General features: G+C 69.0%; 101 protein-coding genes, 2 pseudogenes and 1 CRISPR repeat array. Of the genes and pseudogenes, 57 read left to right on the plus strand and 46 right to left on the minus strand.

Annotation, left to right across the window (positions count from 1 at the left end; translation table 11 throughout):
- Positions 1–23: 23 nt before the first annotated feature.
- The 6 genes from ACWJI7_RS06195 to ACWJI7_RS06220 form a co-directional block, all read right to left on the minus strand.
- On the minus strand, positions 24–629 hold the full coding sequence (locus tag ACWJI7_RS06195) for a nitroreductase family protein (protein ID WP_479936246.1): 606 nt from the start codon (positions 627–629) through the stop codon (positions 24–26).
- Positions 630–693: 64 nt separating this feature from the next.
- Positions 694–1,782 (minus strand): AI-2E family transporter, encoded by a 1,089-nt coding sequence (locus tag ACWJI7_RS06200; protein ID WP_479936248.1) that lies wholly within the window; start codon positions 1,780–1,782, stop codon positions 694–696.
- Between the two features lie 129 nt (positions 1,783–1,911).
- A complete protein-coding gene (locus ACWJI7_RS06205) occupies positions 1,912–2,436 on the minus strand; it encodes a DM13 domain-containing protein (protein ID WP_479936250.1) in 525 nt (174 codons plus the stop codon).
- A gap of 136 nt (positions 2,437–2,572) precedes the next feature.
- On the minus strand, positions 2,573–3,577 hold the full coding sequence (locus ACWJI7_RS06210) for a transporter substrate-binding domain-containing protein (RefSeq protein WP_479936459.1): 1,005 nt from the start codon (positions 3,575–3,577) through the stop codon (positions 2,573–2,575).
- Positions 3,547–4,629 (minus strand): circadian clock KaiB family protein, encoded by a 1,083-nt coding sequence (locus tag ACWJI7_RS06215; protein WP_479936252.1) that lies wholly within the window; start codon positions 4,627–4,629, stop codon positions 3,547–3,549. Before ACWJI7_RS06215 ends, ACWJI7_RS06210 begins: the two co-directional genes overlap by 31 nt.
- 297 nt (positions 4,630–4,926) lie before the next feature.
- Complete coding sequence (locus tag ACWJI7_RS06220; RefSeq protein WP_479936253.1) at positions 4,927–8,133, minus strand: CheR family methyltransferase; 3,207 nt, start codon at positions 8,131–8,133, stop codon at positions 4,927–4,929.
- A 95-nt stretch (positions 8,134–8,228) separates the two neighbouring features.
- Between ACWJI7_RS06220 and ACWJI7_RS06225 the strand changes: the two genes are divergently transcribed.
- The 5 genes from ACWJI7_RS06225 to ACWJI7_RS06245 all read left to right on the plus strand — a co-directional run bounded on the left by ACWJI7_RS06225 (position 8,229) and on the right by ACWJI7_RS06245 (position 13,764).
- Positions 8,229–9,260, plus strand: a complete 1,032-nt coding sequence (locus ACWJI7_RS06225) for a helix-turn-helix transcriptional regulator (protein WP_479936255.1) — start codon at positions 8,229–8,231, stop codon at positions 9,258–9,260.
- A 91-nt stretch (positions 9,261–9,351) separates the two neighbouring features.
- Positions 9,352–10,704, plus strand: coding sequence for a YegS/Rv2252/BmrU family lipid kinase (locus tag ACWJI7_RS06230; RefSeq protein WP_479936257.1), 1,353 nt, complete (start codon positions 9,352–9,354; stop codon positions 10,702–10,704).
- Positions 10,701–12,296, plus strand: coding sequence for a metallophosphoesterase family protein (locus ACWJI7_RS06235; RefSeq protein ID WP_479936258.1), 1,596 nt, complete (start codon positions 10,701–10,703; stop codon positions 12,294–12,296). The genes ACWJI7_RS06230 and ACWJI7_RS06235 overlap by 4 nt, the downstream gene beginning before the upstream one ends.
- On the plus strand, positions 12,293–12,847 hold the full coding sequence (gene moaB / locus ACWJI7_RS06240) for a molybdenum cofactor biosynthesis protein B (protein WP_479936260.1): 555 nt from the start codon (positions 12,293–12,295) through the stop codon (positions 12,845–12,847). The genes ACWJI7_RS06235 and moaB overlap by 4 nt, the downstream gene beginning before the upstream one ends.
- A gap of 95 nt (positions 12,848–12,942) precedes the next feature.
- Positions 12,943–13,764 carry a sterol desaturase family protein gene (locus ACWJI7_RS06245; protein ID WP_479936261.1) on the plus strand — a complete coding sequence of 274 codons (822 nt, stop codon included), beginning with the start codon at positions 12,943–12,945 and terminating at the stop codon, positions 13,762–13,764.
- Here the strand turns inward: ACWJI7_RS06245 and ACWJI7_RS06250 are convergent.
- On the minus strand, positions 13,716–15,731 hold the full coding sequence (locus ACWJI7_RS06250; protein WP_479936262.1) for an endonuclease: 2,016 nt from the start codon (positions 15,729–15,731) through the stop codon (positions 13,716–13,718). The two genes, ACWJI7_RS06245 and ACWJI7_RS06250, sit on opposite strands and share 49 nt — an antisense overlap.
- A 340-nt stretch (positions 15,732–16,071) precedes the next feature.
- Between ACWJI7_RS06250 and ACWJI7_RS06255 the strand changes: the two genes are divergently transcribed.
- From ACWJI7_RS06255 to ACWJI7_RS06275, 5 genes are all read left to right on the plus strand, one after another.
- Positions 16,072–17,229, plus strand: coding sequence for a S8 family peptidase (locus tag ACWJI7_RS06255; protein ID WP_479936264.1), 1,158 nt, complete (start codon positions 16,072–16,074; stop codon positions 17,227–17,229).
- A 27-nt stretch (positions 17,230–17,256) separates the two neighbouring features.
- Entirely contained in the window at positions 17,257–19,269 is a 2,013-nt protein-coding gene (mnmG, locus tag ACWJI7_RS06260; RefSeq protein ID WP_479936266.1) for a tRNA uridine-5-carboxymethylaminomethyl(34) synthesis enzyme MnmG, read from the plus strand.
- A gap of 16 nt (positions 19,270–19,285) precedes the next feature.
- Entirely contained in the window at positions 19,286–20,197 is a 912-nt protein-coding gene (locus tag ACWJI7_RS06265) for a hypothetical protein (RefSeq protein WP_479936268.1), read from the plus strand.
- Between the two features lie 160 nt (positions 20,198–20,357).
- Complete coding sequence (locus tag ACWJI7_RS06270; RefSeq protein WP_479936461.1) at positions 20,358–20,930, plus strand: chorismate lyase; 573 nt, start codon at positions 20,358–20,360, stop codon at positions 20,928–20,930.
- A 108-nt stretch (positions 20,931–21,038) separates the two neighbouring features.
- Positions 21,039–21,602 carry a hypothetical protein gene (locus tag ACWJI7_RS06275; RefSeq protein ID WP_479936270.1) on the plus strand — a complete coding sequence of 188 codons (564 nt, stop codon included), beginning with the start codon at positions 21,039–21,041 and terminating at the stop codon, positions 21,600–21,602.
- Positions 21,603–21,674: 72 nt separating this feature from the next.
- Here the strand turns inward: ACWJI7_RS06275 and ACWJI7_RS06280 are convergent, their stop codons facing one another.
- The 4 genes from ACWJI7_RS06280 to ACWJI7_RS06295 form a co-directional block, all read right to left on the minus strand.
- Positions 21,675–22,196 (minus strand): DUF1269 domain-containing protein, encoded by a 522-nt coding sequence (locus ACWJI7_RS06280; RefSeq protein WP_479936272.1) that lies wholly within the window; start codon positions 22,194–22,196, stop codon positions 21,675–21,677.
- A 71-nt stretch (positions 22,197–22,267) separates the two neighbouring features.
- A complete protein-coding gene (locus tag ACWJI7_RS06285) occupies positions 22,268–22,780 on the minus strand; it encodes a hypothetical protein (RefSeq protein ID WP_479936274.1) in 513 nt (170 codons plus the stop codon).
- A gap of 108 nt (positions 22,781–22,888) precedes the next feature.
- Positions 22,889–23,017, minus strand: a complete 129-nt coding sequence (locus tag ACWJI7_RS06290) for a hypothetical protein (protein ID WP_479936275.1) — start codon at positions 23,015–23,017, stop codon at positions 22,889–22,891.
- A 24-nt stretch (positions 23,018–23,041) separates the two neighbouring features.
- Positions 23,042–23,590, minus strand: a complete 549-nt coding sequence (locus ACWJI7_RS06295) for a SprT family zinc-dependent metalloprotease (protein ID WP_479936277.1) — start codon at positions 23,588–23,590, stop codon at positions 23,042–23,044.
- A 104-nt stretch (positions 23,591–23,694) separates the two neighbouring features.
- Here ACWJI7_RS06295 and ACWJI7_RS06300 point away from each other — a divergent pair, with 104 nt between their 5' ends.
- Both ACWJI7_RS06300 and ligA read left to right on the plus strand, forming a co-directional pair.
- Positions 23,695–24,117, plus strand: a complete 423-nt coding sequence (locus ACWJI7_RS06300) for a hypothetical protein (RefSeq protein WP_479936463.1) — start codon at positions 23,695–23,697, stop codon at positions 24,115–24,117.
- 56 nt (positions 24,118–24,173) lie between these two features.
- Entirely contained in the window at positions 24,174–26,309 is a 2,136-nt protein-coding gene (gene ligA / locus ACWJI7_RS06305) for an NAD-dependent DNA ligase LigA (RefSeq protein ID WP_479936465.1), read from the plus strand.
- Here the strand turns inward: ligA and ACWJI7_RS06310 are convergent.
- Positions 26,278–29,586 (minus strand): choice-of-anchor I domain-containing protein, encoded by a 3,309-nt coding sequence (locus ACWJI7_RS06310; protein WP_479936278.1) that lies wholly within the window; start codon positions 29,584–29,586, stop codon positions 26,278–26,280. The genes ligA and ACWJI7_RS06310 overlap by 32 nt on opposite strands.
- 166 nt (positions 29,587–29,752) lie before the next feature.
- A complete protein-coding gene (locus ACWJI7_RS06315; protein ID WP_479936280.1) occupies positions 29,753–30,367 on the minus strand; it encodes a TVP38/TMEM64 family protein in 615 nt (204 codons plus the stop codon).
- 47 nt (positions 30,368–30,414) lie between these two features.
- Here ACWJI7_RS06315 and ACWJI7_RS06320 point away from each other — a divergent pair, with 47 nt between their 5' ends.
- A complete protein-coding gene (locus tag ACWJI7_RS06320; protein ID WP_479936282.1) occupies positions 30,415–30,786 on the plus strand; it encodes a hypothetical protein in 372 nt (123 codons plus the stop codon).
- A 90-nt stretch (positions 30,787–30,876) separates the two neighbouring features.
- On the opposite strand, the gene ACWJI7_RS06325 is transcribed toward ACWJI7_RS06320, so the two are convergent.
- Together ACWJI7_RS06325 and ACWJI7_RS06330 are read right to left on the minus strand one after the other, a co-directional pair.
- Positions 30,877–31,338, minus strand: a complete 462-nt coding sequence (locus ACWJI7_RS06325; RefSeq protein WP_479936283.1) for a nuclear transport factor 2 family protein — start codon at positions 31,336–31,338, stop codon at positions 30,877–30,879.
- Between the two features lie 11 nt (positions 31,339–31,349).
- Positions 31,350–32,105, minus strand: coding sequence for an SDR family oxidoreductase (locus ACWJI7_RS06330; protein ID WP_479936285.1), 756 nt, complete (start codon positions 32,103–32,105; stop codon positions 31,350–31,352).
- 93 nt (positions 32,106–32,198) lie between these two features.
- Between ACWJI7_RS06330 and ACWJI7_RS06335 the strand changes: the two genes are divergently transcribed.
- On the plus strand, positions 32,199–33,083 hold the full coding sequence (locus ACWJI7_RS06335; RefSeq protein WP_479936287.1) for a LysR family transcriptional regulator: 885 nt from the start codon (positions 32,199–32,201) through the stop codon (positions 33,081–33,083).
- Positions 33,084–33,198: 115 nt separating this feature from the next.
- Here the strand turns inward: ACWJI7_RS06335 and ACWJI7_RS06340 are convergent, their stop codons facing one another.
- Complete coding sequence (locus ACWJI7_RS06340; protein ID WP_479936288.1) at positions 33,199–36,054, minus strand: valine--tRNA ligase; 2,856 nt, start codon at positions 36,052–36,054, stop codon at positions 33,199–33,201.
- A gap of 128 nt (positions 36,055–36,182) precedes the next feature.
- Between ACWJI7_RS06340 and ACWJI7_RS06345 the strand changes: the two genes are divergently transcribed.
- The gene (locus ACWJI7_RS06345; protein WP_479936290.1) at positions 36,183–37,508 is read left to right on the plus strand and encodes a hypothetical protein; all 1,326 of its coding nucleotides are present in this window, start codon (positions 36,183–36,185) and stop codon (positions 37,506–37,508) included.
- 24 nt (positions 37,509–37,532) lie between these two features.
- The gene (locus ACWJI7_RS06350; RefSeq protein WP_479936291.1) at positions 37,533–37,829 is read left to right on the plus strand and encodes a 2Fe-2S iron-sulfur cluster-binding protein; all 297 of its coding nucleotides are present in this window, start codon (positions 37,533–37,535) and stop codon (positions 37,827–37,829) included.
- A 26-nt stretch (positions 37,830–37,855) separates the two neighbouring features.
- On the opposite strand, the gene ACWJI7_RS06355 is transcribed toward ACWJI7_RS06350, so the two are convergent.
- Entirely contained in the window at positions 37,856–38,476 is a 621-nt protein-coding gene (locus ACWJI7_RS06355) for a 2OG-Fe(II) oxygenase (RefSeq protein ID WP_479936293.1), read from the minus strand.
- A 25-nt stretch (positions 38,477–38,501) separates the two neighbouring features.
- The gene (locus tag ACWJI7_RS06360) at positions 38,502–39,026 is read right to left on the minus strand and encodes a protein phosphatase (protein ID WP_479936295.1); all 525 of its coding nucleotides are present in this window, start codon (positions 39,024–39,026) and stop codon (positions 38,502–38,504) included.
- Between the two features lie 141 nt (positions 39,027–39,167).
- On the opposite strand from ACWJI7_RS06360, the gene ACWJI7_RS06365 reads away from it, so the two are divergent.
- From ACWJI7_RS06365 to ACWJI7_RS06400, 8 genes and pseudogenes are all read left to right on the plus strand, one after another.
- Positions 39,168–39,425: a hypothetical protein gene (locus ACWJI7_RS06365; RefSeq protein WP_479936467.1), complete on the plus strand. Its 258-nt coding sequence runs from the start codon at positions 39,168–39,170 to the stop codon at positions 39,423–39,425.
- A 13-nt stretch (positions 39,426–39,438) separates the two neighbouring features.
- The gene (locus ACWJI7_RS06370; RefSeq protein ID WP_479936296.1) at positions 39,439–40,257 is read left to right on the plus strand and encodes a methyltransferase domain-containing protein; all 819 of its coding nucleotides are present in this window, start codon (positions 39,439–39,441) and stop codon (positions 40,255–40,257) included.
- Between the two features lie 25 nt (positions 40,258–40,282).
- Positions 40,283–41,191, plus strand: coding sequence for an oxidoreductase (locus ACWJI7_RS06375; protein WP_479936297.1), 909 nt, complete (start codon positions 40,283–40,285; stop codon positions 41,189–41,191).
- Positions 41,188–42,483 (plus strand): type 2 periplasmic-binding domain-containing protein, encoded by a 1,296-nt coding sequence (locus ACWJI7_RS06380; protein ID WP_479936299.1) that lies wholly within the window; start codon positions 41,188–41,190, stop codon positions 42,481–42,483. Before ACWJI7_RS06375 ends, ACWJI7_RS06380 begins: the two co-directional genes overlap by 4 nt.
- Positions 42,484–42,499: 16 nt before the next feature.
- Positions 42,500–43,720: a mechanosensitive ion channel family protein gene (locus ACWJI7_RS06385; RefSeq protein ID WP_479936301.1), complete on the plus strand. Its 1,221-nt coding sequence runs from the start codon at positions 42,500–42,502 to the stop codon at positions 43,718–43,720.
- A 1,267-nt stretch (positions 43,721–44,987) separates the two neighbouring features.
- Positions 44,988–45,260, plus strand: a complete 273-nt coding sequence (locus ACWJI7_RS06390; protein ID WP_479936302.1) for an ATP-binding protein — start codon at positions 44,988–44,990, stop codon at positions 45,258–45,260.
- Positions 45,257–45,358 carry a hypothetical protein gene (locus ACWJI7_RS06395; protein WP_479936304.1) on the plus strand — a complete coding sequence of 34 codons (102 nt, stop codon included), beginning with the start codon at positions 45,257–45,259 and terminating at the stop codon, positions 45,356–45,358. Before ACWJI7_RS06390 ends, ACWJI7_RS06395 begins: the two co-directional genes overlap by 4 nt.
- 439 nt (positions 45,359–45,797) lie before the next feature.
- Positions 45,798–46,010 (plus strand): annotated as a pseudogene (locus tag ACWJI7_RS06400) (DEAD/DEAH box helicase family protein); the annotation flags it as partial.
- A gap of 397 nt (positions 46,011–46,407) precedes the next feature.
- A CRISPR array of direct repeats spans positions 46,408–48,370; the repeat unit is 29 nt; unit sequence CGGGCCATCCCCGCGTGTGCGGGGAGAAC.
- 9 nt (positions 48,371–48,379) lie between these two features.
- On the opposite strand, the gene cas2e reads toward ACWJI7_RS06400, so the two are convergent.
- From cas2e to ACWJI7_RS06475, 15 genes and pseudogenes are all read right to left on the minus strand, one after another.
- Positions 48,380–48,760 carry a type I-E CRISPR-associated endoribonuclease Cas2e gene (gene cas2e, locus ACWJI7_RS06405; RefSeq protein ID WP_479936469.1) on the minus strand — a complete coding sequence of 127 codons (381 nt, stop codon included), beginning with the start codon at positions 48,758–48,760 and terminating at the stop codon, positions 48,380–48,382.
- Positions 48,741–49,667, minus strand: coding sequence for a type I-E CRISPR-associated endonuclease Cas1e (gene cas1e / locus ACWJI7_RS06410; RefSeq protein ID WP_479936305.1), 927 nt, complete (start codon positions 49,665–49,667; stop codon positions 48,741–48,743). Before cas1e ends, cas2e begins: the two co-directional genes overlap by 20 nt.
- Positions 49,667–50,332, minus strand: a complete 666-nt coding sequence (cas6e, locus tag ACWJI7_RS06415) for a type I-E CRISPR-associated protein Cas6/Cse3/CasE (protein ID WP_479936306.1) — start codon at positions 50,330–50,332, stop codon at positions 49,667–49,669. Before cas6e ends, cas1e begins: the two co-directional genes overlap by 1 nt.
- Positions 50,329–50,976 carry a type I-E CRISPR-associated protein Cas5/CasD gene (gene cas5e / locus ACWJI7_RS06420; RefSeq protein ID WP_479936308.1) on the minus strand — a complete coding sequence of 216 codons (648 nt, stop codon included), beginning with the start codon at positions 50,974–50,976 and terminating at the stop codon, positions 50,329–50,331. The genes cas6e and cas5e overlap by 4 nt, the downstream gene beginning before the upstream one ends.
- A complete protein-coding gene (gene cas7e / locus ACWJI7_RS06425) occupies positions 50,973–52,112 on the minus strand; it encodes a type I-E CRISPR-associated protein Cas7/Cse4/CasC (RefSeq protein WP_479936310.1) in 1,140 nt (379 codons plus the stop codon). The genes cas5e and cas7e overlap by 4 nt, the downstream gene beginning before the upstream one ends.
- Positions 52,113–52,153: 41 nt before the next feature.
- Entirely contained in the window at positions 52,154–52,699 is a 546-nt protein-coding gene (gene casB / locus ACWJI7_RS06430; protein ID WP_479936312.1) for a type I-E CRISPR-associated protein Cse2/CasB, read from the minus strand.
- 49 nt (positions 52,700–52,748) lie between these two features.
- On the minus strand, positions 52,749–54,233 hold the full coding sequence (gene casA / locus ACWJI7_RS06435) for a type I-E CRISPR-associated protein Cse1/CasA (RefSeq protein ID WP_479936314.1): 1,485 nt from the start codon (positions 54,231–54,233) through the stop codon (positions 52,749–52,751).
- Positions 54,234–55,168: 935 nt separating this feature from the next.
- Positions 55,169–56,977: a CRISPR-associated helicase Cas3' gene (gene cas3 / locus ACWJI7_RS06440; protein ID WP_479936471.1), complete on the minus strand. Its 1,809-nt coding sequence runs from the start codon at positions 56,975–56,977 to the stop codon at positions 55,169–55,171.
- A gap of 186 nt (positions 56,978–57,163) precedes the next feature.
- Positions 57,164–57,706, minus strand: a pseudogene (locus tag ACWJI7_RS06445) (CRISPR-associated endonuclease Cas3''); the annotation flags it as partial.
- Between the two features lie 324 nt (positions 57,707–58,030).
- Positions 58,031–58,306, minus strand: a complete 276-nt coding sequence (locus tag ACWJI7_RS06450) for an MSMEG_0570 family nitrogen starvation response protein (RefSeq protein WP_479936316.1) — start codon at positions 58,304–58,306, stop codon at positions 58,031–58,033.
- A 67-nt stretch (positions 58,307–58,373) separates the two neighbouring features.
- The gene (locus tag ACWJI7_RS06455; RefSeq protein WP_479936318.1) at positions 58,374–59,378 is read right to left on the minus strand and encodes a sll0787 family AIR synthase-like protein; all 1,005 of its coding nucleotides are present in this window, start codon (positions 59,376–59,378) and stop codon (positions 58,374–58,376) included.
- Positions 59,375–60,019 (minus strand): MSMEG_0567/Sll0786 family nitrogen starvation N-acetyltransferase, encoded by a 645-nt coding sequence (locus tag ACWJI7_RS06460; RefSeq protein ID WP_479936473.1) that lies wholly within the window; start codon positions 60,017–60,019, stop codon positions 59,375–59,377. Before ACWJI7_RS06460 ends, ACWJI7_RS06455 begins: the two co-directional genes overlap by 4 nt.
- On the minus strand, positions 60,019–61,161 hold the full coding sequence (locus tag ACWJI7_RS06465) for an MSMEG_0568 family radical SAM protein (RefSeq protein WP_479936320.1): 1,143 nt from the start codon (positions 61,159–61,161) through the stop codon (positions 60,019–60,021). Before ACWJI7_RS06465 ends, ACWJI7_RS06460 begins: the two co-directional genes overlap by 1 nt.
- Complete coding sequence (locus ACWJI7_RS06470) at positions 61,154–62,170, minus strand: Nit6803 family nitrilase (RefSeq protein WP_479936321.1); 1,017 nt, start codon at positions 62,168–62,170, stop codon at positions 61,154–61,156. Before ACWJI7_RS06470 ends, ACWJI7_RS06465 begins: the two co-directional genes overlap by 8 nt.
- A 2-nt stretch (positions 62,171–62,172) precedes the next feature.
- Positions 62,173–62,655 (minus strand): MSMEG_0572/Sll0783 family nitrogen starvation response protein, encoded by a 483-nt coding sequence (locus tag ACWJI7_RS06475; RefSeq protein WP_479936323.1) that lies wholly within the window; start codon positions 62,653–62,655, stop codon positions 62,173–62,175.
- A gap of 199 nt (positions 62,656–62,854) precedes the next feature.
- Between ACWJI7_RS06475 and ACWJI7_RS06480 the strand changes: the two genes are divergently transcribed.
- The 9 genes from ACWJI7_RS06480 to ACWJI7_RS06520 all read left to right on the plus strand — a co-directional run bounded on the left by ACWJI7_RS06480 (position 62,855) and on the right by ACWJI7_RS06520 (position 71,714).
- A complete protein-coding gene (locus ACWJI7_RS06480) occupies positions 62,855–64,171 on the plus strand; it encodes an MSMEG_0569 family flavin-dependent oxidoreductase (protein WP_479936475.1) in 1,317 nt (438 codons plus the stop codon).
- 20 nt (positions 64,172–64,191) lie between these two features.
- Positions 64,192–65,124, plus strand: a complete 933-nt coding sequence (locus tag ACWJI7_RS06485) for a fatty acid desaturase (protein ID WP_479936324.1) — start codon at positions 64,192–64,194, stop codon at positions 65,122–65,124.
- Positions 65,121–66,164, plus strand: coding sequence for an alpha/beta fold hydrolase (locus tag ACWJI7_RS06490; protein ID WP_479936325.1), 1,044 nt, complete (start codon positions 65,121–65,123; stop codon positions 66,162–66,164). The genes ACWJI7_RS06485 and ACWJI7_RS06490 overlap by 4 nt, the downstream gene beginning before the upstream one ends.
- On the plus strand, positions 66,161–67,465 hold the full coding sequence (gene glnT / locus ACWJI7_RS06495; protein ID WP_479936327.1) for a type III glutamate--ammonia ligase: 1,305 nt from the start codon (positions 66,161–66,163) through the stop codon (positions 67,463–67,465). Before ACWJI7_RS06490 ends, glnT begins: the two co-directional genes overlap by 4 nt.
- 184 nt (positions 67,466–67,649) lie before the next feature.
- Complete coding sequence (locus tag ACWJI7_RS06500) at positions 67,650–67,898, plus strand: hypothetical protein (protein WP_479936329.1); 249 nt, start codon at positions 67,650–67,652, stop codon at positions 67,896–67,898.
- A gap of 25 nt (positions 67,899–67,923) precedes the next feature.
- The gene (locus ACWJI7_RS06505; RefSeq protein ID WP_479936331.1) at positions 67,924–68,859 is read left to right on the plus strand and encodes an amidohydrolase family protein; all 936 of its coding nucleotides are present in this window, start codon (positions 67,924–67,926) and stop codon (positions 68,857–68,859) included.
- Positions 68,856–70,043, plus strand: a complete 1,188-nt coding sequence (locus ACWJI7_RS06510) for a multidrug effflux MFS transporter (protein WP_479936332.1) — start codon at positions 68,856–68,858, stop codon at positions 70,041–70,043. The genes ACWJI7_RS06505 and ACWJI7_RS06510 overlap by 4 nt, the downstream gene beginning before the upstream one ends.
- Positions 70,040–71,302, plus strand: coding sequence for a chloride channel protein (locus ACWJI7_RS06515; protein WP_479936333.1), 1,263 nt, complete (start codon positions 70,040–70,042; stop codon positions 71,300–71,302). Before ACWJI7_RS06510 ends, ACWJI7_RS06515 begins: the two co-directional genes overlap by 4 nt.
- Position 71,303: 1 nt before the next feature.
- Entirely contained in the window at positions 71,304–71,714 is a 411-nt protein-coding gene (locus ACWJI7_RS06520; RefSeq protein ID WP_479936335.1) for a hypothetical protein, read from the plus strand.
- Here ACWJI7_RS06520 and ACWJI7_RS06525 read toward each other — a convergent pair.
- On the minus strand, positions 71,665–72,300 hold the full coding sequence (locus tag ACWJI7_RS06525; protein WP_479936337.1) for a MarC family protein: 636 nt from the start codon (positions 72,298–72,300) through the stop codon (positions 71,665–71,667). The two genes, ACWJI7_RS06520 and ACWJI7_RS06525, sit on opposite strands and share 50 nt — an antisense overlap.
- 170 nt (positions 72,301–72,470) lie before the next feature.
- Here ACWJI7_RS06525 and ACWJI7_RS06530 point away from each other — a divergent pair, with 170 nt between their 5' ends.
- Entirely contained in the window at positions 72,471–72,695 is a 225-nt protein-coding gene (locus ACWJI7_RS06530) for a hypothetical protein (RefSeq protein WP_479936339.1), read from the plus strand.
- Here ACWJI7_RS06530 and ACWJI7_RS06535 read toward each other — a convergent pair.
- Positions 72,692–72,952: a sulfiredoxin gene (locus ACWJI7_RS06535; protein WP_479936341.1), complete on the minus strand. Its 261-nt coding sequence runs from the start codon at positions 72,950–72,952 to the stop codon at positions 72,692–72,694. The two genes, ACWJI7_RS06530 and ACWJI7_RS06535, sit on opposite strands and share 4 nt — an antisense overlap.
- A 107-nt stretch (positions 72,953–73,059) precedes the next feature.
- On the opposite strand from ACWJI7_RS06535, the gene psbQ reads away from it, so the two are divergent.
- Together psbQ and ACWJI7_RS06545 are read left to right on the plus strand one after the other, a co-directional pair.
- Positions 73,060–73,542 (plus strand): photosystem II protein PsbQ, encoded by a 483-nt coding sequence (gene psbQ / locus ACWJI7_RS06540; protein ID WP_479936342.1) that lies wholly within the window; start codon positions 73,060–73,062, stop codon positions 73,540–73,542.
- Positions 73,543–73,595: 53 nt separating this feature from the next.
- Entirely contained in the window at positions 73,596–74,651 is a 1,056-nt protein-coding gene (locus ACWJI7_RS06545; protein ID WP_479936344.1) for an NAD(P)/FAD-dependent oxidoreductase, read from the plus strand.
- Between the two features lie 44 nt (positions 74,652–74,695).
- Here ACWJI7_RS06545 and dnaK read toward each other — a convergent pair whose 3' ends face one another.
- Positions 74,696–76,615 (minus strand): molecular chaperone DnaK, encoded by a 1,920-nt coding sequence (gene dnaK / locus ACWJI7_RS06550; RefSeq protein ID WP_479936345.1) that lies wholly within the window; start codon positions 76,613–76,615, stop codon positions 74,696–74,698.
- 177 nt (positions 76,616–76,792) lie between these two features.
- On the opposite strand from dnaK, the gene ACWJI7_RS06555 reads away from it, so the two are divergent.
- The 4 genes from ACWJI7_RS06555 to ACWJI7_RS06570 all read left to right on the plus strand — a co-directional run bounded on the left by ACWJI7_RS06555 (position 76,793) and on the right by ACWJI7_RS06570 (position 79,239).
- On the plus strand, positions 76,793–77,728 hold the full coding sequence (locus tag ACWJI7_RS06555) for a shikimate dehydrogenase (RefSeq protein WP_479936346.1): 936 nt from the start codon (positions 76,793–76,795) through the stop codon (positions 77,726–77,728).
- A gap of 36 nt (positions 77,729–77,764) precedes the next feature.
- The gene (locus ACWJI7_RS06560; protein WP_479936348.1) at positions 77,765–78,232 is read left to right on the plus strand and encodes a Tic20 family protein; all 468 of its coding nucleotides are present in this window, start codon (positions 77,765–77,767) and stop codon (positions 78,230–78,232) included.
- 101 nt (positions 78,233–78,333) lie between these two features.
- Positions 78,334–78,696 carry a 30S ribosomal protein S6 gene (rpsF, locus tag ACWJI7_RS06565; protein ID WP_479936350.1) on the plus strand — a complete coding sequence of 121 codons (363 nt, stop codon included), beginning with the start codon at positions 78,334–78,336 and terminating at the stop codon, positions 78,694–78,696.
- Positions 78,697–78,777: 81 nt separating this feature from the next.
- Positions 78,778–79,239 (plus strand): hypothetical protein, encoded by a 462-nt coding sequence (locus ACWJI7_RS06570; protein WP_479936352.1) that lies wholly within the window; start codon positions 78,778–78,780, stop codon positions 79,237–79,239.
- 44 nt (positions 79,240–79,283) lie between these two features.
- Here the strand turns inward: ACWJI7_RS06570 and ACWJI7_RS06575 are convergent, their stop codons facing one another.
- Complete coding sequence (locus ACWJI7_RS06575; protein ID WP_479936354.1) at positions 79,284–80,513, minus strand: argininosuccinate synthase; 1,230 nt, start codon at positions 80,511–80,513, stop codon at positions 79,284–79,286.
- A gap of 4 nt (positions 80,514–80,517) precedes the next feature.
- Entirely contained in the window at positions 80,518–80,757 is a 240-nt protein-coding gene (locus ACWJI7_RS06580) for a hypothetical protein (RefSeq protein ID WP_479936356.1), read from the minus strand.
- Positions 80,758–80,869: 112 nt separating this feature from the next.
- Here ACWJI7_RS06580 and ACWJI7_RS06585 point away from each other — a divergent pair, with 112 nt between their 5' ends.
- From ACWJI7_RS06585 to ACWJI7_RS06595, 3 genes are all read left to right on the plus strand, one after another.
- Positions 80,870–81,121, plus strand: a complete 252-nt coding sequence (locus tag ACWJI7_RS06585; protein ID WP_479936357.1) for a DUF3134 domain-containing protein — start codon at positions 80,870–80,872, stop codon at positions 81,119–81,121.
- 63 nt (positions 81,122–81,184) lie between these two features.
- Complete coding sequence (mraY, locus tag ACWJI7_RS06590; protein ID WP_479936359.1) at positions 81,185–82,276, plus strand: phospho-N-acetylmuramoyl-pentapeptide-transferase; 1,092 nt, start codon at positions 81,185–81,187, stop codon at positions 82,274–82,276.
- Between the two features lie 81 nt (positions 82,277–82,357).
- Positions 82,358–82,600: a hypothetical protein gene (locus ACWJI7_RS06595; protein WP_479936360.1), complete on the plus strand. Its 243-nt coding sequence runs from the start codon at positions 82,358–82,360 to the stop codon at positions 82,598–82,600.
- A 36-nt stretch (positions 82,601–82,636) separates the two neighbouring features.
- On the opposite strand, the gene ACWJI7_RS06600 is transcribed toward ACWJI7_RS06595, so the two are convergent.
- Positions 82,637–82,846, minus strand: coding sequence for a hypothetical protein (locus tag ACWJI7_RS06600; protein WP_479936362.1), 210 nt, complete (start codon positions 82,844–82,846; stop codon positions 82,637–82,639).
- 80 nt (positions 82,847–82,926) lie between these two features.
- Between ACWJI7_RS06600 and purT the strand changes: the two genes are divergently transcribed.
- Both purT and ACWJI7_RS06610 read left to right on the plus strand, forming a co-directional pair.
- On the plus strand, positions 82,927–84,114 hold the full coding sequence (purT, locus tag ACWJI7_RS06605) for a formate-dependent phosphoribosylglycinamide formyltransferase (protein ID WP_479936363.1): 1,188 nt from the start codon (positions 82,927–82,929) through the stop codon (positions 84,112–84,114).
- Positions 84,115–84,175: 61 nt separating this feature from the next.
- Positions 84,176–85,198, plus strand: coding sequence for an LCP family protein (locus ACWJI7_RS06610; RefSeq protein WP_479936364.1), 1,023 nt, complete (start codon positions 84,176–84,178; stop codon positions 85,196–85,198).
- Here ACWJI7_RS06610 and ACWJI7_RS06615 read toward each other — a convergent pair.
- From ACWJI7_RS06615 to ACWJI7_RS06630, 4 genes are all read right to left on the minus strand, one after another.
- A complete protein-coding gene (locus ACWJI7_RS06615) occupies positions 85,129–86,574 on the minus strand; it encodes a glycosyltransferase (RefSeq protein WP_479936366.1) in 1,446 nt (481 codons plus the stop codon). The two genes, ACWJI7_RS06610 and ACWJI7_RS06615, sit on opposite strands and share 70 nt — an antisense overlap.
- Before the next feature lie 130 nt (positions 86,575–86,704).
- Positions 86,705–88,255, minus strand: coding sequence for an alpha/beta hydrolase family protein (locus ACWJI7_RS06620; protein WP_479936368.1), 1,551 nt, complete (start codon positions 88,253–88,255; stop codon positions 86,705–86,707).
- A 629-nt stretch (positions 88,256–88,884) separates the two neighbouring features.
- The gene (gene uvrA, locus ACWJI7_RS06625) at positions 88,885–91,998 is read right to left on the minus strand and encodes an excinuclease ABC subunit UvrA (protein WP_479936370.1); all 3,114 of its coding nucleotides are present in this window, start codon (positions 91,996–91,998) and stop codon (positions 88,885–88,887) included.
- Positions 91,999–92,043: 45 nt separating this feature from the next.
- Positions 92,044–93,672: a DNA repair protein RecN gene (locus ACWJI7_RS06630; RefSeq protein ID WP_479936372.1), complete on the minus strand. Its 1,629-nt coding sequence runs from the start codon at positions 93,670–93,672 to the stop codon at positions 92,044–92,046.
- Between the two features lie 92 nt (positions 93,673–93,764).
- On the opposite strand from ACWJI7_RS06630, the gene ACWJI7_RS06635 reads away from it, so the two are divergent.
- The 7 genes from ACWJI7_RS06635 (at position 93,765) to purF (ending at position 103,881) form a co-directional block, all read left to right on the plus strand.
- Positions 93,765–95,699 carry an ABC1 kinase family protein gene (locus ACWJI7_RS06635; RefSeq protein WP_479936373.1) on the plus strand — a complete coding sequence of 645 codons (1,935 nt, stop codon included), beginning with the start codon at positions 93,765–93,767 and terminating at the stop codon, positions 95,697–95,699.
- 26 nt (positions 95,700–95,725) lie between these two features.
- Positions 95,726–96,310: an alpha/beta hydrolase gene (locus tag ACWJI7_RS06640; protein ID WP_479936375.1), complete on the plus strand. Its 585-nt coding sequence runs from the start codon at positions 95,726–95,728 to the stop codon at positions 96,308–96,310.
- A complete protein-coding gene (gene thrC / locus ACWJI7_RS06645; RefSeq protein WP_479936377.1) occupies positions 96,276–97,454 on the plus strand; it encodes a threonine synthase in 1,179 nt (392 codons plus the stop codon). The genes ACWJI7_RS06640 and thrC overlap by 35 nt, the downstream gene beginning before the upstream one ends.
- A gap of 447 nt (positions 97,455–97,901) precedes the next feature.
- Positions 97,902–99,047: a DNA polymerase III subunit beta gene (dnaN, locus tag ACWJI7_RS06650; protein WP_479936477.1), complete on the plus strand. Its 1,146-nt coding sequence runs from the start codon at positions 97,902–97,904 to the stop codon at positions 99,045–99,047.
- A 4-nt stretch (positions 99,048–99,051) separates the two neighbouring features.
- Positions 99,052–99,909, plus strand: a complete 858-nt coding sequence (locus ACWJI7_RS06655; protein WP_479936378.1) for an RNA methyltransferase — start codon at positions 99,052–99,054, stop codon at positions 99,907–99,909.
- 47 nt (positions 99,910–99,956) lie between these two features.
- Positions 99,957–102,305, plus strand: a complete 2,349-nt coding sequence (purL, locus tag ACWJI7_RS06660; protein ID WP_479936379.1) for a phosphoribosylformylglycinamidine synthase subunit PurL — start codon at positions 99,957–99,959, stop codon at positions 102,303–102,305.
- Between the two features lie 121 nt (positions 102,306–102,426).
- Complete coding sequence (gene purF / locus ACWJI7_RS06665) at positions 102,427–103,881, plus strand: amidophosphoribosyltransferase (protein WP_479936479.1); 1,455 nt, start codon at positions 102,427–102,429, stop codon at positions 103,879–103,881.
- Here purF and ACWJI7_RS06670 read toward each other — a convergent pair.
- From ACWJI7_RS06670 to queG, 3 genes are read right to left on the minus strand one after another with little or no spacing between them, the layout of a single operon-like run.
- A complete protein-coding gene (locus ACWJI7_RS06670) occupies positions 103,853–106,309 on the minus strand; it encodes a DNA gyrase/topoisomerase IV subunit A (RefSeq protein WP_479936381.1) in 2,457 nt (818 codons plus the stop codon). The genes purF and ACWJI7_RS06670 overlap by 29 nt on opposite strands.
- Before the next feature lie 57 nt (positions 106,310–106,366).
- Entirely contained in the window at positions 106,367–107,269 is a 903-nt protein-coding gene (locus ACWJI7_RS06675) for a tetratricopeptide repeat protein (RefSeq protein WP_479936382.1), read from the minus strand.
- A 32-nt stretch (positions 107,270–107,301) separates the two neighbouring features.
- Positions 107,302–108,261: a tRNA epoxyqueuosine(34) reductase QueG gene (gene queG / locus ACWJI7_RS06680; protein ID WP_479936384.1), complete on the minus strand. Its 960-nt coding sequence runs from the start codon at positions 108,259–108,261 to the stop codon at positions 107,302–107,304.
- Positions 108,262–108,304: 43 nt separating this feature from the next.
- Here queG and ACWJI7_RS06685 point away from each other — a divergent pair, with 43 nt between their 5' ends.
- The 5 genes from ACWJI7_RS06685 to ACWJI7_RS06705 all read left to right on the plus strand — a co-directional run bounded on the left by ACWJI7_RS06685 (position 108,305) and on the right by ACWJI7_RS06705 (position 113,415).
- The gene (locus tag ACWJI7_RS06685) at positions 108,305–108,943 is read left to right on the plus strand and encodes an HpsJ family protein (protein ID WP_479936386.1); all 639 of its coding nucleotides are present in this window, start codon (positions 108,305–108,307) and stop codon (positions 108,941–108,943) included.
- A gap of 61 nt (positions 108,944–109,004) precedes the next feature.
- Positions 109,005–109,757 carry a DUF502 domain-containing protein gene (locus ACWJI7_RS06690; RefSeq protein WP_479936481.1) on the plus strand — a complete coding sequence of 251 codons (753 nt, stop codon included), beginning with the start codon at positions 109,005–109,007 and terminating at the stop codon, positions 109,755–109,757.
- Positions 109,758–109,764: 7 nt separating this feature from the next.
- Positions 109,765–110,379, plus strand: coding sequence for a transcription antitermination factor NusB (nusB, locus tag ACWJI7_RS06695; protein WP_479936388.1), 615 nt, complete (start codon positions 109,765–109,767; stop codon positions 110,377–110,379).
- Positions 110,380–110,386: 7 nt separating this feature from the next.
- Positions 110,387–111,949 carry a signal recognition particle-docking protein FtsY gene (gene ftsY, locus ACWJI7_RS06700; RefSeq protein WP_479936390.1) on the plus strand — a complete coding sequence of 521 codons (1,563 nt, stop codon included), beginning with the start codon at positions 110,387–110,389 and terminating at the stop codon, positions 111,947–111,949.
- Between the two features lie 92 nt (positions 111,950–112,041).
- A complete protein-coding gene (locus tag ACWJI7_RS06705; RefSeq protein ID WP_479936392.1) occupies positions 112,042–113,415 on the plus strand; it encodes a PP2C family protein-serine/threonine phosphatase in 1,374 nt (457 codons plus the stop codon).
- The last annotated feature ends 44 nt before the right edge of the window (positions 113,416–113,459 follow it).

Below are 113,459 nucleotides of genomic sequence, written 5' to 3' on the forward strand. Positions count from 1 at the left end.
CCGGGGCCAAACGCCAGAACCACTCAGAATCCGTTCTCCACCACCAGTTGCTCCAGCGGCACCTGACCCGGTTTGGGCCAGGGATCCTGAGTTCCTTTCCCGATGGCCACCATCGGACCCATCACGTGATCCTCCGGCAGACGAATCAGCTCTGCCACCTTCTCAATCTCGAAGCCGATCATCGGGCAGCTCTGATAGCCCAGATCGGTGGCAGCCAGCATCAGGGTCTGCATCGCCAGCCCGATCGAGCGCTGGGCTTCATCCCGTTGCAACCACTCCCTGCCCTCGTGGAACGGGCCCATCCAGCCCACCAGCAACTCGGCCACCGGCTTCGGGGCCTCGGCCCAGTAGCGCTGGGGCTCCTTGCACCAGGCCTTGAGATCAGCGGTGAACAGCACCAGCAGCGAAGCGTCGGTGATCTGGGCCTGATCGTTGCCGTACTGGCTGCGGAGGGTCGACCGCAGCTGGGGATCGCGCAGGATCACGAAGCGCCAGTGCTGAATGTTGAAGCTGGTGGGGGCCTGGATCGTGGCTTCCAGCAGCAGGCGTTCCTCCTCGGTCGTGAGGCGATGGGAGGGGTCGAAATGCTTCACCGCCCGGCGCGCGTAGATGGCTTCGATGGCATCCATGACAGTCCAGTCCCGGGGCATTGATGGGCAGCGCAACCCTAGGGGCGTCGGGCGGGGGAGCCCCTCAGGCGGAGGGGCCCTCGGAGCCGGTGGTGGCACCGCTCAAGGCGACGGCGGAAGCGGCTGGGCTGGGGACCAGAAGCAGGGCCTTGATGGTGGCCGCGATCGGGACGGCCGTGATCAGGCCGTAGAAATCCGCCAGGGTGGCGCCCACCATCACCGAAAAGAGAATGACGATCGGATTGAGGCCGGTGAGCTTGCCCAGCAGCCGGGGAGGCAGGATATTTTCAATCACCTGATCCACCAGGATCAGCACGGCAAACACTCTCAGACCCAGCCAGAAGCTCTTGAACAGGAACAGGGCACTGATCAGCAGTATGCCCAGGATCGCACCGAAGGGAATGAATCCCATCAGGCCGATGGCCACACCCGAGAGGATTGGAAACGGGGCCTGCAGCAGTAGCAGTGTGGGCGTCAGCGCACAGATCAGCACCACCGCCAGCACCAGCTGATTGAAGATGTAGCTGTTGAAATTGCGGCGGAGCACGCTGAGTACTGCGGGGCCCCGGCCCCCCGGCAACCAGGAAACCAGACAGTTCCGGACCAGCTCACCGCCATAGATCAGGAAGAACACGGTGAGCACGAACAGGAAGAAGATACTGAAGAAACTGCCCAGGGACCCGGAGATGAAGCCCGGAATGCCGAGCAGCACACTCTCGAGCTGCTCCTTCACATTGGCCGCCACCGCCTCGATGATCGCGGCGGCATCAATGGGCAAGCCCGCCTCGTTGGCCCTGCCGCTCACCTGCACCAACCGGCTGACGCTGGAATCAATCCACTCCGGCAGCACCTGGGCGAACCCGATGAAGCGAATCGCCAGCACGGGAAGGGCGGTGGCGCTGGCGAGCACCACGCCGCCGCTGAACAGCAGGAACACCGCTCCGATCGCCCAGGCCCTCTGGAAGCCCAGCCGTTGTTGCAACTGGCGCACTGGCAGGTTGAGAATCAGGGCGATCACCCCCGCCAGGATGAAGGTGGAGAACACGCCTTCAAAGGCGCGATAGAGCGAGCTGAACACCCAGAGATTCAGGACCACCACCGGAAAGGCGAGGCCCAGCACCAGCGAGCGGGGAAGGGGAGCAGACAGGTTCATGGGCGGGAGCAACAGCTGGACCGGGCGCAGAGGCCACCGGATCGATGGGACTGCCTCCGGCCAACCCTGACACGGATGAACTCGCTCTCGAGATCGGGGGCCAAGGCCGGACGCCGCCACCGCTCAGGATCAGGGCTTCAGCGCAGCCGCTCCAAAGGTGGCATTGAAGCGACGACACCAGATCGCAACGGATGGATAGTCGTCGAGATCAATCTGATCTGGAATCCGATAACTCTGGGCTCCACGGTAATCCTTCAGGGGGGCCAGAATCACATAGTCATCCTCGTCGATCGGAAAAGCGGGGGGCAGGCTTGAGCCGATCACATCGTTTGATCGATGAACAATCACAACCAGATCAGGGCCGGATGTGGAGGTTGAGAAGGTTGAATCCAACTCGAGAATTCGCTGCTGATTGCGCTTGACAACTCGTGCCTCCCCCTGGGTGGGATGCTCACCATCCACAAACCGGCCCGAACGCAGGATGGAATCCTGCAGCGGGGCTGGGGCGTTGGCCGGAGCCGGCGGCTGCAGGTCCCCGCCCGGTGCTGGGGATGCCAGCGGCTTCCCTGGATCACAGCCTCCCAGGCCCAGGCAGGCCGCGCCGAAGGCGGCCAGCCAGCCGGCGAAACGGTGATTGATTCTGGTGACGCCCATGGGCCCGGTGGGGGGTGGTGTCCGCTCCGAAAGCGTATCAAGATCTCCCGCGCCTTCCGCCAGCCACAGCACGCCCTGGCGCCTCAGGATCCGTCGGATCCGAGCCGGGGCTGGATCAGGACTCCTGCTCGGGCGTTCACTGGCCAGGCAACGCTTCGATCCAGCGATCGGCGATGTCGCTGGTGCGGCCCTGGCTCTGCATGCGCACCAGGGCGATGTCGAGCGGACGCTCAAGCGCACTGCCGCTGGGAATCGCGATCCCATAGGGTTCCGTCGCCAGGGTGAAGGGGGCCAGCTTCAGCCGGGTATCGGGGTGCTGGAGCTGGTGATACTTGAGGGCGGGCCGATCGAAGATCACCCCCTGCACCTGGGCGGACTCCAGCAGGTCAATGGCCTCCGCCAGGGAGCCCGCCCTGGTCAGCCGAGCACCGTAGTGGGTGCCCCATTTCACGCTCGTGGTGCCCCGCACCACCGCGATCGAAGCCCCACGCAGGTCGGCCGGCTCGGTCAGACGCGTGCCGCCCAGCCGGGCCAGGGAGATCGTGAAGGCCGAAGCCAGACCGGCCGTGATCGACGAGACGGCGATCAGGGACACGACCATCCACAGGCCTGTGATCCAGCGGCCGACCCCCGTCACAGGGGCCCGGTCGCCATAGCCCACGGTGGTCAGGGTGACGAGGGCGAACCACATGCCATTGCCCACGCCACGGATGTAATGACGCGGAAAATGATCGGGATTATCCCGATGCTCCGCCAGCCAGATCAGATTTCCCACCGTGAACAGGCAGATCAGCAGCACACCGGCCGAGGAGAGGGCCGCCCAGCCGAAGAACGGGCGGAGCCGCCTCCAGAGGCCCGGGGTTGATTCGGACACCAGCAACCCCACGTGGCTGATGAAGTACGGCTGGGTGAATTCGATTCCATCGATCATCAGCCGATCCGGAGTGATGCTGATCGGACCGATGGCCACATCCAGCGTCCCCCTGGCCACGCTCTCGAGGCTGGCCCCCGTGGACGGTTGGGGCACCAGTTCGTAGGGCACTCCCTCAGCGGAGGCGAAGTCCCGCCAGACATCCACACTGATCCCCTCGGTGGAGGCCCCCTGCCGGATCACGAAGGGGGCGGAGCCGGCGACGCCCACCCGCAGCGTCCGCGCCTGGGCGGCGACGGAAAACCCCCACCAGGCCGCGCCCAGCCCGGCCAGCCCCAGGGCCAGGCGGACGATGCGGCGGGCGGAGGGGGAGGGACGGGGCATCGGAGCTGGAGCAGACGGGCGTTTGCGCCCCAGGGGCGCCACCCGAACAGGTTGACCGATCGGCAGCTCTGCCTGAACCCGGGCTGGCAGGCGGTCGATCGAAGGACGGGACCGATCGAGCGACGGACCGAAACGGCTGAGGCCACTTCCAATCCGGATGGAGGCTGGCTGCCGGAAGCCCTGGCCGTCACCAGCGCTCGAGCCGGGGGCCCTCGGCGGCCCGGGGCACCAGGGGGCCGTCGCTCTGGAGGCCGCTCAGATCCGTGACGATCAGGCTCAAGCGGGCGGTTCCTTCGCTGCGGAGCCCCCGGACGGCCCCCAGAACCCGCACCGCGCGGGCGTCGGGCCGGAGCAGGTGGAAGGCGGCCCAGCAGGGACTCCCGGGGCCGCCCGAGCAGATCCGCCAGCCGTTGGTTCGTGTAGAGCAACAGGCCGGAGCCGCTGAGAGTGGCGGCCCCTTCGGCCATCTGCTCCACGAACAGGCGGTAGGGATCGTTGGCGCTGGTCTGGGTGTACAGCCTGCCGGTGCCGGCCGCCTCGCCGCCACCCAGCAGCAGGGCATCGGGAGCGCCAGCGGTGATGACCGCCAGCAGGGCCTTGAGTTGCTCGATCTCCGCCTCGAGGCCAGCGATGGTCCCGCTGAGCCCATCGCGGTCGCTGGACTCCGCCGTGACCGACACCGGCGATGGTGGGCGACCCGCCAGCAGGCCGGGGATGGCCACCACTCCGGCCTGGATCGCGGCCCGGGGATCCGACTGGACGTCGGTGATCCGCAGCGTCACCCGTTCGTGAAGCGCCCGATCGCAGAGACTGCGGATTCCGACCATCGCCGCGGCCGAGCGGTCGGCCATGCCGCACACGAACAGGGTCCAGACCCAGCGGAGATCATCCAGGGGCTGGGCCGGATCACCGTCAGCCTGGGGGACAGGGGAGGTCACGGGGGAGTGCAGGCCAGGTCCATGCAGGGGTGATCGACGCGGAGCCATCGGAAGCGATGACGGGAACCCGGAGGGTGGTTCGGAAGCCGGCGGGGGAGGGACGGCAGCCGGGGCGGAAGGATGGGGCAGGTCACTCCTGCAGGCGGCGAAACAGTCGTGCAGGGCTTCCGGCCCTGCGGGTGATCTGCAGAGGATGAACGCGATCAGGGCAGCGGATTCTCGCTGGCCAGACCCTTAATCAAGGGCCTGACTTCCCGCCATGGCGAGCAGCCATCTTCTTGAATTTGTATGAAGATTCTATGGAAGTTCCGGTGAATTCGCTCCACCGGGCCGGCGCCTTGCGCCGGGGCGACAAATCAGCACCTCTCGACTACATGGCCTCACGATCGATCCCTCAGGATGAGCGCGAAGACCGTCTGGCCGGCGCCCCCCCAGCGGGCGGAGTTCCGCCTCCACCGGGCGGACCGATCCATCCCGGCTGCGGAACTCCAGGTGGCGGCCGCTCACCGGTGCCGCTGCGATCAGGCCCTCCATCGCCTCCGGTGGACAGAACGTCGCGGCGGGCACCCCCACCAGCGATCCCGGCTCGACTCCGACCATCCGGGCGAAGGCCTCGTTGGCCATCGTGACCTGCCGCTGCGCGTTGCAGACGGCCACGCCGACGCCGGCGGCCTGGAACACCGCTTCGAACACGGCCGAACGTTCGGGGGAGCCCCCCTCCAGGGCCTCTACCCCGCTCAGGGCGGCCAGGGTTCCCACCACGAAACGGCCTGGACCGTCCTTCACGACCCGGGCCGATTCGGCCACCCAGATCCTGCGGCCATCCTGGGTGGTGAGGCGATAGCGCACCGACCAGCTGCCGCGGCCGAGGTCGCGGGCCTCCTGCACCCGGAGGCGGTCCTCCGGGTCGATGGCCCCATCGAGCAGCCCGGGCCGGTCGCAGACCTCGGCCGATGTCCATCCCGTCAGGGCGTGGATCCGCTTGCTCACGTAGAGGAGATGATTCTGGCTGGGATCGAACTTCCAGACCGCCTCATCGAGGGCGTCGGTCAGGCTGGAGAATTCACTGAGCGCCGATTCGGCGGCCTGCCGGAGCCCCACCAGCTCGGACACATCGGTGAGCGTGATGATGGCGCCGCGCCGGCGGCCGTCCCGCTCCAGGTAGGGCAGCACCTGGACCAGGTAGGACACGTCCTCGCTGCTGGCCTCGCTGCTGGCCTCGATGCTGTGGCGAGGCCTGCCATCAACAACGGCCTGCAGTGCCTCGCGCAGCCCGGGTAACGACACCGTGGTGGGAATCCCCAGCAGCGGCAGGCCGATGTCACTCGGGACCAGGCCGAACACCCGCACAGCCAGCGGGGAGAAGCGGGTGACGCACAACCGCTGATCGACGATCACCATGCCCTGGCTGAGGGAGGTCTGGATGTTCTCCAGCTCCACGTTGAGCTGCTCGAGCTGCTCGCTGCGCGCCCGCAGTTGCTGGTACAGGGTGCCCAGCTCTTCATTGGTCGCCTGCAGCTCTTCGTTGGAGGCCTCCAGCTCCTCGTTGGCCTGCTCCAGTTCGGCCAGGGAGCGCCGCAGGGTCTCCTGACTGCCCAGCAGCTCACGCTCCAGCCGTTCGATCTCCTCGTCGAAGGCGGCATCCCGCACCGCCAGCGGAGCTCCGGCCGCCCCGCTTTCGGTGTCATCCGGCGGTGTCACGAAGGTCAGCAGGGTCAGACTCCGCTCCCCCACACGCAGGGGCCGGGCCTCCAGGCGGAGGGCGCCGTCGAGGTCATCCAGGCGCAGGGTCTGGCTGCTGACCGCCACTCCATCGGCCCGCACCATCAGGAACAGGGCCCGCGCCTCGGGCTGGAGTTCGGGCCGCAGAAAGCCGTTGGCGGCGGCAGTCAACCAACCCTCGGGCACCCGGCAGTAGGGCGAGACATCGCCGATCACCTCCACCAGATCGTGATGCTCGTCGAGCACCAGGCAAGGCCGGCAGAGGGTCCGGGTCAGGGCTTCGAGCAACGCCATGTGCTGCTCGGGCACGGTCTCGCGCAGCACCGAGAACTGGCCCGTCGGCGCCATGGGGAGGGGCACGCGCTGGGACGACGGCCCCAGGGGTTGCCGCGGCCGCCGCGCCCCCTCCTGGGTGCGGGCATAGAGGCGGTGCTCGGCGTTGGCGACCTCGAAGCCGGCGTCCCGGCTGCCCAGGTACTCGGAGCTGCCCAGCAGCAACAGACCGCCGGGGACCAGGCCGAATCGGAATCGATCCAGCACACGATCCTGCATCGGAGCGGTGAAATAGATGAGGGTGTTGCGGCAGGAGATCAGATCGAGGCTGGGGAACGGGGGGTCGTCGCCGACGTCATGACGGGCGAAGACGGCACAGCTGCGCAGGACCTCACGGATTTCCATCTCGCCCTCCCGCTCGAACACGAAGCGCTGCCGGAATTCATCGGGGATGGCCTTGGCCGCCGAGATCGGATAGACGGCCCGGCGGGCGATCGCCAGGCTCTGCTCATCGAGATCGGTGCCGAAGATCTTCACCAGCGTGGGAAGGTCGGCCGGATTCCCGAGCAGCCCGCTGATGACCATGGCCAGGCTGTAGACCTCCTCGCCCGTGGCGCAACCGGGCACCCACACCCGCAGCCGCTCCTGGGAGTCCCGCTGATCCAGGCCGGCGGCCAGGGCCTCGCCCAGGGCCTCGAAGGCGGCAGGGTCCCGGAAGAAGCTGGTCACGGTGACCAGCAGGTTCTGCAGCAGCGCCTTCGCTTCCTCGGCCTCGGCGGCCAGCAGGGGCAGATAGTCCGCCAGGCAGCTCACCTGGCGGATCGCCATGCGGCGCTGCACCTGGCGGCGCAGGGTCGTCTCCTTGTACTGGGAGAAGTCGATGCCGGTGGCCTGCTTCAACGGTCCGGTCACGGCGCTGAGCTGGAGCGGCTCGGTGTCCAGCCGTGGGCCCTCGATCCAGTGCGCCCCGGCGGCACAGAGCTCGGCCAGGCGCGCGCCGATGGCCTTCGCCTCCAGCACGAGGTCGGCGCCATCGAGATGGATGGCGGCGCGGGGCATGGCATCGAACTTGGCCTCCTCCGGGGCCTGGGCGATCGTCAGCCCGCCGGCGGCCCGCACCCCGCGGGCGCCATCGGCCCCTGTGCCGGAGAGCACCACCGCCACCCCCCGGTCCCCCCACTGGTCGGCGATCGATTCGAACAGCAGGTCGATGCAGGGACTGGGACCGAAGCGGGGGGTGGGCTCGCGGAGCCGCAACCGGTCCCCCTCGACGACCAGGTCATGATTGGGGGGCGCGATGGCAATCACGCCGGCGTTGAGCTGGGCCCCATCGGTGGCGGTGATCACCCGCAGGTCGGTGGCGTGGGCCACCAGCTCGACGATCCGGCTGCGATGCTCGGGGGCCAGATGCTGGGCCACCACGTAGGTGATCCGGCCGTTGGGCACCAGGGAGCCGCTCAGCTCCTGGATCGCCTCAAGCCCCCCTGCCGAGGCCCCGATGCCCACCACATGATCGAGTTCGCCTCGCTCCAATGCGAACCTCGTCTGCCTGGAGGATCCTCAAACTAGACAGGCCCCCCGAGGTCCCCCATGCACACCAGGCCATGAGCGCCCCACCGGTCTCCCTGGAGAATCCTTTCCAGCGGCGACTGGTGCTGCTGGAGAGCCTGGAGTCCAGCGCGGAGCTGATCGGATCGGTGCTGCCCCTGCGGGAGCTGGTCAGCGCCGGTCCGTCACTGCCCTGGTGGCACTACGGGGTCAGCACCTGGCTGGGCAGCCTCCTTGTGGATGCCGCCGTGCTCCCGCCGGCGCGGCTGGTGACGGCCGATCGGCGGGGCCTCACCGTCTTCCTCGGCTATGGGGGCGACCAGCGGATCCGGCAGGATTCCAGCCAGTGGTCCTGCGGGGACGAGGGTTGCCTGCTGCTCTCCGGAGAAGCCTTCTCCTGGGAGAGCACCCAGGTCAGCCTGGTGGTGTTTCAGCTGGATCCCGAGCGTCTGCTCGAAACGGCCCAGGCGATGGCAGGCCTGGCCGATCAGCCCGAGGCATGGCAGGAGGCGATCACCCATCCCCGCAGCTGGGATCCGAGCTCCGATCCGATCGAGATCGCGCTGCAGAACCTGCTGCGCCAGGAGATCGGTCTGGCCGAGCGGTTGATCAGCAGCCAGGGCCTGGTGGATCGCCTGCAGGCGGATGATCGGATCTATCGCCTGATGGCGGCCCTGCAACTGCCGGAGGTCCGCGTCGGGAGTCCTCTGGATCGGCTGACCCAGAGGGATCGGCAGGGACGGGACGCCTTCGATGCGCTGATCGACTTCATCCGGCTCAACCTGTCGGAGCCCCTCAATCTCACCAGGCTGGAGGAGCACAGCCATTACTCCCGCCGGGCGCTGCAATATGCCTTCCAGGAACGACTGGGCTGCACGGTGACCCAGTGGATCCGCAGCCAGCGTCTCGATCGGGCCCGCCAGCTGCTGCAGAACCCCTCCCCGGGCGACACGGTCGCCAGCATCGCCAGCCGGTGCGGCTATCGCTCCTTCAGCCTGTTCAGCGTCGACTTCCAGCAGCGCTTCCATGTGAAACCTTCCCAGCTGCTGCGGGAGGCACGCTCGTCGTTGCCGCCGGACACCTGGTGAGGGCGGCTCGGCCCAGGGTCGCGGCGGGATCGAGCAGCCCGGAACACCTGGCCGGGTTGCGCGACAGCGTTGGTGGCGCCCGTCCGCGACCATGGAGCCTGCCACGCCCCCCGCCGAGCCGCCGCGCATGTCCCCAGCCCTGGCTCTGCTGGCAACGGAGGCCCGCACCGAGGCGCTGCTCGACTGGCTCGGGACCCACGCCCCCTCCCTGGCCGGGATGCCGTTGCTGAGCTGCGCCGATCTGGCGAACCGGCTGCGCAACGATGGCCGCACCCGTGCTCTGGCGATCGGGGAGCTGAACGCCCTGGCTGATGGCGGCGACATCCAGCTGGCCGGGCGCATCCTCACCGGGGGCATCGCGGCGGTGATCTGTTTCGTCGACCCCACGGCGCCGTTCGCCCCCGCTCCCGACCTGGGCCTGCTGCTGCGCGCCTGCACCCTGCGCGACGTTCCGCTGGCGCTGAATGAGGCCACCGCCGGGCTGGCCCTGCGCGGGCTGGCCCACAGCCGCCTCGCCTTTGTCGTGTTCAACCCGGTGGCCGGCCAGGGGGATCCCAACGCCGACCTGGCCCTGATCCGCTCCCTGCTGGAACCGCAGCTGCTGCTGTCGGTGGTGATGACCCGGCCCGATCAGGATCCGGCCGAGCAGACCCGCGCCCTGGTGGCGATCATCCAGGCCCGGCCCGCCACCGATCCCGGTGACGCCCTGATCGTGGCCTGCGGCGGCGACGGCACCATCTCCGCCGTGGCTGGGGCGGTGATCGACACCGGCATCCCCCTGGGAGTACTCCCCCGCGGCACCGCCAACGCCTTCGCCGCCGCGCTCGGGATTCCCGCCGATCTGCCCGGGGCCTGCGACACGATCCTGGCCGGCCACACCCGCCGGCTCGATGCCGCCGACTGCAACGATCGGCCGATGATCCTGCTGGCCGGGCTCGGCTTCGAGGCGGAGATGGTGGATCGTGCCTCCCGCGACCTCAAGACCATGCTCGGTCCGCTGGCCTACGTGCTGGCCGGGGCCCAGCAGATGGTGGCCCAGGAACCCTTCCTGGCGCGCCTCGAGGTCGACGGTCGCCCCATCGACCTGCAGGCCGTCGCGATCACCGTGGCCAATGTGGCGCCGGCCAGCTCCGTGCTGGCCCAGGGCTTCGGCCGGGTCATCCCCGACGACGGCCTGCTGGAGATCACCATCGCCATGCCGGAGTCGCGGCTGCAGGGGTTCAACACACTGGCCTCCCTGCTGGCCTCGGCGGTGGTGCGCAGCCCCGCCAACCGCGACGACCTGCTCTGTCTGCGGGCCAGCCGGATCACGATCAGCACCGACCCGGTGCAGAAGCTGGTGATCGACGGCGAGATCCTCGAGGCCGGCGCCGTCAGCTTCCGGGCGCTGCCGGAGGCGCTCACCGTGCTCGCCCCGCTGCCCCCCGCCGAGGCCCGGCGATGAACCTGGCCTCCGAGGCGCCGATCGCCACCAAGATCCGCCGCATGGACGAACGGGGCCGCCGGGGCCACCCCGAGCTGGCCCGCCGCGGCATCGATCCCTGCCGGCTGGCGCTGGAGGGCGATCCGCAACGGCCTGACCCCTTCTCCTTCCTGGTGCTGGGGGACAGCGGCAGCGGGCGCCACCGCTCCGACGACAGCCCGCAGCGGCAGGTGGCCGAGGGATTGTTTGCCCAGGGCGGCCCGGAGCGGGGGGTCCGCTTCGTGCTGCATACCGGCGATGTGGTGTACCTGGTGGGCTCCAGCGAGCAGTACCGGCAGAACTTCATCACGCCGTACCGGGAGTGGCTGGTGGGCGGCGACGATCCCCGCCGCATCGCCTACGACCGCATGACGTTCCGGCTCCCGTTCCTGCCCGTCCCCGGCAACCACGACTACTACGACCTGCCCGTGCCCCTGGGCCTGATCTCCCTGGCCACCGCCCCGTTGCGGCGGCTGCTGGGCCGGGTGGTCGATCTGGATGTCGGCTGCCATGGCTCCTTCGTGGGGGAGGCCTACGCCCGGGCCTTTCTCGATGGACTGGGCGCCCTGCCGGAGCGGGAGCTCGGCCCCCATCTGGATCGCCACTACGACGGGCTCCGCGATGGCGTGCGCTGTCTGAACTACCGCCCCGGCCGCTTCACCCGCCTGCCCAATCGCTACTACCGCTTGCGCTGGGCCGGCGTCGATGTGTTCGCTCTCGACTCCAACACCTTCAACCAGCCCTTGACTCCGGCGGCCCCCGAGCCGCGCCGCCGCGAGCGGCTGCGGCTGATGCGCACCCGCCTGGAGGCCGCGCGGGCAAGCCGGCTGCGACGCCTGGACGACACGCTGCTGGATCCCGTCGCCGCCGAGGAGGAGCGCGACGACCTCGGCGGATCGATCGAGCGGATCGAGGAGGAGATCCGCGATGTGGACAAGCAGCTGGCCGGCGGCGGCGAAGCCGGCGCCGTGGATCAGGAGCAGCTGAACTGGCTGGAGGATGGCCTGGTGGCGTCCTGGAGCGATCCGGCGGCGCGGGGCCGCGTGCTGGTGCTTCACCATCCCCCCTACGTGACCGAGGCGAGCAAGTGGGACCAGGGCCAGACGCTCGCCGTGCGCCATCAGCTGCGCCGGGTGCTGGATCAGGTGGCTCGCCGGGTGGGGGCTCGGGCCGGCGGCCGCCCCCTGGTGAGCCTCGGCCTGGGTGGCCACGCCCACTGCCTCGAGGTCCTGCGCACCGGCGACACCGGCCACGGCGACGCCCGCATCCCCTGGGTGATCTGCGGCGGCGGCGGCTACAGCCTGCGGCGCCAGCGCCCGGAGGGTGCCGAGCTGCTGGAGGGCCCCCCCGGCCGGGAGCGCCCCGTCGCCCGCTCCGAGCTGTTCGTGGGCCGCTCGGGCCAGGGGAGCACCCGGCGGCGCCCCTACTCCGCCCTGCGGGTGGATGTGGCGGGCAGCACGCCGCTGCGGTTCCGCCTCACCCCCCTGCTGGCGGAGAAGGTGGACGGCCACTGGCGGCACCACAGCCTGGCGCCGATCATGCTGCCGTGTGCCGCCGCCGCCAGCCCCCCGTGAGCCTCGCCATCGCCCTGCTGACGGTGTCCGATCGGCGCAGCACCGATCCCGGCTGCGGCGATCCCTCCGGCGATGCCCTGCAGCAGCGCCTGGAGGGGGCGGGCCATCGGCTGCAGGAGCGCCGCTGCGTTCCCGACAACCGCTACGCGATCCGAGCCGTGATGAGTGGCTGGATCGCCGATCCGGCGGTGCAGGTGGCGATCAGCACCGGTGGCACCGGTCTGACCGGACGGGACGGCAGCCCCGAGGCGGTGGCCCCCCTGCTCGACAAGACGATCGAGGGGTTCGGGGAGCTGTTCCGCGTGCTCTCGTTCGAGACGATCGGCACCAGCACCCTGCAGAGCCGCTGCCTCGCGGGGGTGGCCAACGGCACGGTGATCTTCGTGCTGCCTGGTTCGCTCGATGCCGTGTCCACCGCCTGGGACCGGCTGATCCGTGCCCAGCTCGACGCCGGCACCCTGCCCTGCAATCTGGTGCAGTTGCTGCCGCGCCTGTCAGAGTGCCCCGATCGTCCGGCCCCGCCATCCTCCGCGTCGGAGTCTCCCGGGTGAGGGCGGATACGGGTTCCCGCAGGGCCGCGCTGGCTGGCGAGAAGCGTCACACCTAGGCTGGCGATGGAAGCAGGAAAAGGGAATAGATCATCGTCATGACCAGACTCCAGATCGATCCCGTGGAGATCACGTCATTCTTCGGATCGCACTCCTTTATCTCCTACGGAATCCTTTTTTTCACCATCATCCTGGCCCGCTATTTTCTGGTGGCCGGTGGATCCTGGTGGCTGCTCTATGCCCACTCCGTCCAGGCCGGTGAAGGAATTCGCCACGACATCCGCCTCTCCGTGCTCTCCGCCGGAGTGTTCGCCCTGGCCACGGCCAGCCTGATGACCCTGCAGGGCCTCGGCCTCACCCGCCTCTACAGCCAGCCCCAGCAATACGGCTGGTGGTATCTGCCCCTGAGCTACCTCACGGTGCTGCTGCTCCAGGACGGATTCTTCTACGCCACCCACCGCCTCTTCCATCACCGCGCCCTCTACGCCTGGTTCCACCGGGGTCACCACCGCTCCCGCCAGCCCACCCCCTGGACCTCCTTCGCCTTCGATCCGCTCGAGGCCCTGGTGCAGGCGCTGTTTCTGATCGCCGTGGTGATGCTGCTGCCGCTGCACCTGGTCACGCTGCTGGCGGTGCTCACCACCATGACGGTGTGGGCGATCGTGAACCATCTGGGGCTCGACCACCTGCCGTTGCGCTTTCCCCATCACTGGCTCGGCCGCTGGGTGATCGGTCCGGCCCACCACTCGATCCATCACGCCCGGCAGCGGGTGCACTTCGGGCTCTACTTCACCCTCTGGGACCGGGTCTTCGGCACCGAAGACGCCGGGTATGCGGCCGAGATCCGCGGGGCACACCGCTGCTCCTCCCCTCAACCCATCCCCCGTTGGAACGCGATCCGATCGGCCCAATCCGGCTGATCGATCAGGGGGTTGCGGTTCCCCTGGAGCGCGAAGATGGCCGCATTGCGGTGCTTCTCGTAGAGCTCGGCGGGATGGTCGCGGTGCCAGGCCAGCAGGGTGGGCAGGCGGGCGGCGGGCATCTCGCCGGCCTGATCTCCCACCAGGCCGGGGTAACGCAGCAGGATGTACAACACCGCCCGGGCCACCGGGCCTTTGCCCCGCAGCGGCTCGAACCGATCGTCGACACGCTTGCCGCACGGATCCAGCACGGCCTCGTTGAAATCGGGGAACTCGTCGTACGGGATGTTGCTGCGAAAGCTGTTGCACCGCCGCTCGCAGGTGAACAGATGGTGCAGGTCGCCACGCATCGGCTCCCGGCGGTTGAACCAGGACTGGGGGACCACATGCTCACAGTTGTAGGGCAGGGCGGCCTCCAGCCCCTCCCGCTGTTCGGTGATCTGCCGGGCCGTCAGGGGGTGGAGGCCCGCCGTTTCACGCCCCAGGAAGGCCTCCAGCTGATGGCTCCGCTCCTGGTCGATGCGGAAGTCCTCGCGGATCAGCGCCGCCGGATCGAACTCCTGACCGGAATAGATGCTGCGCAGACGCAGATCCGGGTGGAGATCCACCCACGGGTAGAGATGCTCCGCCGGCCTGTAGGAGACGGTTCGCGTGTGGCTCGAGCGCAGCAGGGCACTGAGGGACTCGAAGCGATCGCCGCTGGAACCATCCGCCGCGATCCCGGCGTAGTAGGTCTCGGCCGCCTCCTGATCGGCCCTGGCGTCGAAGTAGGGGCGCCGGGCGGCTTCGGCCAGGTCGATCAGCGCCTGTCGCAGGGCGGCAGGCTCGACGGGGCCCGGCATCTCCCCCAGGGTCAGGCTGAGGGTGAGCGGGATCGTCCAGCGGCTTCCCCCCGGCGGGACCACCAGCTCCGGCGGCAGCGGCCGGGAAACCGGCGGAGGGACCACCGAGGGGAGCGGGGTCCCGTCCGGGTCCGGCGCCGGCGCTCGCGCCTCCAGCAGCTCGTGGACCAGGGGTTGCAGCCGGGGGTCGGCTTCGGCCTGGGAGCGGATATGGGCCACCAGGCGGCTGGCGCGGATGCCCTCGTTGCCGACCCAGGCGATGCGGTGTTCCCCCATCCACGGCTCCCAGGGACGGGCGTCGATCGAGAGGATCTGGCCGCCGGCGGTTCGTTTCGGCACGCCGGAATGGTGCAGGGCCACCACTTCCCACTGATCGTTGAACACCGGCGAACCGGAGGATCCGGGCGCCGTGTCGGTGAGGTAGTGGAGAAAGAGGTCCAGTTCATCGATGACCCGGTTCTCGCGGATCGCCAGCTGCTTGGGCTCGCCGTTGGGGTGCTGCACGATGTTCACCCACTCCCCCACCAGCACCTTGCCCTGCTCCTCGATCAGCGGCAGCCAGCCGAAGGCGGCCAGGCCGGCGTCGGGCCGGACGGCCACGAGGGCGTAATCCAGCCCCTGATCAGCCAGGAAGAAGCGGCCGGGCTCGAGAGCGAAGGTCTGGGATGGCCGCAGCGTTCCGTCGATCCGCAGCTGATAGTTGAACTCCGCCTGGCTGCCGGCGGCCACCTCCGGGGTGGGCAGCACGTGCTGGTTGGTGAGCAGCAACCGGGGCGAGACCAGAAAGCCGGTGCCGTACCCCCGCACGGTGCCATCCGCCGCGGCGATCCGGATCCGGGCCACGGCCATGGACTTGCGCAGCCCGTCCTCCAGGAAGCGGATGCTCATCAGGTCGTTGAAGCCCATCACGCGCTCCAGGCCCCGCTGCAGGGTCGGCGCGGTCCGGCCCGGTCCACCGCCGCCGCCGAGCCGGGCGATCCGGCAGGCCACCAGCTCCTCCGGGTTGGCCTCGGCCACGCGGCCGCTGCCGACCAGCTGCTGGTGGTCGGCGCGGACCTGCCGGCGATCGCGAAAGCGTGCTTCGGTGGCCTCGAGCAGCTGCATGAAGGAGGAATCGATAATCATGGCGACCGATGCAACACGTACGAACCGTTCAGGAGTTGGTCCCCTCCGACATCAATCGTCATGACGATTCCAGGCATACCGTGGACCCCGGGGCGGCCGAGCGGGCTGGTGGCGGCTTCGCTTGCCGGGCCGCTTAGGTGCGGGAGCCATCGGTGATGAACCTGGCGGCGAAGGTGAGGGTGCTGCTGGAGATCAAGGCCCGCGTCGATCATGGCAACTTGACTGGATTTCTAATGCCGAGTAACACCAGAACGGCCAAGGTCGCGAGTACAAGCCGATGGGTATGTCACAGGACTTCATTCTACTTCGTGATCTGAATCAACCCCGCCGGGGCGCCGGATTGGCCACCCCCTGGGGCGCCCCTTCCCTGGCCCTGGAGAGTTTCGGGACCGGCGCCGCCACCAGCCTCCCCCCCGAGCCCTCGATCACGGTGGAGGCCCTCGACGCCCTCGACCTGCGAGAGGCCTCCCGCGACCCGGGGGTGCTCGGTGTGGCCCGCTCCATCCCCACCCGCCTGATCCGTCCCCGCCTCGTCAGCACTCCAGGCGACTCGGGCACCGGGTCCACCTGGGGGGTGCGGGCCGTGGGCGCCGACGCCAGCCGCTACGACGGCGAGGGGGTCAGTGTCTCGATCCTGGACACCGGCATCGATGCCGGCCATTCCGCCTTTGTGGGCGTCACCCTCGAGGAGGAGGACTTCAGCGGCTCCGGCAACGGTGATCGGCAGGGGCACGGCACCCACTGCGCCGGCACCGTGTTCGGACGCCCTGTCGACGGCCGCCGCATCGGGGTGGCCCCCGGGGTGGGCCGGGCCCTGATCGGCAAGGTGCTCGGCGACGACGGCTCGGGCGGCTCCGAGATGCTCTTCAACGGCATCGAATGGGCTTCCCGCTCCGGCGCCCAGGTGATCTCGATGTCGCTCGGCTTCGACTTCCCCGGCCTGGTGGAGAGCCTGATCCGCCAGGGCTGGCCCGCCGATCTGGCCGCCGATGCCGCCCTGGAGGGATACCGCATGAACCTCCGCATGTTCGATCGCCTGCTGGCGATGATCGAGGCCCGGGCGGCGTTCAACGGCGGCAGCGTGGTGGTGGCGGCGAGCGGCAACGAATCGCGGCGTGACGAGAACCCCGCCTTCGAAGTGTCCGCCTCGGTGCCGGCGGCGGCCCTGGGGGTGATCTCGGTGGGGGCGGTGGGGGAGGGCCCCGGCGGGTACAGCGTGGCCCCGTTCTCCAACACCAATCCCACCCTCTCAGGGCCTGGAGTGGACGTGCTCTCGGCACGCTCCGGGGGCGGACTGGTGTCCTTCAACGGCACCAGCATGGCCACGCCCCACGCCGCCGGGGTGGCCGCCCTCTGGTGGCAGGCCAGTCGCGATCAGGGCATCCCCGTGAACGCCGGCGGGGTCCAGGCGCGGTTGCGGGCTTCGGCCAGCGTGTCCGGCTTCGCCCCGGGTGTCGACGTGCTCGACCGCGGCGATGGCCTGGTGCAGGCGCCCTGAGCTCTCGTCCCCCCATACATTGAGGGCATGGCCTTCAGCGTCGCGCCCACCGAAACCTTCGAGCTGATCGTGGTCGGCGGCGGTCACGCCGGCTGCGAGGCCGCCCTCACGGCGGCGCGGCTGGGGGTCTCCACGGCCCTGTTCAGCCTCAACCTCGATCGCATCGCCTGGCAGCCCTGCAACCCGGCGGTGGGGGGCCCGGCCAAGAGCCAGCTGGTCCATGAAGTGGATGCGCTCGGCGGGGCGATCGGCCGTCTGGCCGACGCCACGACCCTGCAGAAACGGGTGCTCAACGCCAGCCGCGGCCCGGCCGTCTGGGCCCTGCGCGCCCAGACCGACAAACGCCAGTACGCGCGCCAGATGCTGCAGCTGCTGCAGCACACCCCCAACCTGGCCCTGCGCGAGGCGATGGTCACCGATCTGGAGGTGGAGGGCGACCCCGGCCCCCCCGGCACGGAGACCACCGCTGAGGCCCGCGTCATCGGTGTGCACACCTACTTCGGCAGCGTCTACGCCGCCGGCGCCGTCATCCTCACCACCGGCACCTTTCTGGGGGGCCGCATCTGGGTGGGCAACCGGTCGATGCCGGCGGGCCGGGCCGGCGAAGCCCCGGCCGAAGGTCTCACCGAAGCGTTGCGCGCCCTCGGCTTCAGCACCGATCGCCTCAAGACCGGCACCCCCGCCCGGGTGGATCGCCGCAGCGTCGCCCTCGACCAGCTCGAGGAGCAGCCCAGCGACGCCGAGGGACGCTTCTTCTCCTTTGATCCCACCGCCTGGGTGAGCGGTGAATCGATGAGCTGCCACCTCACCCGCACCACCGCGGCCACCCACCGACTGATCCGGGACCATCTCCATCTCACGCCGATCTACGGCGGCTTCATCGACAGCAAAGGCCCCCGCTACTGCCCCTCGATCGAAGACAAGATCGTGCGCTTCGCCGACAAGGAGAGCCACCAGATCTTCCTGGAACCGGAGGGCCGCGACACCCCCGAGCTCTACATCCAGGGCTTCTCCACCGGCCTGCCCGAGCGGCTTCAGCTGGAGCTGCTGCGCACCCTGCCGGGGCTGGAGCGCTGCGTGATGCTGAGGCCGGCCTATGCCGTCGAGTACGACTACCTCCCCGCCACCCAGTGCCTGCCCTCGCTGATGACCAAGCGGGTGCGGGGGCTGTTCACCGCCGGCCAGCTCAACGGCACCACCGGCTACGAGGAGGCCGCCGGCCAGGGGCTGGTGGCGGGCCTCAACGCCGCCCGGCTGCTGCGGGGGCAGGAGCCCGTCCAGTTCCCCCGCGAGGGCAGCTACATCGGCACCATGATCGATGATCTGGTCAGCAAGGATCTGCGCGAGCCCTACCGGGTGCTGACCAGCCGCAGTGAATACCGCCTGGTGCTGCGGGGTGATAACGCGGACCGCCGGCTCACCCCCCTGGGCCATGACCTCGGCCTGATCGATGGGCGCCGCTGGGCCCTGTTCACGGCCAAGCAGGAGGCGATCGAGGCCGAGAAGCGCCGCCTCGAAACGGTGCGGCTCAAGGCCAGCGATCCTGCGGCGGTGGCTGCGGAGGCCCGCAGCGGCGCACCGATCCGGGGGTCAATCACCCTGGCCGATCTGTTGCGCCGATCCGGGGTCCACAGCGCCGATCTGGTGGCCCAGGGTCTGGCCGACGCCGCCCTGCCGCTCGACGTGCGCGAGGGCGCCGAGATCGACGTCAAGTACAGCGGCTACCTGGCGCGCCAGCAGCAGCAGATCGAGCGGGTGAGCCGCCAGGGCCACCGGCCCATTCCCGCCGACGTGGCCTACGCGGCCATCGGCACGCTCTCGCGGGAGGCCCGCGAGAAACTGGCCGCCGTGCGGCCTCTCACCCTGGGGCAGGCCTCCCGGATCCCCGGCGTCAGTCCGGCCGACGTGACGGCGCTGCTGCTCTGGCTGGAGCTGCGCTGCCGTCAGCGGGCCCAGGGCCAGGGTGACGAACCGGGCGCCACCACCGAGCCCTCCCAAAACGGGAAGCCCCTGATTACGCTGGCGCGACACGACGCCTGAACTCCAGGCCCAGGCCATGGTCCGTGCGCGCTCGATCTCCTTCGCCCGGGCGGTCTGGGATCTCAGGGCGGAGCAGGTGATGGACCGGGTGTTCTCCCGGCTGATGCCCCCTCAGGAGGCGGGAAGGGTCCTCCCCGCCGTCGACCCCCAGGGGCCGATCGATGTGATCGTGCGGGAGGCCCCGTTCCGCCTGCCTCCCAGCTCGATCCCACCGCCGCCGCCCCCACCGGTCCCTCCCTCCCGGCAGAGCGGGGTGGTCCGGCCCCCGGGGGCGAACCGGCCGCTGCTGCTGCTGCTGCTGGTGCTGATCTCCCTGGCGGGCACCACGGCCAGCCTGCTGCTCTGGAGAGGCTGGAACCAGGCCGATCTGGCCCTGCGTCAGGAGCGCAGTCTCCAGTTGCTCGAACGGCTGAAGGCACTGGGTCCGATCAACGGGGACACCGGCACCGCCGACCCGGCAACGACGGGGGCGGGGCCCGGCGAGGCGCCGCCGCCGGGCCCGGGGGGCCTGGTGGACCTGGGGCCGTTGCAGGCCGGAGCCTTCAACGGCCCGGGGGCGCCTCCCCTGAGCGTGCCCGTGACCGGCACGATCACCGCCGGAGCCCCGGCACTCGGCAGCTGGGTGGGGGAGACCGGTCCCACCCCCCCCGCCCATGGAACGCCCTCCGTCTTGGGGGTGGCCGCACCTCCACCCGAACCGGCGCTGGGGGCCGGCGGCGGCGGCGATCTGCCCATGCTGGTCGGGGTGGTCCAGGCCAGGGGCCAGAGCGGGTCGGCCATCTTCCAGATGGGGGGCAGCTCCACCAACGCCACCGTCGGGGAGACGATCGGGGGCACCGGCTGGCGGCTCCATTCCACGTCCGGGGATTCGGTGGTGATCGAACGGGATGGCCAACAGCGCCGGGTCAGCATCAGCGGTGGCTTCTGAGCCGACTGCTGGGCCCCGGGGCCCAGTCCCCCCGACGCCCGGCCCCAAGCGCCGGCGGCGCTGAGCTGCTTAGCCTGAACGCCCCTGGGGCACCCCGATGGCGGGCACCATCACGGTCCATGCGGCCACCGGGCCCGCCGGGCCCACGGACGGGTCGGCCCTGCTCACCTCACCGGCGCCGATCTGGCAGGCCCCCTGCGCGGCCGTGCAGCAGGCCCGCGCTCCCCACCAGCTGAGCGGCGCCTGGATGTTGCTGCTGCTGGGTGACGGCAGCCCGACACGGCACCTGCACCTGCTCACCGGAGCGCCGGTGACGATCGATCTGATCGCCATGGCCCCCGATCCCGGAGCCGACGCCCTGCGCCCCCCGGAGGTGGCGGACCTGGAGCCCCCCCTCCTGCGGCGCCAGGTCTGGCTGCGCTGCCGGGGGCAGGCCCTGGCCTGGGCCGAGAGCTGGTGGAACCAGGCCGAGGCCGACCGCCACCTGCGGGACCGGAGCCAGCCGATCTGGCGCAGTCTGACCGCGGAGCGGGCCGAACTGTTCCGGGAGGTGGACGGCCTGGCCCAGGTGAAGGCCCCCTGGCTGGAGCGGGAGTTCGGCCAGCCAGGACCCTTCTGGAGCCGCCACTACCGCTTCTTCCGCAGCGGCCGGGAACTCACCGTGATCCGGGAAGTGTTCTCCCCGGCCCTGGAACGCTGGCTCGGACCCAGCCAACGGCATGACGATTCCTGACGAGCTGGCCCCCTGTGCCGGTTTCCACTTGACAACTTGCGGTAGCGCCTGATTGAGAGAGCATGGCTGCACTGAACGCATCGTCCGACGCCGCTGGCGTCCTTCCGCATGGCTCCGTCCATCAGCCCTACCCAGCCCTGGCTGTCCCTCACCGATCTCGGCCGCCTGTTCGGCATCTCGGCGGTCTCCTGCGGTCGTCTGCTGATCCAGGCCGGCCTGCGGGAACCGGGCGGACAACCCACCGATCAGGCCCTGCGCCTCGGCCTGGCCCAGCCCGGCTCCGGTCTGCACCGAGCCCGCGCCACGGTCTGGCAGCGGAGCGGCTGTCAGCGCGCTCTGGAGGGCCAGGGCCTGGTGCTTCTCTCCGAGGGCCGCGCCGGGGACAGCTCCGAGCGCACCCTGGTGGAACAGTGGGCCGAACTGCTCTGGGAACTCAAACAGGGCTCCCCGTCGATCATCACCTCGGCGGAACAGATGGCTGAAGACCTGCCCCAGGAGCTGGTGGGGGCCGTGAACCGCCAGCTGCAGGACAAGGGCTGGGATTTTCAGGTCGCCCCCTGCCCCACCCAGGCGCCGGCCCGCTCGGGCCAGAGGCGTCCGGCCGCCGCCAAACGCTCCGGTGGCCATGGCCACGGCAAAGCCGGCCACAGCGGCCGGGGCGGCAGCCACTGAAGCGGAGACGCCCACCGAACGCCGTCCCCGGGCTGCCCGACACCCCGGCCGGGGGCCTGGGCGGCACAGGGATCAGCCCAGCCTCAGGGCTTCCGCCTGTTTGCAGCTGAGATCGAGCAGCTCCCGCAGCTTCTCCTCATCAGTGTGGCTGAGGCTGGTGCGCAGCAGCTTGGCGTGGGGGGCATGGCTGCGCAGCCGCTCGATCACCCGATCGGGTGTGGCGTCGCGCACCAGAAGGCAGAGGGCGGCGCTGGCCTTCGGCAGCGTTTCGCCCACCTCCCGCAGAAAGGCATCGTTGATGCCCAGATCACTGAGGGCGCCGGAGGCGGCCCCCACCCCGGCTCCCACGGCGGCCCCGAGCAGGGGATTGAGGAACAGCAGACCCACCAGCGACCCCCAGAAGCCCCCTCCGAGGGCCCCGGCGGTGGCCAGATTGATCGCCTGGCGCAGATGCACCTGGCCTTCGGCGTCACGCTCCACCACCACCGCATCCTCCAGCGAGATGAGGTGCTCCTGCTGGATGTCAACGAGTTCCCGGCGCACCTGCGCCGCCTCTTCGGCTTTGGGGAAGCCCACCACGATGAGGTTGCTCATGGACTGGATCGCCTGGATGGCTAGGGGACCCCAAACCTAGTGGCAGGTCCAGCCAGGGTCGGCTCCCCCCGTCACACGGCCTGCCCACAGCCGTCGCCACCCCGCGGTCGGCGGCTGGAGCGGGGCAGGGGCCGGGCCGGACCGGGGCCGGTGGGGGGAGGCTCCGTGACCGGGGGCAGCAGGGGAGCCGTGCGGCGCGAGATCGCATCGAGGGAGCGCTTGGGCCGCTGCGGGCGATCCGCCGGCCGGGCGTCATCCAGGACCCTGGAGCGACGCGGCTCCGGCGGACGCCAGGGGTCCGACCCGGTCTGGGGCTGAGCCGGAGACCGGGGCGGGGGCTCCATGGCGGGGGCCGGCAGGGGCGGCTCCGACGGCCAGCTCTCCCGGGGCGCCGGCCGCTCCTGCCAGGGTTCGGACCAGTCGTCCTCCCCTTCCAGGAACCAGTCGACGCGGTTCTCCACCCAGCGGCCCAGCCCATCCAGGCCGGTCCGCATCCCCTCACGGGCGGAGCCGGAGCGGCCCTGACCCCGCGACCCCGGCCGGGCGCCGGCCACCCCATCCACCAACTGGCGTCCCGCCGCCATCCACTGGTCCAGGGAGCCGCCCGGGCGGCGTCGGCCTCTTCGCGCAGGTTCGCCCGACCCGTTCATGGTCCTGTTCCGCTCGGCCCAAGCCGCCCTTCGGCTTCGACGTTAACGGCCGGGTCCCAGCGCTCCGGCCGCCAGCTGCCGCCGGCGGCCCCGCAACCAACGCTCCCGGCCCATCCCCACCAGGGCGATCGCCAGGCCACCGCCCTGCAGCACCCAGAGAAAGAGATCCACGGGCCTCGTCCGACGAGGCCGACCCTAGGCCGCACCGGGCTCGAACACCAGCTGGCAGTCGGGGTGCCACTGGCCGCCATGGAGCCGGTCGCAGCAGAGCCGACAGGCCACCCCCCGCACCCTGCGCCGGTAGGGCGCACGGACACCGCAGCACGGACAGCGGGCGATCCAGCGGGGACGGGCCAGGGGCAGGGGCAGGGGGAAACGGTGGCGCAAGCTCACCTGGAACGCCCGCTGGGACGCGTTGATGCGGGCCATACGGGCCTGAAAATGGGGACCGTGCACCTCCCGGACCTGCAGCACCCGATCGATCCAGGCGTGGATCATCTCGTGGCAGAGCGTGCCGAGCAGGGCGCTGGCGGGCAGAGGCGTCAGCACCGGCCGTGAGAGCACGATCTCGCAGAGGGGATGGCCATCGGGGCGACGACCGCGGCGGTAGAGACCGGCGGTGCGGCTCATGCGGCCATCACTCCAGCGCACCTCCACCAGCGGCCGGCCGGCCGGGGCCAGGGTGCCGTCGAAGTGCTCCCGGTTGAGACGATGGAACAGGGGCAGCAGGGGCTCGAGGGGCATGCCGCGGGGCTTCGGGCCGACGTCGTGCCCAGTCTGGACAGTCCGGCGCCCGCACGGGAGGGGTCGTCGGTCAGACTCGGCGTCGGAACGTGCGCCTGCGGACAATGGACTGGGGTCTGGCCCAAACGATCGGCACCAAGGCCCTGCTGGCCGGGGCCGGGGCGCTGCTCCTCTACTGGACCTACACGGCCGTGCGGCTGGTGATCAGCGCCCGCGGCATCAATCCGCTGCTCAAGCAGTTCTTCACCCAGGTGGCCTCGGGCCAGATCGACGGCGCCTATCTGCTCACCACCAAGAACTACCGCTCCCACGTGAACCGTCAGCAGTTCATCCGCTTCCTGGCCGGGCTCCAGCTCAACCGGTACCGCAACCTCAAATCGGGCCGGCCCCGGCTGCAGGAGGGGCAGATCATCCTCACCGTGAAGCTGAAGTCGGAGGCGAAGGACGAACTGCCCCTCGATTTCACCTTCGTGAAGGTGGAGCAGGCCTGGCGGGTGGACCGGATCCAGAAGCTGGCGGCGGCCTGAGCGGCCCACCGCCGCTCCCCAGCCGCCCCAGCCCCGCCATGCCGTCTCCGGCCGCCATGCCCCCGAGCGACACCGACCGGGACCGCGCCGGGGAACTCCGTGGGCTGCTCAACCGCGCCGCCCACGCCTACTACGTGCTGGATGCCCCGGTGATGGAGGACGCGGTCTATGACCGCCTCTTCCGCGAGCTGGAGGCGCTGGAGCGGCGCCATCCGGAGCTGATCCGCCCCGACAGCCCCACCCGGCGGGTGGGCGGAGCTCCGTCGGAGGGATTCCAGGCGGTGCGGCATCGCATCGGCCTGCTCAGCCTCGAGAACGCCTTCAGCACCGAGGAGCTGGAGGCCTGGTACGGGCGGCTGCTGAAGGTGCTCGACCGGCCCCCGGACTCCGAAGCGACCAGCGGCACGGGAGCGGGCCTGCCGATGGTGTGCGAGCTCAAGATCGATGGCAACGCCCTGGCCCTGAGCTATGAGCAGGGCCTGTTGGTGCGGGCGGCCACCCGGGGCGACGGGGAATCCGGCGAGGAGATCACCGCCAACGTGCGCACGATCCAGAGCGTGCCCCTGCGCCTGCAGCTGGAGGATCCGCCCGCCTGGGTGGAGGTGCGGGGAGAGGCGCTGATCCCGGATGCCACCTTCGCCGCGATCAACGCCGAGCGCGCCAGCCGCGAGGACCCCCTGTTCGCCAACCCCCGCAACGCCTGCGCCGGCACCCTGCGCCAGCTGGATCCGGCCGTGGTGGCGGGGCGGCGGCTGGAGTTCTTCGCCTACACCCTGCACCTGCCCGACGACTGGGCTCCGGCGGCGGGCGGGGCCGATCCCGGCCGTCCCCGCAGCCAGTGGGACAACTTGCGCTGGCTGGCGGCCGCCGGCTTCCGGGTCAATCCCAACGCCGCCCTCTGCCCCGATCTGGCCGCGGTGGAGGGGTTCTTCCGCGGCTGGGAGGAGCGGCGGCGGCAACTCCCCTACGCCACCGACGGTGTGGTGGTCAAACTCGACGACCTGCGCCTGCAGGCCGACGCCGGCTTCACCCAGAAAGCGCCGCGCTGGGCGATCGCCCTCAAGTACCCCCCCGAGGAAGCGCCCAGCCGGCTGCTGCGCCTGGTGGCCCAGGTGGGCCGCACCGGCGCGATCACGCCGGTGGCTGAGTTCGACCCCGTGCCCCTGGCCGGCACCAGCGTGAGCCGGGCCACACTCCACAACGCCGACCGGCTGGCCGAGTTGGATCTCCACACCGGCGACACGATCGTGGTGCGCAAGGCCGGCGAGATCATTCCCGAGGTGGTGCGGGTGCTGCTCGAATTGCGCCCCCCCGGGGCCCGGCCCCTCCAGCTCCCGTCCACCTGCCCTGAGTGCGGCTCGGCCCTGGTGCGGGAGGAGGGAGAAGCGGCGACGCGCTGCGTCAACAGCAGCTGCCCGGCGATCCTGCGCGGCGCCCTGCGCCACTGGGTGAGCCAGGGCGCCCTGGATGTGGATGGGCTGGGCAGCAAGCTGATCGAGCAGTTGGTGGACCGGGGCCTGGTGGGCTCGATCGCCGACCTCTACCGCCTCGACGCCGCCCTGCTGGCCAGCCTGGAGCGGATGGGGGAGACCTCGGCGGCCAATCTGGTGGGGGCCCTGGCGGCCTCGAAGCGGCAGCCCTGGCAGCGGCAGCTCCACGGCCTGGGCATCCGCCACGTGGGAGTGGTCAACGCCCGGGCGCTGGCCCGGGCCTTTCCCTCCGCCGCCGCGCTTGGCGCCGCCGCTGCGGAGCGGCCCGAGGCGGTCGAAGCCGTGTTCGGCATCGGGGGCCAGATCGCCCAGTCCCTGAACCAGTGGTTCGCCACACCGGCCAACCGGGCCCTGCTGGCGGAGCTGGAGGCGCTGGGCCTGTCCCTGGCCTCCGACGAGGGCGGGACGGCCGGGGACGGGGGGGACACCGGCGGGGGGAGTGCGGCCCTGGCGGGACAGACCTTCGTGCTCACCGGCACCCTGCCCACGCTGAGCCGCAGCCAGGCCCAGGCCCTGATCGAGGCGGCCGGCGGCACGGTGAGCGGCTCCGTGAGCCGGAAGACGAGCTATGTGGTGGCCGGGGAACAGGCCGGCAGCAAACTCAGCAAGGCCGAGGCCCTCGGGGTCGCCGTGATCGACGAGGAGGGCCTGCGGACGCTGCTGGAGGCGATCAGCTCCAGCTGTCCTCCTGGATCAGATTGATCTGGCCCCCTTCCACCAGGTAGGTGCCGCCCTCCAGGTTCCCATCGGTCAGGCTGTGGGCCTGCACGGTGGAGAGGAACACGCTGCCGGGATCCTCGCCGTAGATCGAGGAGACATCGATGATGCCGGAGGATTCCCAAGTGCCGACCACCTCCGGGCTGGAATCGGTCTGGCCGTACTCGGAGGGTACGGAGCTGCGATCGATCTGGGCCCAGCGTTCGGTTTCCCCGGTGACCGGGTCCACCCGCCAGATGGAAGCTTCCTCGGGGCCGAACTGGCCGGGTTCGGTGCCGTTGAGCGTCGACTTGTCCTCCTGAACGTAGAGATAGCCGTCGCCACTCCAGGCGATGTTGTCCGGGTTGCGCACCCCCGTGATCGCCTCCTCCCCGAGTCGATCGGCATCCACGACGACCCGGAGCGTGGTGCTCCCGCTCGGGGCGAGCTGGCCGTCGGGATCGAAGCTGCTGCTGAAATCCAGCGTGTAGACGTTGCCGTAATAATCGCCGTTGTCCGTCTGGCCGGAGTAGGCGCCACCGGTGGTGTTGAAGGCCACCTGGGAGCCATCGGCGGGATTCACATCGCCGTCCTCGATCCGCAGGAACTGCATGGCTCCCAGGGTGTCGAGGGAGTAGTCCCGCTGCTCCTCGGCGGTGGGGGGAGCCAGGGGAGGCTCGCCGGGCCCGGGCTCCGGCCGGTAGGCCCCAGAGGCCACCTCCTCCCCGGTGCCGACCAGCTGCCAGCCGCCGGAGACGGGGGTGCCGAGCTCGACCCCGTTCAGTCCCGCCGGGGTGTTCTCGACCGACGTGGCCGTCCAGACGTAAAGGGAACCCTGGTCGGAGTCCAGACCGTTGCGCCGCAGGACATCGTCGCTGTCCGGCTCCTTGGTGCCGACCCAGAGATAGAGGGGGGAGCCGGCGGTCGGGGCGGCGGAGCCATCATCGAAGAGCAGCATCCCCACGGTGTCGGGGCTGCCGGTATCGACCAGGGTGGCCGACTCCCAGGCTCCCCGGCCCACCCCTTCCACTTCATACAGGGTGCCGTTGGCCTCATCGAGGGCATACATGGCGCCGCCGCCGTTGGCCGAGGTCTCCTCTCCGACCAGATAGAGGCGGTCCTCGAAGCCGATCCCCTCACCGAAACTGTGCGCCTCCACCAGGTTGGCCGAGCAGAAGCGATCGAAGCCGTCGGTGTCGCTGCCCACCACCGTGTCGTAGGCCAGGCCGCCGGAGATCACCTCGGACTGGAAGCCATTGCTCGGGTCGTCATCGATGTCCTTGTCGATGACCAGCTTGTGGATCCGGGCCCCCGTCACCGCCTCGCCATTCAGCAGGTAGGGATAGCCCAGGCCGGCGCTGATCTCGCTGTTCACCAGCAGGGTGTAGGTGCCATCGCCGTTGTCGTAGGCCCCCATGCCATCGAAGATGCCCGTGGGGGCATACACGCTGCTGCCGGGCTCACTGCCGTTGGTGAATTCGCCTGTGGTGATCAGGCTGGTGATGTCCAGCTCGGGGCCGCCCTCCACGTCCTGGAGCATGGTGGGCTCGTAGCTTCCGGCGCTGCCGGGTCCCGGGGTCTCGATCAGGGCCTCAAGGTCGATGAAATCCAGGGTGTTGCTGACTTCGTTCGAGACCACCAGCAGGGTGCTGCCGGTGGGGCTGTCCTCGGCCGGCACCAGCAGCAGGCCCTCCGGAGAGATGCTCTCCTCCAGCACCGTGTGGGTGACGTAGACGGTGTTGGCGGGGTCGGTCACATCGAACACCGCCAGGGTGCTGGCGGTGCCCCGTTCCAAGCCGACGATGGCGTAGGAGCGGCCATCGATCTCCGCCACCACGACCGATTCAGGCTCCACGCCCTTGTCGTCGCTGCGGGAATCGCTGTAGGTGCCCGAGGCCACCGCAATCGTCTGAAGGCTGTTACCGCTGTCCCAGACGAGCTCGCCGCTGGCGGTGTCGAAGATGCTGACGCTGCGGCTGCCGAAGGCCGTGTTCGTCGTGGTGTCGCTCACCCCCACGTCGTCGACGATGGTCTTCACCCGAGGATTGCGCTCCTCATCCACATACACGGCGTTGTCGTTGTCCGCGTAGACGCGGGCATCGCCCTCGTTGGCGGTGATCACGTAGGTGCCCCCTCCGGTCTCAAAGGCATCGGCGCCATCGGGCATGCGCAACCCCTCGTAGTCCTGCCCCAGCAGGGGCTGGAAGGTGCCGCTGGGCCGATCGGTGAGGTCCACGGCGACCTCGGAGTAGTCGAGGGTGCCGAGGCCATAGACCCCCTCGATCGTCCGGGTGGTCAGATCGACCACGGCGATGCCGTTGTTCTCCTGCAGGGTCACGTAGGCCACGTCCCCCTCGATGGTCACGTACTCGGGCTCGATGTCCTGGGCAGCGGTGGTGCCAGCGGGTCCGCTGATCCGGATGTCGGAGGGGATCTCCACATCCTCGAAGCCGAGCTCCGTATAGGCGTAGGAGGGTTCCAGAAGCTGGGGGAAGCTGGATGCGATCCGGTCGGCGAATCGCGACTCCAGCAGCCGCTCGGTGAGGGGCCCGAGCAGGTCGGCGGCGAGCATCTGGAGCCGATCCGGCAGCAGGCCGGCCACCAGCTCGGCGATCGGCGGATTGAGCTCGGCGGAGAGGTCGATGATGCCGATCGACCCCTCGGGATCCACGGTATAGGCGTCTGGGAAGGTGGGGCCATCGTCGTTGGGAGGGCCTTCCTCTCCCCAGTTGGGCTGCCCTTCGTTGGCGATCACCAGCTGGGAGCCGTCGTCGGTGAAGGCGATGCTGTCGGGCAGATAGCCGACGGGTTCGTCGTGCAGGAAGGTGAGCGTGCCGTCGGGCTGCATCTCGTAGAACCGCACCACGCCCGGGGCCGGGGTGGTGTTGTAGTCGGCCGGTGAGAGGGCAACAGCAACCAGGTTGTCGTGGGTGGCCACCGACTGGGTGGTGTAGGGCTCCCCATCGACCTCGATCGTGACCCGTTCGACCAGTTCGGGCTCACTGGGATCGGTGGCATCGGTGATCTGGAGGGTGGAGCCACCACCGCTGGAGATGATGAAGAGGCTGTCCCCGATCGCCACGTAATCGGAGATTTCGCTCTGGAACTGCTCCTCGGTGGGATCCTCCCCCTCCGGGGTGAGGTTCAGGTTGGCCAGCTCCGGGTCCTGGGGCTCCTCCGGCTCAGGGACGGGAGCCGGAGCGTGGAAGCGTTCGGCCAGCAGGCTGGCCAGGGGCCTGGCGAACTCGGGGAGGGCAGGAACCGCGGCGGCAACGGAGACCATTCCGAGGGGGAGACAGAAGTCGGCAGCACTGTCCTGCGGGGACACCGGAGCCGTCGTTAACGGGGCATTACGGGGGAGTTAAGCCAGCCGCTCCCGGCACCGGCGCCACCCGGGCGGCTGCCCGGGAGCACCGGCCGAGGTGATCCCGGCCACCGCAGCCCCGGGCTCAGCCCCGATCCAGCCGCTCGAGGGCCCGGCGTGCCGCCCGGCCTGCCACCCAGATCGACCCGACCGTGGCAACCAGACCGAGGGCCCGTAGGGCCCAGGTGCCGGAGTCGGCGTCGCCGTGGAGCACCTCGCCGAAGCGGGCCACATCGCCGGCCAGCTCCCCCAGCGCGCAGAACAGCACCGTGCCGGGCAGGATCGCCACCAGCCCGATCGTGTAATCCCGAAAACTCACCTCACTGAGCCCGTAGGCGAGGTTGAGCAGGCTGAACGGGAAGACCGGGGAGAGGCGGGTGAGCAACACCAGCTTCAGGCCCTCCCGGCTCACCGCCCGCTCGATCGCCAGCAGCGTCGGAAAGCTCTGCAGCCGGCGGCGGATCCAGTCGCGCAGCCGGTGGCGGGCGAGCAAGAAGCCGCCGATGGCCCCCAGCGACGCCCCCAGGAGCACGATCAGGCTGCCCAGGACGGTGCCGTAGAGCGCGCCGGCCAGCATGGAGGCCCAGACCCCGGGCAGCAGCAGGGTCACCCAGAGGGCGTAGAGCGGCACGAAGGCCGCGGCTCCGGCGGGGGAGCGCAGGGCCGGCAGCCAGGCCTCGAGCCAGGGGTTGGGGTCCAAAGCCGTGGGGAGGCTGGATCCAGCCTGGCCCGTTCTGCCCCCCAACGGTGGCCTGGCCCCCATCCCCACAGACGGCCGTCACCATGGCGCTGGTCAACTGGGTGGTGATCCTCCAGGCTGCACCGGATGCGCTCCGCGTCCTCGGCCGGCAGTGTCCAGGCCCTGTGCGGGCCCGCAGGAACTGGCCCAGCCGCTGGGTGGTGGCCGGTTTGTCGTTCTGGCTCAGATCCAGCGGCCTGGAGCAGCGGCGGCCCACCGCCAGGATGAGGGAGATGCCGATAGTGGAGGTTTCGCGGATCGCCACCGGCCGGCGGAAGGCGATCTCCCTGCCCCCCACGAGCAGGAAGGAGCCGTTGAGGAACAGCGCCGCCGCCATCACGGGCTTGGGCATGGGCACGATCTGGGTGGCCCGTCGCTGATGGCATCCAAGGCGGGTTGGAATGCGCGCTGCCCTGAGGGGCGGGGCCCCCTGGAGGGCAAGCGAGCCCCCACATCCAGCACGACTGGAATCAGTAGCGCATGCGCCAACTGACGATGCGCCCATCGTCGACGCGGAACAGGAAGTCGGCCCGGCTCGTATACCCCCTGCTGGTGTACTGGCCGGTCACCTCCACGGTGTTGCCCGTGACCACCAGCTGCGGGTCGTCCACCCGTCCGCCCCGCTCGATGATGTCACTGTCGAGCCAGCGGAAAAAGGCCTCGCCTGATTTGGCCGGCCCAGTGCCGTAGGCCTGGGAGGCGTTGGCGGCGAACAGGGCGCGGATCCGTGCGGGATCGTTGCTGGTCATCGCTTCCAGCAACTGACGCACCACCGCCCCTGGATCCGAGGGGAGCGCCTGGGCCAGTGGAGCCCCGGGGGCAGCACCAGGCTCGGCCGCAGGTGGTTGGGCGCGGCCACATTGGGGGATGGCGGCGAAGACGAGCGTGCCGGCCAGGGTTGCCGGCCAGACGCTCCAGAACTGCTGACGCATGGGATGAATCCTCAACGGGTGGTGTAGCCGCCGTTGGCGAAGATGGTCTGGCCGGTGATCCACCAGCCCTCGGTAACCAGGAAGCGCACGATCGGGGCAATGTCTTCGATCTGGGTGAGTTGATTTCCCATCGCCTGGGACTTGTGGAATCCCACCCGTTCGGGCGTTTCCTGACCATAGAAGAAGGGTGTGTCCATGGGTCCGGGGCCCACCGCCGTGACCGAGATGCCGCGGGCGGCAAATTCCTTGGCCGCGGCTCGGGTGAAGTGCTCGACCGGCGATTTGCTGCCTGCGTAGGTGGCGTACCCGTCGGTGAAGGCCGCCAGCAGCGAGGTCACGATCGTGATGATCTTGCCGTTGTCGTTGAGCTGGCGTCCGGCTTCCTTGATGAAGAAGTACGCGGCCTTGGCGTTGATGTCGAACATCGTGTCGTAGTCCGCCTCGGTGGTGTCCACGATCGGTTTGCGCAGCACCATGCCCGCGGTGTTCACCGCCACATCCACACCGCCAAAGCGATCCCTGGCCTGCCCGAACACCCGCTGAACCGTCGCTGCTGCTGTGAGATCGGCCTGGATGGCGAAGGCCTCACGGCCCAGATCCTGAACGGCCTGCACGGTGGCTTCGGCCTGCTGTTGAGCCGCCTGGCTGTGGTAATGCACCACAATGTTGGCCCCACGGCTGGCGAAGTCGCGGCTGAGTAAGCCTCCTAAGTTCTTGGCGCCACCGGCGATCAGCACGACGGCGTTCTTGAGATCACAACTGGACATGGCGATTTCGCTGACGACGCCAACCTAGTTAGTTGACAGGAATGTGGGTAGTGGGGAGAATGTCATTTACAAATTGCGCTGAGTGCAAGAAGCATGCACAGCCTGCAGCAGCTCTTCCTTCAGATCGTCGAGGCGGGCAGCTTCAAGCAGGCGGCCGAACAGCTGCATCTGGAGCCCTCCTCGCTCAGCCGCAAGATGGCGGCCCTCGAGAAACGCCTCAAGGTGAAACTGCTGCACCGCTCCACGCGCCACACCCGGCCCACCAACCTCGGGGAGCGCTACTACGAAGGCCTGCGCCAACTGCTGGATGAAGAGATTGCCCTGGAGGAGGAACTCACCAGCGGTGTTGAGCTGCTCAGGGGCACGCTCAGGGTGAGCGCGCCGGTGGATTTCGGCGCTGAATTCGTGGTTCCCGTCGTCCACGAGATGCTGCAACGGGCGCCGGAGCTCTCTGTGGAGCTGCTGTTCAGCAGCCACTTCGCCAATCTGGTGGAAGACAACATCGATGTGGCCGTCCGCATTGGATCGATGCCGACCTCAAGTCTGATTGCCAGGCCGATCGGCGAGGTTCCCCGCGTGCTTGTGGCCAGCGACAGCTACCTGAAACGCCATGGCGCCCCCGAAGATCCCGACGACCTCAGCGAGCACAACTTCATCCTCTATTCCCCCGTTCAGGCCAGAAGCGACGTTGTGTTTGCCGATGGCCGCAGGTTTTCCCACACCCGGATGCGCAGCAACATCACCGTGAACAGCGTCAACGCCATCCGTCAGTTGGTGCAGGATGGCCTGGGCGTTCACCTCGGGCCCGCCTGGGTGTTCCGCGAAGCCCTGGGCCGGGGCGAGGTTCGCCGCCTGCTGCCCGCCCACCCCCTGCAGAGCTTCCCGGTGCAGGCCGTGCACGTCGAGCGGGCCTACAGGCCAAGAAAGACCGAGGAGTTCATTCAGCAGTTGGCGGCCCATCTGCAGGGCCGGCTCTGATCACCAGGGGGGAGCAGACCGCTGCCTGGCTGGTGCTGGGAGCCGGATCGTGGCGCCTCTGGGCACCGTCAGGGGCCGATAGGACCTGGCCGAGGAGTGCGCTCAGATCACGGCTTCACTCCAACCCCTCCAGCCGTCCCCGCGCCAGCGCCGCCTGGGCCTCGGCTTCAGCCAGGTTGGCCCGGCACTCGGCCACCACCTCCGGCGGCGCCTTGCCGGCGAAGTTGGGGTTGGCGAGGCGGCCGGCCAGGCCCTTGATCTCCTTCTCGGCCTTGGCGATGTCCTTCTCCAGGCGGCCGCGCAGGGCGGCCAGATCCACCAGGCCCTCGATCGGCAGCAGCACCTGCAGTTCCCCGCTCACCGCCGCCAGGCAGCGTTGAGGCACCGCCGCCTGGGCTTCGGCTGAATCGCCTGCGGCACCGCCCGGATCGCGCACCTCCACCGAGGCGGCGCGGGTGAGGGCGGTGATGTCGCCCGTGGTCTCCCGCAGCACCGCCGCCAGTTCGCTCCGGCCGGTGAGGAACACCACCGGCGCGCTCTGGGAGGGCTTCAGCCCCGCCACGGCCCGCAGGTTGCGCACCACCCGGATCGCCTCGATCAACTCGGCGAACTGATCCTCCAGCGCCTGATCCAGGGCGTCCTCCTCCACCGCAGGCCAGGCCTGCAAGGCCAGAAACGTGCCCTCAGGCTCACCGGTGAGGCCATGCCAGAGCTCCTCGCTCAGGTGCGGCATCAGCGGATGCAGCAGCACCAGCAGGTCACTGAGCACCTTGGCCAGCACCTGCCGGGCCAGCCGCTGATCGGCCAGGGCCTCAGCGGAGAGGGGTTCGCCTTCGCTGGCGGGGCGGGGATTGAGACGCCGCTTGAGCAGCTCGATCGTCCAGTCGCACACCTCATTCCAGGCGAACTCATACAGCCCCTTGGCGGCCTCACCGAGGCCGTAGCTGCCGTAGCGCTCGGCCGTGTCGCGGTTCACCCGCGCCAGCCGCGACAGAATCCAGCGGTCGGCCAGCTTGAGCTGGGCCGGATCGGGCGCACCCAGGCTCTTGGGCGTTTCGCCGCCCAGGTTCATCAGGGCAAAGCGGGTGGCGTTCCAGAGCTTGTTGGCGAAGTTGCGGGCCGCCTCCACCGTGGCTGAGCTGCCACTGGCGCGGTCGTAGTCGAGGCGGATGTCCTGGCCGGCGCCGGCCACCTCACGCACCAGGGCGAAGCGCAGGGCATCGGCGCCGTAGCGCTCGATCAGCGGCAGCGGGTCGATGCCGTTGCCCGCTGACTTGCTCATCTTGCGGTTGTTCTCATCCCGCACCAGGCCGTGGATCATCACGTCGGCGAAGGGCATGCGGCCGGTGAAGGCGCCGGCCAGCATCGTCATCCGCGCCACCCAGAAGAAGATGATGTCGAAGCCGGTCACCAGCACGCTGGTGGGATACCAGGCGGCCAGATCGGCGGCGTTCTCATCGGGCCAGCCCAGGGTTGAGAAGGGCCAGAGGCCGCTGGAGAACCAGGTGTCGAGCACGTCGGGGTCCTGCTCCAGCTGAAGTGGGCGCCCGGCGGCGCGGGACGCCGCACCGAACTGGTCCTCGGCCTTTCGGCGCGCCTCGGCGTCATCGCGGGCCACCACATAGGGCGTGGCCTCGGTGATCACCCCGCCGGTTTCGCTCACCACAAACCAGGCGGGGATGCGGTGGCCCCACCAGAGCTGGCGGCTGATGCACCAGTCGCGAATGTCGGTGAGCCAGTCGCGGTACACCTTCTCCCAGCGCTGCGGCACGAAGCGGGGGGCGCCGCCATCGAGGGCCTCGCGGCAGCGGGCCGCCAGCGGTTCGGCCTTTGCGAACCACTGGGTGGAGAGCAGCGGCTCCACCGGCACCTTGCCGCGATCGGAAAAGGGCACGCTGTGGCGGTGGGGCTCCACCTTCACCAGGAAGCCTTCGGCCTCCATCGCCGCCACCACCGCCTGGCGCGCCTCGAAGCGATCCAGCCCGGCGAAGCGGCCCGCGGCGGCGTTCATGCTGCCGTCCTTGGCCATCACCGTGATCAGCGGCAGGCCGTGGCGGGCGCCGATGGCGAAGTCGTTGGGATCGTGGGCGGGGGTCACCTTGACGCAACCGGTGCCGAAGGCCGGATCGACGTGCGCATCGGCCACGACCGGGATCTCGCGCCCCACCAGCGGCAGGGTGATCGTGCGGCCCACCAGGGCGGCGTAGCGGGGGTCGTCGGGGTGCACGGCCACACCGGTGTCGCCCAGCAGCGTTTCCGGGCGGGTGGTGGCCACCACCAGATGGTCGGCGCCGCCACTGAGGGGATAGCGGAAGTGCCAGAGGTGCCCGTCGAGCTCCTTCATCTCCACCTCCAGATCGCTCACCGCCGATCCCGAGGCCGGGCACCAGTTCACCAGGTATTCGCCCCGGTAGATCAGGCCCTGCTCGTGCAGGCGCACGAAGGCCTCCACCACCGCTTTGTTGAGGCCCGGATCGAGGGTGAAGCGCTCCCGCTGCCAGTCAACCGAGTAGCCCAGACGGCGCAGCTGGCCCACGATCGTGCCGCCGCTCTCGGCCTTCCAGCTCCAGGCCCGCTCCAGGAAGGCGTCGCGGCCGAGGTCGTCCTTGCTGCCGCCTTCGGCCTTGATCTGCTTCTCCAGGATCGACTGCACCGCGATCGAGGCGTGGTCCGTGCCGGGCAGACACAGCACGTTTTTCCCCTGCAGGCGCTGGAAGCGCACGATCGTGTCGATCAGGGCCGTCTCGAAGCCGTGGCCCATGTGCAGGCTGCCGGTCACGTTCGGCGGGGGAATCACCACCGAAAACGGCTCACCCGGGGCCTCCGGATCGGGATGGAAGGCGCCGGCGGCTTCCCAGGCGGCCTGCCAGCGGGCTTCGGTGCTGGCCGGGTCGTAGGTCTTGGGCAGACCCTCGGCGAGAGCGGGGGCGGAGACCTCGGACACGGCGGCGCCTGGGCGATGTGGAGCCATCGTCTCAAAGGATCCGACGGGGCGAAGACGGATCCCCTCAGCCGATGGCCGCGTGAACGATCTCCACGGTTAACGGACCCTTTAGAAATTCCCATACAAGATTAAGCGCCCATGACAACAGCTCAGCCATGACAGCCACGGCCACCCCCCGAACCAGCGTTTCTCTCGATCCGAGGCTGACCACGATTCAGAATCGCCTGTTCGAAAAGGCTCACGCTGAACCTCTTGAGCTGAAGTTCCTGGGGATCTCGCTCAACACCCAGGGAATCGTGGGCAATGCCCTCTACGCCAATCCGAGCATCATGCCCTTGCCATTGCGGCGCTGTGACTATCTCAAGTCGTTGAGCGCTCGCCAGATGGCGATCCTGACAGCCTGTTATTTCGTCAACTTCTACAAGCTGGTGGCCAACAGCGAATCGCAGACCCTGATTTCCAACATGGCCGCTGCGGACAAGTCATTTGAAGCCTATTCCGATGAGTACATGATCCTTCATCAGGAAACCAGCGAGGAGATGGACCATATCTGGACCTTCCGCACCGTCTACAGCATGGTCTGCCGGGAAACCGGCTCCCAGGAGCCCTTTGACGCCCCTGGCTTTTTCCGCGGCAAGGTGGGATTCATTCCCCAGGCCGATGTGGATGCGATTGACACCCAATTCAACCTCACGGATGAGTTCACCCATGTTCTCGAGCTGATCAGCAAGCCGGGAGGGCCTCAGAAGTTACTGGAGGAGATGAAGCAGAAGGGGCGTGGCTACCGCTACCGGGCCCTGCACTTCCTGATGGGGGATGCGCCCAGGCTGCTCAGCCCTTCCGTCGTTCAGGACCTGGGCCTTGGTGGACTCTGGCTGCTGATCCGCTTCGTGTCCAACGTGGAGCTCAAGCAGGGCGAGGCCTACCTGTTCGAGAATCCAGAGGAGTTTCCCTACGAACCCCTGGCCTACAAGATCAATCAGGGTCACCTCCACGACGAGGCCCGCCACTACACCACCTCATTCGACATCGGCCTGGCGCTCTATGAAGCGGCCAACCCAGAAGCCCAGGCATTCATCCGCGAACTGGTCCGGATGGCCATGGAGGATTACATCAAAGGAAGTTTTCTTCACTTTCCGGAAATGCTGGAACGATCCAGGCAGGGAGATCTGTGCACCGTGATCAGTCTCGGCCGACAGACTCTGGACATGGCTCTATGTCACCCGGAGTTCGCCGACAAGCTGGTCAACATCGATGCCCTGTTCGCGTCCTGGCAGCAGATGGAATGGCGCGATGTGCTGCCCCCCTTCGGCGCTGGCCTGCTCACGCAGAAGCGCTGGCGCTACGTCGCCCAACAGTTTGAGCGCATCAGGGAGGCGATGGGCTTCCGCTACAACGAGGCCCATCTCGGCAATCTTCTGCAGCGCTATCGGGACATCCTCACTCTCGAGACTCTCAACGACGTCTTCATCCTCGCCTGAACGGGAGGGGAACACTCCATCAGCATGACTGCAACCACACCCATCACCCTCAGCTTTGAAGACACCGGCCAGGTGATCACCACCAACGCCGGTCGCCCCTTCATGGAGATCTGCGATGAATGCAACACCCCCGTGCTGCTGGGCTGCCGTTCCGCCTCCTGCGGCACCTGCCTGGTGAGGATCACCGCCGGAGCCGACCATCTCTCCCCAATCACGGAGAGTGAAGCGATCCTGCTCGATGTGCTCGCCGACGGCGACCCCCAGGCCCGGCTGGCCTGCCAGTGCAGCGTGCATGGCTCGATCTCGGTGAGAGGCTTCTGAGCCGCATCCCCAGGGCTGGCCCCGGCTCACGCCGCCAGCCGCCTCCGATAGTCCTCGAGCGTGCCGGCGTTGATCCAGCCGGTGGCGATCGTTTTGGTGTGCTCCTGGCTGACCCGGCCGCGGTGGGTGTGGGAGGGGCTGGCCGGGAAGATCAGCAACTTGCCACGCTCGGCCTCCTCATGGTGGTCCTGCCAGTGGAACTCGGTGCCGCCGGCCGGGAGCGTGTTGAGGTACAGGATCCAGGCCAGCACCCGCCGGATCGGCTCGGTGGCCTCCTCGCTGGTGGTCCAGTCGCAGTGCCAGCTGCGGAATCCCTCGCCCGGGGCGTAGCGCTGCAGGTTGAAGATCGGATGGACGAACAACGAACGCTCCGGGCACACCTCCAGGAAACGGGGGCGCTCCTGGAGATAACGCTGCAATCCGGCCGAGACCCCGCGCAGCATCACCTCCGCCAGCCCATGGGCCTCGGGGTCGGAGCGGTCGATCGCGACCAGGCTGATGTCGGTGGAGACCTTGTCGGGATGGGCGGGATCGTGGCCGAAGGCGATGCCAGGCCGGCGCAGATCACTGCGGCGCTCGAAGAACCCGAGCGCCGCATCGGCCAGGGCTGCGGTGCCGGGGCTGCGGAATCGGCCGATCAGTCGCATGGTGGGCCTCCCACGACCTGGCAACCTAGGCAGCCGGGAGATCCGGCTCCGGTCGGGGGACCGCGCCGGCGCGCCAGGGGATGGCCACCAGGGCGTCGAGCCGCCGCCAGAGCGCGGGATCGGGGCAGACCAGGGGCGTCAGCCCCACCTGCTCCAGGGCAGCGGACAGGGGGCCCGGGGCCAGCCCCCCCTCACCGCCGGCGGGATGCAGGGGCAGGGCCAGCACCTGGGCCTCGGCGGGATCGGCCATCAGCCTGAGGTTGGCCGGCTCCAGGTCCCGCTCGAAGAACAGGCGGCGCAGGCGGAGGGTGGTGCGGGGCCCGATCGCGGCCGCGAACCCCTCGAGCCCGGCGGCATCGCCATCAGCGCCGCTGTTGAGCGCCAGCCAGATCATCAGCTTCGCCCAGCTCTCGGCCGTCCAGAGCGGCGCAAAGCTCTGCCGGTGCTGCCGCACCAGCTCCCCGGACGCGAACTCGAACAGCCCGGCCTGCAGCGTGAGGGCGTTCCCGGCGGCGGCGGAGCCGCTGCCGCTCGCGGCGATCTCAGTCACAGCGGGGCCCCGCGGGAGCTCCATGCTGCCGGCGGGCGCCTGCGGATGGGGAGTTCCGCACAGGGCGACCCGGCCCTGGGCCGGGCTGGCCGGGCGTCCACGCCGGGGGCCAAACTGCAGGGGCTTGCACTGGACATGACCATGGCCCTGGATCTGAACGACCCGGAGCTCGAATTCTCCGATCTGGTGTACGCCTACCAGAGCTGGGTGATGGCTGTGATCAACGACGAGAAGCTCGGCGGGGAGGAGAAGCTGCTCACCGACGACATCGCCGAGGACGCCCTCAACGCGATGCGCTTCCTGCCCGGCGAGGTGACATCGGCGATCGAGACCAGCCTGGCCCGGGTCTACGACGTCGATCCCGACGAGCTCGCCGAGCTGCTCTTCCCCGAGGACTGAGCGGCCCGCGTTGATGGCGTCCGACCGTTACCTGCTCGGCACCGATCCGATCGAGCTGGACCGGCTGCGGCTGCAGCACGAGTTCTGGCTGCCGGAGCTGCGCCGTGGCCTGGAGGCCGCGGGTCTGCGGGCCGGCCAGCGGGTGCTCGACCTCGGGGCCGGTCCCGGCTTCGCCAGCCTGGAACTGGCCCGGCAGGTGGGTGGCGGCGGTCGGGTGCTGGCGCTGGAGCTCAGCCCGACCTATGTGGAAGCGGCCCGCCAGGCGGCGGCGGCGGCCGACCTCTCCCAGCTGGAGGTGCGCCGTCACGATCTGCGCAGCGATCCTCTGCCCCGGGAGGCCTTCGATCTGGTCTGGTGCCGCTGGGTGGCGATGTTCCTGCCGGCGGTGGAGCCCCTGCTCGACCGGCTGGCGGAGCGCCTCCCGGCCGGCGCCCGGCTGCTGGTGCACGAGTACATCCACTGGAGCAGTTTCGGGCTCCATCCCCACGGCGCCGCGGTGAGGGGCTTCGGCCGGGCCTGCCTGGAGAGCTTCCTGGCGGCCGGCGGTGACCCGGACGTGAACCGGAACCTGCCCTCCCTGCTGGCCGCCCGGGGGTTCCGGATCGAGGCCCTGCGGCCGCTGCCGGTGGTGGCCCGTCCGGGGGAGAAGGGCGCCGCCTGGCTGGAGCGATTCGTGACGATCTATGGCCGCGAACTGATCCGCCAGGGGGGCTGGAACCAGGCCGAGGCCGAAGCCGCCGCGGCCGAGATCGCCGCCGCACGTCTGGATCCCGGCGCCTTCTGGGTGGGGCCCACGCTGATGGAGCTGCGGGCGACACGATGGGCTCCGTGACCAGCACGGACCGCCGCCCCAGCCCATGCCCTGGACCCTCGCCGACATTCCCGACCAGAGCGGCCGGATCGCCCTGATCACCGGCGCCAACAGCGGCCTGGGGCTGGAATCGGCCCGGGCCCTCTCGGCCCGGGGCGCCACGGTGGTGCTGGCCTGCCGCTCTCGCCAGAAGGGGGCCGAGGCCCGCACTGCGCTGCTGCCGACGGCCGCCGCCGGCCTGGAGGTGCTCGAACTGGACCTGGCCGATCTGGCCAGCGTTCGCACGGCTGCCCGCTGGATGGCGGACCAGTACGGCCGGCTCGACCTGCTGCTCAACAACGCCGGAGTGATGGGCACACCGCGCACACGCACCCGCGACGGGTTCGAGCTGCAGTTCGGCACCAACCACCTGGGCCATTTCGCCCTCACGACCGCCCTGCTGCCCCTGCTGGACGAACGGCCCGGAGCCCGGGTGGTCACCGTCACCTCCGGCGCCCAGTACTTCGGCCGGATCGCCTTCGATGACCTGATGGGTGAGCGGCGCTATGACCGGTGGATGGCCTACAGCCAGAGCAAGCTGGCCAATGTGATGTTCGCCCTTGAACTGCAGGAGCGGCTCACGGCGGCGGGGAGCGCCGCCGTCTCCCTGGCGGCCCATCCCGGGCTGGCCCGCACCAACCTGCAGCCCGCCTCGGTGGCCTCCAGCGGCTCGAGCCTGGAGCGTTTCGCCTACCGGCTGATGGATCCCCTCTTCCAGAGTGCCGCCATGGGGGCCCTGCCCCAACTGTTCGCCGCCACGGCGCCGGAGGCGCAGGGAGGGGAGCACTACGGGCCCGACCAGCTGGGGGGGATGCGGGGTTGGCCCCGGCTCTGCCGGGTGGCCCCGAAGGCCCTGGACGGGAAGGCCCGCCACCAGCTCTGGGCCGTCAGCGAACGGTTGACCGCCGATCGATGAGCACTATCCCCCCCGGCCCCGGCCGAGAGGACCCCGTCCCTCGGCGAATGGGGCTGCGCGGCGGCGTCGTGGCGGTGGCGCTGCTGCTCTGCGGCGGCTGCACCAGCTGGCGGTTGAACGACAGCCTCTTTCTCTACGTGGAGATCGATCCCCGGCTGAACGGGACCGAGGAGCTGCATCAGAACCGGAGGCGCGCCCTGACGCTCATCGACGAGTTCCGCCAGGTGAACCCGGGGGTGAACATCCATCTGCGACACCTGCCCAGCGACGTCTTTCTCTCCTCGACCGCCTTCCGCAACTCCCGGGGCCTGGGGCCGGATCTGATGGTGACCCGGGTGATCACGGCCCTGCGGCTGCATGAGCAGGACCTGAGCGAATCGGTGCAGCTGGATCCGGCCCGGCTCCGGGAGATTCAGCCCCGCTTCCTCGACGACTTCCGCACCGAGGAGGGCCTGCTCGCGGTCCCGGTGCTGGCGCAGCCGGAGGTGGCCTGCTTCAACAGGCGGAGGGTGCCGGTCCCCCCCCGCACCCTCGATGACCTGATCGATCTCAGCGCCAGGGGCATGCGCTCCGGCCTGCCGTTGCGCCTGCTGGATCTGTTCTGGACGAGCAATGGCACCAGCAGCGAGAACGCCTTGGTGCGGGTGGTGGAGGAGCCGCCCACCGCCGATGGCAGGCTGGCGATCAGCCCGGAGGATCGCCGTGCCCTGCGCCGCTGGTTCCAGTGGCTGGACAACGCCAACCTGCAGCAGAACGTGGAGTTCAGCGAGGATGGCGTGGCTCTGGTCGATCGCCTCGAGGCCGGCCAGCTCGACTGGATCAGCTGCAACAGCGTGTGGCTGGAGCAGCTCAGCACCTCGCTGGGGCCCGACCTGGGCGTTTCCGAACTTCCCGGCCAGAGGGGGCGGCCCGCCCAGGGGCTCACCCGGCTGAGTGTGTGGAGTTTCGGCCGGCACTCCACCCCCCGCCAACGGCAGATCGCCCGCGACTTCGTGCTCTTCAGCCTCAGCAAGCTGACGCAGAGGCGGCTGATGCTGGCCGCGCCCGGCAACCTGCCGGTGAACCGGGAGGTGAGGATCCCCACCAAGAGCTCCGGCACCTTCGCCGCCCTGGCGGCCAGCCTGGAGAACGCCCGGCTGCCGAGTTTCCGCAACCCCGATCGGATCGAGGCACGCCTCAGCTGGATCCAAACCCTGCTGGAGCGGATGATCGTGGGTGGCATCGACCCGGAGCAGGCGATCAGGATGCTCGAGGCCGGCCCTCCCCGGCCGGACGGGACCTCCGGACCCTGAGCACGCGCATCCTCCGATGACACAATTGCTCTATGAACTCTCGGGCTGGCTGGGCTACCTCAGCCGGCCGCCCGTGGTGCTGCAGTGCCTCAGCGCCCTGCTGCTCTATGGGGCCCACCGGCTCTGGATCCAGGCGCCGCTGCGACGCCGCGGCCGTCGCTTCGAGTTTTTGGGCGGGCTGTTGCTGCTTCTGGCCCTGCGGCTCAATGCCCTGCTGCTGGAGCGGCTGGGTCTGCCCGGGGGTCTCGCCATCTACATCAGCCGGTTGTTCGGCCTGTGGATGGTGCTGGCCCTGCTCCGCCTGATCCTGCTCCGCTGGATCAACACCGACGCCGTCGAGACGTTCTACCTCCGTCTGATCAGGCCCCTGTACGGGCTCCTGGTGATCGGCTCCCTGATCAACCAGCTCGATTCCCTGGCGGATGTGGCCCAGATCCCCCTGCTCGATCTGTTCGGGGAGCCGATCACCACCGGAGGCCTCGTTCTGATCCTCACCATCCCCTATTTCCTGGTGGTGGTCTCCGGGTTCGCCGTCACCTGGCTGGGGGCCGTGCTGCAACGTCTGCTGGGCTTCAGCAGCGGCACCCGCGCGGCGCTGGAGCTGGTCACCCGCTACGTGGTGATCGGCCTCGGGGTGATGTGGCTGCTCCATCGCATCGGCTTCAACACCACGGCGATCGCGGCGGTGGCCGGCGGGTTGTCGGTCGGCCTGGGCTTCGGCATCAAGGAGGTGTTCTCCAACTTCGTGAGTGGGCTCTGGCTGCTGTTCGAGGGTTCGGTGCGGCCGGGCGAGATCCTGTTCATCGACGGCGATCCCTGCGAGGTGCGCCGCCTGGGCATGCGAGCGGCGGTGCTCTGGCGCGACCGGGACAACGCCGAGCTGGTGATCCCCAACCAGGACTTCTTCACCACCACAACCACCACCTACACCGGCACCGACCGGCTGCGCCGCAGCCAGATGGAGGTGTCGGCCGCCTACCGCCACGACCCCGACACGGTGATCCATCTGCTGGAGTCGGTGGCGGGATCCTGCTCCCGGGTGCTGAACGAACCGGCGCCGAAAGCCCTGCTGCTGAACTATGGCGACTCGGGCATCAACTACGGGCTGCGCTACTGGATCGGGGACCCGATGAACAACGCCAGTATCAAGAGTGAGGTGAGCCGCGCCGTCTGGCATCGCTTCCGCGAGGAGGGGATCGAGATTCCCTTCCCGCAGCGGGTGATCCAGCAGGGCTGAGGTCGGCTCCGGCTGCTGCCACCTCCAACGGTGCCGTGGAAGGCGTCTTCATGGTTCCCCACACCAAGCCGAACAACGCTCGGCGGAGAGGGCCACGACGGGCTTGTCTCCCAGGGACCCGCTTCAGCGGGAGCAATCAACGGACCGTTGACTGCGAGGAATGAGCGCTTCAGGCGACGGGTCGATGGGTCAACGGCGATGGTCTCGATGGCTTCTCTGGCTCTCAACATGCCTTGGATCTGCCGGGGTGTTGTGATGTCCGACCTTCGGGTCCTGCAAACAGATGGGCATTGAGTCTGGGCACCCACGGTTCATTCCGTCACCCAGGGCTTGTGCACCCAGCAGAATGGCCCTTGGCAGACCCGCACAAGATTCTTGGCCTTGCTGGTGCCACTTCAAAAACCATTGCCATACAAGGCACTTGTCAGCGTTGCTCTCAGCGTCAAGCGCTCTTCTGCGGCTGCAGACTGGGGGTTGGGTGCTACGAAGTGGGTCCGTCTAATCAGCGCTGGGCTCACCATTCATTCTCCGCACTCAGCAGGAGACCAGGAACCTTGACGAGGCTAACTGCTTCTGAGTAAAATTCAGAACAACAATGGACTTGCTCGACCTGCTTAAGCGCCCTGAAGGCAGAATGCTGGAGTCTAAGTGTGATCTGTCCTCGCCGGATGGGGTGATCAAGGCCATCGTCGCCATCGCCAAGACAGCAAGGTGGCACATTGTTGATCGGCGTCGAGGATCGGAGCCGCCACGTGCGTGGCGTTGCCGACACGCTGGATGAGGAGGAACCTCCTCGCCAACCTCATCAGCGACCGGATCAGCCCACGGATCGTGCCGGAGATCGAGATCCTGCCCTGTCGACGGACTCAGGTACTCGCACTCCAGTTCATCCCAGCTCGAGCCGCCCCCATCACCTGATTCGCGAGGGGCCTGCCTCAGGGGTGTACCTGCGGGTGGGCTCGACCAACCGCCGCGCCGACGTTGAGCTGATCGAGGAGCTACGGCGTTTCTCCCGGGGCGAGGGCTTCGACGAGCAGCCCATGCCGGGGCTCAGCTGTGAAGCCATCGACTTCTTAGTAGCTTCCGAGTTGTTTGTACTCTGCCCCGCCCTGCGGCGAGGTGCTCTCGAGACCCTGCGGCTCGTGGGCGATCACCAGGGTCAGAGGGTTCCGACTGTGGGCGGTAGATATCCAGGCGGGGGCTTCGGTGGTACGACAAGCGCCGTATCCTCTATCGAATCGAGATCCACTCCATCCCCGTTGAGGCAGTGGCGGACGCGATCGGCTTCGTGCAGAAGCATTCCTGGCATGGCGCCGACATCGGCATGGTTCGCCGCACCGACCGCTGGAGCCCGCCTCCTAAGGCCGCGCGCGAGGCCCTGATCAATGCGGTGGTCCACACCGACTATTCCCAACGGGGCGCACCGATCCGGCTGTCGATCTCCGATGACCCCCTGGAGATCGAAAATACCTTCCTCCTGCCCTTTGGCCTACGGTTGAAGACCTACCCCATGGCGTCTCAAAGTGGCGCAACCGTGTGATCGGCCGCATCTTGCAAGTGCTGGGGCTGATCGAGGAGTGGGGGAACGGCATCCAGCGGATGACGGCCGTCTGCCGAAATTCCGACACTGATCTTTGAGGAAATCGCCACCCATTTTCGTTTCACCATCATAACCACCCGTGTGGGCCCCAGGTGGTCGACACGACCGAGCAGGCGATCCTCGTCAGCCTGGCCAAGGGGAACGAGTTGGCCACGCAAGAGATTGCTGCCAGCATTGGCCTGTCAACCCGGGCCCCGCGAACGCGGCTGGCCCGCCTGATCGATCGCGGGCTCGTTCATGACCCACACACCCGAGCAGAAGGCCCGCCTCGACATCGACGCGGCACTGGTAACCGGGAGCTGGACGCTCCAGAACCGCGTCTCACTCAACCTGGCAGCCGGCCCGGGAGTGGCGCTGAGCAAGGCCAAGATGGCCAGTGGCCACGGGTTCGCGGACTACCCCTGTTCGTGCACAGCAAGGGGGGGCGCCATCCTGAAGCACTCTCTCAAGGCCAACCGCTCGCGGGCGCTGATCCAGATGGCCACTGGCTCGGGCAAGACGATGGCCGCCATAACTGCCGTCTACCGCCTGATCAAGTACGGCGGTGCGAGCCGGGTGCTCTTCCTGGTGGACCGCAGCAACCTGGCCAAGCCGACCGATAAGGAGTTCCAGGGGTACTGGGCGCCGGAGGTGAACCGCAAGTTCACCGAGCTCTACAACGTGCAGCGCCTCACCTCGAACACGATCATGGACTCGAGCAAGGTGGTGATCGCCATGATCCAGCGGATGTATTCGATGCTCAAGGGTGAACCCGAGCTCGATCCAGCCCTGGAGGAAGGCTCCCAGTTCGAAAGCGGCGCCGAGGCCATTGTGGAGCCGCCGCCCGTGGTCTACAACGCGGCCTTGTCGCTGGAGTTCTTCGACGACTTTCTGATCGAGCTCACCGCCACGCCTTCAAAGCAGACGCTTGGCTTCTTGAACAAGAATCTGGTGATGGAGTACAACCACGAGCGCACCGTGGCCGATGGCATGAATGTGGCTCCACGGTTGAGGCAGAGCCAGACACCATGCTCGGCTTCCGCAACCGCTGGACTAAGGGCACTGCGTTGGCAATCCGCGGTAGAAGACCTCACCTACGACCCCAACGAGCTCAATCCCCGCGTGTGCGGGGAGAACGGCTGCCATCGGCAAGCGCGGCGGCAAAGTAATCCGGGGCATCCCCGCGTGTGCGGGGAGAACCTGGGCGAGTGGCGGCCGAGGGCCTGGTCTACCGCGGGCCATCCCCGCGTGTGCGGGGAGAACCCTCAACTCGCTCTGCAGCCTCAGCTCGGAGCTCGGGCCATCCCCGCGTGAGCGGGGAGAACTGGTGAAATAGCCGCAGGCGGCTGCCAATTCAGCCGGGCCATCCCCGCGTGTGCGGGGAGAACCATGATCCAGGATGATCGCCTCGCTGCCATAAACCGGGCCATCCCCGCGTGTGCGGGGAGAACGGCGGTCTGCCTGAGCGTTGCCGAGAAGATGGGCGGGCCATCCCCGCGTGAGCGGGGAGAACTTTGCTGAGCACCGGTCAGGCGGCCCATATGAGCCGGGCCATCCCCGCGTGTGCGGGGAGAACCCACCTTGTACAGACCCGGCGGCGTATCTTCATTCGGGCCATCCCCGCGTGTGCGGGGAGAACGGTCCGTCTATGGCAGCGGCGCCTACCGGCAGTTCGGGCCATCCCCGCGTGTGCGGGGAGAACGCTCTTTCCCCCAGCCTTGCCTCCCTTGCCCTCCGGGCCATCCCCGCGTGTGCGGGGAGAACCCACCACTCCCTACGAGGAGGGGTATCCCCCCAACGGGCCATCCCCGCGTGTGCGGGGAGAACCTGCTGGAGGGGCCCGGCGCTGCTGAGCAGGACGGGCCATCCCCGCGTGTGCGGGGAGAACGAGGTTGGATCGGACTGTGACTCCCCCGTCCACCGGGCCATCCCCGCGTGTGCGGGGAGAACTCGCAACACAGACCCCATGACCCCAATCTCATTCCGGGCCATCCCCGCGTGTGCGGGGAGAACTGGTAGCAACCTTGGATGTGCCGAGCACGTCGAACGGGCCATCCCCGCGTGTGCGGGGAGAACTGGCGCACCCAGGCGCCAGATCTGGCGGGTGATCGGGCCATCCCCGCGTGTGCGGGGAGAACTGAACACCTGATGGCCAATTACTACACCCTCGCCGGGCCATCCCCGCGTGTGCGGGGAGAACGCCCTGGGGACTCGCTTCATGTCCGCTGACATCGGGCCATCCCCGCGTGTGCGGGGAGAACGAATTTTCTTAATTGCTTCATCTGCAGTAACTCCCGGGCCATCCCCGCGTGTGCGGGGAGAACCTAAATCTAGATGAAGTAAGAGCCGCAGAATCTCGGGCCATCCCCGCGTGTGCGGGGAGAACGTCGGTCCCGGCGGCGTTCTGCGTGGTGCTGATCGGGCCATCCCCGCGTGTGCGGGGAGAACCCAGGGCCTGGGCGTCAGGCGTGATCCGCAGGCTCGGGCCATCCCCGCGTGTGCGGGGAGAACTGCAGGCGACCAGCAGGGTCGGACAGCGGTTCGACGGGCCATCCCCGCGTGTGCGGGGAGAACGTTCTTGCTGATGTCCAGCTGGGCGCCGCCGTTCGGGCCATCCCCGCGTGTGCGGGGAGAACCATAGGCAAGTTCGGATTTCTCCGCTTCGTGGATCGGGCCATCCCCGCGTGTGCGGGGAGAACCCCTGTCGTTCATGGGCCTGCCCTCGCTGTCGGTCGGGCCATCCCCGCGTGTGCGGGGAGAACATGCCTCGAACTGGGCGAGGCTGGCCGGGAGCGCGGGCCATCCCCGCGTGTGCGGGGAGAACTGCTGCCCTGGAAGCTGAAGAAGCTGGTGGCCTCGGGCCATCCCCGCGTGTGCGGGGAGAACACTAATCCTACGTTCAAGAGTTGCAGCAACTTCCGGGCCATCCCCGCGTGTGCGGGGAGAACCTGTAGAGCGTGGCCCCATCCTCCGGAGCCGAAGGGCCATCCCCGCGTGTGCGGGGAGAACGATGGTGTAACGTGTGGGGAACAGACCGGGTGTCGGGCCATCCCCGCGTGTGCGGGGAGAACACTTGGAAACTACTGGGTTTCTGCCCCGTCTGAACCCGGTAAGTCTCCAGAGTGCTTGTCAGGGGAGAAGCTGGCAGTAGGGAGCCGAAATCGCTCGCAGGCTTGCCTCCAGGCGGCATCCTTGACCGCAATCATCGGGATGCCTTCAAGGTCCATCAGGGTCGATGGTTCCATCCCATGGACCCGTAGGTCGTAGCCGGGCTCACCACGTCGGCTCCAGATCTGGATCACCCGGCCTGAACGCGCCTTGCTCACCGCCAGGGCCCAGAGTTCATCGCGGATCAACGCCGATACACGCCCCACGTAAACGCCCTGGCCGATAGGTGTGATCCAACGGCTCAACTCGCCGCGAAGAACTGTGGGAACTGATTCAAGAATCATCACGAGCATATTGAACACCCCCACGAAGATTTCCGGCTGGGTCCCAGATCTGGGCTACCGATTCAGACGTAGCCGTGACGTCATCGTCGGGCAGCGCCTCAAACAAGCCCGGAATGAGCCGCGTCAGGCGATCCTGGATTCGCCCATGGCAGCAACGATCCCGCAGGATCCCCCTGGCTCTGGATTCCACCTTCTCGGCCCCGCCACTGGCGGCTTCGAACGCTGCAGGAAAACTGGTTTCAGTTTTAACCAGATCAGCCACATCATAAACGAAGGACAACTGCTTTCCCGTATGGATGAATCCCAGGGAGGGGCTATATCCCAGGGCATGAAGGCCGGCCAGCACAATGGCGTATAACGCTGCATTGGCCGCCGAAAGCGCTTTGTTGACGGGATCGGCTTCTGCCCAACTCGCACGCTCATAGCGACGACCATTCCAGCAGACGCCGAATTCCCTGGAAAGCCGTTGATAGGTATCGCGGATGCGCACTCCCTCCTTCCCTCTGATCTGCTGAAGGGTGAGACCAGGAGCCAGGGGATCGGGGAAACGAGCCTCGTACATCCGGCGAACAACCGCCAGGTGGCGAGCAGGATCAGCCCAATGAAGGGCCTGGAGTTCGATTCCACGGCTCAGGCGCGTCTTGGCCTGACCACAGGCGTAGAACTGGAGCCCATCGCCACCTGTCCAGGCCACCACGCTGCCGCTGTCCGCCAACACTTTGATGGCGGCATGCGTGATTCGGGTGCCAGGCCCCAGGATCACACAGCTCAGATTGGCCGCTGGGAGAGTGATCCGACCTTCGGGAGTGAATGCGGCAATCGAGTGGTCTTCCCGCTCGATCACGGCATGTTCCAGATAGATGTGGCTGAGGCTGTCGGTGAAGCGGGCCAAGGCCCGCAGATTCGGGTTGGCCATCAGCAGCGCAGCGGTGCCACCGAGACCAGGCCCAGCCCCAGCATCCGCGCATGGCCGACCCCACTCCGGATCCCTACAGCGAGTGCGCCGGGGTCGGTGATGATCGCCTGTCCCTCGAAGAGGGCGGCTGCAACGGTGAGGAGACCACCTGCTCGCCTGCAACGGAGCCGTTCGGAGTGGCTCAGGGCCACCTCAACGGAAGACAGCCCGAGCTTCACCGCCTGGCGATGCAGCCAATCGAGTTGCTCCTCCTCCTTCCAGAGCCCCAGGCGCTTGCGCCTGTGCCGGCCAGAGTGATCTGAGGATTCCTTCTCCTCGGAAGCGCTGGGCACCCGGTGCACGGTGGGATTCGCCCGAAGCCGGAAGCGCAGCCGTCGGCCTTCCTGAAGAACCAACTCAGGGCTCCAGGAACGCTGCTCCTGCTGGAGGAGATAGGTCTGAGGCAACCGGCTCCAGTCCGGTTCGCTTGGCGACTGGACCAGCACCTCCGCCGGATTCGCCTCACGGCCGGGCTCCAGGCGCCACAGGAAGGGTCGCACCTCGGTCTGAGGGCCCTCGGCGAAGGCTCGCGCCAGGGTGCGGTGCATGTCATAGGGATTGCCTAGATCCCGGCGCACGTCACGCAGGCCGGGATTCAGCCTGAGCTGACTCAGCAGCAACGTCATGGGATCACTCCTTGGCAGGGCGTAGCCACAGAGGCGGTCAGAATTCGCACCCGGCGGTTGCCGAATCGCCGTTCGGAGAACGGCGCCACGGGTTGATCGGGTCGGCTCTGGGATCCCGCAGGATCTTCCAGAACAAGCCGATAACGCTCCACCTCAGCGTTGAGCGGAGCTGCCCGTAGCAGGGCCTCCTCCAGGGGGAGCTCCAGCACGTCCCCACTTCCGGGGGGGAGGGTCGGAGGGCAGCTCCGGCGTCCCAGGATCAGGGGCCAGTGCGGATGCTGCAGAGCCCTGTGGATGGTGCGCAGCAGGTCCGCAGGGCCTTCCAGCCCAGCCAGGAACTCTGCATGAGCCAGATACCAGCGGTTCGAAACAACCGTGCGCAGCTCCGTACCGCTGGCCCCAGCGACCTCCAGGGCCGTGTGAAAGTCGCGGGTGGAGCGGCCCTCACGATCCACCCGGACACCGAAGGTCAGCACCGCCAGATCGTCGATGGGCTCATGGCGATCACGGCCCAGTGCAGCACAGCACAGGCCGATCACCCCGCTCTTGCTGGGCTCCGACGCGGTCTGCCGCAAACCGAAACGCGAGTCAAGCCCCCAGGACTGCAGCGGGCCGACCAACGGGATCAGCAGTGTTGCGCTCATGCCGCCACCTCCAGCTTGGCTTCAACCTCAGCCAGCAGAGCATCAATCGACAAGACCCGCTGACCCTCCCATGCACCGGTGAGGTCCAGAACATTGAGCTGCAGATCAAGGCCGAAGGCCTGGCTCAAGCTGCCAGCGTGGCTATGGAGGCGTGAAACGGAAGCGGCCGTGAGGCCCAGCTTGTTCTCACCCACCCACACCGGCTGCTCGAACGCATTGGCGAGGCTGACCGGCTGTGCATTGTGGACCGCAATGCCAATGAAGGCAGGCAAATTGTGAGCAGCAAAGGTGTTTTGGCGACCGGAGGGAATGGCCATGATCGAGGCTCGCAGGAAAGCCAGCAAACCTCGCTTCGCCAGCCGTTCATCGCCACCAAGATTTTGAGCCAGCTGCCGCTGATTGACAACCGCATAGCGATACTGGCAGGAGGAATTGAACTCCACGGATCCGAGCATGCCCGCGTCTGCTTCATCCTCCTGTGTCCAGTCATCCACAGCTGTGAAAAAGTCGGATTCCCGGTCCACCCGATGGGTGGAGATGGCGTGGGCCACCTGGGCGGCCGCATTCACGTTCAGGTCTTTCCGATCAGCGAGCATGCGACCGAACAGAGCAACATCAACGGCGGAGGCCGAACCGATGCAGTCATCGATAGCCTTTTTCACCTCCCGGCCGCTCTTCCCGGCCTGCAATGATTCGAAGTGCGAGAAAATGACGCCTGCAAGCTGATCGACACAGTTTTGGCTGAGAAACAGAAGGTATTCGGTTTGAGAGATCTTCTGCTTCATGGGCTCACCGCTCAGCTCCACAAGTGAAGCTTTCTCCTGCCTGCTTTTCACCTTGAGCTCGGCCATGGCCAGGGCATGCTCAATCGCCTTCTGCGGCTCTGCAATCCCTCCTTCGGCCAACTTTTCTGCCAGAATCGAAACAATGTTGCGGGTGCGGATTCCCAGCTCCTCCCTGCTCAGGAGGCCTGAATTCGAGAAGGCAAGGCGTGTGGCACGCTTGAGGCACTGGCTGGAGATCCGGCCGCGCCGATACCCTCCAAACATGGCATCTTTGGGTGCACCCGTATCATCCCGGTTCAGACAAGAGGGCGCAAAGTTCTGAATGATGTGGAGCTCAATGAACGCAGTCATGGATGGTGCTGGCGAATGGGGTGAGAATGCACTGAACTGTTTCAGGCCTTGGCGCTGGACATTCCCTTTGCCTTGGCCTGGCCTGGAGGCATGGACCAGAAGTCACGGGCCCAACGGATCTGAACGCTTCGCCCTTCACTGCCCCAGTGCCAGAGATCGTTCAGGAGCGATGGCCAGTCCACGGCAACACCGGCAGCAGCCAGCTGCGTGGTGAGATGGCGCAGGCGCCAGGGCAGTTCGTCGAGGTCCGCATCAAGCAGGGCGGTGAAACGGGCTTCGAGGCTCTTGCTGGCCGTGGCGTTCTGAGCCTGCAGAGCCTTGAGGGCCAGGGGGAGCCGCAGCCCCTCCAGAGGCGCTTGCAATGTCTGATCACGCCGGGGACGTGTGGCGAGGGCCCAGCAGGCCACAACGAGATAGGCGATGGAACGGCGGTTTTCGCTCTGCCCTGCCACCAAATATTCGACATAAGGGAAGGCGGGAGGATAGAGGCCAGGTTCATAGGATGCCGATCGGCGCAAGGTCGCCAGGACAGCCGTATCGCCCTGGGCCCTGATGAGCAGGGTGTCAAACAGATCTTTGGGATGCATCAGAGGCGGAAGGAAAGTGGGTAAAGGGTAGAGAGAATCTCATTCATGGTCATGTTGAAATGCCGGCCACCACCCTTCCGAAATGATGGCTGGTGTGGCTGACAGCCCTGAGGGCCTTGGCATCAAGGCCCAAGGCGTTCGTGGCCCGGAGCTGGGCAGACTCAACCGCCTTTCTTAAGGTGTTGCGCCATTGGTCCAGTGTCTGATCTGTGTCACCGGAATGGCCCAGATCATCCACAAGTACCCAGAAAGCGGGCTCCAGCTCACTCCAGAAGCAGGCCGTGGCCTGAATGGATTCGCCCAGGCTGCGGACCTTCTGGGGATCAGGCCTGCTTTCGCCTCCGCATTGAAGCCACTCGGTGTAGAGCGCATAGAGGGCTTTACCCAAAGCAGAACCTGCCTTCTCAGCCAGCTCGAGCGCCTTGTCGACGGCATGAATCAGGTTCTTCTTATGCAGAAGATCAGGAGAAATCCTGCGTTCCTCCAGGCGCCAGAGAACAATTCTGGCCTGATCAGGCAACAACCCTCCAGCGAGGAGTTCGATTGGCCGGTGGTCGTCAAGCTCTTCTCGAACAGCACTGGCATGGGACAAAGTGGCGGCTGGAGCGCTCCCATGGCTGCCCACCAGGGCCTGGAAGTCTCTCCAGAGGGCCTTGTGCTCTGAAAGCAACAGAGGCATTGACCCTTTCTTTCCCTTCACCATCGAGGCCATCGGGTCGGCGGATGGGCTATTGGCATCCGTGGCGGCCAGCCCTTCGGCATACAGGAGATGGGTGAGCTGATCACCCTCGGGCTGGAGCAGCAGGGCTCGGCTCAGGAGGGTGTATCGGTGAGCGGGCCCTTGAAGCACAAGTTTTCCGGGCTCCCGCAGCTCGTCGAGGGTCAGCGATGGCCTCTCCCAAGCGGGCAGATCTGCCGCGTAGAGCTCACCTGACTGCGGCACGATCGAGAGCGCCAAGGCCTCCTGAAGGGTTTCACCAACTGGCTGCATGAGCAGGAGGCCGCTGGCCGGTCCGCGAACAGCTGAGATTCTCAAGGCCTTGACCAGCCCTCCTGGAGTGAATTGAAGATGGGCCACGAGCAGCCGGGCTGCTTCGCGGAGGCTGAGGGGGCCTGGAGCCGCATCGATGCTGTGATCCCAGATCAGCCGAGCGGCGCCTGAGGAGCGCTCCATCGCCAGGCGGGTCCACGGGGCGGGGGTGAGGTTCGCTTCCGCCAGGGCCGGAACCTGAAGGAAGGGCGTTTTGGGATGAAGCAGATCGAAGTGATCCCGCCACTGATCGAGATAGGCCTCCAATTTCCCGCGTGGCCATTGATCGATCAGTTCAATTCGTGCATCAGAATCCGGCCCGATGGCGCGATGGCTAATGGCCAGCAGGAGCCTGTAGAGGCCGAAGATCTCGAGCGGGTTGACGCTGTCGATCGCCCGCCAGCGGTGCGGTTCCAGCAGGGCTTCGCAGAGGGAAGCCTCCTGCCGATCGCCATCTGTGGAGATCAGGGGAATCCAGGGTTCCGTGAGTAGAGAGAAGGGCATGTCTCAAGATCAGGAAAGCGTTGTTCGAAGTGTGGACGCAATGGCGAAAATTCGTCGAGCCCTTCGTGCGAATAACCACGAAGGGCTTGGGCCTTCCCTTGTCTGAGGAGACTTGTTCCAACAGAGATTGCCATTGGAGTGTTCGGCGTGCACTCGGAGATCTGTGTTTTCATTTGACCTGCGTTCGGGAGGCTTTACTCCCTTGGCGAGGAGGCCATCCAAACAGGTCAGAGTCCCCATCGAAACTAAGGCCACAAGAGTGGGACTCTGTCAGTTTTTGAACATGATCTTGGAGAATTGGCGTGATGAAAGGTACCCCCATACCAAGTCGACCATTGGCGTGCAGCTGTAGATCAATCTCGGCGATTCTTGGTCAACATTCCTCTTGATCGTGCGAGTGGGGAGAGCGCTCCCAGAGTGACATCCACTGATGGAGGCTATCGACAGGAGGATGGGCTGAATCAAGCACTGCTTCGAGCGGAGCCAGACTGCCTTCCTCCAGAAGGCAGTGGTCAGCATGACAAGTGACGGGATTGCCGTCGACAGAGCTGGGTTTTGGGTTCATGATTGTGTTGTCAAACGATTGGCCTTCGGGCCGAGCCTTGGGTGAGGTACGAACTCACTCAGGGCTTTTTTGTGCGCCGATCCGCGTGGCCCGAACTGCAGGGAGGTTGTCCACCCCTTCAACGTATCCCAAACGAAACAAGAAATCAACAGCAGTGCATGCTTTGCGTCCAGAGCTTTACGGATCAGATCTTGGCTCTCGGGTGGAGGAGGCCAAGGGCCTGGAGGGCGCCAGGCCTGACTGCCTGATGCCCGGAGAGGCGCATCCCCGCGTCGGCAGGGAAAGGGTCCTGCGGCCGTTGGGTCAACAGCAGCGCGTGCGGGCCATCCCCACGTGAGTGGGGAGTCACCAATGTCTACCAGTAGAACGCTCACTCCAGATTGCCAACCACCAATCCCAGGTCGATATCCAGCCTGGCCTCAACAGACCCATTCAGTACCCGGCCGGATCCGTCAAGGAGCAGGGGGCGATGAGCGGCCAGCCCAGGCAGGTTCCCCCAGCCTTCCGGCCGTGGAGCTGCTCTGACAGCCTGAACCAGGCCCCGATGGCTGACCCGCATCCACGTCCGGGCCAGCGCTGGCGCCCGGTTCTTCAGGTCCGCCAGATCGTCTGGCTTGATCGGCACCACGGTCTGGCTGTCTGAACCAAGCCGTGTGCCGAACCGAAGCACGCCGGATTCGGCGTCATCATCGTCATCGAAATCGGTGCCGTTCGGGTTGATGCGCCACTCCTCCGGCAACGCCAACCGGGCCCGTATGGCCTGATCCTTCATGGTCTGCTGATCGGTTTCATGAGCCTGCCGGGCTTGCGCCAGGGCCTGCAGGAGTTCCGGCCTGCCTGTCGGCTTCCAGGAGCCATAGACCTCCTGGATCGGACGATCGATGTCTTCGGGGAGCTGCAACACCCGGTTGGCCTGCAGCCAGGAGAAGGAACGCAGCACATCCCAGCGGTCGTAGACAAAGCTCGTGAGGCCCTCAGGGGGCAGCGCTTCATCGAGATCGGCGATGAAAACCAGCGGTTCGTTGAAGCCCGCGGGCCGGTCGTCGCGTTTGTGGCGATGAATCCGGCCCTCCCGTTGCAGCACGAGGTCCACAGGTGCTGGATCTGTGATCAGCACGTCGAAGTCGATGTCCAGGCTTTGTTCCGCCACCTGGGTCGCCACAAGCACATGGCCGCCGATTGCTGAACCCTTTGTGCCAAACAGATTCAGCACCTGCTGTTCGATCACCAGCCGCTGGTCCATGGGGAAGCGGGCATGGAAGAGCGTGCGGGGCACATCCTCCAGTTGGCCATAGAGGGATTGGGCACGGGCCACCTTGTTCACCACCACCAACACGCGCACCCCTGCACGGGCCCAGGCCGCGGCCTGGCCGGCGATGGCAGCGGCCTCGGAGGGGATCGAACGCAGCTCAACGCGTTGCCGGCGGCTGGGGGCGAAGGAGACCCGATGAACCGAATTCGGCAGCGCCCAGCTCAGGCGGGGGTAGCTGGTTCCCTGGGGCAGGAGGGTCGCCGAGCCACTCCAGGCCCTCAGGAGTTCCTCACGCTTTGAGGCAGGCAAGGTGGCCGACATCACCACCACACGACAACCCAGAACCTGCAGCCAGGCGATCAACCGTTCAATCAGGCCACCGGTGTAGGTGTCGTAGGCGTGAACCTCATCGAAGATCACCGTGCGGCCGCTCAGGCCATAGAGGCGCAGGAATCCATGGCGTGTGCTCAGCACCCCGATCAGGCCCTGATCCACGGTGCCGATGCCATCGGAGCAGAGGAGGGAGCGTTTTGAACCACGGAACCACCAGCCCGCCCTCACCTGGCTGTCAGCGGTCCCCAGGCCGATGTCCCGGAGCCGAAGATCGGCCGCCTCAGGCCCCCCGGAGCCATGGGCCAGCGCCACCAGCTTGCTGGCCCCAGGGCCTTTCTGCCGATCAAGGAAGCCCGCCAGACGCGTGAACAGTGCATTGCTGGTGGCCTGGGTCGGCATCGCCAGGTAAACCCCCCGCGAGCCGAACGAACAACTCAACCCCGCTTCCGTTTTGCCCTCGCCCATTGGCGCTTCGATCACGATCAGGCAGGGCTCCTCAGGCAGACCATCCAGCAACGCTGCCATCTCCTGCTGCAGAGGGCGAGGCTCCAGGCCGGGGCCGAGGGCCATCTGCACGGCCGCAGCCCCGCTCATCGGCACCGGGCTGCCGGCAGGCTGGAGGCCAGCAGCGACAAGGGCCGCAGCGGCATGGGGCCTTGCGGACTCGAACCACTGGCGCGGGTCGCCGTTCCATTCGGAAAGCCTCTTCAGGCGACAGACAGCATCACGGGAGCCAAGCCAGTCAGCCGTGGTGGTGAGGCCCATCAACCACTGGAGGAAAGCGGAACACTGGGCGGCTTCCGTCGGCAGTGACGGCACCCCCTCGGCCCCTGTCCCTTCCAGGACCCCTTCCCACAAGGCCTGATGGGCCTCGGCCCAGGTGGGTGAGATCAGCCACCTGGCTTTGGTGATCTCGGCATCCCCGAACGGATGGCCGTGGTGAGCCCCAACGGCGTTGGCGAGTGTGCGAGCATAACGATTCTGCAAGCCCCGACCCTTCAGGACAGACGTCAGCAGGAGAACGGTATTGATGTCATGCCGCTGTTGAGCGTCTGTCTGATTGGTCTCCAGGGCATAGCTGCCCACATGCGTGCGGCCCAGCTTGCGCTGAAAGCCAGGGCTGGCTTTCCCGAAATCGTGAAGGCCGACAAGCGCACAAACCCACGCCATCGAGCAGGGCAACGGGACTGGGCAGGGGACGACAGACAACAGCGCCTCAGCCACCGAGGCGACATCGAGAAGATGGGGTAATAAGGGGTAGCCCGCAACCGATGACTCAGAGAGAGCCGGTGGCGATTTAGCCCAGAGATCCGAAAGCCTCATAAGTATTTTTCCAGGGAGGCTGGATTAATGGAGCTGTGATGGAGGCCATGATAAGCCAAGTGGAAGCTTCGCGGTAGTCATGGCCTCCTAAGGATAATGTCTTGCTGTGGACGGACGATTTTGAGGATTGAGGCAGGGCACAAGTCGATGAACCCTGGCAGGAAACAGCGGATAGATCTATTCTGATGGCCTGAGTTGATGACCAGATCCAGTTCCATAAATGCACTAGCGAAAAGCCGCCTCACCAATACCTAGGATCAAGACATTTTCACACGGCTTCTTTTTATGAAGAGCTCCAGGCTGTCACCACCAGAAGGGACGTCCTCAGGCAGCACGGATGCACACCAACTGATCCGCGGCATAGGCCGTGGCGGTGTGGCGCAGCGTGCTGCGCTCCTCATCGGTGCGGGTGCAGGCGAAGCCATAGCGGGCCCGCACCCGCTCAGAGGCTTCGGCCAGAGCCCGCTCGGCACGCTGCTGAAGGTCGGCCACGCTCAGGCAATCGCCGGGCTGCAGATGCTGCAGGATCACTGTGGACGGCGAATACAGGCTGGTCTGGCGGCCGTCGGGCCATTCGAGCTGCAGCACGACTTCGGGCATGGAGTGAGGGGGCTGGAAGGGGGTGGAAACGGGCGGCCGCTCCCGTCAGGGGCGGGCCTATCGGCGCCTAGCCGGATGGCGCCGGGCCGAAGCCGGTGAGGGCCTCGCGGCCGCTCCACAGCGTTTCCTCGTGCCCAGCGGCGCGCAGGCGCAGGCCGGGGTCGTCCGTGAACCGTCCGATCGTCTGGCCGAGCAACGCCGGGCCGGTTTCGGCCTCCACCGCTGCGATGGCCGCCATCAAGGCCTCGACCCGCCCCGAAGCCACCGCCAGCAGGAAGCCAAAGCTCGGGAAGCAGCCCAGCCAGGCCTCCTGCGTCACCCCCGCCGGTGGGGTGATGGTCTCCAGATCGAGCACCAGACCACAGCCGGCGCTCTCGCAGAACATCACGGCGGTGCCCACCAGGCCGCCCATGCTGATGTCCTTGGCGGCATGGACGACGCCGGTTTCCGCCAGCTGGGCCATCAGGGCCAGGTGCCGGCGCAGCCGCAGGGGCGGGGCCTCGGTGGCGGCATCCCAGAAGGGGTGGGGATGGCGCAGGCGCCCCGCACGGTTCGCCAACAGGACACAGTGGTCGCCGGGGCGGGCGAAGCGGGCCGAGAGCACCGAGCCGCTGGCCGTGCCCAGCACCGCCACCGCCAACGCGTCGTAGGGGCTGCTGAGGTTGGTGTGGCCCCCCACCACCGGCACTCCGAAGCGGGCCGCCGCCGCCTGGAGGCCCGCCAACACCGGTTCGGCCCGATCGGCATCGCGGCACCAGAGGCTGTTCACCAGGGCCAGGGGCCGGCCGCCCATGGCAGCGATGTCGCTGAGGTTCACCAGCACCCCGCACCAGCCCGCAAACCAGGGATCGCGCTCCATCAGAGCCGGATCCATCCCCTCGCTGGCGAGCAGCAGCTGACCGCGGCAGGCCGGCAGCAGGGCGGCGTCATCCCCGAGCGCGGCGGCCGGACCGAGGGCCGCGAAGGGCTGGTGGGGGAAGTGGGCGGCGGGTCGCTGGATGGCGGCTTTGCCCTGCAGGCCACCCAGCCGGCGCAACCGTGCCGCCAGCGGCGCCAGGTCGCTGGCGCTCATGCCACCGGCCGGCGCTCCCGCGACGGGGCGTAGTACCGGAGGTCGGCCTCCATCAGGTGGTGGGGCAGCCCCTTGATCTCCAGGGTGTTCACCGAGCACCAGTGCAGCCGCTGGAAGAAGCGCACGTTCTGTTCCTGAACCGTGGCCAGGAAGCGGTCGCAGCCCCAGCCGTTGGCGGTGGTGACCGCCTTCCAGATCAGCCCCTTGCCGATCTGGTTGTGGCGGCGGAAGGCGGCATCCACGCCGAGCCGGCCGCCATACCAAAAACGCGGTTGCGGCTCCAGGATCCGCACCACCCCCACCACCGGCCCGCCGCCGCCCTGGCTGTCGCCCGCCCGGTTGGCCCCATGGGCGATCGCCGCGATCGCTGTGGCCGCGGCGTCGTGCTCATCGCGGTCGCAGGTCTCGAACAGGTGCTGCTCCTGGCAGAAGATGCGGCGGCGCAGGTCCCAGTAGCCGGCCAGCAGCGGCGTGCCCGGATGCAGCAGATGGAAGGAGAAGCGCTTGGAGCAGGTCGCGGGTGAGAGGCGGAAGTCCTCGGCGTCGATGCCGAGCCCCCAGCGCACCGAGGGGGTGAAGGCGGCCGGCGCCGAGCTGGGGCTGCGGCCGATGTCGTGGCTGGAGGGATCGATGAAGAACATCAGCCGTTCGCCGCAGGCGAAGCGGTGGCCGCCGCCTCGAACAGCGACAGGGCCGAGCAGGCGCCGCACTTGGCACAGCCCGCCGACATCGCCGCCGCGCGCAGATCCGACGCGGCCAGCAACTGGCTCACCGCCGTGTAGATCTCCACCATGAAGCTGGAGTCGGGAGCCGGATGGTGCTCCAGCGGCGTGCCGCTGATCGGCACGAACGGCACCACGAAGGGATACACGCCCGCCGCGATCAGCCGCTCGCAGCAGGCCACGATCGCGGCGGCGCTGTCGCCCAGGCCCGCCAGCAGGTAAGTGGACACTTCGCCGCGGCCGAACACCGCCACCGCCTGGTCGAAGGCCTCGAAGTACCGCTCCAGGCTGAGCTCCGCCTTGCCCGGCAGGATGCGGCGCCGCACCTCGGGCTCCACCACCTCCAGGTGCATGCCGAGGCTGTCGACGCCGGCCTCCTTCATCCGCTGGAACCAGATCGGATCTTCCGGCGGTTCGCACTGGGCCTGGATCGGCAGGGTCACCCGGGCCTTCACCGCCGCGGCCGTCTCGGCCAACAGGCGGGCGCCGCGATCGTCGCTGTTGGGGGTGCCGGTGGTCATCACCAGCTGACGCACCCCATCGAGCCGCACTGCGGCCTCAGCCACCTCCGCCACCTGGGCAGGCGTCTTGCGCGCCAGGGTGCGGCCGTCCTCGAGGGATTGCTCGATGGCGCAGAACTGGCACGACTGGCTGCGGTCGCGGAAGCGGATGCAGGTCTGCAGCAGCGTGGTGGCGAGCACGTCGCGGCTGTGCAGCAGGGCGATCGAGCGGTAGGGGGTGCCATCGGCGGTGTGCAGGCCATAGATGCGCGGCTCGGGCGGCGTTTCCACGCCGCTCGCCAGCGGCTTGCCGGAGCCGGAGCGCTGCTGGATCTGGAGCCCGCCGCCGGCTTGATCGAGCCGGTAAGGGGATCGCTGGGCGGCGCTGCTGTACACGGGCACCATCACCGTGGTGCCATCGAGCGTGAGCGCTCGGTGGTCGGAGGGGCCGGCGCCGCCGCGGCGGCCGGGGTTACCGGCTACTGCCGGTTCCACCACCCCCCGCACCTGCAGGTCGGTGACCAGCCGGGCCAGCGCGGCGACATCCGTGGGATCAGCCATGGGGCACGGGCTCCGCCAGGGCGCCGATCGTCGGCTCCGCAGGGCTGGCCGCACTGGCGCTGACCGAGAACGCCACGGCACCACCGCTCTCCTCCACCTGGCGGGCCGTTGTGCGATCGAGGCGCAGTCCGAGCAGATCCGGGCGGCTGTAGTGGCCCACGCTGTCCATCATCCGTTTGCGTTTGGTGATCAGGGCCGGGTCGAGTTCGGCGATCGCCAGGCCTTCGCCCTCCGGCAGCGGGCCGGCCAGGTAGCGGCCCTCGGGGCTGATCACGGCGGTGTGGCAGCCCCCCTGGCAGGCCTTCTGCAGCGCCGGGTCGGGGGTGATCCGCTCCCCATCGGCGGGATCGAGCCAGGCCGTGGAACTGATCACGAAGCAGCCCGCCTCCAGGGCGTGGTGGCGCAGGGTGACGGCCGTCTGCTCGCTGAAGATCGGGCCCACCAGGGAGCCGGGAAACTGGGCGCAGTGGATCTCCTCGCCCTGGGTCATCAGGCTGAAGCGGGCCAGGGGGTTGTAGTGCTCCCAGCAGGCCAGGGCGCCGATCCGGCCCAGGGTCGTGGGCACCACCGTGAGACCGGCGCCATCGCCCTGGCCCCACACCATCCGCTCGTGATACGTGGGGGTGATCTTGCGGCGCTTGAGCACCAGCTCGCCGCTGGAGTCGATCAGCAGCTGGGCGTTGTAGAGGCTGCCGCCATCCCGTTCGTTGATGCCCAGCAGCACGTGCAGGCCGTGCTCGCGGGCGGCGGCGGCGATGCGGGCGAGGGCCGGGCCCGGCACCGTCACCGCCTGCTCATAGAGCAACAGGTGCGAGCGGCCCATCAGGGCCGGAGGCTCCACGAAGGAGAAGTAGGGGTAGTAGGGCAGGAAGGTTTCGGGGAACACGATCAGCTGCACCCCCTGGCCGGCCGCCTCGGCCATCGCCGCCAGCACGCGCTCCACCGACCCGTCCAGGCTGTAAAGCACCGGACGGATCTGGGCGGCGGCCACGATGATCGGGCCGTGCATCATCAGAGCGTCCAGGTGTCGAGGATGAAGGCGCCCTCCTTGCGGTGCAGCAGCACGATGTCGAGCACATCGAGAGGGTTCACCGGCGTGATGCCCGGGATCAGGGCGCCTTCGCCGTGGCCGTAGAGGGCCTGCAGGGCGAAGCGGCAGGCGTACACCTTGCCACCCTGGTCCATGAACTTCTGGATGCGGGCGCCGAAATTCAGGTGGCCGTCGAAGGCGGCATCCCCCAGTTTCGGGAAGCCCCGCTGCAATCCGAGGGTGACGCCGGGGCCGTAGAGCAGGATCGAGGTCTCGAAGCCCTTGTTGATCAGGCGGCTGGCCTGGAGCAGGTTCACCAGGCCGATGGAACCCTCGAAGGCCACGGTGTGGAAGGTCACGAGCGCCTTCTCGCCCGGCTCGGCCTTCACGTCCGGGAACACTTTCTCCTCGTAGTCGACGAGGAAATCCCCGGTTTGATGGGCGGGGTGGGTGACCTCGGGCATGAGTCAGCAAGTCGTAGGGGAAACCAGGGCTCGACCATGCACCAGGCCAGTATGAACTTGTGTATCAGCCACCACTAAACCGGGGCGACTGGCCCCTCAGCAGGGTTTGGTCTTGCTTGCTACCGCTGGCGCCCTGCTCCACGGCCCACGATGAATCCCGCTGGCCGTGGAGCCTGCCGCCGCCCCGCCCCTTCGCCGCCTGCCCGTGGGGTCCTCCGTCCCGTCGTCCGCCGCTGCAGCCACCGCGCCGGTGGTGGTGATCGGCGGCGGCCAGGCGGGGCTGGCGGTGGCCACCTGTCTGCGGCAGCGGGGCCTCGACGCCCTGGTGCTGGAACGGCACCGGCTGGGCCACGCCTGGGAGCAGCAGCGCTGGGATTCCTTCTGCCTGGTCACCCCCAACTGGCAGTGCCGCCTGCCCGGCTTCCCCTACGACGGGGACGACCCCGACGGCTTCATGGGCCGTGAAGCGATCGTGGCCTACCTGCGCCGCTTCGCCGAGCGCAGCGCGGTCGATGTGCGGGAAGGGGTGAGTGTGGAGCGGCTGCAGTGCAGCGGCAGCGGCTACCGGCTGCTCACCAGCGGCGGCGTGCTGGAGGCCGGGCAGGTGGTGATCGCCACCGGCGCCTACCACCGTCCGCGCCGGCACCCGCTGGCCGAGCGGCTGCCCGCCAGCGTGCTGCAGCTTGATGCGCGCGACTACCGCCGCCCCGATCAGCTGCCGGTGGGGCCGGTCCTGGTGGTCGGCAGCGGCCAGTCGGGCTGCCAGATCGCCGAGGACCTCTTCCTGGCCGGCCGCCACGTGCATCTGAGCGTGGGTTCGGCGCCGCGCTCACCCCGCCGCTACCGCGGCCGCGACGTGGTGGAGTGGCTGGAGCGGATGGGGGTCTACGACACCCCGATCGAGGCCCACGACGATCCCCGCGCTGTTCGCCACAAGACCAACCACTACCTCACGGGCCGCGACGGCGGCCGGGAGATCGACCTGCGCCAGCGGGCCAGCGAGGGCATGGTCCTGCACGGCCGCCTGGAGGGGATCACCGCCACGGGCCTGAGCTTCGACGCCAACCTGGCCACCAACCTCGATCGCGCCGATGCCGTCTACCACCGCATCCGCGCCGGCATCGACGCCCACATCGGGGCCAACGGCCTGGAGGCGCCGGCCGAACCGCCCTACGAGCCCTGCTGGCGCCCGGCGCCGGACCCAGCCGGCAGCCGCCTGGATCTGCTGCAGGAGCCGCTGGCGGCCGTGATCTGGTGCACGGGCTACCGCTCCGATTTCAGCTGGGTGGAGGTGCCGGTGTTCGATGGCGGCGGCGAACCGGTGCACCAGCGGGGCGTGACCCAGGCGGCCGGGCTGTACTTCATCGGTCTGCCCTGGCTGCACACCTGGGGATCGGGCCGCTTCTGCGGCGTCGGCCGCGACGCCGACCATCTGGCCGAGCGGATCCTGCGCCGGCTCCGCCCTCGCGACGGCAGCCCGGAACAGCTGGAATGCACCGCATGGCTCGGCTCATGACGGCTGTGGACCCTCCGGCGGTGGATGCACCCAACGCCAACGGCGCCCTGATCCCCTCCGACCCCCTGCGCCGGCTCAATGCCCGTTGCGATCGGGCGGGCTGGCGGCAGACGCTCGGCCATGCCGCCCTGATCCTGGCCACGGGCTGGGCCTGGGGCGATGAGCGGCTCAGCCTGCTTGTGCGGCTGCCGGCCCTGCTGCTCTGCGGCTGGGGCCTCGCCTTCGCCTTCTGCGCCATGCACGAATGCGGGCACCGCACCGCCTTCTCCAGCCGCCCCGTCAACGACGCGGTGGCCTGGTGGGCCGGCGTGCTGAGCTTCTACAACGCCGACTTCTACCGCCGTTACCACCAGTGGCACCACCGCCACACCCACCAGCCGGGCCTGGATCCGGAGCTGGAGGATCCACCGCCCACCAGCCGCTGGGCCTACCTCCTGGAGCTCAGCGGCCTGCCCTGGTGGCTCGGCAAGCTGCGGGGCCACGTTGCCGGCCTGCGCGGTGATTTCGCCGCTCGTCCCTACATTCCCCCCGAGGCCGCCCCGGCCGTCACCGCCTCGTTGCGCCGGCAGTTCGCGCTCTACGGGGTCCTGGCCCTGCTGTCGCTGCCCGGCGCCAACGGCGCTCTGCTCTGGCACTGGCTGCTGCCCCTGGCCCTGGGCCAGCCCCTGCTGCGCTTCGTGCTTCTGGCGGAGCATGGCGGCTGCAGCACCGTCAGCAACGTGCTGCGCAACACCCGCACCACCCACACCCTGGCTCCGCTGCGCTGGCTGATGTGGAACATGCCCTTCCACGCCGAGCACCACCTGGCGGCCTCGATCCCGTTCCATGCGCTGCCGGCGGCCCACGGCTGGATCGCGGCGGGCCTGGAGCACAACGCGCCCGGCTACCTGGCGGTGCACCGGGGTTTCCTGGCCGATCCGTCCAGCCTGGCGCTGCCGGCCCCTCCGGCATGAGCGTGGCCGGGGCGATCCGGGGCCGGGATGCCGTCTTCGAGCTGGGCACCCTGCCGCTGGCCTGTGGCCGGGAGCTCCCGGGGGCACGCCTGGCCTACCGGGTGTTCGGCGCGCTCAATGCCACCCGCTCCAACCTGGTGCTCTACCCCAGCTCCTACGGCGCCTGGCCGGAGGACATCGACTGGGTGGTGGGACCGATCCTCGATCCCGAGCGCTGCTGCGTGGTGCTGGTGAGCCAGTTCGGCAACGGCCGCTCCAGCAGCCCCAGCACCGGCCCGATGGGGCTGGCCGAGGAGGGCTGGGTGATCAGCCACGCCGACAACGTGGCCGCCCAGCGACGCCTGCTCGAAGAGGTGTTCGCCGTCGAGCGGATCGCCCTGATCTACGGCTGGTCGATGGGAGCGCAGCAGGCCTACCACTGGGGGGCCCTGGCGCCGGAGCGGGTGGAGCGGCTGTGCTGCCTCTGCGGCACCGCCCGCACCACACCCCACAATCGCCTGTTCCTGCTCAGTCTGCGCCAGGCGCTCACCGCCGATCCGGCCTGGAACGGGCGCCGGTTCGAGGTCCCCCCCGAGCGCGGGTTGCGCACCTTCGCGCTGATCTACGCCAGCTGGGCCGCCAGCCAGAGCTACTACCGGGAAGGCCGCCACCGCACCGCCGGCGTCGCCAGCGTGGAGGAGGCCGTGGAGCGCCGCTGGCTGCCCGCCTACCGCCGCCAGGATCCCCATGATCTGGTGGCCATGCTCGACACCTGGCTGGCCAACGATCTGGCCGCGGCCGTCACGGGCCGGGGCGCCCTCAGCGGGCCCAACGACCTGGCCGCGGCCCTGGGGCGGATCACGGCCCGCACCACCGTGATCGCCGGCCGCCACGACCTCTATTTCCCCCCCGACGACTGCGCCGCCGAGGCGGCTCTCATCCCCGGCGCCCGTTTCGAGGTGCTGGAGTCGGTGCTGGGCCACCGGGCCGGCAACCCCCGCGGCGAGCCGGCCGAGCAGGCCTGGATCCGCGCCGCCGTGGACGAACTCCTGGTCCGATGACCCGTCCATCCCATCCCCCTGCCGTCCGCGCCACCCCCATGACCGATCTGGCCCGCTTCGCCACCAACCACGGCATCCGCCACATCCTCTTCTCCTTTGCCGATCTGTTCGGGGTGCAGCGGGCCAAGCTGGTGCCCGCCTGCGCCCTGGATCAGGTGGCCCGCGATGGGGCCGGCTTCGCGGGCTTCGCCGCCTGGCTGGCGATGACGCCCGCCGATCCGGACGTGCTGGGTCTGCCCGATGCCGCCAGCCTGGCGGTGCTTCCCTGGCAGCGGGAGGTGGCGTGGGTGGCCACCAACCTGCAGGTGGAGGGACAGCCCCTGGAGCAGTCGCCCCGCTGGGTGCTGCGAAGGCAGCTGGAGCGGGCCGCCCGGCTGGGCTATGGCTTCCGCACCGGGGTGGAGGCGGAATTCTTCCTGCTGCAGCAGGGCGGTGGGGCGATCGCCGATGGCCGCGACAACCAGATCAAACCCTGCTACGACCAGCTGGCCCTGATGCGCCAGTACGGGCTGATCGGGGGCCTGCTGGAGGCGATGGAGGAGCTCGGCTGGGGGCCCTACCAGGCTGATCACGAAGACGCCAACGGTCAGTTCGAGATCAACTGGACCTTCGACGACGCGATGGTCACCGCCGACCGCCACGCCTTCTTCCGCGTGATGGTCCAGTCGATGGCGGAACCGCTGGGCTGGCAGGCGAGTTTCCGGCCCAAACCGTTCGCCGCCCTCACCGGCAACGGCGCCCACCTGCACCACTCCCTCTGGGACGGAGGGGGCCGCAACCTGTTCCACGATCCCCGCGGCGAGCTGGGCCTCTCCCCCCTCGCCTACCGGTTTCTGGCGGGCCTGCTGGAGCATGCCCCGGCCCTGTGCGCGATCACCAATCCCACCGAAGAGAGCTACCGGCGGCTGGGCGGCCGCACCACCAGTTCCGGGGCCACCTGGTCACCGAGCTGGATCAGCTACGGCGGCAACAACCGAACCCACATGGTGCGCATCCCCGATGACCAGCGCCTGGAACTGCGCCTGGCCGACGGCGCCGCCAATCCCTATCTGCTCCCGGCGGCCGTCCTGGCCGCCGGCCTCGACGGCCTGGAGCGGGATCTCGATCCGGGCCCCCGCAGCGACACCAACACCGACACCGATCCGCCCAGCGGCGAGGCGGCCCGCCCCCTGCCCGCCAGCCTGGACGAGGCCCTGGAGGCTTTCGCGGGCGATCAGGTGCTTCGGCAGGCCCTGGGAGAACCCTTCTGCCAGGCCTACGAGAGTCTGCGGCGGAGAGGGAGCGATCAGGGGGTGGATTAGTACCCGCGACAGACCCGCCGCGGCCCCCGGGGCCTCACCACGGGTGGTGGCGATCACCCCATCTCGGGGAGCGCCCGGATGGGCTCGTCTCACTCAATCAAGATTCCGCTGGCTCCCTCCCTGCCGGCGGCACCGGATCATCAGACTGGAGTCAGACGGGAGTGGCCCAATGAACAAGCCATCGATGATTCAGGCCTCCATGGATCTACCCACCGCACTGGATCTTCTCGATCTGGACGACCTCCCGGAGACCTTTGATCAACTGGCCCGCCAGGTTGCCTGGCACCAGCCCGCCGCCCAGCCCTGGAGCCCGGCCCAGACCCTGGCCTACCGGCTGGCCTGGCAGGCCGTCGAAGACCGGACCGACCATCTGGGATCGACGCATGAGCGCTGTGAACGGGGCCGTACCGAGCCGGTAGGCTTCCGCAACTGAGCAGCCTTATCCAGGCCAGGCACCGGTGCACCAACCCGTGATCGACAGCCATATCCACCTGGTCGACTTTCTGCAGTACTCCGACGGCCTGCCGGCGCTGCTCGATCAGATGGATCAGGCGGGAGTGGAGCGCGCCGTGATCTTCGGGATGCCGCTGATCAAGAAGTGGAACGCCTTCGATCCGATTGAGCCCCAGTATTATCTTGACGACGAAGCCCGCTGTTATTACTACTCCTACACCGATCGCCTGGTCGCCGAAGCTCTTGAGGGCCTCCCTATGGAGCAGCGGTCACGTTTCGCCCCGCTGATCTGTGGCTTCAACCCCACCGACCTGCACGCCATCCGGCACATCGAGCGGTTGATGGGGTCCGGCACCCCTTGGCGTGGCATCGGTGAAGTGTTGCTGCGTCATGACGACCTCACCAATCTCACCTTCGAGGAAACTGCCCGGGCCAATCATCCGGCCATGCTGCCGGTGTACAGATTCTGCGCTGAGCACCAACTACCGATCCTTCTGCATCAGAACAGCAGCTCGGCCGGCCGGCATGACGACTATGTCTACCTGCATGAACTGGAAGAGGTGCTTGATCGTCATTCCGATCTGATCGTGGTCTGGGGCCATTGCGGCCTGTCCCGGCGCGTGTTTCATGACCGTTATCACGAAATGGTGGACAGGATGCTCTCCACCTATAGCAATCTCCATGTGGATGCGTCCTGGGTGGGTTTCGATGATGAAATGTGCGCCCGAGGACTTGTGCGCTCCGAGTGGATTGCGCTGGTGCAACGCCATGCCGACCGGTTCATGATTGGCTCCGATCTGGTCGGACACTTCACGGGGCTGGAGCCGACTCTGCGCCGCTATCACGACCTGCTGTTCGCCCTCTCCCCCGCGGCCCGGGAGCAGGTCTCGTGTGCGAACGCCCGGCGGATCTTCTTTCCTGGGGCCCGGCCGGATCGATGACGAACCGGCCGGTGATTCTCTATGCCTGCCTGGGGGTGGCCCTGGGCCAGGCGGGGCTGTTCATCGATCTCCCCTCCCTGCCGCAGCTGGCCACCGATTTCGGAGTGGACGCGGCGGCCAGCCAGACCTCGATCACGGCCTACGCCCTCGGCTATGGCGCCTCCCAACTGGTCTGGGGCCCTCTCTCCGATGACCGCGGCCGCAAACCCATCACCCTGATCGGCCTGGGGCTGTTCACCGCCGCCAGCCTGCTCCTGGCCGTCGTGCCGGGATTCGGACCGTTCCTGGTCATGCGCGTCGTTCAGGGGGTGGGGGCGGGCTGCGGCACCTCGGTCTCGCGGGCGGCCCTCAGGGATGTGTTCAGCGATCGCCTCCTCACCCGGGCGATGTCCTTCGCCAGCATCAGTTTCGCGGTGTCGCTGGGGTTCGCTCCCTTCCTGGGCGGTCTGATCACCCAGGTGACCAGCTGGCGCGCCGACTTCCTGCTGCTGGCCGTGCTGGGGCTGATCACCCTGGCCTACCTGGCCCGCGCGCTCCCGGAAACCCTGAGGGAGGGAGCTCCGGATCCCCTCCGTGGTCTCTCGATCGGAACGATCGGTCGCGGCTATCTGCGGCTCTCCGCCGATCAGCGCTTTCTGCTGCCAGCCCTGATCGCCACCCTCGCCAACGGCATGATCGCCCTCTACGACGCCGCCAGCCCCTTCGATTTCGAGAAGGCCTTCGGCTTCAGCAGCGAGGAGTTCGGCACCCTCTCCCTAGGCCTGACCGTGACGTACATCCTCGGCGCCCTGGCGGTGATCCGCCTGGTGGTGGAGAAGGGTCAGCCCTGGCTGCTTCGCTTCGGGCTGCGGGCGATGGTGATCGGGTGCCTGCTGCTCGTCGGGCTGGGGCTGGGCGGCAGATTCGATGCCATCTCCCTGTTCCTGCCCACCCTGGTCATCGTCTTCGGTGGGGGAGTGCTGATCCCGATCGGCCTGGCCATGCCGATGCAGTCGTTCCCCGGCCAGGCCGGCCTGGCCTCCGCCCTCACCGGCTTCGTCCAGCAGGAAGGTGCCGGTCTGCTCGTTCTGCTCGCCACCGTGATCCCCGACACCACCCAGCTCCCCCTGGCCCTGACGCTGCTGGCCATCACCCTGGTGCTGGCCGGGCTGGTGCGGACCTATGGGCGGCGGCTGAAGGCATGAGCGCGATCTCCCTCTCCCTCGCTCTGCTGCTGGCCGGGCTGGTGATCGGCCTGGCCGAACTCCCCTACCAATGGCTCTCCGAACTGGGTTTCCGGCTCCAGCGGCTCTGGCCCCTCGGCGGCGACGGCCCCCTGAACCCCCTGCTAGTGGCCGGCCCGGCCCTGGCCACCCTGGCGTTCCTGCTGCTGGCCTGGGGGCCGCTGGCGGCTGGCCGGGGCGGCGGCATCACCGGCGTGCTGGCTCTCCAGGACGCCGACCGTGAGCAGGATCGGGACCGGGCCGTCGCCAACCTCACGCTGGGGCACCAGCTGGCCCGCCTGCCCCTGCTCGCCCTGACCCATCTCGCCGGGCTGAGCGTGGGCACCGAATCCCCCTCCGCCGCCCTCGGCGCCTCGATCCTGCTGGCCCTGCGTCGCCGGCTCGCCCCCCTGCATCGCCTGCCGCTGGCCCTCACCGCGGCCATCGGAGGGGGCGCCGGCCTGGGCGCCGCCTTCCAATCCCCCCTGCTGGGGGCCGCCTATGCGCTCGAGGAGCTCAGCGCCGTGGCCGGCTTCTCCCTGGTGGCGCCCACCCTGGTGCTGGCCGGCATCGGCACCCTGCTGAATTCCCAGCTGGGCCAACCCGCCCGTCTGGCGGAGGGGGTGGCGTTGGCCCTGGCGCCTGGCCTGCTGCCGCTCGCCCTGCTGATCTCCGTGCTGGCCGCCCTGATCGGGGTGCTGCTGGTGCGTCTGCTCATCCCCCTGGCCCACCGTCTTGGCCCCTGGCTGCGCCGCCGCCGGGTGACAGTCGCGGTGGGCCTCGCCCTGCTGGTCGCTCTGCTGGCCGTGGCGAGTGGCGGCATCAGCCTCAACGACGGCTCGCTCGCCCTCGGCCCCGCCCTGGCCGGCAGGGCCACCACGCCCTGGTGGGCAGCCGCGCCCCGGCTGCTGGGCCCGCTGCTGAGCATCGCGATCGGCGCTCCCGGCGGCCTGATGCATGACTCCATGAGCCTGGGGGCGGTGCTGGTCACCCCCTGGCTGCGCCCGCTGCCACCGGACCAACAGGCGGCCCTGGCCGCCGTCGCCGCGGCCGCCGTGTTCAGCGGGGCCTGCCGCACCCCCCTGTTCTGCGCCCTGTTCGTATTCACTCTGCAGGGCAATCCCGCCACCCTGCCCTGGCTGCTCACCGGCTCGGCCATCGCCGCCGCCATCGGCCGCTGGCTCGGTGGCCTCAGCTGGAACGAAGCCCAGACCGAGGCCTTCCAACGGGCGGGCTCCTGAGATGGTCTGCCGGGTGCTGCGGGCCGGTGCGTTCTACGGGGGGATCGTATTCGGCATCGGCTTCGCCCTGGGCGTCGTGCGGGTCACCCAGCTGGTGCCCCGGCTCGGGGTCCGCGTGGCGGAGCTGCTCGAAATGCCCCTCATGCTGGTGGCGATCGTGGCGGCCGCCTCCCTCACGGTGGGTCGATCGGGCCTTCCTCCCACACCCGGTGTTCAGCTCGGAGTCGGAGCCACTGCCCTGGCCCTGATCGTGGCGGCCGAGCTGCTGCTCGCCTGGCTGGCGAACGGCCAGACCCCCGGCGAGGCCGTCACCAGCCACGATCCGGTCTCGGGAGCGGTGTATTGGCTGCTCCTCGGCGTCCTCAGCCTGATGCCGCTGCTGCTGGCCCGAAGAAGGCGCGCAGATTGGTGAGCACGAACTGAAGCCCCATCGCGATCAGGATCAGGCCGAGGAAACGGGTGATCAGCGTGGCGTTCCGCCCCGCCGCCGAACCCGGTCGCGACACCATCAGCGCCATCACCAGCGCCGTGATCGCCAGGGCGATCAGCACGGCCAGCACCGTGACCCCCAGCCCCTCCCCCGGTCCGCGCATCACCGCGAGGGTGAGCACGGTGGCGATCGTGCCGGGGCTGGCGGCGAACAGCACCACCGGCTCCAGCGCCATCCCCTCCCCTGCCGTCGCCGGGTCGGAGGCAGGGGAGGAGGCGGGCGAGGAGGAGGCGGACTCCGGCTGGAACATGCCGTAGCCGATCGAGGCGATCACCAGCCCGCCCACGATGCGGAACACATCGAGGGAGATGCCCAGGTTGGCGAGCAGCCGGGGGCCGAAGACCGCGCTCAGCAGCAGGATCACCCCCGTGCGCAGCACCACGGTGGCCACACCCCGCAGCCGCTGGCGGCGGGTGGCCCCACCGCTGAGCCGCAGGAGCATCAGCGCGCAGATCACCGGATTGACCAGGGCCAGCAGGGTGACGACGGAGCGACTGAGATCCCCCATGGCGCTCAGTTCCGCTCCAGGCCCTTCCGGTTGTCACACTGCGCCTTGATCAAGAATCCGGTGCCCTTGGCTGGAGCCCATTGAAGCGGGAACAGCGGCATGGGACCGGAAAGGACCGTATCGTCAGGATTCCGAGGCCAGATGGCCGCCGGCGACCCACCCCCTGAGCCATGCCGGACGTTTCGCTCAGACAGATCGTGATCGGGGCCCTGGCCATGGCCCTGGCCCTGGTGCTGGGGCTGGCGGCCCTCAGCAACTCCGGGTGGGTCGCCCTGGGGGGAGGCGCCGGGCGAGTGGTCGATGGGGGCGATGCCAGCCTCGATCCGCAGCCGCCGCCCGAGCAGCTCCTGTCGCTGGAAATGGGTGTCTCGAGTCAGGTCGGCCCGCCGCCCTAGCGCAGGTGGAGCGCCAGAACCTCCGGCGTGGCGTGACGAATGCGGGCCCGGATCGTGGGGCGACCGAGCCGCTCATGGGCCGCCACCCGGTGACAGCCGTTGAAGCCCCAGTAGCGGCCGTTCACCTCGAGCACATCGATGGGTTCGCGAAGACCTTCCGCCGCGATGGAGGCCATCAAAGCGGCCACCTTGGGCTCATCGAGACGGCGCTGCAGGGGACGCGTGATGGCGGCCAGGGGGAGGGTCTCGATCCGCATGGGAACTAACTCATAACAACTCCGTTTTAGCCGATCCGGGTCGTCGCCGCGGCCTCCGGGGGCCGACTGCAGCGGACGTACAGTCGCCCCTGCTTCCCGTGCTCGCCATGGCCGCTCAGCTGGTTTCCTCGCTTCACTCCGTCCTGAAGCGTCTGGCGCTGATCGGTCTGGTGCTGGCCCTCTCCTTCGGGCTCGCCGCCTGCGGAGGGAACCAGAGCCGCCAGCCGCCCAGCATCAGTCCCGCCGATCTGGCCATCATCCAGCGACAGGCCGACGGATTCCTGGCCGCCAAGGATCGCCTGCCCGAACTGGCCGGCCTGGTGAATGCCCGCAACTGGGTCTTCACCCGCAACCTGATCCACGGCCCCATGCAGGAAGTGGGCCGCGAGATGCTCTACATCAACCAGCGCCTCCTCCCCGCGGACCGGGCCGAGGCCACCACCAGGGCCAACCAGCTCAAGAGCGCCCTGGCGGAACTCGATGAAGCCGCCCGGCTCCAGGACGGCGAACGCCTCCGCAAGGCCTACATCAAGGTGGCCAGCGGCTTCGGCTCCTACGCCGAGGTGATCCCCTCCACCGCCGCCGCCTGATCCCCGTCCCTACCGCCCCGGCGGAGCCCCCTCCGCACCCCCGCTCCGTTCTGGTGGTGGGTGCCGGGCTGATCGGCTGGGCCACCGCCTGGTGGCTCCGGCGCCGTGGTCACACCGTGGGGCTGGTGGCCGCCGATGCCCTCGGCCCCCAGTCGGCGGGCTCGGGCAGCAGCGCCGCCCTGGGGGTGCTGATGGGCCAGGTGTTCCACCGCTCCAGTGGACGGGCCTGGCGTCTGCGCCAGCAGTCGCTGGCGCTCTGGCGAGCCTGGCTGCCGGAGCTGGAGGCCGATGCCGGAGCGATCCCCCGCCAGGCCGGCCTGCTGCTGCTGGCGGGGGATGCGACGGAGCGGGACCGGTTGTGGCGGCTGGCCCAGCAGCGCCTCGCCCTCGGGCTCGAGCTGCCGTGGTGGGACCCGGAGGCCCTGGCGACCCTCACCCCCGCTCCACCGGCGGGCGCCCTGGCCGGCCTGTTCTCCCCCGCCGATGGCCAGATCGACCCCCGCGCCGCCCTGGAGGCCTTTCGCCGCAGCGGTCAACGGCTGGGGGTGACCCCCTGGACGGCGGCCGTGGAGGCGGTGGAGCGGCGGCCGGCGGGCTGGCGGCTGCGGCTGGAGGGCGGCGACACCCTGGAAGCCCCCTGGGTTGTGCTGGCGGCCGGCGCGGCCAGCGCGGCCCTGCTGGAACCCCTCGGCCAGCATCGGTCCATCGAGCCGGTGCTGGGCCAGGCCCTGGAGCTGGAGCTCCGGGAGGACCACATCCCCCGCTGGCCGGCACCCCTGGTCTGGCGGGGCTTCAACCTGGTGCCCCGGCCCGGGGGACGCCTCTGGCTCGGTGCCACGCTCGAGCCCGGCACCCAGGCCGATCCCCTCCTCCTGCGGGACCTGCGGGACCTGGGGGGCGCGGCGCCCGGCTGGTTGCGCCAGGCCCGGACGGTGCGCCACTGGCAGGGCTTGCGGGGCCGGCCCCTCGGGCGGCCCGCCCCCCTGCTGGAGGAGGTGGAGCCAGGGTTGCTGCTGGCCGCCGGCCACTACCGCAATGGCGTGCTGCTCGCCCCGGCCAGCGCCGCCTGGGCGGCGGCGCGGATCGAGGCCAACGGGGGCTGCCCATGAAAAAAGCCCCCTGACGGGGGCTCGGGGAGCCTGGCCGGGAGGGCTCACTTGCTCTCGGTGAACTCCGCGTCGATGACGTCGTCGGCCCCCGGTGCTCCGGAGGAGGAGGCCCCGGTGGCGCCATTGCCCCCGGGCGCGGCACCGGCCGCACCGGCTTCGGCTCCCGCCTGCTGGTACACCGACGCCCCGACCTCGTAAAGCTCCTTCTGGAGATCCTCGAAGCGGGTCTTCATCGCCTCGTAGTCCTCCTGGGTCACCGCCTCCTGGAGCAGCTTGCGCTTCTCCTCCATCTTGGCCTTGATCTCAGCGCTCACCTTGTCGCCCAGGTCGGTGAGCTGTTTCTCCGACTGGTAGATCAGGGTTTCGGCCTGGTTCTTCAGGTCGATGCGCTCACGCTTCTCCTTGTCGGCCGCCGAGTTGGCCTCGGCGTCCTTCACCATCTTCTCCACCTCGTTCTCACTGAGGGTGGAGGCGCCGGTGATCGAGATGCTCTGCTCCTTGCCGCTTCCCTTGTCCTTGGCCGTGACGCTGAGGATGCCGTTGGCGTCGATGTCGAAGGTGACCTCGATCTGGGGCACGCCGCGGGGGGACGGGGGAATGCCGTCGAGACGGAAGGTGCCGAGGCTCTTGTTGTCGGAGGCGAGCTCGCGCTCCCCCTGCAGCACGTGGATCTCCACGTTGGTCTGGCCGTCGACGGCGGTGGAGTACACCTCGGCCTTCTTGGTGGGGATCGTGGTGTTGCGGGTGATCATCTTGGTCATCACACCGCCGAGGGTTTCAACACCCAGCGAGAGCGGCGTGACGTCGAGCAGCAGGATGTCCTTCACCTCGCCGGCCAGCACGCCGCCCTGGATGGCGGCACCCACGGCCACCACCTCATCGGGGTTCACCGTCTGGTTGGGGTCCTTGCCGGTGACCCGCTTGACCAGTTCGAGCACGGCGGGGATGCGGGTGGAGCCCCCCACCATCACCACCTCGTCGAGCTCGCTGCTGGCCAGTTTGGCGTCCTTGAGGGCCTGCTCCACCGGCACGCGGCAGCGGTCGATCAGCTTGCTGGCCAGCTCCTCGAACTTGGCCCGGGTGAGGGTGAGATCGAGGTGCTTGGGACCGTCCGGGGTGGCCGTGATGAACGGCAGGTTGATCTCGCTCTGGGTGGCACTGGAGAGCTCGATCTTGGCCTTCTCGGCGGCCTCGGTGAGCCGCTGGAGAGCCTGCTTGTCCTGGCGCAGGTCGATGCCTTCGTTGCCCTTGAAGGTGTCGGCCAGGTAATCGACGATCACCTTGTCAAAGTCGTCACCGCCCAGGTGGGTGTCGCCGCTGGTGGAGAGCACTTCGAAGACGCCGTCGCCCACTTCCAGCACCGAGACGTCAAAGGTGCCGCCGCCGAGGTCGAAGACCAGGATGCGCTCGTTGCTCTTCTTATCGAGGCCGTAGGCCAGGGCGGCGGCGGTGGGCTCGTTGATGATCCGCAGCACCTCGAGACCGGCGATCTTGCCGGCATCCTTGGTGGCCTGACGCTGGGAATCATTGAAATAGGCAGGCACGGTGATCACCGCCTGGGTGACGGTTTCACCGAGGTACTTGCCGGCATCGTCAGCCAGCTTGCGCAGCACCTGGGCACTCACCTCCTCGGGGGCGAACTGCTTGTTGAGGACCGGGCACTTCACTTTCACATTGGAGCCGGCCTTCTCAACGCCGTAGCTCACTTCCTTCGACTCTTCATTCACCTCATCCACCCGGCGGCCGATGAAACGCTTCACGGAGTAGAAGGTGTTGTCCGGGTTCATGACCGCCTGGCGCTTGGCGATCTGGCCCACCAGCTGGTCCTGGTTCTTGGTGTAGGCCACCACCGATGGCGTGGTGCGGAAGCCTTCGGCGTTGGCGATCACCGTGGGCTTGCCCCCCTCCATCACCGCCACGCAACTGTTCGTCGTGCCCAGGTCAATGCCGACAACCTTGCCCATGGTTTCCCACCTCCTCTGAATGATTGTTTCTTCCTGGTGCATCCTCAGCAGCGAGGGCCACTGCAGGCGAGGGGTGGTTTCCGAACCGTCGCGGACGGTGGGGGTCCGCCCGGCCGCTCCATCCCGACCGTTCACCCCTACGGTTCAGCCCGGCGCCCCCATCCGCCAGTCCGGGCCATGACCGTTCCGATCAGCGCGCAGACAGCCCTGGTGGGGGTTCTGGGCGATCCCGTGCGCCATTCCCTCTCCCCGGCGATGCACAACGCCGCCCTGGCGGCGATGGGCCTCGACTGGGTCTATCTGGCCCTGCCGGTGGCCGCCGCCGATCTGGCTGGCGCGGTGGGGGGCCTCGAAGCACTCGGCTGCCTGGGCCTCAACGTGACCCTGCCCCACAAGCGGGCGGTGGCAGCCCTGGCGGCCGAGCTGACCCCCCTGGCCGAGCGGCTGGGAGCCGTCAACACCCTGGTGCGACGCCCGGGAGGGGGCTGGCTCGGCACCAACACTGATGTGGCTGGGTTTCTGGCTCCCCTGCGGGAGACGGCCCCCGCCCTGCCGGGTGGGCGGGCCGTGGTGCTGGGCTGCGGCGGCAGCGCCCGGGCCGTGCTGGCAGCCCTGGTGGAGCTGGATCTGGACCGCATCGAGCTGGCCGGACGCCGCCAGGACCAGCTGGAGAGCCTCCTGGAGTCCTGCGCCGGCTGGGCGCCCCGGCTGCGGCCCCTCCCCTGGCCTGATGGCGGGGACGCCGCCTTCAGCCAGGCCCTGGCCGGAGCCGATCTCGTGGTGAACACCACACCGGTGGGGATGGCCGGCGCCGCCGGGTCCGACGAGGCCTGTCCCCTGGGCCCGGAGCAGCTGGACGCCCTGGGGAGCGCCTGCCTCATCTACGACCTGATCTACACCCCCCGGCCCAGCCGGTTGCTGCGGGAGGCGGGCCGCCGCGGCTGCCCGACCCTCGACGGGCTGGAGATGCTGGTGCGGCAGGGCGCCGCCTCCCTTGAGCTCTGGGGCGCCGCGGCCGGGCAGGCCCTTCCGGTGCCGGTGGCGACGATGCGCCACGCCGCCCTGGCGCAGCTGGAGGGCCGCGGTGGTGGCTCCAGGGGGCAGGCCCCCTAGCCTGGTTCCACCGAATCGTCCCGCACGTCCCCAGCCATGGAAGGCCCTCCGATCTGGCAACGGCTCCTGGCCGGGCTGGTCTATCTGCTGCCCTGGAGCGACGGCGTGGGCTTCGGACGGGCCCTGTTCTCGCTGTTTCCCCCCCTGCAGTGGCTCGTGCTGCCGGCCCTGCCGCTGATGGCCCTCCAGAACATGGTTCCGTTCGGGGGATTCCTGCTGTTCCTGGTGCTGTTCCTGGCGGTGGTGCGCAATGCCCGGGTGCCCTACTTCATCCGCTTCAACGTGCTGCAGGCGATCCTGCTGGACATCGTGCTGATCCTGCTCTCCCTGGCCTTCCGGCTGCTGCTGGAGCCGCTGGGGGCGGGATTCGCGGTGCGCACCCTGAGCAACACCGTGTTCCTCGGCATCCTGCTGCTGGTGGTCTTCGCCCTGGTGCAGTGCGTGCGGGGCCGCGAGCCCGACATCCCCACCGTGTCCGAAGCGGTCCGCATCCAGCTGTACTGAGCCCGAGGGGCTGATCCAGCCGCCGCGATAGGGTCATGGATCCGTCGCTGGCAGCCCCGTGCCGCCGGCCTCACCCGAGTCCATCGCGGAATCACCTCGTCATGTCGCAGCAGCCTTACTACGAAACGATGTACATCCTCCGTCCGGACATTCCGGAGGAAGAGGTGGAAACCCATGTCAGCCGCTACCGGGACATCGTCACCGAGGCCGGCGGTGAGGTGCTGGACACCCAGATGCGCGGCAAGCGGCGGCTGGCCTACTCGATCGCCAAGCACCGCGAAGGCATCTACGTGCAGCTCAACCACAGCGGGGATGGCCAGCAGGTCACCCCGCTGGAGCGGGCCATGCGCCTCAGCGAGGACGTCATCCGCTATCTGACCGTCAAACAGGACGGCCCCCTTCCCGCCCCCCGCAATCCTCCTGGTGCCGCCCAGGCCGGTGAGCCCGTGGCGGTGGAGGCCTGATCGAGGGCCGGGGCGGGCCGGACCATCCGGCATCGGCCCTTCGCGGCGATGATGGGGGGATCCGAAGTGATCCTCACTCCCATGGACGGTGCGTCACCCAGCGAGCTCGACGGGGACCGGTCGCAGCAGCGATTGCACGAACGCTTGGCGCTGCAGGGCACCGAACTGGAGCTTCGGGCCGTTCAGCTCGAGCTGGAGGCCACGCGGGGTGACCTGCGGCGCACCCAGGACGACCTGGAGGCGACCCGCCGGGAGCTGGGCGAACTCGAGGCCCTGGTGCGGGATCTTCCGCAGATCTACGAGCGCAAATTCCAGCAGCGGCTCCAGCCCCTGCTGGATCAGCAGCAACTGCTGGCCCGTGACAACCACGCCCTGCGGGAGCAGGCCCAGCGGCGTCTTCCTCCCGCCGTGGGCGACCCGAGCGCCCCGGCGGCGGTGGAGGTGATGGAGGCCTCCCAGGACCGGCCTCCGCCAGCGCCCCCGGCCAGCCCACTGGCTCCCCTGCGGCACCTTCTGCGCGGCGGCCGGCCCGCAGCGGGATGAACGGGGGCTGAACCCGGGGGAAGCGGAGCCCGGCGCGGAGCCGCTCAGCCCCCCCGCCGGCGGGCCGCCCACAACCGTGTCGGCATGCCCCAGACATAGATGAACCCTTCGGCCGCCCGGTGATCGAAGCGGTCATCGCCGCCGTAGGTGGCCATGGCGGGCACATAGAGGCTGTCGGCGTCGCTGCCGCGACCGATGACGGTGGCGTTGCCCTTCTGCAGGCGGATCCGCACCGTGCCGTTGACCGTGCCCTGGGTGCGGTCGAGGAAGCCGTCGAGCGCCTCCTTGAGCGGACCGAACCAGAGGCCCTGATACACCAGATCGGCCCAGCTGGACTCGATCTGGCGCTTGTAGCGCACCACATCGGCCGCCAGGGTGAGGCTTTCGAGCTCCTGATGGGCCCGGATCAGGAGCAACAGCCCCGGGGTCTCATAGATCTCCCGCGATTTGATGCCCACCACCCGGTTTTCGATGATGTCGAGCCGGCCGAACCCGTGGCGGCCCGCCAGGGCATTGGCGCGGCGGATCAGGCTCACCGGATCGAGCCGCACCCCATCGATCGCCACCGGATTGCCCCGCTCGAATCCGATCTCCACCACTTCGGCCTGCTCCGGTGCGGCTTCGACCGAGCGAGTCATGGCGAACACCTCCTCGGGAGGCTCCACCATCGGATCCTCCAGCGGGCCGGCCTCAACACTGCGGCCCAGCAGGTTCAGGTCGATCGAGTAGGGGGAGGACTTGCTCACGGGGGCGGGGATCCCGCAGCGCTCGCCGTAGGCGATCGTCTCCTCGCGGCTCATGCCCCACTCCCGCGCCGGGGCCAGCACGGTGAGCCCGGGGGCGAGCGCCCCGATCGCCACGTCGAAACGCACCTGATCATTGCCCTTGCCGGTGCAGCCATGGGCCACCGCGTCAGCCCCCACCTCCCGGGCCACCTCCACCAGCCGGCGGGCGATCAGGGGCCGGGCGAGGGCGGTGGAGAGGGGGTAGCGGCCCTCGTAGAGGGCATTGGCCCGGATGGCCGGAAAGGCGAACTCGCTGATGAAGGGCTCGATCAGATCCCCCACCAGGGAGCGGGAGGCGCCGGACTCCAGGGCCTTGAGCCGGATCGGCTCCAGCTCATCGCCCTGGCCCAGATCGGCGGCGAAGGTGATCACCTCCTCCACACCCCACTCCCGTTTGAGGTAGGGGATGCACACACTGGTGTCCACGCCGCCGGAATAGGCCAGTACCACCCGCTTCGCCCGGGCGGTCCGTGTCCCCTCCTGTGCCATGTCCTCAGTCCTGGGTGAGCGTGCTGTCGGTGGATTCTCCCTCCTCACCGGCGCTCACGCGCCGCCAGCGGCTGGCCAGCCAGAGGCCCATCAGGGCCGGCGGCCCCAGGATCAGGCCCCAGACCAGCCAGGGCAGCGGGGGCAGCGGCTCGGGCCAGCGCCGGCCGGCCGCCACCAGCAGGGCGCTCAGCAGCAGGGCCGACCCCCAGCTGAGCAGGAGTGGAGCGGGTCGGGCGGCGGCCACGGGTTAGCTCCTGGGGGCTGCCCTACCATGGTCGATCGTCCACCGGCGGCGCTGCATTCGGGCCGCGGTCTCCGCAGGGCCAGCCAGCGCCCGATCGCCCAACAGGCCCGTCATGAGCACCCTCGACAGCGTCAATCCCTCCCTGACCCGCTACCGGCGGGAGGAGCCGGCTCCGGTGCTGCCCCTGCGGGATGAGCCCGACCTGCTCAGCTGGTTGGAGAGCAGCGGCCGCCTGGTGGCCGATGAGGAAACCGCCGCCCCTGATGTGAGCACGGTGGAGGAGGAGGAGCTCTCGGCGTTGATGGGCGAGAAGGAGGAGTACAACCAGGCCGACGAGCAGCCCGAGGAGGACTGGGAGGACTGAGCGGGCGCCTTGATCTAGGGTCCGGCCCCATGGACCCTCCGCGCCCCGGCGCCCTCCAGAGCCTTGCTGCATCCCAACCTCGCCCTGGCCCGCACGGCTGCCGACGGCCGCTGGCCCGCCGCCCTTCTGGGCGTGGGCTTGCTGATCGCCTGCGGCCTCGGTGATGCCTGGAGTCGGGCTCCCCAGCTGACGCCGCCCCTGCTGGTGGCGGCGCTGCTGAGCTGGGTGCTCTGCCTCTGGGGCGTCCCGAGGCTGCGGGCCCTGAAACTGGGTCAGGTGATCCGCCAGGAGGGTCCCCAGGCCCATCTCGGCAAGGCGGGCACCCCCACCATGGGCGGCCTGCTGGTGGTGCCGGTCGGGGTGATCGTGGGCGGTCTGGTCGCCCCCTCCGACCCGCGCCTGCCGGTGGTGGCGGCCATCACCCTGGCCTACCTGGCCATCGGCGGCATCGACGACTGGCGCAGCCTGACCCGGCGCACCAACACCGGCCTGACACCGAAGGGGAAACTGCTGCTGCAGGCGTTGGCGGCGCTGCTCTTCCTGGCCTGGTCATGGCACGCCTCCTGGCTCAGCAGCGATGTGGCGCTGCCCTTCGGCCGGCTGCTGCCCCTCGGGCTGCTGATCGCCCCGCTGGGGTTGTTCGTGTTCCTGGCCGAGGGCAATGCCACCAACCTCACCGATGGCCTCGACGGACTGGCGGCGGGCTGCGGCGCGATCGTGTTCACCGGCTTCGGCCTGCAGCTGATGCTGCGAGGTCACCTCGGCGATCCGGCCCTGGCCGGCTTCTGCGCGGCGATGGCGGGGGCCTGGCTCGGTTTCCTGGCCCATAACCGGCACCCGGCCCGGGTGTTCATGGGCGACACGGGCTCCCTGGCCATGGGCGCAGCCCTGGCCGCCGTCGCCCTGCTCAGCGACAGCCTCTGGCCCCTGCTGCTGATGGGCGGGGTGTTTCTGGCCGAATCCCTCTCGGTGATCCTGCAGGTGTGGGTGTTCAAGGCCACGAAGGGCCCGGACGGCCAGGGGCGTCGCCTGTTCCGGATGGCGCCGTTGCACCACCACTTCGAGCTTGGCGGGATGGGCGAGCAGCAGGTGGTGGTGGCGTTCTGGGGCGTGAGCGTGCTGCTGGTGGGTCTGGGGCTGCTGCTGCTGCCCTGAGCGCACCGGACAGGGGGCGGCGGCACGGGAGCGGACGCAGGCAGCAGAATCAGGGACAGCAGTGCCGCTCACCCGGAGGCCATGGCCCACTTCACCTGGAAGGAAACGGGACTCACGGCCGACTGCGCCAGCCTTGAGGCCATGGCGGCCCGGTTCGAGGAGGCGGCGGCGCTGATGCGCCGCATGGCGGCGGAGGGGTTCCGGGTGGAGCGCCACAGCGATGGCCAGCACATCACCCATCCCGACGCGGGGGTTTTCGAAGCCTATGGCTTCATCAGCGAGGAGCCTCCGGTGCGGCAGCTGGGCCTGATGCCGGATCCCTGAGCGCCCCTGGGTCCCCCAGTGCGCGGTGCGCCGGCCCTACCGGCGCAGGGCTCCGATCACCCAGACGGCCACGAACCCCAGCGACGACAGCGCGAGGTAGATCAGCGTCCACTTCTGCAGGGCGGCCATGGTCCAGCCGAAGACCAAGCCGTCGGCGGCATCACCGGCCGTGGTGAAGGCCAGCAGGGAGAGGGCCATCCACGATCCCGGCAGCGTGACGGCCTCGACGATCGGACTGGGCACCACGGATCCGGCGGAGAGGCCTTCTCTAGCAGGGTTGTGCCTCGCCTGGGGCAGGATCGGGGCGTTGCCCACCCTCCCGCTCCATGGCCGACTCCCCTTTCCCCCGCACCCTGATGCTGCTGGGCAGCGGCGAGCTGGGAAAGGAGGTGGCGATCGCCGCCCAGCGGCTGGGCTGCCGGGTGATCGCGGTGGATCGCTACCCCGGCGCCCCGGCCATGCAGGTGGCCGACACCGCCGAGGTGATCGCCATGACCGATCCGGAGGCGCTCAAGGCCGTGGTGCGCCGCCATCGCCCCGATCTGCTGATTCCGGAAATCGAGGCCCTGGCGGTGGATGCCCTGGCCGAGCTGGAGGCCGAGGGGATCACCGTGATCCCCACCGCCCGGGCCACCGCCGTGACGATGAACCGCGATCGGATCCGGGATCTGGCCTCCACGGAACTGGGTCTGCGCACGGCGCGCTTCGCCTACGCCGGCAGCGCGGCGGAACTGGCCGCCGCCGCGGCACCCCTGGGCTGGCCGGTGGTGGTGAAGCCGGTGATGAGCTCCTCGGGCAAGGGCCAGAGCGTGGTGCGCTCCCCGGAGGGGATCGGAGCCGCCTGGGGGGCTGCCATGGCGGGGGCCCGCGGCGCGGGGGCGCGGGTGATCGTGGAGGAGTTTCTGCGCTTCGAGCTGGAGATCACCCTGCTCACGGTGAAGCCGTGGAGTGGTCCAACCCTGTTCTGCCCACCGATCGGCCACATCCAGGAGCGGGGCGACTACCAGTGCAGCTGGCAGCCCGCCAGCCTGGGGGCCGGCCAGCTGGCGGCGGCCCAGGCCATGGCCCGCACCGTCACCGACGCCCTGGGCGGTGCCGGCCTGTTCGGCGTGGAGTTCTTCCTCTGCGGCGAACCGGGGCTGGAGGAGGTGGTGTTCTCCGAGCTCTCCCCCCGGCCCCACGACACCGGGCTGGTGACCCTGCGGGGCCAGAACCTGAGTGAATTCGATCTGCACCTGCGCGCCGTGCTGGGCCTGCCGATTCCCGAGATCCGCTCCACGGGGGCCGCCGCCAGCCGGGTGATTCTCGCCACGGAGACCCTGGAGCAGGTGGCCTACACCGGAGTGGCCGAGGCGTTGGCCGAACCCGAGACCCAGCTGCTCCTGTTCGGCAAACCCGATGCCCGCCCCCAGCGGCGCATGGGGGTGGCGGTGGCGGCGGGCGCCAGCGTCGCCGAGGCGCGGTCCCGGGCCGACCGGGCGGCGGCCCGGGTGCGGGTGACAGGGACGAACTGAACCGCTCCACCCCTGGCCCGACAGGGATTTGGGCCTTATGGTGCCGCCATCAGGATGATCCATGGCCCAGGCACCACCCCGCCGCCGCTCCAGTTCCAGCCCCGCAGACGGCGCCAGACCGGGCGGGGAGACCCAGCGGAGCAACGCTGCAGCAGGGCCACTCCGGACGGACGCGAACCCTCCCAGGAAGCCGGCCGGCCGGAGGACCCTCGGGCCCCGGGCCCTGCTGCTGCTGACCTTCGGCTGCGGTGTTGGCCTCGGCTATGGCCTCGCCGGCCCCCTGCCCCGGCTGCTGGACATGGTCGGGGCCCATCTGCAGCACGCCTCGCCCTCCATCCGGTCCCTGGCGGCGCCGCTGGGCCTGGACGAGCGCCGCATCCTGGTGCTGGGCACCGACCAGATCAGCGGCAGCACGGATGTGATGGTCACCGTGCAGGTGAAGGACGGCACCACCCAGCTGACCCAGGTTCCGCGCGACACCTTCATCGAATCGGAGCATTACGGCGTGCAGAAGGCCAATGCGCTCTATGCGATCGGTGGCGTGGACGTTGCCAAGCAGGAGATCGGCAGCCTGCTCTCGACCCCGATCGACCGCTATCTGCTCGTCAACCTGGACGCGGTGCAGCGGCTGGCCGAGGAGCTGGGAGGCGTGGAGGTGGATGTGCCGAAACGCATGTACTACACCGATACGCGCCAGGATCTCTACATCGACCTCTACCCAGGCCCCCAGGTGCTCCAGGGCCGTGATCTGGAAGGCTTCCTGCGCTACCGCAACGATGAGCTCGGGGATCTGGGCCGGATGGAGCGCCAGAAACTGGTGCTACGCGAAATCTTCCGCAAGCTGGCCCAGCCGGGCACGGTGGCCCGGCTGCCGGCCCTGCTGCAGCTGGCCGGCCGCGACATCACGACGGATCTGACCCCGGTGGAGCTGGGGGCATTGCTGGCGGCGCTCAGCAGCACCAACCTCAGCACCGAACGGCTGGCGGGGCGCCTGTACTGGCACGAGGAGCTCAGCTACTGGATGCCGGATGTCAACAACCGACATGACGGCCAGGAGACCCGGGAGTCGGCCTCGTTCCACTGATCCGGCCCGGGCAGCGGCGTGCGGGCGGCGGCGATGTGCACCCCTGCCGCCGCCAGGTACTGGCCGACATGGGTCTGCCAGCCGTAGTGGCGCCAGACCGCCTCAAGGCCGTTGTCCCTCCAGCGGCCCCAGCGGCCGGGATCCGCTCCGGCCGCCTCGATCCCCTCCTGCAGCGCATCGAGGTCGGACACATCCACCAGCAGCCCGTTGCGGCATCGGCCCAGGATCTCCCGGGGTCCGCCGTCGTCGGTGGCCACCAGCGGCAGTCCGCAGGCGGCCGCCTCCAGCAGGGTCAGCCCGAACGGCTCCGTCAGGGCGGGGTTGACGAACAGCCCACCGCGCCGGGAGGCCCAGCGGTACAGGGGGGGAATCTGCTCACGGCGGTGCTGCTTCGGATAGGCCACGAGCCCGTACAGATCGTGCCGATCCACCAGGTCGAAGATCTGCCGGAAGAGATCCCGGGAGTCCCGCTCCAGCTGGCTGCGGTCCTGCCGGCAGCCGAGCACCAGCACGAGGTTGTGGTGCTGGCGGAGGCGCTCGGAGCGGCCGAACACCTCGAGGAGGGCCGGAACGTTCTTGCGGAGATCGGCCCGGCAGATGGCCAGCAGCGGGGGCCGCCGCGGCTCCCGCAGGAAGGGCGCCAGCAGAGCCTCCACGTCCCTCTCCTCCTCGCCCCCGTCTTCGCCGGGGCGGGGGGGATGGAAGGCGAGGCCATCCACACCGGGGGGGATCACCTGGGCCAGCTCCGGATGGAACCCCGCGTAGGGGCCGTACTGCTCCACCAGCTCCTGCCGGGTGCTGGTGACCACCAGAGCGCTGCGGGCGAGGACCAGTTCCTCGGCGGCGATGCGGCGCTCGAGGCGATAGCGGCGCTCGATCCGGCCGGGATCCAGTCCAGCCGCCAGCAGCCGGCTCCGTTTGCCCTGGCCGAGGGAATGGCCGGTGAAGACCACGGGGATGCCCAGGAGCCGATGCAGCTGGGCGGCCACATACCCCGCGTCGGCGTAGTGGGCATGGATCCAGTCGGGGCGGCGGGGCTGGCGGATCAACCGGTCAGCGAGCTGATCGACCAGCCCATCGAGGTGGGACCAGAGCGCTTCCTTGCGCAGGTAGCGGCGGGGGCCAAAGGGCAGGCGGCGGATCCAGCCACCGGGGCTGAAGGACTCCAGGGGGATGGCGTAGGCCGGGGACACCCGCGGGTCGTCGATCAGCCGGGTGACGACCTCCACCCGATCAACCTCGGGACGGCCCGCCAGGGCCCGGGCCAGTTCGAGCACGTAGGTGGTCTGGCCGCCGGTGTCGGGATCGCGGCCAAGCTCCAGGTCCTGGCCCCGGAACAGGCCATGCAGATGGAGATGGAGCAGGGACAGACCCAAGGCTGGACCAGGGGTGGTGGAATGCCTCCTGAAGCATCCGCGGCTCCTTCACCATTAGCTCGCTTTGCCACCGGTTGCCGCCGGATGGCACCGCCCGGCCGTCTCCGGGGCGGGCGGGCCGAGGTGGCCCCTAGCGCGTCCGGTCCGCCAGTCGGGTCACATCCACCAGGGGCAGCTCCAGATCCCCCCAGCCGTTCGCCGGCAACAGATCCGGAGCCCCGGGCCCCGGGGCGGCGCTGGCGCCGGCGGCAAATCCGCCGTTCACCCAGGCCAGCAACAGGCCCCGCAGGGGTCCGCCGCCCTCGGCGAAGCTGGAGACCAGGTTGAAGTGATCCCCGCCCTTGGCCAGCACCAGCCGGTGGCCCTCCGGCTCCTCGGAGGCCTGCCGGACCATCGGTTCGATCGCCTCCGGATCCGGCGGCACCACCCAGTCCCGGCTGCCGCTCACCACCAGCATCCGCGCATTCATGGAGCGGGCGGCCCCCACATCGAACAGCAGCGACATCGGCGGGCTGACCGCAATGCCCACCTTCACCCGGGGATCGGCCAGGGCGGCCTCATCGGCGGAGGTGAGAAAACTGCACTGCAGCACCCAGCTGAGGTTGCGGGAGGGATCCATCACCTCGTCACACTTCTCGCTCAGGCGGGTGGCACTGGGCCGGGCTCCGGCGAGCTGCAGCACCGTGGTGCCGCCCCACGACTGACCCAGCACCGCGACGAAGTCGGTGCGGATCCCGGCACCCAGGCCGAGGCGGCCGGCGGCCGCGGCATCGATCACGGCTGACACATCGAGGGGCCTCAGGCGCAGCTCCGCCGGCCCCGGCGGGGGAGCCTGGCCCGAAAGCATGGCCTGCTGCTGGGCCTGGTCGCTGCCGGGATGACGGGGCAGCAGCACGGTGTAGCCATGGCTGGCCAGGTGCTTCCCCCAGCCCTCGAAGCTTTCGGGCGAATCCCAGAGACCGTGGGAGATCACCACCAACCGGCCCGAGGCCCCCTGGCTGGGGCTGATCACCACCACCTTCAGCGGTTGGGACCGGTAGGAAACGGCCAGCTCGAGCTGACGGCGCTGCACCGCCAGGGGGCCCGCCTCACTGAGGGCAGGATCCACGGAGGCCGGGGTCCCCGCGGCGATCAGCACATCGGCTGGCTGCTGCTGTCGGGCCAGCCGCTGCACCACGAACAGGGCCCGGCCCAGATCGATGGTGGCGGTCCGGCCAGGCAGGGCCTTCAGCACGCTCAGCATGGTCAGGGGACCCTCGGCGGCGGCCCGGTCCAGAACATCGGACAGGTCATTTCCGGTGAAGGGCTGCGGCAGACCATCCACCCCACCCAGGGCCGACAGGAGCAGAAGCGCCTGGTTGAGCAGGGGGGAGGTGGCGGACTCCTGAACCACGGCCGGCACCTGGAGCGGCAGCGGCGCGTTGAACAGGGCCACGAGCTTGCGGCCGATGGCGCCGTTGGTGGCCTGATCAAGCTCGGCCAGGTCACTGTTGCCAGCCAGCAGGCTGGCGGCATCGGAGAGCTCGGTCAGTTCGACGGTGAAATCGGTCTCCAGCAGGGGCAACCGCATCTGCACCCGATCCAGCGCCTGGGTCGGTGGGGGCGACAGGGTCACGGCACCCACCAGCCCGGCGATGGTCAGCAGGGCGCTTGGGGTCAGCTGGAATCGGCGCAGGGCCACGACGGGTGAGCATTGGATCTCCATGATCTCCCTCGCGAGGCCGGTCCAGAGTTCGAGCCGATCGGTTCGGCCGCGGCCGCGGTGTCTGTCCGGCCGGGGCGGAGGGCCGGGGCGCGATAGCGGCCTGAGAGTCCACTCGGCAGCACTATCCAGACAGCTCAATCAGCTCCATGGATTATCGATGGATGCAGTGTCTTTCGTTCCTCCCGCTGTCTCCATCGCGTACCCGTTTTGGATATCCATGCCAGAACGTGGAATTGCGGCCTCTTCCCTGGGGAGTTCTGGGCAGCACTAGCCCTGCTTCTGGATCATGAGCTCAATCACTTTCCAGCCTCACCGACGCCACTGCAGCGATCGAAGCGATCCAAAATCACCACGTCTTCCGGCAGGAGACGGGCTAACTCTGAGTGGGAAGACTCAGCTATTCGTGGATTCCATTGTCCTGCATTCTTGTCAATAGCGAGATCACAAGAGTGCCGGTACTGGGATTTTCCGGCTTCATCCTGATGAGCTTCTTCGCACGGGAGCGCTACGGATCGATCAATGGGCTGTTGGGTGCATCAACACGCCGGCTTCGATCAGGATTCCGATCATGGTTGCCACCTCGATGGAGGGGGAGTCCAGCGTGGTCAGGGTCCCCCTGCTGACGCCACCGTCGCCTCCGGCGGGTGCTGGCGCAGCACCTGCCGGAGATAGCGGCCGGTGTGGCTGCTGGGGTGCTCAGCCACCTGCTCCGGTGTGCCGACGGCCACAATCTCTCCCCCCTTGTTCCCGCCTTCGGGGCCGAGGTCAATCAGCCAGTCGGCGCAGCGGATCACATCGAGGTTGTGCTCGATCACCACGATTGAATTGCCCTTGTCCACCAGCCGCTGCATCACGTCCATCAGCTTGTGGACGTCGTAGAAGCTCAGGCCGGTGGTGGGCTCGTCGATCAGGTAGAGCGTCTTGCCGGTGGCCCGTTTCGAGAGTTCGGTGGCCAGCTTCACCCGCTGGGCCTCACCGCCGGAGAGGGTGGGGGCCGGCTGGCCCAGCTTGATGTAGCCCAACCCCACATCCACCAGGGTGCGCAGACGATCCGCCGCCTGGGGAATGGCGCTGAACACGTCGGCGGCCTGCTCCACCGTCATCTGCAGCACCTCAGCGATGGTATGGCCCTTGTAGGTCACCTGCAGGGTTTCGCGGTTGTAGCGGGCCCCCTTGCAGACATCGCACTGCACGTACACGTCGGGCAGGAAATTCATCTCAATCACATTCACGCCCTGGCCGCTGCAGGCCTCGCAACGCCCCCCCTTCACATTGAAACTGAACTGCCCCACCTGGTAGCCCCGGGCCTTGGCCTCCACCGTGGCGGCGAACACCTGCCGGATCGGGTCGAAGGCGCCGGTGTAGGTGGCGGGGTTGGAGCGGGGCGTGCGGCCGATCGGGCTCTGGTCGATCACGATCACCTTGTCGATCGACTGGATCCCACGCAGCTCCTCCAGGCCGCTCGGGAAGGGCACCTTGAGCCCGAGCTTGTGCTCCAGGGCCGGATGGAGGAGCTCATTCACCAGGGTGCTCTTGCCGCTGCCGCTCACCCCGGTGATGCAGACCAGCCGGCCGAGCGGGATGTCGAGATCGAGGCCCTGGAGGTTGTTGCGGCGGCACTGCAGCAGGCTGAGCCGGCGGCTGCCGGCGTTGCGGCGCTCCGGGGGGGTGGGGATGGAGCGACGACCGCTGAGATAGGCGCCGGTGAGCGAGTCTTCGGCCTCCAGCAGGTTCTGGAGAGACCCCTCCGCCACGATGTGGCCCCCATGCACACCGGCCCCAGGACCGATGTCGACCAGGTGGTCGGCAGCGCGGATCGTGTCCTCGTCATGCTCCACCACGATCAGGGTGTTGCCCAGATCCCGCAGCTTGAACAGGGTGGTCAGCAGCCGGTCGTTGTCACGCTGGTGCAGGCCGATGCTCGGTTCATCGAGCACGTAGAGCACACCGGTGAGGCCGGCGCCGATCTGGGTGGCCAGGCGGATGCGCTGGGCTTCGCCGCCGGAGAGCGTCATCGCCGGCCGGTCGAGGCTGAGGTACTCGAGCCCCACATCGAGCAGGAACTTCAGCCGCATCCGGATCTCCCGCAGCACCAGGTCGCCGATCTGGATCTGGCGGGCGTTGAGCTGGGGGGCTGACGCCGCGGCCGCCCCCACCCCCATCAGGGCCTCGATGCGCTCCAGGGAGTCGGCCACGCTCACGGCAGTGAGCTCATGGATGGCATAGGGCCCCACCTTCACCGCCAGGGCCTCCGGGCGAAGCCGCAGACCCTGGCAGGTGCCGCAGGGCACCAGTTCCAGAAACCGCTCCAGCTTTTGCCGGATCGACTCGCCGCTGGCATCCCGGAGCTGGCGTTCCAGGATCGGCAGGATGCCCTCGAACGGCCGCAGGTAGGCCTGACCCTTGCGGTACCGGCTGTCGGCCTGGATCGGGATCGGCTCCTCACTGCCATGGAGCAGCACCCGGCGCTGGTCGTCGCTGAGCTGGTTCCAGGGGGTCTTGATCTCGAAGCCGAACGCTTCGCCCACGCTGAACAGCAGCGAGAAGTAGTAACTGTTGTCCTTCTCACTCCAGGGGGCGATCGCGGCATAGACCGGCAGGGAGGGATCGGGCACCACCCGCTCCACCGTGAACGTGCGCAGGTGTCCGATGCCGTGGCAGTCGGGACAGGCGCCATAGGGGCTGTTGAAGGAGAACAGCCGCGGGGACAGTTCCTCCATCACCGCGCCATGGACCGGGCAGGCGAAGTTCTCGGAATAGAGCCGTTCCCGCTCCACCCCGTCCGGGGGTTCCTCCCCGGCCTTGGGGACCACCTCCACCAGGGCGAGCCCATCCCCGCGCTTGAGGCAGGTGCGCAGGGAATCGGTCAGCCGCTCGGCGATGCCGTCGCGGGCCACCAACCGGTCCACCACCACTTCGATGTGGTGGGCCTGGTTCTTGTCGAGCTCAATGTTGTCGGAGAGATCGCGCACCTCGCCGTTGATCCGCACCCGGGCGAACCCCTCGGCCACCAGGCCGGAGAGCAGTTTGGTGTGGGTGCCTTTCTTGCCCCGCACCACCGGGGCCAGGAGCTGGTAGCGGGTGCCCTCGGGCAGGCCCAGGATCCGATCCACCATCTCGTCGATGGTCTCGGGCCGAATTGATCGGTCGCACTGGGGGCAGTGGGGCTCGCCGGCGCGACCGAACAACAGGCGCAGGTAGTCCTGGATCTCGGTGACCGTGCCGACGGTGGAGCGGGGGTTGTGGCTGGTGGACTTCTGATCGATCGAGATCGCCGGGGAGAGACCCTCGATCGCGTCCACATCCGGCTTGTCCACCTGGCCGAGAAACTGGCGGGCGTAGGCCGAGAGGCTCTCCACGTAACGGCGCTGGCCCTCGGCGAAGATCGTGTCGAAGGCCAGGGAGCTCTTGCCACTGCCGCTCACGCCGGTGAACACCACCAGCCGGTTGCGCGGGATGGTGAGGTCCACGTTGCGCAGGTTGTGCTGGCGCGCGCCCCGCACCCGGATCACGTCCTCGAGGCTGCCGCCGTTGAGGCGGCCCAGGGCGGCCGCCGGATCGGCCGGCGCCAGAGCCGTGCTGCGAAGCGTCGTCAACCCCCGGCTCCGGCGGTCCGTCGGGCCACCGGCGGCCGTGAGCTCTTCAGCCGGGAGCCCATCTGCCCTGGGATCTGTCGCAGCGGGGTCCTTCGAGCCGGCTCCGGCGCTCGCGCGGGACATGCAGCGTCCTTGACAACGGTCGAGTCTACGGGCCGCGCCGTGCCCTCACGCGGCTCCCCGCTCCAGCAGCGCGGCCGCATAGCTGCGGGTCTCGCCGGAATCCCCGCCGGCCAGTTCCGCCAGCTCCCGCTCCCGCTCCTGGGTGTCCCGCAGCTGGGACACCAGCGTCAGGGTTCTGCCCTCCTCCACCCGCTTGCTGACACGGAAATGGTGCTGGGCGGCCGCGGCCACCAGGGGCTGGTGGGTGACGCAGAAGACCTGGCGGTGCTCGGCGAGTCGCCGCAGCAGGGCCGCGATGGCGCCGCTCACCCGGCCGCTGACGCCGCCGTCGATCTCGTCGAACAGGAGGGTGACCTGGGGATCAGCTGCGGCCAGGCAGGTCTTGAGGGCCAGCAGGAAGCGGCTCATCTCCCCGCCTGAGGCCACCTCCTGCAGGGGGGCCAGGGGCTGGCCCGGGTTGGCGGAGAACAGGAAGGCGATGGCGTCGGCTCCCTCCTCACCGGCGGGCGCGGGGGAGACCATCACGGCGAACCGCACGGCCGCCAGCCCCAGCGGACGCAGCGCCTCCATCAGCTGCTCCTGCAGGACCTCCGCGGCCTGGCGCCGCCGCTCCGTGAGCTCGGCACAGGCGAGATCCCGGGCCTGGCGACTGGCCAGCTCCCGCCGCTCCAGCACCTGCAGGGATGCCTCGCCGCCCCGGGGGGCGAGCTGATCGCGCAGGTCATCGCGCAGGCTGATCAATCCCGCCAGATCCCGCCCATGCCGGCGTTCCAGCGCCTTGAGCCCGGCCAGGCGCTCCTGGAGGTCCGCCAGGCTGGTCGGATCGCTCTCGAGGCCGTCGCCGTAGCGGTCCAGCTGCCGGGCCAGATCCTGGAGCCGCTCGAGCAGGTCGGCGCAGCTCTCCTGCAGGGGCCGCAGGCTGGGATCCAGACCACCGAGCTGGTCGAGGTCCCGGGAGCAGAGGGCCAGATGGTCGAGGGCTGACGGAGCCGCCTCGGCCCCCTCCACCAGACGGCCCAGCAGGGCCGTCACCCCCTCCTGCAGCCGGACGCCATGGGCCAGACGATCCTGCTCGATCTGCAGGCCCTGGAGCTCGCCGGGGTCCTCGAGCCGGGCCGCCTCCAGATCGTCGAGCTGGTCCTGGCGGCGGCGGCGGTCCTGCTCGAGTCGCTGCCGATCGGCCCGGGCCGCCACCGGCTCGGCTCCGAAGCGATCCAGCCACCGCCTCTGCTGGCCGGGCCGGGCCAGCTGCTGGGTCTGGCCCTGCACGGTGAGGTCAAGCAGCAACGGACGCAGGCTCAGGAGCTGGGCGCGGTTCACCGCCTCTCCGTTGAGGCGGCTGCGGCTGTGGCTCCGGCCCTCCCCCGTCCGCCATTCCCGGCTCAGCAGCAGGTCGCCCGCCTCCTCATCGGCTTCGAAGCTCTCCTGCTCCAGCCAGGCGCGCACCGGCGGGGAGAGCGCGAAGGTTGCCTCGATCCGGGCCCGATCTGTGCCGGGGCGTAGCAGGCGGGCCCCCTGCCCACCCTGGGCACCGCCCAGCAGCGCGTCGAGGGCATCGAGCAGGAGGGATTTCCCGGCACCGGTCTCCCCGGTGAGCACCGTGAAGCCCGGCGAAAAGACGAGGTCGAGGCCATCGATCAGCGCAATGTTCTCCAGGTGCAGACCCGTGAGCACGCCGGCCTCCGGTGGGGAGTGAAGTCACCGGCTCGACCGTAGCGAGGGTTGGTTTCGTTTAGAAGGGATCCAGTGAGTGGGTTCTGCCCCTGATGGTCCGCTCCGATCCGGTGAGCCCCCAGCAGGCGGCTGGTGACCTGAGCGACTTCACCGAAGCCGCCGGTCTGCTGCGGTACGACCCGGAGGCGATCAGCCGTATCTACGCCGGCCATCCCCTGCGATTGTTCCGACGGCTCTGGCAAACCCTGGTGCCGATCGGCCTGTACCTGATCGGCGTCAGCATCGACCGGTTCCTGGGTCTGCTCAGCAGCGAGGCCCGGGCCCGGGCCCGGGCCCGGGAATGCGCCGACCTGCTGGCGGCCCTGGGTCCGGCCTTCATCAAGGCCGGCCAGGCCCTCTCCACCCGCCCCGACATCATTCCGCCGCTGCTGCTCGAGGAGCTGGCCCAGCTGCAGGACCAGCTGCCCGGCTTTGACAGCGCCCTGGCCATGGCCTGCATCGAGGAGGACCTCGGCGCCCCGGTGGACACGATCTACGCCCAGCTGGAGCGGGAGCCGATCTCGGCCGCTTCCCTGGGCCAGGTGCACCGCGGCGTGCTGCCCGACGGCCAGGCGGTGGCGGTCAAGGTGCAACGTCCCGGGCTGCGCGAGCAGATCACCCTGGATCTGTACATCGTGCGCAATCTGGCCGCCTGGATCAACCGCAACGTGCGCCTGGTCCGCAGTGATCTGGTGGCCCTGATCGACGAACTGGGCAAGCGGGTGTTCGAGGAGATGGACTATCTCAACGAAGCCGCCAATGCCGAGACCTTCGCCCGCCTCCATGCGGGCAACGCCCGCATCGCCGTACCCCGCATCTTCCATGGGGCCACCAGCCGTCGCGTGCTGACGATGGAGTGGATCGAGGGGGTGAAACTGACCAACCTGGAGGCGGTGAAATCCCTCGGCATCAACCCCGACGACATGGTTCAGGTGGGGGTGAACTGCAGCCTGCAGCAGCTGCTCGAGCATGGCTTCTTCCACGCCGACCCCCATCCCGGCAACCTGCTCGCCCTGGCGGACGGGCGTCTGGCCTATCTGGATTTCGGCATGATGAGCGAGGTGAGCCGGGAGGCCCGGACCGGGCTGATCCAGGCGGTCGTCCATCTGGTCAATCGCAATTTCACAGACCTCTCCCGCGATTTCGTGAACCTGGGTTTTCTGGGCGAAGAGGTGAACCTGGAGCCGATCGTGCCGGCCTTCGAATCGGTCTTCGGCCAGGCCCTGGAGATGGGGGTCAGCCGGATGGATTTCAAGGCCGTCACCGACGATCTCTCCGGTGTGATGTACCGGTTTCCCTTTCAGGTGCCGCCCTATTACGCCCTGATCATCCGCTCCCTGGTCACCCTTGAGGGGATCGCCCTGAGCGTGGATCCCGATTTCAAGATCCTCGGCGCCGCCTACCCCTATTTCGCCCGCCGGCTGATGGAGGACCCCGATCCCTCCTTGCGCAGCAGCCTGAGGGACATGCTCTTCGACGGGGATGACTTCCGCTGGCAGCGGCTCGAAAATCTGATCAGCAGCGCCTCCCTGCAGGAAGAGCTGGATGTGGAGGGTCTGCTGGACCAGGTGCTCAATTTTCTCTTCTCCCCCCGCGGCGGGATGCTGCGCCAGCAACTGGTGGACGCCCTGGTGGACCGGGTGGACGCCATGGGCTGGCAGGCCTTCCAGCGGCTGGGCCGACGGCTGCCCCGACGGCTCCAGCCTCCAGGGCTGCGCGGAGCGGCGTTCGAGCTGGCGGGGGATCCGTTGCTCTCGCTCGAGCCGGTGCAGCAGCTGCTCACCATCCTGCGCGAACTCCCCGGCTTCGAGCCCCAGCTGCTGCTGAGCCGGCTGCCGCGGCTGCTGGCCGAGCCGGATCTGCGTCGGATGGGGGTTCAGCTCGCCCAGGGGCTGGCCGAACGGGGGGTGGTGCGCCTGCTGCGGGACGTGCTGGTGGCACCGGAAACGCGCTCGGCCGCCGGATTGGTCAGCGCCAGCGGCTTCTAGAGTCGGGATCCTGCCAGGAGTGAGCGTTGCCCAACAAGCCGAAACTCTGGGGAGCCCTGCTGGGTCTCTCCCTGAGCGTCGCGACGCCGGGGCTGCAGGCGGCGGAGCAGGTGGTGTTCGTGAGCGGCGCGTTCCGGCGCTCGATTCCGGTGGCGGATCTGGAACATCTGGCCCAGACAGGCCAGGCCCGGGGCCTGCTGGGGGACGTGCTGCGCTTCAGCGGCCAGCAGCCCGGCGAGGTGGCCCAGCTGCTCAACCAACCCCTCACCCTGCCGCTGGTGCTCACCAGCCGCCTGCTCTCCACCCGGATCGGTGAGGCGTTGCTGGCCAGGCTGGCCGGGATCTTCGCCCCCCTGCGCGCCCCCAGCTCCGGCGTGGTGGCCCTGCGCGGTGCCCTGATCACCGGCCTCGCCAACGGCAAGGGCACGATCACCCCCACCGGTTTCCTCAGGGCCTATCCGGCCGAGGAGATGGCGGTGAGCATCCCGGCCTTGCTGGCGGTGATCGGTCGGGCGAATTCGATCTCCGATCTGATCAGGTTCTTCTCCGAATCCCCGCTCGACGGCCTGCGCGGCGATGCTCCCGAACCGGGGCCGGCGAAGGCTCCCTGAGCCGCCGCGTAGATTCGGCCCAGCCTGCTCCCCTGCCGTCGTGCCCCTGCTCTCAGCCCTGCGGCGTCTGGGCAACCAGCCAACGATGCAGGACTGGCCGGGACTGATCGAGGCCTACCGCCGCTGGCTGCCGGTCAGCGACGCCACCCCGGTGATCAGCCTGCGGGAGGGGGCGACCCCGCTGATTCCGGCGTCGTGCCTGGCCGAGCGGATCGGCCGCGGCGTGAAGGTGTTTCTCAAGTTCGACGGCCTCAACCCCACCGGCAGCTTCAAGGACCGGGGCATGACGATGGCCGTGAGCAAGGCGCTCGAAGCCGGGGCCGAGGCGGTGATCTGCGCCAGCACCGGCAACACCAGCGCCTCAGCCGCCGCCTATGCCCGTCGGGGCGGAATGCGGGCCTTCGTGCTGATTCCCGATGGCTACGTGGCCCAGGGGAAACTGGCCCAGGCCCTGGTGTACGGCGCCGAGGTGCTGGCGGTGCAGGGCAACTTCGATCGGGCCCTGGCGATTGTGAGGGAGATGGCCGAGCGCTATCCCGTCACCCTGGTCAATTCGCTCAACCCCTACCGGCTGCAGGGCCAGAAGACGGCGGCCTTCGAGCTGGTGGACGCCCTGGGAGAGGCCCCCGACTGGCTCTGCATTCCGATGGGGAACGCCGGCAACATCAGCGCCTACTGGATGGGCTTCCAGGAGTACCGCCAGGCCGGCCACAGCCGTCGTCTGCCACGCATGCTGGGCTTTCAGTCGAGTGGTTCGGCCCCACTGGTACTCGGTCACACGGTGGAGCAACCCGACACGATCGCCACGGCGATCCGGATCGGCAATCCGGCCAACCGGGAGAAAGCACTCAAGGTGCGCCAGGAGAGCGGCGGGGCGTTCCACGCCGTGACCGACACGGAGATCCTCGAGGCCTACAAGCTGCTGGGACGGGAGGAAGGGATCTTCTGCGAGCCGGCCAGCGCCGCCTCCGTGGCCGGTCTGCTCCAGCAGAAGGAGCAGGTGCCGTCCGGGGCGACGGTGGTCTGCGTCCTCACCGGCAATGGGCTGAAGGATCCGAGCACGGCCATCGACAACAGTGATGGCGCCTTTCACGCCGGGCTCGCTCCCGATGTGGACGTGGTGGCCCGGGTGATGGGCTTCTGAGGCTTCGGCCGGGACCAGCGAGCTGAAGCGCGAGCGGCGGGGTCCACTTGTTCGATTGACGGCGTGCTGGAAAACCCTCGCCAGACCGGGGAGAAACGAGGGCGCACACCCCGCCGCCGCGGCCCTCACTTTTCCCCAGGGCCTGGAAACGGTGGAAAACGGCGCATTCCGGCTTGATTCCGTTCCGTTCTCCGCGTCCTGACACGACAACAAACCAGTGAGGAAGATCGATCCGGGAGTTTTCCACTGTTTCCCCACCCCCTACGGCTACGGGTTTCTTTACTCTTCGGATTTAATCCATCAATCCAGTCGGAGGAGGGGGGAATCCCGCCGAGAGTCCGTCGCCATCGGGTCCGTGTTCGGGTCTCGCGCCGTTGCGCTTCCGCCGGCGCTGTGGAAGCGTGGTGGGGCCTCTGGCCGGGGGTCGCTCCCGGAACCGTGATCACGATGAAGCTGGTCTGCTCCCAGGCGGAACTGAGCGCCAGTCTCCAGCTGGTCAGCCGCGCGGTGGCAGCGCGTCCCACCCACCCCGTCCTCGCCAACGTGCTGCTCACGGCCGATGCCGGCACCGGGCGGATCAGCCTCACCGGCTTCGATCTCAGCCTTGGCATCCAGACCAGCCTGCCGGCGGCGGTGGAAACCAGTGGCACGATCACCCTGCCCTCGCGGCTCTTCGGCGAGATCGTCTCCCGTCTCTCCAGTGACAGCCCGATCACGCTCAGCTGTCCGGAGGGCCAGGAGCAGGTCGAGCTCACCAGCCTCTCCGGCAGCTACCAGATGCGAGGCCTGTCCTCCGAGGACTTCCCCGACCTTCCGCTGGTGCAGAGCGGCGTGCCGATCCGCCTCCAGGCCGACGCCCTGGTGAAGGGCCTGCGGGCCACGCTGTTCGCCAGCAGTGGCGATGAAGCCAAGCAACTGCTCACGGGGGTCCACCTCGCCCTGGAGCATCAGGGTCTGGAATGCGCCGCCACCGATGGCCACCGGCTCTCGGTGCTCCGGCTCGAAAACGCCGCCCCGGCCGCGTCCTCCGAGGATGGGGAGCCCCTGGCCGTGACCGTTCCGGCCCGCTCGCTGCGGGAGCTCGAACGGCTGCTCTCGGCCCGTCAGTCAGAGGAACCGGTGAGCCTCTTCTGTGAGCGGGGCCAGGTCGTTTTCCTCTGGGCTGATCAGGTCCTCACCAGCCGCAGCCTGGATGGCACCTACCCGAACTACCGCCAGCTGATCCCCACCACCTTCAGCCGCGCGCTCGAACTCGATCGCCGCGGCTTCATCAACGCCCTCGAGCGGGTGGCGGTGCTGGCTGATCAGCACAACAATCTCGTCAAGCTCAGCAGCGATCCGGCCAGCGGCCGGCTCCACATCAGCGCCGACGTTCAGGATGTGGGCAGCGGGTCGGAGGATCTGCCCGCCATCGTCAGCGGCGAGCCCTTCGAGATCGCCTTCAACGTGCGCTATGTGCTCGATGGCCTCAAGGCGATCGCGGCCGAGCGGATCACCCTGCGCTGCAACGCCCCCACCACTCCGGCCGTGCTGACCCCGCTCGAGGATTCCAGCTTCACCTACCTGGTCATGCCCGTTCAGATCCGCAGCTGATGCCGTGAGCCTGACGGAGCCGTTCCTGCTCAGCGACCTGCTCAGGCGGCGCGTGCGCTGTGACCAGGGACTGGAGCACGGTCCTGGCCTGCAGGCCTGGATGCACCCTCCGGTCCACCGCCTGCTCGGCTGGGCCAGCAAGCCCTCGGCGTTCGGTTCCCGGCGGCTGGTCTGGCGGCTCGATCAGCTCCGCGCCCTTACGGAACTGGAGGTCCTGGTGCGGGGGGAGCCGGCCGAAACCGACCAGGCCACCCTCGACTGTCTGCCCACCCTGATGGACGCGGCCCTGCTGGGCCGGGGCGGCCAGGTGCTGGGCAGCGTGGCGGATGCCGCCGTTGAGGCCCGCACCGGCCGGATCCTCCATTACCTTGTCTCCCGCAGTGATCCCCGCCTGCCCGGCAGCAGTCGCTGGCGGCTGACCCCGGAGCGGATCGAGGATCAGCAGCCCGGCCAGGTGCTGACCGGACTTCGGGGGCTCGATGATCTGCCCCTGACCCGCGCCAGTGTCCGCCAGGAACTGCTGCGGCGTTCGCGCCGCTGGCGGGAGCAGGTGGGTCAGGAGACCTCCCGGCTGCGGGACCAGTTCCAGCAGGCGGGGGATCGCGTCGAGGAGCGCCTCGAGGGCTGGCTCGAGGACCCCCCCTGGACAGATGCTGCCCAGCCCCCCGGGGACCCGCCGGAGCGGGAGCGGCCCCACTGGGATGGCCCGGACCACTGGCAGGACCCCGACCCCGACGACTGGGAGGGCTTCGATGACCCCCCTGAGCGGAATCCCTCGCCGGCCGGGAGCTCGCGGCGCCGTCCCGGCGCTCCCCCGGACCCCTTCGACCCCGCTGCCGAGGAGGAGGATCCCTGGATCTGAGCTCGTCGGCCGGCTCCGTCAGACTGGGGGGCCGTTGCCTGCCCCCCGTGGTCGCCACCCCCTCCGTCACGGTCGCCGACGCCCTGCGTCAGGAGGGACTCAGCCCGGCCGATTACGCGGAGATCGTGCGGCGCCTCGGGCGGGACCCCAACCGGGCCGAGCTGGGCATGTTCGGCGTGATGTGGTCGGAGCACTGCTGCTACCGCAACTCCAGGCCCCTCCTCCAGGGCTTTCCCACCACCGGGCCCCGCATCCTGGTGGGTCCGGGGGAGAACGCCGGAGTGGTGGATCTCGGGGAGGGGCAGCGCCTGGCTTTCAAGATCGAGAGCCACAACCATCCCTCGGCCCTCGAACCGTTCCAGGGGGCGGCCACGGGGGTCGGCGGCATCCTGCGGGACATCTTCACCATGGGGGCCCGCCCGATCGCCCTGCTCAATGCCCTCCGGTTCGGGCCCCTCGAGGATCCCCGCAATGTCGGTCTCCTGGAGGGTGTGGTGGCCGGCATCGCCCATTACGGCAACTGTGTCGGTGTGCCCACCGTGGGGGGTGAGGTGGCCTTCGATCCCAGCTACGCCGGCAATCCCCTGGTCAATGCCATGGCCCTGGGCCTCATGGAAACCGAGGAGATCGTCTGCTCGGGGGCGGCGGGGATCGGCAATCCGGTGATCTATGTGGGCAGCACCACAGGCCGGGACGGCATGGGTGGGGCCAGCTTCGCCAGCGCCGAACTCAGCGACACTTCCCTCGATGACCGCCCTGCGGTGCAGGTGGGGGATCCCTTCCTGGAGAAGGGGCTGATCGAGGCCTGTCTGGAGGCCTTCCGGAGCGGGGACGTGGTGGCCGCTCAGGACATGGGCGCCGCCGGTCTCACCTGCAGTTGCTCCGAGATGGCGGCCAAGGGGGGTGTGGGTGTGGAACTCGATCTGGATCGGGTGCCGGCCCGCGAGAGTGGCATGAGCGCCTATGAGTACCTGCTCTCGGAATCCCAGGAGCGGATGCTGTTCGTGGTGCGGGCCGGACGGGAGGACGCGCTGATGGCCCGCTTCCGCCGCTGGGGCCTGCAGGCGGCGGTGGTGGGCCGGGTGCTCGAGGAGAACGTGGTGCGGGTGCTGCAGCACGGCGCCGTGGCGGCCGAACTGCCGGCCAGAGCCCTCGCCGAGGAGACGCCGATCAACCACCACACCCTGCTGGGTGAACCTCCCGCCGAGATTCTGAAGCACTGGGGGTGGCACGAGGATCGGCTTCCGCCGGCCACGGCCGAAGGGATCACCCCAGTGGGCGGTCAGCCACGCAGCTGGGCCGAGGTCCTGCTCCACCTGCTCGACGATCCCACCATCGCCAGCAAGCGCTGGGTCTACCGCCAGTACGACCAGCAGGTGCAGGGCAACACCGTGGTGCCCCCCGGGGGGGCCGATGCCGCCGTGGTGCGGCTGCGTCCCCAGCAGGGCTCAGGCAGTCTCGAGCCGAGCCGCCGCGCCGTGGCCGCCACGGTGGATTGCCCGAACCGCTGGGTGGCCCTCGATCCACAGCGGGGTGCCCTGGCGGCGGTGGCCGAGGCGGCCCGCAACCTCAGCTGCACCGGTGCCGAACCCCTGGCCGTCACCGACAACCTCAATTTCCCCTCCCCGGAGACCCCCAGGGGCTACTGGCAGCTGGCCGAGGCCTGTCGCGGCCTCTCCGAAGCCTGCGCTGCCCTGGCCACGCCCGTCACCGGCGGCAACGTCTCCCTCTATAACGAAACCCGCCGCCCAGACGGCAGCCTTCAGCCGATCCATCCCACGCCGGTGGTGGGGATGGTGGGTCTGGTCCACGATCTGGCTCACGTCACCGGCCTGGGCTGGCGGAGCCCCGGCGACGTCATCTGGCTGCTCGGCCTGCCCCTCGACACCGACCCTGAGGACGATCGCTGTGGCCTGGCGGCCGGCAGCTATCTGGAGCGGGTCCACGGCCTGAGCACCGGCCGCCCGCCCCGCCCCGATCTGGCGCTGGAGCGGGAGGTGCAGACCCTTCTGCGCGGGGCGATCGCCGCCGGACTGGTGGCTTCTGCCCACGATCTCAGCGATGGCGGCCTGGCGGTGGCGCTGGCCGAAAGCTGCATCGCCTCCGGCCTCGGTGCCCGGCTCACCCTGCCCTCCGCCGGCGGTCGCCCCGACCGGATCCTGTTCGCCGAGGGCGGGGCTCGCCTGCTGCTCAGTGTGGCGCCGGAGCAGGCCGAGGCCTGGGGCGAGCGGCTGGCAGCCTGTCCCGCCGTGCCCGCCGCCGCGATCGGCCGGGTGGATCCGGGGCCGGAGCTCCGGCTTGATCGCGATGGCGTGAGCCTGCTGGAGCTGCCGCTGGAACGGCTGGCCGATGTCTATGAAGCCGCCCTGCCCCGCCGCATGGGCGTAACGACCTGAGGCACAATGTGAAGGTAAAAGAACGGTGAATGGGCCTGTGGCAACTGTGCACGTCAAGCCCCACACCACCGGCCCCAGCGATCCCCTTCCTGCCCCCTCCCGGATCGAGCGTCCTGACCGGATGCAGGAGGCCTGCGGGGTCTTCGCCGTCTACGCCCCCGATCAGCCGGTGGCGAATCTCACCTACTTCGGGCTCTACGCCCTGCAGCACCGGGGCCAGGAATCGGCCGGCATCGCCGTGTTCAACGGATCCCGGATCCGTCTCCACAAGGACATGGGCCTGGTCAGCCAGGTGTTCGACCAGGCGGTGCTGGAGCGCATGCCCGGCGACCTGGCCATCGGCCACAACCGCTACTCGACCACCGGCAGCAGCCGGGTCTGCAATGCGCAACCGGTGGTGCTGATGACCCGCCTGGGCCCGTTCGCCCTGGCCCACAACGGCAACATCGTCAATGTCGACGAGCTGCGCGAGACCGTGCGCTCCAGCGAGATCCAGTTCACTTCCACCACCGATTCCGAGCTGATCGCCTTCGCGCTGCAGCATGCCGTCGATGGTGGGCTGGGCTGGGAAGCGGCGATCCGGCAGGCCGCCGGCCGCTGCCGGGGCGCCTTCAGCCTGGCGATCGGCACTCCCGAGGCCCTGTTCGCCCTGCGCGATGGCCATGGGGTGCGTCCGCTGGTCTTCGGCCACCTGGGGGAAAAGCACCAGGGCCAGTGGGTGGTGAGCAGCGAGACCTGCGGTCTCGACATCATCGGCGCCGCCTACGACGGCGATGTCGCCCCGGGCGAACTGATCCGCTTCGACGCCGGTGATCCGGTGCCGACCCGTCAGCGCTGGATCGAGGAGCCGGCCCGACTGTGCGTCTTCGAGATGATCTACTTCGCCCGGCCCGACAGTCGCTTCTTCGGCGAATCTCTCTATAGCTACCGCCATCACATCGGCGAGTTGCTGGCCGGGGAGGCCTCGGTCGAGGCCGACATCGTGATCGGGGTGCCCGATTCCGGCATCCCCGCCGCCATCGGCTACTCGAAGGTGAGTGGCATCCCCTTCGCCGACGGGCTGATCAAGAACCGCTATGTGGGCCGCACCTTCATCCAGCCCACCCAGGCGATGCGGGAGGCGGGCATCCGGGTCAAGCTCAATCCCCTTCCCGATGTCCTGGCCGGCAAACGGGTGGTGGTGATCGACGATTCGATCGTGAGGGGAACCACGAGCCGCAAGCTCGTGCAGGCCCTGCGAGAGGCCGGTGCCACCGAGGTGCACATGCGGATCAGTTCCCCTCCCGTCACCCATCCATGCTTCTACGGCATCGACACCGACAACCAGGATCAGCTGATCGCGGCCCGTCTCACGCTCTCCGAAATCAGCCAGCACCTCGGCGTCGATTCCCTCGCCTACCTGAGCCAGGAGGCCATGCTGGATGCCGCCCACGACCATTCCTCCCACTTCTGCACCGCCTGCTTCGACGGGAACTATCCGATCGAGATGGACGAGTCGGTGCGCTCCAGCAAGCTGATGCTGGAGCCCACGGGCCTGGCCGCCACGTTCAGGACAGAAGTGGCACCAACTCCCTGACCCGATCCCCGGCGGCCAGGCCCAGGTCGCCGCCGCTGCCGCCGCCGTCCTGACGCTCCAGTTCGTCCACCGCCAGCCGCAGACTGCGGCCACTCACCAGGCAGACTGCCACCAAGGCCTGCTCCGCCGCCCTCAGATCCACCAGGGTGTCATCGCGCTCGTTGAAGCGGAGACCGATCTGACCCAGATCACCCCGATCGCAGGGCCGCAGGCTGTCCACCGCCAACCGCTTCACCTGGCCTCGGGCCGTGGCCAGCAGCACATCCCCGTCGACGGCCACGCAGGCGGCACCCACCACGCTCTCGCCGGGCAGCAGCCGCAGCAGCACTGGTCCCTGGGCGGTCTTGCCCATCAGCGGCAGGCTGGCATCGTTCAACGGCAGGCGCAGCAGCCGCCCGGTGCTGGATGCCACCACCAGATCACCCCCGGACGGCCCTCCCACCACCCGCCGGAGCTGGACGCCGTCCTTGAGTTTCAGCACGGTGGCGGCCCGGCCGGAGAGCTCCAGAAAGGTGTCGATCGGCAGCCGTTTGAAGCGGCCGTCGCTGCTGAGCAGACCCAGGCTGCCCGAGGGCGCTGCCGGCAGGGGCAGCAGCTGGACCACCGGATCCCCCGCCAGGCTCTCGGGCAGGAACGACTCCAGGGGGCCAGGTTGCTGACCGGAGAACTCCCAGCGCAGCAGCGCCACCTTCCCGGCGGCCGTGAAGGCCAGCACGGCCGGCTTGCCACTCACCGGCAGGATCAGCCGGGCCGGGCTCGGATGGTCCCCCAGCGGGGCGGGTTCCTCGAGATGCAGGCGGCCCAGCTGCTGCGGAGCCACGATCCTGACCAGGCCATCGCTCTGGATCAGCAGCCGTCCATCCGGGGCAAGGGCGTCAAGGGCCTGCTGCCGCTGCAGCTCCGTGTTGGGCCGCACGGCGGCGGCCCGCTGGGCCACCAGTTCGTCGCCACCGGCCACCAGGCGGGTGCGTCGAGGGGTGGCGAACCGCTTGCGGAGAGCCTTGAGCTCCGCCGTCATGGCCAGCAGCAGGGCCGGCCGATCCAGCAGGAGGTGGCGAAGCCGCTCCGACTCGGCGGCGAGCTCGCACGCCTCCTTGCGCAATCCGTCCTGCTCGAGGCTGGTCAGGCGGCGCAGCGGCATCGCCAGCACGGCGTCGGCCTGGCGTTCGTTCAGGTCGAAGTGAACCTGCAGGCTGGCGCGGGCGGCGGCGGCATCACTCGCCGCCTGGATCCGCTCGATCACCTCCGGCAGGGCGTCGAGGGCGCGGATCAGGCCCTCCACCACCTCCAGACGATCCTCACAGCGCTTCAGGGCATGCCGGGTTCGGCGGATCAGGGTCAGTTCCCGGTAATCCAGGAAGGCGTTGAGCAGCTGCCGCAGGCTGAGCTGCTGGGGCTGTCCGTCGACGAGGGCCAGCAGGATCGCGCCGAAGTTGCTCTGTAGCGAGGTGCGGCGCTGCAGTTCACTGAGCACCTTCTCGGCCTCCGCATCGCGGCGCAGTTCGATCACCACCCGCATGCCGTCGCGGTCGCTCTCGTCGCGGATGTCGGCAATGCCGCCGATCTTGCCGTCATTCACTTGCTCGGCGAGCTTCTCGATCCAGCCCGCCTTGCTGAGCTGGTAGGGCAGCTCGGTCACCACCACGGCGGCGCGACGATGGCGACCTTTTCCGGGCTGGATTTCCTCGGTGTGGGCCACCCCCCGCATCGGAATGCTGCCGCGGCCGGATCGGTAGGTGTCGCGCAGGCCGCTGCCGGTGAGCACCTCGCCTCCGGTCGGGAAGTCGGGGCCCGGCACCAGCTTCAGCAGGCTCTCCTCGTCCAGATCGGGCCGGCGGATCAGGGCGATCAGGGCGTCCACCACTTCGCCCAGGTTGTGGGGGGGAATGCTGGTGGCCATGCCGACGGCAATGCCGGAGCAGCCGTTGAGCAGCAGGAAGGGCAGCTGGGCCGGCAGCACCGTGGGCTCCTGCTGGGAGCCATCGAAGTTCGAGGCGAAATCGACCGTGTCGTCGCCGATCTCATCGAGCAGGGCCTGGTGGGCGATCGGGGCCAGCCGGGTTTCGGTGTACCGCATGGCGGCCGGCGGGTCATCGTCCACCGAGCCGAAGTTGCCGTGGCCATCGAGCAGGGGATGGCGGCTGGCGAAGGTCTGGACCAGGCGCACCAGCGCGTCGTAGACGGCCTGATCGCCGTGGGGGTGGTATTTGCCGAGCACGTCCCCCACCACCCGGGCGCACTTGCGGTAGGGCCGGTCCGGGGTCAGACCCAGCTCGTGCATGGCGAACAGGATGCGGCGCTGCACCGGCTTGAGGCCATCGCGCACATCCGGCAGGGCCCGACCCACGATCACGCTCATCGCGTACTCGAGGTAGGAGCGCTGCATCTCCTGATGCAGGGCGATCGGTTGAACGCGCTCCTCGGCCATCCGGGTCTGGGGTCTGAGGGCGGAAGGGGCTCAGCCTACAGATCTCGCCCGGAGGCCCTAGCCGGCGGGTTCCTCGTCGGAGTCGCTGCTGCCACTGGCGTTGGCGTTGGCCCGGTCCACCGCCGCCTTGAGAGCCGGTGCGGCCAGCAGCTCACGGGTCTGCCGGCGCAGCTTCGGACCCCAGAGCTGTTCGGTCTGATAGCTCTCCAGCACGTAGTTGGGTTCGATCGCCAGAGCCCGCCCAGCCAGATCAAGGGCTTCCTGCTCCCCCTCGGGGTTGGCGCTGAGGCCAGCCGCCAGGGCCAGCATGGGTTCAGCGGCCTGGGGATTGATCGCCAGACAGCGGCGCCAGCGCTGGATGGCGTCCCGGTTCTGGCCCAGTTCGAACAGCACCAGTCCCTGGTTGTTGATCGCTTCCCAGAAGTCCTTGCGCAGACCGGCGGCCCGCTCGAACGAGCCCAGCGCGGCCCTGGGCTCGTTGAGCAACAGGTGGGCGTTGCCCAGATCGAAATGGGCGCCGGCATTCTTGCCGTCGAGGCGCAGACCTTCCTGCAGGAGGCCTACCGCCTGGGCGGGCTGACCGTCCCGCAGGGCCAGGGATCCTTCGGCGAACCAGATGCCCGGGTTGGCTGGATCCAGCTGCTTGGCCCGGGCCAGGGCCTCACTAGCCTGCTTCGACTGGTTGCTGCGCAGCTGCGCTTCGGCCAGGAGCACCCAGCCGCGGGGGTCGTCGGGCAGCAGCCGTACCGTCAGGCCCGCCAGCCGGGCCGCATCGTCGGCCTGACCCAGGCTCAGCAGGCGGCTGGCCGCCTGGGCGATGCCCAGACCGGCGGCTTCGAGCTCCTGGGTGCGGGGCACGTAGACGTAGGGCACCAGGGCCAGGGCCGCGGGGGAGGAGCCGATCACCAGCGTCAGAGCCAGGGGGGCCGCCGCCAGATGCGTGTACCAGCGCGGTGCCATATCCAGCCAGCCCGTTCAGTGCTCGGACCAGCCTAGGCGTCGGGTTCCGTCCCCCCCGAGCGCCTGACGCCGGCCGCGGCCCGCAGATTACGGCGCCACATCCAGGGTTTGATCCGCCCCAGGGCCGAGCCCCGCAGCCGAGCCCGCCAGTCGGGATCGCTCCAGGTGAGGGCCTCCTCCGCCCGCAAATCCAGCAGCCACTCCCGCGGTTGGAGGTCGGGATCCACGGAGCTGGGCAGCGGTTGCTGGTTCCAGGGGCAGACGTCCTGGCAGATGTCACAGCCCGCCACCCACGGCCCCATGGCTGCCCCGATCTCGGCCGGCAGCTCCGGCTCCCGGCTCTCGATTGTGTGGAAGGCCAGGCAGCGGCGGGCATCCACCACGAACGGCTCCGTGATCGCCCCGGTGGGGCAGGCGTCGAGGCAGCGGCTGCAGCGGCCGCAGAATGGCTCGGCCGGGGCGTCCGCCGGCAGGTCCAGGTCCATCAGCAGGTGGCCGATCAGGAACCAGGAGCCCCGCTGTGGGTGGATCAGGTTGCCGTTCTTGCCGATCCAGCCGATGCCGGCCTGCTCGGCCCAGGCCTTGTCCAGCAGCGGGGCGCTGTCGACGCAGGCGCGCCAGCGCAGCCCCGGCCGCTGGCCCTCCAGCCAGCGGCCCAGGCGCCGCAGGCGGCCCTCGATCACCCGGTGGTAGTCGCGTCCCCAGCCGTAGCGGGCCACCGCCAGGCTGCCCGCGGTCCGATCGGTGGCCACGTGGTAGTTCAGACCCACCGCCAGCAGACTGCGGACTCCTGGCAGCAGGGCGGTCACGTCGCGACGACGGGGATCGGCCATCCAGGCCATCGAGCCCTGGTGGCCGGCGGCCAGCCAGCGCTCCAGGGCGGCGGTGCGCAGGGGCAGGTGCCCATCTCCCGGAACGGCGGCGATGCCCACCGGATCGAAGCCCAGGTCCCGGGCCTGCCGCCGCAGCGCGAGGGCCAGTTCAGTCTCCACCCGTACAGTTGCGCGAGATTGTCATCCTGCTGTGACCCCTGCCTTGAACGGACGCCTTGGCTACCTGCTGCGCTGGCTTGGCCTCAGCCTGGTGGTGCTGCTGGTCCTGCAGCTCGCGGCGGTGCTCTCAGCCTGGAGCTGGGAGGAGGAGGCGTTCCGCCAGATCGTGGTGGAGCGGCTGGTCAGCCAGTCGCCCATGGCGCTCGTGGGTCTGATTCTGATTCTGTTCGGCTCCCGCCTCGACGAGCCCCAGGCGGGCCGCACGCCGCTGCGTTGGCTGGTCGGGGTGATCGCCGCCGTGCTGGCCATCGCGCTGGCGGTGGCGGTTCCCGTCTCGATCAGCGGCGACGGGGTGCTCTCGGCCGAGTCGGAGCAGTCCCTGCAGGCCCGGCGTTCCCAGCTGGAGATGGCCCGGCAGCAGAGCCAGAATCCCGAGGTGCTCGAGCAACTGGTGCGCCAGGCCGAACAGTCGGGCCAGGTACCCCCCCAGGCCACTCCGGAGCAGAAGCAGCAGGCTGCCCGCGGCTTCATCGATCGGCAGCTCCAGCAGATGGAGCAGCAGGTGGAGGAAGCGGAGCGCACCAACACCCTGGCGGTCAGTCAGCGCCGTTATGTGGGCACCGGCTCGGCGATCGTCATGGCCGTGGCCTTCACCCTGCTGGCCCTGGCGGCCCTCCTCTGACGGTCGGTCGCCTGGCTAGGTTGCGGAAGGTGTTGGTGTGGCCGGTCGTCCGGGGCCCTCTTTGGTGCAGTCCAGTCCCAGACCTGATCAACCGCTCGGGGCCCGCCTGCAGCAGGATCTCAAGAACGATCTGATCGCCGGCCTGCTGGTGGTCATCCCCCTGGCCACCACCATCTGGCTGGCCACCACGGTGAGCCGCTTCGTGCTGGCGTTCCTGACCTCCATCCCGAAGCAGTTCAATCCGTTCAACACCCTCAACCCGCTGCTTCAGGAGCTGATCAATCTGGGGGTGGGTCTGCTGGTGCCACTGCTGGGCATCCTGCTGATCGGTCTGATGGCCCGCAACATCGTCGGCCGCTGGCTGCTCGATTTCGGCGAGGGCACCCTGCAGCGAATCCCCCTCGCCGGCTCCGTCTACAAGACCCTCAAGCAACTGCTTGAAACCGTTCTGCGGGACAATTCAACCCGCTTCCGCCGGGTGGTGCTGGTGGAGTACCCCCGAGAGGGCTCCTATGCCCTCGGCTTCGTCACCGGTGTGCTGGCAGCCAGCATGCAGGGCGCCTTCGATCAGCCGATGCTGAGCGTGTTCATTCCCACCGCTCCCAACCCCACCACCGGCTGGTATGCGGTGGTGCCGGAGGCCTCGGTCCGTGACCTGGATCTGTCGGTCGAGGATGCCTTCCGCACGATCATCTCGGCTGGAATCGTCAGCCCCGATGACGAGCGGGGTACGCCGGCCAGTCGCAGTTTCTCCAGTCTGCTGGCCCAGTTGCGCGCTCCGGTGTTCAGCTCGGCACCCCCCAACAAGGCCTGACGTTCCGATGCAGAGTCGATCCGTTTCCCGCGAGCTGGCCCTGCTCATGCTCGGCCAGGTCAGCGACCGGCTGCCCCCGGCCGATCTCTCCCTCGATGGCCTCCTGCAGCAGGTGCTCTCCAGCCTCGCCCAGCATGTGCGGGAAGCCCTCGACAACTCCGAGCTGGATCTCCAGCAGGCCCAGCAGCAACTGCTCGACAGCGAGCTGCTTGATGGTCAGGCCCGCCTGCCCCAGGTGCGGGACCACCTCCAGCGAGGTCTGGCCTACGCCGAACAGGCCATCAACCGGCTCTCCGCCAGCCTGGAACTGCCCCGCCTGCTGATGCTCGCCGACCAGGAGGAGATCCGTCGCGGCGCCATCGAGCGGGCCCGGGCGGTGCTCCAGCAGCGGGACGACCTCGACCGTCGCCTCGATGCGGTGATGGAGGGCTGGCGGCTGGGTCGCCTGCCCCGCATCGATCGGGACATCCTCCGGCTCGCGGCGGTGGACCTGGGCAGCTTCGGCACCCCGGCCCCGGTGGCCTGCAACGAGGCTGTGGAACTGGCCAATCGCTACAGCGATGAGCAGGGCCGTCGCATGATCAATGGAGTCCTGCGCCGGTTCACCACCGCCGTCTCCTGAGCCAGCCATGGTCTTCGACTGGTTCCGTCGCCGCCTCGACGCCCCGTCCGCCGAGGGTGATCCCCCTGAAACGGCCCCGCCCCTCGAGGGTCCCCCCGAGGTTCCCCCTGGGGAAGGCCCGGAGGTTGCCTCCGAACCCCGTCCCGAGCCGGTGGCAGCGCCCTCCCCCCCCGTGGCCCCGGCCCCTCCCGCCCCCGCCGGGTCCTCCCCGCCGGCCGAGAGCGGTGGAGTCGATCAGGACGCGCTGGAGTGGGCACGGCAGGCCTATGCCCGCCTGAAGGCTCAGCAGGAAGCCGAGCGGTCCCTGGGGGAGGAGATTCCGGCGCCACCCGTCGTCGCCCCGCCGCCCGCCGCCCCCACCCCTCCCGCGCCCCCCCCCGCTTCCGCCAGCCCTGCCCCGCCTCCCGCCGGGGCCTCCCTGCTCGAGGCGGCGGCCGCCCAGCGGGCGGAGCGGCAGCGCGAGCTGCTGGCCCTGGCCGTTGCCGAGGAGAGCGCCATCCCCCCCTCCGCCCCGGCCCCGGTCGAGGCGTCCCCGGCCGAGGAGACGGCACCGCGTCTGGGCTCCTTCGATGCGGAATTCACCTGGTCGGCGGAGGTGCTCGCGGCCCAGGGACGGCGGGTGGATCAGGTGTCGCTGGAGGAGATCGACTGGCTCAGCCGGCTCCGGCGCGGGCTCGAGAAGACCCGCCGGGGGTTCGTCACGCAACTGCTCGAGTCCCTCGGGGATGATCCCCTCACCCCCGAGGTGGTCGACCGGCTCGAGACCACCCTGCTCCGGGCCGATGTGGGGGTGCAGGCCACCGATCAGGTGCTGGAAGCCCTGCGCCGCCGCCTCAACGAGGAGGTGGTGGAGCCCGCCGAAGGGCTGCGTTTCCTCAAGGAGCAGCTGCGTGATCTCCTGGAGGTCCCCCTGCGGGCCAGTGGCCAGAAGCTGCTGGCACCCCGGCGGGAGACCCTCAATGTCTGGCTGTTGGTAGGGGTGAACGGGGTGGGGAAGACCACCACCCTGGGCAAGCTGGCCAACCTGGCCGTGCGCAGCGGCTACAGCTGCCTGATCGCCGCCGCCGACACCTTCCGCGCCGCCGCCGTCCAGCAGGTCACCGTCTGGGGGGAGCGGAGCGGCGTGCCGGTGATCGCCAATCCGAGCGCCAACGCCGATCCCGCCGCCGTTGTCTTCGATGCCATCGGTGCGGCCCGCTCCAAGGGGACCGAGCTGGTTCTGGTCGACACCGCCGGCCGACTCCAGACCAAGCACAACCTGATGGAGGAGCTGGGCAAGGTGCGCCGCATCATCGACAGGCTCGCCCCTGAGGCCGTGGTGGAGTCCCTGTTGGTGCTCGATGCCAGCCAGGGACAGAACGGCCTGCGGCAGGCCCTGGCCTTCGCCCGGGCCGCGGGGCTCACCGGTGTGGTGCTCACCAAGCTGGATGGCAGCGCCCGCGGCGGGGTGGCCCTGGCGGTGGCCTCCGAGGCCGGGCTGCCGATCCGTTTCATCGGCGCCGGTGAGGGCATCCGCGATCTGCGGCCGTTCAACAGCTTCGAATTCGTCGAGGCCCTGCTCTCGAGCTGAGACGGAGTTCCGGCGGACTCCCGTCCCTGGCGGAGCCTGCTACCGTGCGGCCCCCTGCGGTCTCAACCTTGAGCCGCACCCCGCCCTCACGCGTGCCACCGTCATCGACCCGGCGCCATCCGGCGCTGAGCCCGGCGGGCACCCTGCGCCAACTGCTCGACAGTCTCAGCCGCGAGCAACGGCGAAACCAGGAGCTGCTGGCCTCCCTGGGTTTCGCCCTGCGCAGCGTCACCAATCTGAACCGGTTCCTCGAGCTGGTGCCCCTGGTGAGTTCCCGGCTGGTGGAGGCCCAGGGTTCCCTGCTGGTGGTGCTCCACCCCGATGGACGCCTCTGGCGTGAGCAGCTCCACGCCTGTCCCGGTGACAGCGGGGCCGAACTGCTGCGACAACTGGCCGGCCTGAGCGATGCGGAGCTGGGGGCGGGAGCGGCGGCGGAGGAGCAGCTGGACCGGCTTGATCGGCAGGTGCGCCGTCTGCTGGGAGGTGCCCCCCTCTTCGGCACCTCGGTGGTGGCGCGCAACCGCCGGCGGGGCCGCCTCTATGTGTTCGGCGGGGCCGACGGCCTCACCTGGAGCGACGTGCACCGGCGCCATGTGCAGCTGGTGGCCGATCTCACCGGGGTGGCGATCGAGAACGAGCTGCTCCAGGAGGACATGCGCCGCCACGAGCGGCTCGATCGACAGCTCAGCACCGGCGCCGAGATTCAGGCCCAGCTCCTGCCCGACCGCTGCCCGGTGATCGAAGGGGTGGAACTGGCCGCCTGCTGCCGGCCCGCCTTCGAGGTCGGCGGCGACTACTACGACTTCATCCCCACCCGGCCCCGGCTGAGCGGCCGCCGCCGGGACACCTCCCGCTGGGCCCTGGTGATGGGTGACGTGATGGGCAAGGGCGTGCCGGCGAGCCTGCTGATGGCTCTGCTGCGGGGCATGCTCCGGGCCGAGGTGCTCAGCGGCCATCCCCCCGACCGCATTCTCCACGATCTCAACGAACTGGCCCAGGAGGACCTGGCCCATTCCCACCGGTTCGTCACCCTCTTCTATTCCGATTTCGATCCCCGCACCCGGGTGCTCCGCTACGCCAACGCCGCCCACAATCCCCCCCTGATCTGGCGCCGTCAGCGGCAGGGGGTGGAACGGCTCGATGCTCCCGGTCTGCTGATCGGCCTGCAACCCGAGGCGGCCTATGGCTGCGAACGTCTGGTGCTCGAACCTGGCGACGTGCTCCTGTACTACACCGATGGGGTGACCGAAGCGTCCGGCCTGACCGGTGGCCGCTTTGATGAGGACCGCTTGATCCGTGCCCTGATGGCCGCCTGCCGCAGCGGGTTGGGTGCCCAGGCCATCCTCGATCAGCTCTTCGAGCGGCTCGATCGCTTCGTGGGGGCGGATCGGCAGCTGCAGGACGACGCCTCGATGGTCGTGCTCAAGGTGCAGGATGAAGTGGTGCTCCCCACGCTGTCCGCCTGACCCGGCCCGGGGCGGGGTGCGAAGCTGGCGGGTCGCGCTGGATC

The sequence above is a fragment of the Cryptocyanus atlanticus LEGE 06306 genome, from assembly GCF_056633155.1.

Excerpts from the sequence above, each read along its gene's own strand:
- ACWJI7_RS06205 (WP_479936250.1), bottom strand. The coding sequence starts at position 2,436 with ATGGGCGTCACCAGAATCAATCACCGTTTCGCCGGCTGGCTGGCCGCC.
- ACWJI7_RS06490 (WP_479936325.1), top strand. The coding sequence starts at position 65,121 with ATGAGCGTGGCCGGGGCGATCCGGGGCCGGGATGCCGTCTTCGAGCTG.
- ACWJI7_RS06275 (WP_479936270.1), top strand. The coding sequence starts at position 21,039 with ATGGCTCCGTCCATCAGCCCTACCCAGCCCTGGCTGTCCCTCACCGAT.
- thrC (WP_479936377.1), top strand. The coding sequence starts at position 96,276 with ATGCTCCCGAACCGGGGCCGGCGAAGGCTCCCTGAGCCGCCGCGTAGA.
- ACWJI7_RS06560 (WP_479936348.1), top strand. The coding sequence starts at position 77,765 with ATGGAAGGCCCTCCGATCTGGCAACGGCTCCTGGCCGGGCTGGTCTAT.
- ACWJI7_RS06470 (WP_479936321.1), bottom strand. The coding sequence starts at position 62,170 with ATGCACGGCCCGATCATCGTGGCCGCCGCCCAGATCCGTCCGGTGCTT.
- ACWJI7_RS06300 (WP_479936463.1), top strand. The coding sequence starts at position 23,695 with ATGGACTGGGGTCTGGCCCAAACGATCGGCACCAAGGCCCTGCTGGCC.
- dnaN (WP_479936477.1), top strand. The coding sequence starts at position 97,902 with ATGAAGCTGGTCTGCTCCCAGGCGGAACTGAGCGCCAGTCTCCAGCTG.
- ACWJI7_RS06310 (WP_479936278.1), bottom strand. The coding sequence starts at position 29,586 with ATGGTCTCCGTTGCCGCCGCGGTTCCTGCCCTCCCCGAGTTCGCCAGG.
- ACWJI7_RS06375 (WP_479936297.1), top strand. The coding sequence starts at position 40,283 with ATGCCCTGGACCCTCGCCGACATTCCCGACCAGAGCGGCCGGATCGCC.
- ACWJI7_RS06230 (WP_479936257.1), top strand. The coding sequence starts at position 9,352 with ATGGAGCCTGCCACGCCCCCCGCCGAGCCGCCGCGCATGTCCCCAGCC.
- ACWJI7_RS06535 (WP_479936341.1), bottom strand. The coding sequence starts at position 72,952 with ATGCGGATCGAGACCCTCCCCCTGGCCGCCATCACGCGTCCCCTGCAG.
- nusB (WP_479936388.1), top strand. The coding sequence starts at position 109,765 with ATGCAGAGTCGATCCGTTTCCCGCGAGCTGGCCCTGCTCATGCTCGGC.
- ACWJI7_RS06265 (WP_479936268.1), top strand. The coding sequence starts at position 19,286 with ATGGTCCGTGCGCGCTCGATCTCCTTCGCCCGGGCGGTCTGGGATCTC.
- ACWJI7_RS06675 (WP_479936382.1), bottom strand. The coding sequence starts at position 107,269 with ATGGCACCGCGCTGGTACACGCATCTGGCGGCGGCCCCCCTGGCTCTG.
- ACWJI7_RS06450 (WP_479936316.1), bottom strand. The coding sequence starts at position 58,306 with ATGCCCGAAGTCGTGCTGCAGCTCGAATGGCCCGACGGCCGCCAGACC.
- ACWJI7_RS06525 (WP_479936337.1), bottom strand. The coding sequence starts at position 72,300 with ATGGGGGATCTCAGTCGCTCCGTCGTCACCCTGCTGGCCCTGGTCAAT.
- ACWJI7_RS06365 (WP_479936467.1), top strand. The coding sequence starts at position 39,168 with ATGGCCCTGGATCTGAACGACCCGGAGCTCGAATTCTCCGATCTGGTG.
- psbQ (WP_479936342.1), top strand. The coding sequence starts at position 73,060 with ATGGCCGCTCAGCTGGTTTCCTCGCTTCACTCCGTCCTGAAGCGTCTG.
- cas7e (WP_479936310.1), bottom strand. The coding sequence starts at position 52,112 with ATGACTGCGTTCATTGAGCTCCACATCATTCAGAACTTTGCGCCCTCT.
- uvrA (WP_479936370.1), bottom strand. The coding sequence starts at position 91,998 with ATGTCCCGCGCGAGCGCCGGAGCCGGCTCGAAGGACCCCGCTGCGACA.
- ACWJI7_RS06370 (WP_479936296.1), top strand. The coding sequence starts at position 39,439 with ATGGCGTCCGACCGTTACCTGCTCGGCACCGATCCGATCGAGCTGGAC.
- ACWJI7_RS06610 (WP_479936364.1), top strand. The coding sequence starts at position 84,176 with ATGGCCCAGGCACCACCCCGCCGCCGCTCCAGTTCCAGCCCCGCAGAC.
- cas1e (WP_479936305.1), bottom strand. The coding sequence starts at position 49,667 with ATGGCCAACCCGAATCTGCGGGCCTTGGCCCGCTTCACCGACAGCCTC.
- ACWJI7_RS06570 (WP_479936352.1), top strand. The coding sequence starts at position 78,778 with ATGGACGGTGCGTCACCCAGCGAGCTCGACGGGGACCGGTCGCAGCAG.
- ACWJI7_RS06385 (WP_479936301.1), top strand. The coding sequence starts at position 42,500 with ATGACACAATTGCTCTATGAACTCTCGGGCTGGCTGGGCTACCTCAGC.
- ACWJI7_RS06500 (WP_479936329.1), top strand. The coding sequence starts at position 67,650 with ATGATTCAGGCCTCCATGGATCTACCCACCGCACTGGATCTTCTCGAT.
- casB (WP_479936312.1), bottom strand. The coding sequence starts at position 52,699 with ATGCATCCCAAAGATCTGTTTGACACCCTGCTCATCAGGGCCCAGGGC.
- cas2e (WP_479936469.1), bottom strand. The coding sequence starts at position 48,760 with ATGCTCGTGATGATTCTTGAATCAGTTCCCACAGTTCTTCGCGGCGAG.
- ACWJI7_RS06225 (WP_479936255.1), top strand. The coding sequence starts at position 8,229 with ATGAGCGCCCCACCGGTCTCCCTGGAGAATCCTTTCCAGCGGCGACTG.
- ACWJI7_RS06510 (WP_479936332.1), top strand. The coding sequence starts at position 68,856 with ATGACGAACCGGCCGGTGATTCTCTATGCCTGCCTGGGGGTGGCCCTG.
- ACWJI7_RS06245 (WP_479936261.1), top strand. The coding sequence starts at position 12,943 with ATGACCAGACTCCAGATCGATCCCGTGGAGATCACGTCATTCTTCGGA.
- ACWJI7_RS06380 (WP_479936299.1), top strand. The coding sequence starts at position 41,188 with ATGAGCACTATCCCCCCCGGCCCCGGCCGAGAGGACCCCGTCCCTCGG.
- dnaK (WP_479936345.1), bottom strand. The coding sequence starts at position 76,615 with ATGGGCAAGGTTGTCGGCATTGACCTGGGCACGACGAACAGTTGCGTG.
- ACWJI7_RS06235 (WP_479936258.1), top strand. The coding sequence starts at position 10,701 with ATGAACCTGGCCTCCGAGGCGCCGATCGCCACCAAGATCCGCCGCATG.
- ACWJI7_RS06330 (WP_479936285.1), bottom strand. The coding sequence starts at position 32,105 with ATGTCCAGTTGTGATCTCAAGAACGCCGTCGTGCTGATCGCCGGTGGC.
- ACWJI7_RS06670 (WP_479936381.1), bottom strand. The coding sequence starts at position 106,309 with ATGGCCGAGGAGCGCGTTCAACCGATCGCCCTGCATCAGGAGATGCAG.
- rpsF (WP_479936350.1), top strand. The coding sequence starts at position 78,334 with ATGTCGCAGCAGCCTTACTACGAAACGATGTACATCCTCCGTCCGGAC.
- ACWJI7_RS06335 (WP_479936287.1), top strand. The coding sequence starts at position 32,199 with ATGCACAGCCTGCAGCAGCTCTTCCTTCAGATCGTCGAGGCGGGCAGC.
- ACWJI7_RS06200 (WP_479936248.1), bottom strand. The coding sequence starts at position 1,782 with ATGAACCTGTCTGCTCCCCTTCCCCGCTCGCTGGTGCTGGGCCTCGCC.
- ACWJI7_RS06285 (WP_479936274.1), bottom strand. The coding sequence starts at position 22,780 with ATGGCGGCGGGACGCCAGTTGGTGGATGGGGTGGCCGGCGCCCGGCCG.
- ACWJI7_RS06585 (WP_479936357.1), top strand. The coding sequence starts at position 80,870 with ATGAGCACCCTCGACAGCGTCAATCCCTCCCTGACCCGCTACCGGCGG.
- cas5e (WP_479936308.1), bottom strand. The coding sequence starts at position 50,976 with ATGAGCGCAACACTGCTGATCCCGTTGGTCGGCCCGCTGCAGTCCTGG.
- ACWJI7_RS06340 (WP_479936288.1), bottom strand. The coding sequence starts at position 36,054 with ATGGCTCCACATCGCCCAGGCGCCGCCGTGTCCGAGGTCTCCGCCCCC.
- ACWJI7_RS06460 (WP_479936473.1), bottom strand. The coding sequence starts at position 60,019 with ATGTTCTTCATCGATCCCTCCAGCCACGACATCGGCCGCAGCCCCAGC.
- ACWJI7_RS06295 (WP_479936277.1), bottom strand. The coding sequence starts at position 23,590 with ATGCCCCTCGAGCCCCTGCTGCCCCTGTTCCATCGTCTCAACCGGGAG.
- ACWJI7_RS06195 (WP_479936246.1), bottom strand. The coding sequence starts at position 629 with ATGGATGCCATCGAAGCCATCTACGCGCGCCGGGCGGTGAAGCATTTC.
- ACWJI7_RS06475 (WP_479936323.1), bottom strand. The coding sequence starts at position 62,655 with ATGCCCGAGGTCACCCACCCCGCCCATCAAACCGGGGATTTCCTCGTC.
- purF (WP_479936479.1), top strand. The coding sequence starts at position 102,427 with ATGCAGGAGGCCTGCGGGGTCTTCGCCGTCTACGCCCCCGATCAGCCG.
- ACWJI7_RS06635 (WP_479936373.1), top strand. The coding sequence starts at position 93,765 with ATGGTCCGCTCCGATCCGGTGAGCCCCCAGCAGGCGGCTGGTGACCTG.
- ACWJI7_RS06355 (WP_479936293.1), bottom strand. The coding sequence starts at position 38,476 with ATGCGACTGATCGGCCGATTCCGCAGCCCCGGCACCGCAGCCCTGGCC.
- ACWJI7_RS06530 (WP_479936339.1), top strand. The coding sequence starts at position 72,471 with ATGCCGGACGTTTCGCTCAGACAGATCGTGATCGGGGCCCTGGCCATG.
- ACWJI7_RS06250 (WP_479936262.1), bottom strand. The coding sequence starts at position 15,731 with ATGATTATCGATTCCTCCTTCATGCAGCTGCTCGAGGCCACCGAAGCA.
- ACWJI7_RS06325 (WP_479936283.1), bottom strand. The coding sequence starts at position 31,338 with ATGCGTCAGCAGTTCTGGAGCGTCTGGCCGGCAACCCTGGCCGGCACG.
- purT (WP_479936363.1), top strand. The coding sequence starts at position 82,927 with ATGGCCGACTCCCCTTTCCCCCGCACCCTGATGCTGCTGGGCAGCGGC.
- mnmG (WP_479936266.1), top strand. The coding sequence starts at position 17,257 with ATGGCCTTCAGCGTCGCGCCCACCGAAACCTTCGAGCTGATCGTGGTC.
- glnT (WP_479936327.1), top strand. The coding sequence starts at position 66,161 with ATGACCCGTCCATCCCATCCCCCTGCCGTCCGCGCCACCCCCATGACC.
- ACWJI7_RS06455 (WP_479936318.1), bottom strand. The coding sequence starts at position 59,378 with ATGAGCGCCAGCGACCTGGCGCCGCTGGCGGCACGGTTGCGCCGGCTG.
- ACWJI7_RS06515 (WP_479936333.1), top strand. The coding sequence starts at position 70,040 with ATGAGCGCGATCTCCCTCTCCCTCGCTCTGCTGCTGGCCGGGCTGGTG.
- ACWJI7_RS06465 (WP_479936320.1), bottom strand. The coding sequence starts at position 61,161 with ATGGCTGATCCCACGGATGTCGCCGCGCTGGCCCGGCTGGTCACCGAC.
- ftsY (WP_479936390.1), top strand. The coding sequence starts at position 110,387 with ATGGTCTTCGACTGGTTCCGTCGCCGCCTCGACGCCCCGTCCGCCGAG.
- ACWJI7_RS06350 (WP_479936291.1), top strand. The coding sequence starts at position 37,533 with ATGACTGCAACCACACCCATCACCCTCAGCTTTGAAGACACCGGCCAG.
- ACWJI7_RS06595 (WP_479936360.1), top strand. The coding sequence starts at position 82,358 with ATGGCCCACTTCACCTGGAAGGAAACGGGACTCACGGCCGACTGCGCC.
- ACWJI7_RS06345 (WP_479936290.1), top strand. The coding sequence starts at position 36,183 with ATGACAGCCACGGCCACCCCCCGAACCAGCGTTTCTCTCGATCCGAGG.
- casA (WP_479936314.1), bottom strand. The coding sequence starts at position 54,233 with ATGCCCTTCTCTCTACTCACGGAACCCTGGATTCCCCTGATCTCCACA.
- cas3 (WP_479936471.1), bottom strand. The coding sequence starts at position 56,977 with ATGAGCGGGGCTGCGGCCGTGCAGATGGCCCTCGGCCCCGGCCTGGAG.
- cas6e (WP_479936306.1), bottom strand. The coding sequence starts at position 50,332 with ATGACGTTGCTGCTGAGTCAGCTCAGGCTGAATCCCGGCCTGCGTGAC.
- ACWJI7_RS06520 (WP_479936335.1), top strand. The coding sequence starts at position 71,304 with ATGGTCTGCCGGGTGCTGCGGGCCGGTGCGTTCTACGGGGGGATCGTA.
- ACWJI7_RS06280 (WP_479936272.1), bottom strand. The coding sequence starts at position 22,196 with ATGAGCAACCTCATCGTGGTGGGCTTCCCCAAAGCCGAAGAGGCGGCG.
- ACWJI7_RS06575 (WP_479936354.1), bottom strand. The coding sequence starts at position 80,513 with ATGGCACAGGAGGGGACACGGACCGCCCGGGCGAAGCGGGTGGTACTG.
- ACWJI7_RS06555 (WP_479936346.1), top strand. The coding sequence starts at position 76,793 with ATGACCGTTCCGATCAGCGCGCAGACAGCCCTGGTGGGGGTTCTGGGC.
- ligA (WP_479936465.1), top strand. The coding sequence starts at position 24,174 with ATGCCCCCGAGCGACACCGACCGGGACCGCGCCGGGGAACTCCGTGGG.